The 115,343-nt window shown below is 56.9% G+C and carries 97 protein-coding genes, 2 tRNA genes, 1 pseudogene and 1 riboswitch (2 of these 101 running past the window's edge); of the genes and pseudogenes, 70 read left to right on the forward strand and 30 right to left on the reverse strand.

The genetic code is table 11. The features are described from left to right. Positions 1 to 576 carry the 5' portion of an isocitrate lyase/PEP mutase family protein gene (locus tag ASF29_RS01330; RefSeq protein ID WP_062447790.1) on the reverse strand. The gene continues 393 nt to the left of window position 1, outside the view, so only the first 576 of its 969 coding nucleotides appear in the window; it begins with the start codon at positions 574 to 576; its stop codon lies beyond the left edge, outside the window. A gap of 177 nt (positions 577 to 753) precedes the next feature. Between ASF29_RS01330 and ASF29_RS01335 the strand changes: the two genes are divergently transcribed. The 6 genes from ASF29_RS01335 (at position 754) to ASF29_RS01360 (ending at position 6,611) form a co-directional block, all read left to right on the forward strand. Beyond that, complete coding sequence (locus tag ASF29_RS01335) at positions 754 to 1,233, forward strand: tripartite tricarboxylate transporter TctB family protein (protein WP_062447792.1); 480 nt, start codon at positions 754 to 756, stop codon at positions 1,231 to 1,233. An 11-nt stretch (positions 1,234 to 1,244) separates the two neighbouring features. Further along, positions 1,245 to 2,759: a tripartite tricarboxylate transporter permease gene (locus tag ASF29_RS01340; RefSeq protein WP_062447796.1), complete on the forward strand. Its 1,515-nt coding sequence runs from the start codon at positions 1,245 to 1,247 to the stop codon at positions 2,757 to 2,759. Between the two features lie 16 nt (positions 2,760 to 2,775). Further along, entirely contained in the window at positions 2,776 to 3,723 is a 948-nt protein-coding gene (locus tag ASF29_RS01345; protein WP_062447799.1) for an isocitrate lyase/PEP mutase family protein, read from the forward strand. Next, on the forward strand, positions 3,720 to 4,688 hold the full coding sequence (locus tag ASF29_RS01350; RefSeq protein WP_082453332.1) for a tripartite tricarboxylate transporter substrate-binding protein: 969 nt from the start codon (positions 3,720 to 3,722) through the stop codon (positions 4,686 to 4,688). Before ASF29_RS01345 ends, ASF29_RS01350 begins: the two co-directional genes overlap by 4 nt. Next, positions 4,688 to 5,752: an AbrB family transcriptional regulator gene (locus tag ASF29_RS01355; protein WP_062447804.1), complete on the forward strand. Its 1,065-nt coding sequence runs from the start codon at positions 4,688 to 4,690 to the stop codon at positions 5,750 to 5,752. Before ASF29_RS01350 ends, ASF29_RS01355 begins: the two co-directional genes overlap by 1 nt. Positions 5,753 to 5,843: 91 nt before the next feature. After that, positions 5,844 to 6,611, forward strand: a complete 768-nt coding sequence (locus ASF29_RS01360) for a GntR family transcriptional regulator (protein ID WP_062447808.1) — start codon at positions 5,844 to 5,846, stop codon at positions 6,609 to 6,611. A gap of 17 nt (positions 6,612 to 6,628) precedes the next feature. On the opposite strand, the gene ASF29_RS01365 is transcribed toward ASF29_RS01360, so the two are convergent. The 7 genes from ASF29_RS01365 to ASF29_RS01395 all read right to left on the reverse strand — a co-directional run bounded on the left by ASF29_RS01365 (position 6,629) and on the right by ASF29_RS01395 (position 15,114). Continuing rightward, the gene (locus ASF29_RS01365) at positions 6,629 to 7,027 is read right to left on the reverse strand and encodes a PaaI family thioesterase (RefSeq protein ID WP_062447811.1); all 399 of its coding nucleotides are present in this window, start codon (positions 7,025 to 7,027) and stop codon (positions 6,629 to 6,631) included. A 73-nt stretch (positions 7,028 to 7,100) separates the two neighbouring features. Further along, complete coding sequence (locus tag ASF29_RS01370) at positions 7,101 to 9,137, reverse strand: 3-hydroxyacyl-CoA dehydrogenase NAD-binding domain-containing protein (RefSeq protein WP_082453333.1); 2,037 nt, start codon at positions 9,135 to 9,137, stop codon at positions 7,101 to 7,103. Between the two features lie 15 nt (positions 9,138 to 9,152). Next, on the reverse strand, positions 9,153 to 10,595 hold the full coding sequence (locus ASF29_RS01375; protein ID WP_062447813.1) for an NAD-dependent succinate-semialdehyde dehydrogenase: 1,443 nt from the start codon (positions 10,593 to 10,595) through the stop codon (positions 9,153 to 9,155). A gap of 14 nt (positions 10,596 to 10,609) precedes the next feature. Beyond that, entirely contained in the window at positions 10,610 to 11,473 is an 864-nt protein-coding gene (locus ASF29_RS01380) for an alpha/beta hydrolase (RefSeq protein WP_062447816.1), read from the reverse strand. Continuing rightward, positions 11,470 to 11,835: a hypothetical protein gene (locus tag ASF29_RS01385; RefSeq protein WP_062447818.1), complete on the reverse strand. Its 366-nt coding sequence runs from the start codon at positions 11,833 to 11,835 to the stop codon at positions 11,470 to 11,472. The genes ASF29_RS01380 and ASF29_RS01385 overlap by 4 nt, the downstream gene beginning before the upstream one ends. A 17-nt stretch (positions 11,836 to 11,852) precedes the next feature. Continuing rightward, positions 11,853 to 13,931 carry an acetate--CoA ligase gene (locus ASF29_RS01390; protein WP_062448596.1) on the reverse strand — a complete coding sequence of 693 codons (2,079 nt, stop codon included), beginning with the start codon at positions 13,929 to 13,931 and terminating at the stop codon, positions 11,853 to 11,855. A gap of 13 nt (positions 13,932 to 13,944) precedes the next feature. Continuing rightward, positions 13,945 to 15,114, reverse strand: a complete 1,170-nt coding sequence (locus ASF29_RS01395; RefSeq protein WP_062448598.1) for an acyl-CoA dehydrogenase family protein — start codon at positions 15,112 to 15,114, stop codon at positions 13,945 to 13,947. 228 nt (positions 15,115 to 15,342) lie between these two features. On the opposite strand from ASF29_RS01395, the gene gcvA reads away from it, so the two are divergent. Beyond that, a complete protein-coding gene (gene gcvA / locus ASF29_RS01400; protein WP_062447820.1) occupies positions 15,343 to 16,239 on the forward strand; it encodes a transcriptional regulator GcvA in 897 nt (298 codons plus the stop codon). A gap of 22 nt (positions 16,240 to 16,261) precedes the next feature. Here gcvA and ASF29_RS01405 read toward each other — a convergent pair whose 3' ends face one another. Beyond that, positions 16,262 to 17,485 carry an ABC transporter substrate-binding protein gene (locus ASF29_RS01405; RefSeq protein WP_062447822.1) on the reverse strand — a complete coding sequence of 408 codons (1,224 nt, stop codon included), beginning with the start codon at positions 17,483 to 17,485 and terminating at the stop codon, positions 16,262 to 16,264. Between the two features lie 310 nt (positions 17,486 to 17,795). On the opposite strand from ASF29_RS01405, the gene ASF29_RS01410 reads away from it, so the two are divergent. The 6 genes from ASF29_RS01410 to ASF29_RS01435 are packed head-to-tail and all read left to right on the forward strand — an operon-like array spanning position 17,796 to position 23,495. Further along, positions 17,796 to 18,557, forward strand: coding sequence for an ABC transporter ATP-binding protein (locus ASF29_RS01410; protein WP_062447824.1), 762 nt, complete (start codon positions 17,796 to 17,798; stop codon positions 18,555 to 18,557). After that, a complete protein-coding gene (locus ASF29_RS01415; RefSeq protein WP_062447826.1) occupies positions 18,550 to 19,278 on the forward strand; it encodes an ABC transporter ATP-binding protein in 729 nt (242 codons plus the stop codon). Before ASF29_RS01410 ends, ASF29_RS01415 begins: the two co-directional genes overlap by 8 nt. 2 nt (positions 19,279 to 19,280) lie before the next feature. Next, positions 19,281 to 20,171 (forward strand): branched-chain amino acid ABC transporter permease, encoded by an 891-nt coding sequence (locus ASF29_RS01420; RefSeq protein WP_062448600.1) that lies wholly within the window; start codon positions 19,281 to 19,283, stop codon positions 20,169 to 20,171. Next, a complete protein-coding gene (locus tag ASF29_RS01425) occupies positions 20,168 to 21,151 on the forward strand; it encodes a branched-chain amino acid ABC transporter permease (protein ID WP_062447829.1) in 984 nt (327 codons plus the stop codon). The genes ASF29_RS01420 and ASF29_RS01425 overlap by 4 nt, the downstream gene beginning before the upstream one ends. Before the next feature lie 16 nt (positions 21,152 to 21,167). Continuing rightward, positions 21,168 to 22,238: an alcohol dehydrogenase catalytic domain-containing protein gene (locus ASF29_RS01430; RefSeq protein ID WP_062447830.1), complete on the forward strand. Its 1,071-nt coding sequence runs from the start codon at positions 21,168 to 21,170 to the stop codon at positions 22,236 to 22,238. 27 nt (positions 22,239 to 22,265) lie between these two features. Then, complete coding sequence (locus ASF29_RS01435; RefSeq protein ID WP_062448602.1) at positions 22,266 to 23,495, forward strand: ABC transporter substrate-binding protein; 1,230 nt, start codon at positions 22,266 to 22,268, stop codon at positions 23,493 to 23,495. 139 nt (positions 23,496 to 23,634) lie between these two features. Here ASF29_RS01435 and ASF29_RS01440 read toward each other — a convergent pair whose 3' ends face one another. Then, positions 23,635 to 25,563, reverse strand: coding sequence for a methyl-accepting chemotaxis protein (locus tag ASF29_RS01440; RefSeq protein ID WP_062447833.1), 1,929 nt, complete (start codon positions 25,561 to 25,563; stop codon positions 23,635 to 23,637). 418 nt (positions 25,564 to 25,981) lie between these two features. On the opposite strand from ASF29_RS01440, the gene ASF29_RS01445 reads away from it, so the two are divergent. From ASF29_RS01445 to ASF29_RS01470, 6 genes are all read left to right on the forward strand, one after another. Continuing rightward, positions 25,982 to 26,731 carry an FCD domain-containing protein gene (locus tag ASF29_RS01445; protein ID WP_062447836.1) on the forward strand — a complete coding sequence of 250 codons (750 nt, stop codon included), beginning with the start codon at positions 25,982 to 25,984 and terminating at the stop codon, positions 26,729 to 26,731. Positions 26,732 to 26,803: 72 nt separating this feature from the next. Next, positions 26,804 to 28,315 (forward strand): ABC transporter substrate-binding protein, encoded by a 1,512-nt coding sequence (locus tag ASF29_RS01450; RefSeq protein WP_062447837.1) that lies wholly within the window; start codon positions 26,804 to 26,806, stop codon positions 28,313 to 28,315. An 89-nt stretch (positions 28,316 to 28,404) separates the two neighbouring features. Continuing rightward, positions 28,405 to 29,352, forward strand: coding sequence for an ABC transporter permease (locus tag ASF29_RS01455; RefSeq protein ID WP_062447840.1), 948 nt, complete (start codon positions 28,405 to 28,407; stop codon positions 29,350 to 29,352). After that, a complete protein-coding gene (locus ASF29_RS01460) occupies positions 29,349 to 30,224 on the forward strand; it encodes an ABC transporter permease (RefSeq protein ID WP_062447841.1) in 876 nt (291 codons plus the stop codon). The genes ASF29_RS01455 and ASF29_RS01460 overlap by 4 nt, the downstream gene beginning before the upstream one ends. A gap of 22 nt (positions 30,225 to 30,246) precedes the next feature. Beyond that, positions 30,247 to 32,031 (forward strand): gamma-glutamyltransferase family protein, encoded by a 1,785-nt coding sequence (locus ASF29_RS01465; RefSeq protein ID WP_062447844.1) that lies wholly within the window; start codon positions 30,247 to 30,249, stop codon positions 32,029 to 32,031. Between the two features lie 4 nt (positions 32,032 to 32,035). After that, positions 32,036 to 33,865 (forward strand): ABC transporter ATP-binding protein, encoded by a 1,830-nt coding sequence (locus ASF29_RS01470; protein WP_156462489.1) that lies wholly within the window; start codon positions 32,036 to 32,038, stop codon positions 33,863 to 33,865. Positions 33,866 to 34,047: 182 nt separating this feature from the next. Here the strand turns inward: ASF29_RS01470 and ASF29_RS01475 are convergent, their stop codons facing one another. After that, positions 34,048 to 34,677 carry a TetR/AcrR family transcriptional regulator gene (locus tag ASF29_RS01475; protein ID WP_062447849.1) on the reverse strand — a complete coding sequence of 210 codons (630 nt, stop codon included), beginning with the start codon at positions 34,675 to 34,677 and terminating at the stop codon, positions 34,048 to 34,050. Between the two features lie 206 nt (positions 34,678 to 34,883). On the opposite strand from ASF29_RS01475, the gene ASF29_RS01480 reads away from it, so the two are divergent. Then, the gene (locus tag ASF29_RS01480; RefSeq protein ID WP_062447851.1) at positions 34,884 to 36,167 is read left to right on the forward strand and encodes an MFS transporter; all 1,284 of its coding nucleotides are present in this window, start codon (positions 34,884 to 34,886) and stop codon (positions 36,165 to 36,167) included. Between the two features lie 72 nt (positions 36,168 to 36,239). Further along, positions 36,240 to 38,711 (forward strand): glycoside hydrolase family 3 C-terminal domain-containing protein, encoded by a 2,472-nt coding sequence (locus ASF29_RS01485; RefSeq protein ID WP_062447853.1) that lies wholly within the window; start codon positions 36,240 to 36,242, stop codon positions 38,709 to 38,711. Between the two features lie 98 nt (positions 38,712 to 38,809). Here ASF29_RS01485 and ASF29_RS01490 read toward each other — a convergent pair whose 3' ends face one another. The 3 genes from ASF29_RS01490 to ASF29_RS01500 form a co-directional block, all read right to left on the reverse strand. After that, on the reverse strand, positions 38,810 to 39,562 hold the full coding sequence (locus tag ASF29_RS01490; RefSeq protein WP_062447856.1) for an SDR family oxidoreductase: 753 nt from the start codon (positions 39,560 to 39,562) through the stop codon (positions 38,810 to 38,812). Positions 39,563 to 39,577: 15 nt separating this feature from the next. Then, positions 39,578 to 40,093, reverse strand: coding sequence for an Rrf2 family transcriptional regulator (locus tag ASF29_RS01495; RefSeq protein ID WP_244473460.1), 516 nt, complete (start codon positions 40,091 to 40,093; stop codon positions 39,578 to 39,580). Between the two features lie 161 nt (positions 40,094 to 40,254). After that, positions 40,255 to 41,622, reverse strand: coding sequence for an MmgE/PrpD family protein (locus ASF29_RS01500; protein ID WP_062447858.1), 1,368 nt, complete (start codon positions 41,620 to 41,622; stop codon positions 40,255 to 40,257). 105 nt (positions 41,623 to 41,727) lie between these two features. On the opposite strand from ASF29_RS01500, the gene ASF29_RS01505 reads away from it, so the two are divergent. The 8 genes from ASF29_RS01505 to ASF29_RS01540 all read left to right on the forward strand — a co-directional run bounded on the left by ASF29_RS01505 (position 41,728) and on the right by ASF29_RS01540 (position 51,172). After that, positions 41,728 to 42,633: a LysR family transcriptional regulator gene (locus ASF29_RS01505; RefSeq protein ID WP_062447861.1), complete on the forward strand. Its 906-nt coding sequence runs from the start codon at positions 41,728 to 41,730 to the stop codon at positions 42,631 to 42,633. A 40-nt stretch (positions 42,634 to 42,673) separates the two neighbouring features. Then, entirely contained in the window at positions 42,674 to 43,585 is a 912-nt protein-coding gene (locus ASF29_RS01510) for a LysR family transcriptional regulator (RefSeq protein ID WP_062448605.1), read from the forward strand. A gap of 175 nt (positions 43,586 to 43,760) precedes the next feature. Further along, the gene (locus ASF29_RS01515) at positions 43,761 to 44,705 is read left to right on the forward strand and encodes an ABC transporter permease (protein WP_062447862.1); all 945 of its coding nucleotides are present in this window, start codon (positions 43,761 to 43,763) and stop codon (positions 44,703 to 44,705) included. Beyond that, a complete protein-coding gene (locus ASF29_RS01520) occupies positions 44,702 to 45,520 on the forward strand; it encodes an ABC transporter permease (protein ID WP_062447865.1) in 819 nt (272 codons plus the stop codon). Before ASF29_RS01515 ends, ASF29_RS01520 begins: the two co-directional genes overlap by 4 nt. Further along, complete coding sequence (locus ASF29_RS01525) at positions 45,517 to 47,145, forward strand: ABC transporter ATP-binding protein (protein ID WP_062447868.1); 1,629 nt, start codon at positions 45,517 to 45,519, stop codon at positions 47,143 to 47,145. The genes ASF29_RS01520 and ASF29_RS01525 overlap by 4 nt, the downstream gene beginning before the upstream one ends. Positions 47,146 to 47,162: 17 nt before the next feature. After that, positions 47,163 to 48,023 (forward strand): serine hydrolase, encoded by an 861-nt coding sequence (locus tag ASF29_RS01530; protein ID WP_062448607.1) that lies wholly within the window; start codon positions 47,163 to 47,165, stop codon positions 48,021 to 48,023. Positions 48,024 to 48,062: 39 nt separating this feature from the next. After that, on the forward strand, positions 48,063 to 49,604 hold the full coding sequence (locus tag ASF29_RS01535) for an ABC transporter substrate-binding protein (RefSeq protein ID WP_062447870.1): 1,542 nt from the start codon (positions 48,063 to 48,065) through the stop codon (positions 49,602 to 49,604). Positions 49,605 to 49,708: 104 nt separating this feature from the next. Beyond that, complete coding sequence (locus tag ASF29_RS01540) at positions 49,709 to 51,172, forward strand: M20 family metallopeptidase (protein WP_062447872.1); 1,464 nt, start codon at positions 49,709 to 49,711, stop codon at positions 51,170 to 51,172. A 290-nt stretch (positions 51,173 to 51,462) separates the two neighbouring features. On the opposite strand, the gene ASF29_RS01545 is transcribed toward ASF29_RS01540, so the two are convergent. Continuing rightward, on the reverse strand, positions 51,463 to 53,553 hold the full coding sequence (locus ASF29_RS01545) for an ATP-binding protein (protein WP_062447875.1): 2,091 nt from the start codon (positions 53,551 to 53,553) through the stop codon (positions 51,463 to 51,465). Next, on the reverse strand, positions 53,550 to 54,296 hold the full coding sequence (locus ASF29_RS01550; protein ID WP_062448609.1) for a response regulator transcription factor: 747 nt from the start codon (positions 54,294 to 54,296) through the stop codon (positions 53,550 to 53,552). The genes ASF29_RS01545 and ASF29_RS01550 overlap by 4 nt, the downstream gene beginning before the upstream one ends. A gap of 218 nt (positions 54,297 to 54,514) precedes the next feature. On the opposite strand from ASF29_RS01550, the gene ASF29_RS01555 reads away from it, so the two are divergent. The 13 genes and pseudogenes from ASF29_RS01555 to ASF29_RS01620 form a co-directional block, all read left to right on the forward strand. After that, positions 54,515 to 55,543 (forward strand): ABC transporter substrate-binding protein, encoded by a 1,029-nt coding sequence (locus ASF29_RS01555; RefSeq protein ID WP_062447876.1) that lies wholly within the window; start codon positions 54,515 to 54,517, stop codon positions 55,541 to 55,543. Between the two features lie 99 nt (positions 55,544 to 55,642). Beyond that, positions 55,643 to 56,668, forward strand: a complete 1,026-nt coding sequence (locus ASF29_RS01560) for an ABC transporter substrate-binding protein (protein ID WP_062448611.1) — start codon at positions 55,643 to 55,645, stop codon at positions 56,666 to 56,668. A gap of 77 nt (positions 56,669 to 56,745) precedes the next feature. Further along, on the forward strand, positions 56,746 to 58,977 hold the full coding sequence (locus ASF29_RS01565; protein ID WP_062447878.1) for an iron ABC transporter permease: 2,232 nt from the start codon (positions 56,746 to 56,748) through the stop codon (positions 58,975 to 58,977). Next, entirely contained in the window at positions 58,974 to 60,035 is a 1,062-nt protein-coding gene (locus ASF29_RS01570; RefSeq protein WP_062447880.1) for an ABC transporter ATP-binding protein, read from the forward strand. The genes ASF29_RS01565 and ASF29_RS01570 overlap by 4 nt, the downstream gene beginning before the upstream one ends. Before the next feature lie 31 nt (positions 60,036 to 60,066). After that, entirely contained in the window at positions 60,067 to 60,876 is an 810-nt protein-coding gene (locus ASF29_RS01575) for an inositol monophosphatase family protein (protein ID WP_062447882.1), read from the forward strand. A gap of 205 nt (positions 60,877 to 61,081) precedes the next feature. Further along, positions 61,082 to 61,190, forward strand: a riboswitch (guanidine-I (ykkC/yxkD leader). A 74-nt stretch (positions 61,191 to 61,264) separates the two neighbouring features. Then, complete coding sequence (locus ASF29_RS01585) at positions 61,265 to 62,335, forward strand: putative urea ABC transporter substrate-binding protein (RefSeq protein WP_062447885.1); 1,071 nt, start codon at positions 61,265 to 61,267, stop codon at positions 62,333 to 62,335. Between the two features lie 58 nt (positions 62,336 to 62,393). Beyond that, positions 62,394 to 63,212 (forward strand): ABC transporter permease, encoded by an 819-nt coding sequence (locus ASF29_RS01590; protein WP_062447887.1) that lies wholly within the window; start codon positions 62,394 to 62,396, stop codon positions 63,210 to 63,212. Further along, the gene (locus tag ASF29_RS01595) at positions 63,209 to 63,952 is read left to right on the forward strand and encodes an ABC transporter ATP-binding protein (protein ID WP_062447889.1); all 744 of its coding nucleotides are present in this window, start codon (positions 63,209 to 63,211) and stop codon (positions 63,950 to 63,952) included. Before ASF29_RS01590 ends, ASF29_RS01595 begins: the two co-directional genes overlap by 4 nt. 81 nt (positions 63,953 to 64,033) lie before the next feature. Next, positions 64,034 to 64,849, forward strand: a complete 816-nt coding sequence (locus ASF29_RS01600) for an urea amidolyase associated protein UAAP1 (protein WP_062447892.1) — start codon at positions 64,034 to 64,036, stop codon at positions 64,847 to 64,849. A 16-nt stretch (positions 64,850 to 64,865) separates the two neighbouring features. Next, the gene (locus ASF29_RS01605) at positions 64,866 to 65,516 is read left to right on the forward strand and encodes an urea amidolyase associated protein UAAP2 (protein WP_062448613.1); all 651 of its coding nucleotides are present in this window, start codon (positions 64,866 to 64,868) and stop codon (positions 65,514 to 65,516) included. A gap of 5 nt (positions 65,517 to 65,521) precedes the next feature. After that, entirely contained in the window at positions 65,522 to 69,058 is a 3,537-nt protein-coding gene (gene uca / locus ASF29_RS01610; protein ID WP_062447893.1) for an urea carboxylase, read from the forward strand. Continuing rightward, the gene (atzF, locus tag ASF29_RS01615; RefSeq protein WP_062447896.1) at positions 69,058 to 70,863 is read left to right on the forward strand and encodes an allophanate hydrolase; all 1,806 of its coding nucleotides are present in this window, start codon (positions 69,058 to 69,060) and stop codon (positions 70,861 to 70,863) included. Before uca ends, atzF begins: the two co-directional genes overlap by 1 nt. Before the next feature lie 268 nt (positions 70,864 to 71,131). After that, positions 71,132 to 71,980: pseudogene (locus ASF29_RS01620) on the forward strand (efflux RND transporter permease subunit); the annotation flags it as partial. Between the two features lie 299 nt (positions 71,981 to 72,279). Here the strand turns inward: ASF29_RS01620 and ASF29_RS01625 are convergent. Next, positions 72,280 to 72,828 (reverse strand): TetR/AcrR family transcriptional regulator, encoded by a 549-nt coding sequence (locus ASF29_RS01625; RefSeq protein ID WP_062447902.1) that lies wholly within the window; start codon positions 72,826 to 72,828, stop codon positions 72,280 to 72,282. A gap of 111 nt (positions 72,829 to 72,939) precedes the next feature. On the opposite strand from ASF29_RS01625, the gene ASF29_RS01630 reads away from it, so the two are divergent. The 4 genes from ASF29_RS01630 to ASF29_RS01645 all read left to right on the forward strand — a co-directional run bounded on the left by ASF29_RS01630 (position 72,940) and on the right by ASF29_RS01645 (position 76,946). Continuing rightward, entirely contained in the window at positions 72,940 to 73,728 is a 789-nt protein-coding gene (locus ASF29_RS01630; protein ID WP_156462490.1) for an SDR family oxidoreductase, read from the forward strand. Positions 73,729 to 73,783: 55 nt separating this feature from the next. Next, positions 73,784 to 74,878, forward strand: a complete 1,095-nt coding sequence (locus ASF29_RS01635) for an alkene reductase (RefSeq protein ID WP_062448614.1) — start codon at positions 73,784 to 73,786, stop codon at positions 74,876 to 74,878. 114 nt (positions 74,879 to 74,992) lie between these two features. Next, positions 74,993 to 75,817, forward strand: a complete 825-nt coding sequence (locus tag ASF29_RS01640; protein WP_062447908.1) for an oxidoreductase — start codon at positions 74,993 to 74,995, stop codon at positions 75,815 to 75,817. A 124-nt stretch (positions 75,818 to 75,941) separates the two neighbouring features. Continuing rightward, positions 75,942 to 76,946 carry an NADP-dependent oxidoreductase gene (locus ASF29_RS01645; RefSeq protein ID WP_062447909.1) on the forward strand — a complete coding sequence of 335 codons (1,005 nt, stop codon included), beginning with the start codon at positions 75,942 to 75,944 and terminating at the stop codon, positions 76,944 to 76,946. A gap of 383 nt (positions 76,947 to 77,329) precedes the next feature. Here ASF29_RS01645 and ASF29_RS01650 read toward each other — a convergent pair. The 4 genes from ASF29_RS01650 to ASF29_RS01665 all read right to left on the reverse strand — a co-directional run bounded on the left by ASF29_RS01650 (position 77,330) and on the right by ASF29_RS01665 (position 81,074). After that, positions 77,330 to 77,403: transfer RNA gene (locus ASF29_RS01650), tRNA-Gln, on the reverse strand. A gap of 363 nt (positions 77,404 to 77,766) precedes the next feature. After that, positions 77,767 to 78,930 (reverse strand): pilus assembly protein TadG-related protein, encoded by a 1,164-nt coding sequence (locus ASF29_RS01655; protein WP_156462491.1) that lies wholly within the window; start codon positions 78,928 to 78,930, stop codon positions 77,767 to 77,769. 466 nt (positions 78,931 to 79,396) lie between these two features. Then, on the reverse strand, positions 79,397 to 80,302 hold the full coding sequence (locus ASF29_RS23745) for a helix-turn-helix transcriptional regulator (protein ID WP_156462492.1): 906 nt from the start codon (positions 80,300 to 80,302) through the stop codon (positions 79,397 to 79,399). A gap of 31 nt (positions 80,303 to 80,333) precedes the next feature. Next, positions 80,334 to 81,074 carry an AraC family transcriptional regulator gene (locus ASF29_RS01665; protein ID WP_062447913.1) on the reverse strand — a complete coding sequence of 247 codons (741 nt, stop codon included), beginning with the start codon at positions 81,072 to 81,074 and terminating at the stop codon, positions 80,334 to 80,336. A 459-nt stretch (positions 81,075 to 81,533) separates the two neighbouring features. Here ASF29_RS01665 and ASF29_RS01670 point away from each other — a divergent pair, with 459 nt between their 5' ends. Together ASF29_RS01670 and ASF29_RS01675 are read left to right on the forward strand one after the other, a co-directional pair. Further along, positions 81,534 to 82,412, forward strand: coding sequence for an alpha/beta hydrolase (locus ASF29_RS01670; protein ID WP_244473461.1), 879 nt, complete (start codon positions 81,534 to 81,536; stop codon positions 82,410 to 82,412). Positions 82,413 to 82,583: 171 nt separating this feature from the next. Continuing rightward, positions 82,584 to 83,375, forward strand: a complete 792-nt coding sequence (locus ASF29_RS01675; RefSeq protein ID WP_062447918.1) for an SDR family oxidoreductase — start codon at positions 82,584 to 82,586, stop codon at positions 83,373 to 83,375. 242 nt (positions 83,376 to 83,617) lie between these two features. On the opposite strand, the gene ASF29_RS01680 is transcribed toward ASF29_RS01675, so the two are convergent. Further along, positions 83,618 to 83,917 (reverse strand): hypothetical protein, encoded by a 300-nt coding sequence (locus ASF29_RS01680; protein ID WP_062447920.1) that lies wholly within the window; start codon positions 83,915 to 83,917, stop codon positions 83,618 to 83,620. Positions 83,918 to 84,356: 439 nt separating this feature from the next. On the opposite strand from ASF29_RS01680, the gene ASF29_RS01685 reads away from it, so the two are divergent. From ASF29_RS01685 to ASF29_RS01760, 16 genes are all read left to right on the forward strand, one after another. Then, on the forward strand, positions 84,357 to 85,760 hold the full coding sequence (locus ASF29_RS01685) for a tyrosine-type recombinase/integrase (protein ID WP_162237874.1): 1,404 nt from the start codon (positions 84,357 to 84,359) through the stop codon (positions 85,758 to 85,760). A 247-nt stretch (positions 85,761 to 86,007) separates the two neighbouring features. Continuing rightward, the gene (locus ASF29_RS01690) at positions 86,008 to 87,489 is read left to right on the forward strand and encodes an AAA family ATPase (RefSeq protein WP_062447925.1); all 1,482 of its coding nucleotides are present in this window, start codon (positions 86,008 to 86,010) and stop codon (positions 87,487 to 87,489) included. Between the two features lie 4 nt (positions 87,490 to 87,493). Next, positions 87,494 to 88,342, forward strand: coding sequence for an HNH endonuclease signature motif containing protein (locus ASF29_RS01695; protein ID WP_062447928.1), 849 nt, complete (start codon positions 87,494 to 87,496; stop codon positions 88,340 to 88,342). A gap of 54 nt (positions 88,343 to 88,396) precedes the next feature. Then, a complete protein-coding gene (locus ASF29_RS01700) occupies positions 88,397 to 89,107 on the forward strand; it encodes a hypothetical protein (RefSeq protein WP_062447930.1) in 711 nt (236 codons plus the stop codon). A 446-nt stretch (positions 89,108 to 89,553) separates the two neighbouring features. Next, a complete protein-coding gene (locus ASF29_RS01705; RefSeq protein WP_062447931.1) occupies positions 89,554 to 90,828 on the forward strand; it encodes a hypothetical protein in 1,275 nt (424 codons plus the stop codon). Then, positions 90,829 to 91,929 (forward strand): hypothetical protein, encoded by a 1,101-nt coding sequence (locus ASF29_RS01710; protein WP_062447933.1) that lies wholly within the window; start codon positions 90,829 to 90,831, stop codon positions 91,927 to 91,929. It begins immediately after the preceding gene. Positions 91,930 to 92,718: 789 nt separating this feature from the next. Further along, on the forward strand, positions 92,719 to 93,297 hold the full coding sequence (locus tag ASF29_RS01715) for a recombinase family protein (RefSeq protein WP_062447935.1): 579 nt from the start codon (positions 92,719 to 92,721) through the stop codon (positions 93,295 to 93,297). A gap of 298 nt (positions 93,298 to 93,595) precedes the next feature. Further along, positions 93,596 to 93,829 (forward strand): hypothetical protein, encoded by a 234-nt coding sequence (locus ASF29_RS01720; protein ID WP_156462493.1) that lies wholly within the window; start codon positions 93,596 to 93,598, stop codon positions 93,827 to 93,829. Between the two features lies 1 nt (position 93,830). Next, on the forward strand, positions 93,831 to 94,901 hold the full coding sequence (locus ASF29_RS01725; protein ID WP_062447941.1) for a site-specific integrase: 1,071 nt from the start codon (positions 93,831 to 93,833) through the stop codon (positions 94,899 to 94,901). A gap of 759 nt (positions 94,902 to 95,660) precedes the next feature. After that, positions 95,661 to 96,149, forward strand: a complete 489-nt coding sequence (locus ASF29_RS01730) for a hypothetical protein (protein ID WP_156462494.1) — start codon at positions 95,661 to 95,663, stop codon at positions 96,147 to 96,149. Next, positions 96,146 to 96,610: a hypothetical protein gene (locus tag ASF29_RS01735; protein ID WP_062447944.1), complete on the forward strand. Its 465-nt coding sequence runs from the start codon at positions 96,146 to 96,148 to the stop codon at positions 96,608 to 96,610. The genes ASF29_RS01730 and ASF29_RS01735 overlap by 4 nt, the downstream gene beginning before the upstream one ends. A 436-nt stretch (positions 96,611 to 97,046) precedes the next feature. Beyond that, a complete protein-coding gene (locus ASF29_RS01740) occupies positions 97,047 to 97,490 on the forward strand; it encodes a ribonuclease H (RefSeq protein ID WP_348271296.1) in 444 nt (147 codons plus the stop codon). An 83-nt stretch (positions 97,491 to 97,573) separates the two neighbouring features. After that, positions 97,574 to 98,452, forward strand: a complete 879-nt coding sequence (locus tag ASF29_RS01745; protein ID WP_062447946.1) for a hypothetical protein — start codon at positions 97,574 to 97,576, stop codon at positions 98,450 to 98,452. Next, complete coding sequence (locus tag ASF29_RS01750) at positions 98,376 to 101,276, forward strand: hypothetical protein (protein ID WP_156462495.1); 2,901 nt, start codon at positions 98,376 to 98,378, stop codon at positions 101,274 to 101,276. The genes ASF29_RS01745 and ASF29_RS01750 overlap by 77 nt, the downstream gene beginning before the upstream one ends. 675 nt (positions 101,277 to 101,951) lie before the next feature. Next, the gene (locus ASF29_RS01755) at positions 101,952 to 102,239 is read left to right on the forward strand and encodes a helix-turn-helix transcriptional regulator (RefSeq protein WP_062447950.1); all 288 of its coding nucleotides are present in this window, start codon (positions 101,952 to 101,954) and stop codon (positions 102,237 to 102,239) included. Further along, positions 102,240 to 103,148, forward strand: a complete 909-nt coding sequence (locus ASF29_RS01760; RefSeq protein ID WP_062447952.1) for a reverse transcriptase family protein — start codon at positions 102,240 to 102,242, stop codon at positions 103,146 to 103,148. A gap of 107 nt (positions 103,149 to 103,255) precedes the next feature. Here ASF29_RS01760 and ASF29_RS01765 read toward each other — a convergent pair. Together ASF29_RS01765 and ASF29_RS01770 are read right to left on the reverse strand one after the other, a co-directional pair. Next, positions 103,256 to 103,331: transfer RNA gene (locus tag ASF29_RS01765), tRNA-Ala, on the reverse strand. A gap of 152 nt (positions 103,332 to 103,483) precedes the next feature. Next, complete coding sequence (locus ASF29_RS01770; protein ID WP_062447953.1) at positions 103,484 to 103,870, reverse strand: TIGR02300 family protein; 387 nt, start codon at positions 103,868 to 103,870, stop codon at positions 103,484 to 103,486. Between the two features lie 232 nt (positions 103,871 to 104,102). Here ASF29_RS01770 and cmk point away from each other — a divergent pair, with 232 nt between their 5' ends. Then, a complete protein-coding gene (gene cmk / locus ASF29_RS01775) occupies positions 104,103 to 104,735 on the forward strand; it encodes a (d)CMP kinase (RefSeq protein WP_062447956.1) in 633 nt (210 codons plus the stop codon). 164 nt (positions 104,736 to 104,899) lie between these two features. After that, positions 104,900 to 106,600 carry a 30S ribosomal protein S1 gene (rpsA, locus tag ASF29_RS01780; protein WP_062447957.1) on the forward strand — a complete coding sequence of 567 codons (1,701 nt, stop codon included), beginning with the start codon at positions 104,900 to 104,902 and terminating at the stop codon, positions 106,598 to 106,600. Positions 106,601 to 106,673: 73 nt separating this feature from the next. Here the strand turns inward: rpsA and ASF29_RS01785 are convergent, their stop codons facing one another. Further along, the gene (locus ASF29_RS01785; RefSeq protein ID WP_062447960.1) at positions 106,674 to 108,284 is read right to left on the reverse strand and encodes a hypothetical protein; all 1,611 of its coding nucleotides are present in this window, start codon (positions 108,282 to 108,284) and stop codon (positions 106,674 to 106,676) included. Positions 108,285 to 108,510: 226 nt separating this feature from the next. Then, a complete protein-coding gene (locus ASF29_RS01790; RefSeq protein ID WP_062447963.1) occupies positions 108,511 to 109,137 on the reverse strand; it encodes a ribonuclease D in 627 nt (208 codons plus the stop codon). A gap of 163 nt (positions 109,138 to 109,300) precedes the next feature. Between ASF29_RS01790 and ASF29_RS01795 the strand changes: the two genes are divergently transcribed. Further along, positions 109,301 to 109,885, forward strand: coding sequence for a nucleoside 2-deoxyribosyltransferase (locus tag ASF29_RS01795; RefSeq protein ID WP_062447966.1), 585 nt, complete (start codon positions 109,301 to 109,303; stop codon positions 109,883 to 109,885). 15 nt (positions 109,886 to 109,900) lie between these two features. Then, positions 109,901 to 110,650 (forward strand): SDR family oxidoreductase, encoded by a 750-nt coding sequence (locus ASF29_RS01800; protein WP_062448617.1) that lies wholly within the window; start codon positions 109,901 to 109,903, stop codon positions 110,648 to 110,650. Between the two features lie 296 nt (positions 110,651 to 110,946). Here ASF29_RS01800 and ASF29_RS01805 read toward each other — a convergent pair whose 3' ends face one another. Beyond that, on the reverse strand, positions 110,947 to 112,236 hold the full coding sequence (locus tag ASF29_RS01805; RefSeq protein WP_062447968.1) for a Gfo/Idh/MocA family oxidoreductase: 1,290 nt from the start codon (positions 112,234 to 112,236) through the stop codon (positions 110,947 to 110,949). A gap of 450 nt (positions 112,237 to 112,686) precedes the next feature. Between ASF29_RS01805 and ASF29_RS01810 the strand changes: the two genes are divergently transcribed. Next, positions 112,687 to 112,929 (forward strand): hypothetical protein, encoded by a 243-nt coding sequence (locus ASF29_RS01810; protein ID WP_062447971.1) that lies wholly within the window; start codon positions 112,687 to 112,689, stop codon positions 112,927 to 112,929. A gap of 110 nt (positions 112,930 to 113,039) precedes the next feature. Then, the gene (locus tag ASF29_RS01815; protein WP_062447974.1) at positions 113,040 to 113,540 is read left to right on the forward strand and encodes a ferritin-like domain-containing protein; all 501 of its coding nucleotides are present in this window, start codon (positions 113,040 to 113,042) and stop codon (positions 113,538 to 113,540) included. 70 nt (positions 113,541 to 113,610) lie between these two features. On the opposite strand, the gene ASF29_RS01820 is transcribed toward ASF29_RS01815, so the two are convergent. The 3 genes from ASF29_RS01820 to ASF29_RS01830 form a co-directional block, all read right to left on the reverse strand. Continuing rightward, a complete protein-coding gene (locus ASF29_RS01820) occupies positions 113,611 to 114,090 on the reverse strand; it encodes a response regulator (protein WP_082453337.1) in 480 nt (159 codons plus the stop codon). 201 nt (positions 114,091 to 114,291) lie between these two features. Continuing rightward, positions 114,292 to 115,026 (reverse strand): Crp/Fnr family transcriptional regulator, encoded by a 735-nt coding sequence (locus ASF29_RS01825; RefSeq protein WP_062447976.1) that lies wholly within the window; start codon positions 115,024 to 115,026, stop codon positions 114,292 to 114,294. A 171-nt stretch (positions 115,027 to 115,197) separates the two neighbouring features. Next, on the reverse strand, positions 115,198 to 115,343 hold the end of the coding sequence (locus ASF29_RS01830; RefSeq protein WP_062447977.1) for a ribonuclease H. 343 nt of this gene lie beyond the right edge of the window; the window shows 146 of its 489 coding nt (coding positions 344-489); its start codon lies beyond the right edge, outside the window; its stop codon occupies positions 115,198 to 115,200.

The following is a 115,343-nucleotide window of genomic DNA, read 5'->3' on the forward strand; positions in this document are numbered from 1 at the left end:
GACGCCGCATGACAGATAGGCCTCGCAGCGACGCAGAACCTCATCGACGCTGCCGCCCACCGCGGCTCTCGAATCCGTTCTAGCAATGACGACGACATCCGGGTCCAGCTCGTCGCGCTTGGCGCAAGCGGCGCGGTATTTGGCGCTCGCCTCGGCGATCGAAACCACCTCGACACCCTTGGTGAAGCCGCAGCGCTTGGGAAAGGTCTGATCCTCGAGGAAAAAACCAGCAACGCCGGCAGTGATAAACTCGTGCACGGCGCGTGTGGTGTTCACCGCGTTGCCAAAACCCGTTTCGCAATCGGCAATGACGGGAATGGTAATGGACTGGCAGATGCGGCGGATATTATCGACAGCTTCAGTCAGAGTCATCAGGCCAGCATCCGGCATGCCCATAATGTGAGCTGCGGCTTGTGAGCCGGACTGAAAGAACAGCCGAAATCCTGCGGCCTCGGTCAACTGAGCGTGGTGCGGTGTTGCGCCGGAAATGCCGACCAGCGGTTTGCGGTCTTCCCGCAACTGACGCCGGAGCTCTGCGCTCATGCGGCCGGATATGACGGTGGGGCGAAGATGCATGTGAAAACCTCCCTTGGATATTGCGATATGCTTCCATAGCACGTCATTTATGTCAACATTTTAAGGGAATAATCGCGCTAATAGCCGATATTATCAATTTTTATCCAAATTATGTTGACAGATTTTCAGTTTTTGGATTTATTAGGGCGACATTAATATGACGGCATGGGAGGAGCTATGACTGTCAGGAACTGGCCACTGGCCACATTCGGCATCACCATATTTGCAATCGGCATTGCGGTGTTTTTCAACGCGCGCGGCATTCAGGGCGGCTTCGGCTATGACGCAGTCGGCCCGGCCGTTTTTCCGATGATTATCGGTGGCGGCTTCATGGTCGCCGCGGTGATGATCTGTCTCGAAAGTCTCGGCGTCGATGCCGATGCAAGCGACGGCGATGAAAAAACAAATGTCTGGCCGGTCATCGTCATTTCGGCCGCGGTACTGATCGAAGCTCTGCTGATCAAAAAAGCCGGTTGGGTGCCGATGGCGACGGTCGTCTTCGTGGCGGGTGCCTGGGCATTCGGCGACCGAAGACTGCTTTTGAACACGGTGTTCGGTCTCGTGCTTTCAGGCTTCATTCTCTTCGCATTCAACTGGGGGCTCGGCCTCGATCTTCCGCTCGGCCTTCTCGCGCCGATCCTTCCTGCCAACCAGTAGGTCCGGCTCAAATGGATACTTTCTTCGATCTCATGAACGGCTTTGCCGTTGCCCTCACCCCTGCCAATATCGGCTGGTCACTGCTTGGCGTGACATTGGGAACCGCCATCGGCGTGCTGCCCGGTATCGGCCCGGCCACAACGGTGGCACTCCTGATGCCGCTGACCCTCGGCCTTGATCCGATCTCTGCCTTCATCATGTTCGCGGGCATCTATTATGGTGCTCAGTACGGCGGCTCCACAGCATCCATTTTGCTCAACACCCCCGGTGAAGCCGGAGCGATGATGACGGCGCTCGATGGTAACGCCATGGCCCGCAAGGGTCGCGGTGCGCAAGCGCTGGCAACGGCGGCCATCGGCTCGTTCGTTGCCGGAACGATTGCCACCATCGGCCTGACATTCGCAGCACCACTTCTCGTCAACGTCGCCTTGCTTTTGACCGCGCCTGATTACTTCGCGTTGATGATTCTGTCGCTGGCGACGGTGACGACCGTGATCGGGCGGTCCATCGGCAAGGGTATCGCTGCCCTCTGCTTCGGTCTGTTCCTTGGCTGCATAGGCCTTGACCCGCAAACCGGGCAGGAACGTTTCACCTTTGGCATTATCGAGCTTCTCGATGGCATCGATACGGTGGTTGTGGCTGTCGGCCTGTTTGCTGTCGGCGAAACGCTGTTCGTTGCGGCCCGTGAAGGCGGCGTCGCCGACAAGATTCATGCCCTCAAAGGCTCGATCTGGATGAGCCGTGAGGACTGGTCGCGGTCCTGGAAACCTTGGCTGCGTGGCACAATCATCGGCTTTCCCATCGGCGCCATTCCGGCAGGCGGAAGCGAATTGCCGACAATCCTGTCCTACACACTGGAAAAGAAGCTGTCCCGTAAACCCGAAGAATTCGGCAAGGGTGCGATCGAAGGTGTCGCGGGGCCGGAAGCTGCCAACAATGCCTCAGCGGCAGGTGCGTTGTCTCCTTTGCTGGCGCTTGGTTTGCCGACTTCTACAACGGCTGCGGTTCTGCTTGCCGCCTTCCAGCAATATGGTTTGCGTCCAGGCCCCATGCTGTTCGAAAGCAACAGCGATCTGGTCTGGGGTCTGATTGCCAGCCTCTATATTGGCAACGTGCTGCTGCTCATTCTCAACCTGCCCATGGTCGGCATCTGGGTGAAACTGCTGTCGATCCCCAAGCCATGGCTTTATGGTGGCATTCTGGTGCTGGCATCGCTTGGCACCTACAGCATCAACGGCAATGCAATCGATATCTTCCTGCTCTGGATCATCGGCATCATCGGCTTCTTCTGCCGGGTTCTGGATGTGCCCATCGTGCCCTGCATTCTCGGTCTCATTCTTGGGCCTATGATCGAACAGCAGATGCGCCGCTCACTGGCCATCAGCCAGGGTGACTGGACTGTATTCCTGACCCACCCGGCATCGGCAGTCATGCTGGCGCTGGCGGCCTCCATCATCTTTGTCCCGGCCCTGATGCGTCTTCGCCGGTCCAACGACCCGGCTCCCGACGCTACCAAAGCGCCCTGAACGAACGGAAATCATAATGTCGCTGAGAGCCGAATATCGAAAACTCATCCGTGAACGCGCAGGACACGTCATGCCCGGCGTCTACGATGCCCTATCTGCCAGAATCGCAGAACGCGCAGGCTTCAAGCTGATCGGCGGCGGTGGCTTTGCCGCCATCGGCACCATGCTGGGTGGGGCTGATATGGGGCAGTCCAACATGCGCGACTATGCGGACCATTACGGACGCATCTGTGCGGCGGTGAACGTGCCGGTTTCCGTGGATGCCGACACCGGGTTTGGAGATGTGCACAACGTCACGCAGATGGTGCGAAGCTTCGAGACGGCAGGCGTCTCCGGCATCATGATCGGCGACCAGAGCTTTCCCAACCGCTGCGGATATCTGCCGGGAAAGGATGTCATATCTGTCGAGGAAATGATCGCGAAAATAAGAGCTGCCGTCGCCGCCCGGCGCGATCCCGATCTCGTCATCATTGCACGCACGGACAGCCGCTCGGATTTCGGACTCGATGAAGCGATCCTGCGTTGCAAGCTCTACCTTGAAGCAGGTGCAGACCTCGCCAAGCCGCAAGGTGTCGACAGGCCGGAGGAAATTGCCCGCTGTATGGAGGAAATCCCTTGCGAGTTCGCCGCAACGCTCTCTCAGGCGGCGCGGCAACGTTTTACCGATATTGCCGAGTTGAAGGCTCAGGGCGTGGCGACCATCAGCATGCCGTCGATCTCGCTGTTTGCAGCCGCCCACGCGGTCGATGCGACTCTACGATCGCTCGCAACGGCTGGCTCGCTGTCTTCGGTCGAAGGCGAGCTGATGCAACTCGACGATTATAATGAACTCGTTGATCTCAACGGCATGATCGCCAATGAAATCACGTTTCGGGAGGAGGCCACACGCCTCGTTCAGCGCCACAGCGCACATTCTCAGCCAAAAACTTCAGAAACCATCGATATGGGAGGAAACGTTCGATGATCTCACGCAGACTTTTAATGGCAGCTTTTGCCACCACGCTTGCAATGCCGGCACTACCTGTCGCAGCGCAAAATATCAGAACCCTCGACGTGACCGTGCCGGGCGGGCCGGGCAGTGGGCTTGATCAGGTGGCACGCGCCATCGAAGACACGGTGCGGCATGAAAAGCTGGCGCCATCCGTCAAGGTCACCAACATTCCCGGTGGCGGCGGCTTTGTCGCCATCTCGCAATTCGTGACCAGTAAGGAAGGCAATGGCAACGCCGTTGTCGTGCAGGGTGCCGGCACGGTGTTCTTCCCGCTGACCAACAAAACGCCTGTGACCTTGGCGGATGTGCGTCCGCTCGCGCGCCTTGCGGGCGAATATGAAGTGATCGCGACCCGTGCCGATTCCGAACTCACCTCCTTCAAAGACCTGATGGACAAGTTCAAGGCCAATCCGGGCAGCGTCGCATGGGGCGGCGGTTCTCCGGGCTCGACTGAAAACATCTTCTTCGCCCGTCTGGCCAAGCAGGCCGGTCTTCAGCCGAAGCAGGTGAACTTCATTCCCCACCCGAACACAGGCGAAGTCGTTGTCTCGGCACTGAACGGTCAGGCAACCGTTGTCGGGGGTGGTTTGCAGGACTTTCTCACGCAGGTGCAGGCCGGAAAGATGAAAATTCTGGCCGTTGCCGCACCGGAACGCCTGCCGGGCGTGGATGCTCCCACTTTGCGTGAACTTGGTATTGACGTGGTGTTCGCCAACTGGCGCGGCATCTCGGTCCACAAGAGCCTCGATGATGCGCAGGCCAAGACGCTTGCCACCTTCGTGGAGAAAATGAAGGACACACCACGCTGGAAGCAAATCCTTCAGGATCGCGGCTGGCTGGATATGTACCTCAATGAGGCCGACTATCAGGCCTTCATCCAGAAAGAGACAGCCAGCGCCAAGGAAATCCTGAGCGAGTTGGGACTGGCTGCAAACTGATGCCTCCCAGGGCGAAATCCCTCACTGTCCTGCTGGTGCTGGCGGCGGGGGTGGCAGGCGGACTTTTGTTCCGCCTGCTCCATCTTCCATTACCCTGGACGCTGGGGGCCATGTTTGGCGCAGCGCTTCTTTCTTTCTACGACCGTAACCGGGTTCTACCCACCATCTTTCGCGATGGCGCACGCCCGGTGATCGGCGTCATGGCTGGAAGCGCTTTCACGCCTCTCGTCGTCCAGACGATCACCGGCTGGTGGATGCTGGTGCCGATACTGGTCTTCTTCTTTCTGCTGGTCACGACCTGCGGCTTCTATTTCTTTCGTCTGCTGGGCTATGACCGCTCCACCGCCATCTTCGCCTCGATGCCCGGAGGGCTCGGTGAAATGACATTGCTGGGCGCGCAGTTCGGGGCGGATATTCGCAAGCTGGTGCTTGTGCATTCCGTGCGCATCATCATCGTCGTCTCCGCCGTGCCGTTTCTTTTGACGCTGATGACCGATGTCAACCTGGTGAAAGGTGCAGCACCCGTTGGGGATCACGCCGTTGCCAGCGCTGTCGATTGGCTGATTTTGCTGTTGTGCGCGTGCCTTGGTTATCTGGCAGGGCGACCGTTGCGATCCTTTGGCGGCATCATGATCATGCCGCTGCTGTTCAGCGCTGTGGCGCACGGAACGGGGATGACCGCAATCGCGCCGCCAGCGTGGCTGGTAGCGGGTATGCAGGTCGTCATCGGCTGCATCACCGGCGCACGGTTTGCGGGCATCAAGTTTCATGAGGCGCGGCTTGCTCTGATGCAGGGCGTATTCTGGACATCAATCCTCATCGGTCTCTCACTTGTAGCGGCAGAGGTCACCAGCATCATCGTCGACCAACCCTTTGCCGCGCTGTTCCTCGCCTTTGCGCCCGGCGGTTTTGCCGAAATGAGCATCATCGCTTTCGCAGCCAATATCGAGGTTGCCTTCGTGGTGACCTGCCATGTCTTTCGCACCATCTACGTCGTATTGGCGGGGCCTTCCATTCATCGTCTTCTTGCCGGTAAAAAAGATATGGAGACCGACAGGCCATGAATGCATGCGTCTTCGTCTTCGAAAATCCATTCCGGTCTTTGGACCGATGCGCTAGTGTTGCACTGATAGATAAACGAGATTGGCATTGAGCATGGATCGTATCGACCCCTTGGACACAGGCACTGAGGACCGCGTGATGGAAGTCGAGGGCACGCTGGCCGAGAGACTATTCCACCAATTGACCGAGGCCATCCTCATGGGCGAAATTCCGCTCGGCTCGAAAATCAGCGAGCCAGCGCTGGCCCAGCGTTTCGGTGTCAGCCGCGGCCCCCTTCGCGAAGCCATGCACCGTTTGCAGGAACGCCGGCTGATCACGCGCACCGCAAACCAGGGCGCACGCGTCACCGAAGCAACGCCGGAGCGCCTGTCCTCTCTGTTTTCCGTCCGCGAAATGCTGGAAGGTCTCGCCGCGCGGGAAGCGGCCATCAAGATGACATCTGCCGATTTCGGCAAGCTGCGTGAGACGATCGAGCATCACGAGGCCGGGCTTGCCGGGTTGGAGCCGGGCCAGCATAACGCGCTCGGCACCGTCGATCGGGATTTTCACTTCCAGATCGCCCAGTCCAGCCAAAACGACCTATTGATCAAGCTCCTCTGCGAAGAACTTTATCCGCTGCTGCGTCTTTATCGTAGCCGAAACGACAGTCTCGTTCTACGCCAACGTGCGGTGGTGGAACACAAACGGATTTACGATGCAATCGTCGACCGGGATGCCGATCTTGCCGAAATCATGATGCGTCGCCACATCGGCAGCGCCAAAACGCGCCGTGTCGAGGCGATGCAGCGCGATATTGCGCTTGAGCAGGAAGCCATTTCTTCCGCCGGGAGACGAAAGCTGAAACCGAATGGGCGGCGCTGAGACACCCGCTCGATGTATCAGCCTCGAATGATCTTCCAGACGCCTCTTGCGGCAGCTACGACTTCACCTTCGACCGTCAATTTTCCTTCGAGAAAAATCAGCGTACGCGTTTCCTTCAAAACCCCGCATTTAATATCGACGGTCTCACCGATCCGTACTGCGCGCATGAACTGCATGTCGAACTGAACCGTGCTTTGTCGACGGTCGGGCACGTGGCTCCGCGCGGCGGTTCCCATGGCCCGATCCGCAAAGGTCATCAACATTCCACCCTGAACGAAGCCAGCCCGGTTCTTGTGCTTGGTCACGGCATCGAAGCGATAGTGAAACGGATCCTGATCGCAGGTCAGAATAGGGCCGACCAGTCCGATAAATCCATCGTCCTCGATAGCCGACCATGTTTTTACATCATTCGCCATTGTCTGATCTCAAACTTTCTGAATGTTTCAGAGCCATCTACTAAAGGTTCGCCTCGAAACGATGGGGCAAAAGCTACTGATCCGTTGTCGGAAAGACGATGTCCAAACGACCTTGCCGATAGCCCGGATGGGGGTTGTCTTTAAGAGATTGCATTGCGGACATCGTCCAGTCTGTTGATTGCTGGGCAACCCAGTGAAGTGGGCCGCCCAGCTTGGCGGGGAAGCCATAACCATTGACCCAGACGAGATCGATGTCGGAGGCGCGTGCGGCGATGCCCTCTTCAAGGACCAAAGCTGCTTCATTGACGATTGCCGCAATAGCCCGTTTCTGGATGTCATCCTCGCTGAGTTGACGTTGGGCCACAGCGCGCTCGTCGCGCCAGCTTTGAAGCATGTTTGTAACGTCTGTGCTTTGCGCACCTCGACGTTCATCTTTGCGATAATCATACCAGCCCGCAGATGTTTTCCGTCCGAGCCTACCGTGCTCGACCAGCCGCTCGAGAAACGTGACCGCATCTGCCGGATCGGTTCCTTCGGCCCGCCGTCGTTTCCGGTTTGCTGCGGCAATATCGAGACCGGAGAGATCACCCACGGCAAACGGGCCCATGGCAAAGCCGAAGGCTTCCAGCGCCTGATCGACCTGATGAGGTGCCGCTCCTTGGTCCACCATCAGCTCACATTGCAGGCGATAGGCATTGTAGATGCGGTTGCCGATGAAGCCTTCACCGACGCTTGAGACCACCGATGTCTTGCCGAGCTTGCGGCCAACGGCAAGCGCCGTCTTGAGAACAGTGCCAGATGTCCTTTGGCCTCGCACGACTTCCAGCAGCTTCATGCGGTGCGCGGGGCTGAAGAAATGCAGCCCGACGACATTGGACGGGTCGTTTGCAGCTTCGGCGAGTTTGTCCAGATCGAGATAGGAGGTGTTGGAGGCGATGATCGTATCAGGGGCAACGACGGCGTTCAGAGAAGCGATCAGAGACTTCTTGACCTCCATGTTCTCGAAAACGGCCTCAACGACCATATCGCAGTCCGCAAATGTTGCGATGTCGGCAGAAGTTGAAAACCGGGTCGTGATCACCTCTTCTGCGGATGGTGTGACGAGCATGGTCTCCAGACGTTCCGGCAGGGAGGCCAGTGCATCGACGTTCTGATCTACAAGCCGCACCCTATATCCGGCGGACAGAAAACAGGCGGCGATGCCGGCACCCATCGTGCCTGCGCCGACGATGCCGATGGTTTGCAGATCGCGCGCCGCAACGTCTTTTGTATCTCCGGTATCACCCGCGCGCCGTTCGGCAAAAAACAGATGCCGAAGGGCGGCGGATTCGTCGGTCATTCGCAATCTCTGGAAGACGGCGCGTTCCTCAGCAAGAGCGGCATCGAAATCCAGCGTGACAGCACGTCTGACGGCGGCGATGGCGTCCTCGACGCCGGGATGGCCACGGCGCTTGCGCCTCGCAGTGGCAACGGCCTCTTCCAGAGCGTCGTTGCTGAAGGTGATGACGGGCATATCACGCACGCGCCATTTTCCCGGCAGCGATCTTGCCAATGCGGCAGCGCCGACGCGTAAATCCGTTGCGATACGGTCGATCAGCCCCAGCGCGAGCGCCTCTGATGCCTTGACGCGGCGGCAAGACGTGATGATCTCGATTGCGGTGGCGGCATCTGTCAGACGCGGCAGACGCACCGTGCCGCCAGCACCGGGAATGATACCGAAGGTGACTTCCGGCAGACCGACAACGGCATCGGCAGTGGCGATGCGCGCATCACAGCCGAGCGCCAGTTCGAACCCGCCGCCAAGGGCTGCACCATGCAGCGCTGCAACAATGGGCTTCGGGAATTGCTCAAAAGCTGCGATGACAGCGGGAACCTGCGGGTCGGCAAGCGGGGCGGAAAACTCCCGCAGATCCGATCCCGCCACAAAGGTTTTGCCTGCGCCGATCAGAACGGCAGCGGTTACCGTATCGTCGGCTTCCAGGGTTGCCAGCGCATCCAGAAGTCCGCGGCGCACCTCGATGGAGCCTGCATTGATCGGCGGATTGTCGATGACGATGAAGGCGATGTCGCCATCGCGCTCGATACGAACGCGTGAGGTCTCTGTTTGCATGATCTGGTCTAACCCTTATGCCTGGCTGACATATTTGACGGTCTGGAACGCTTCCAGCCCTTCGATGCCGCCTTCGCGGCCTTGCCCGCTATCCTTGATGCCCCCGAACGGGGTTTCTGGCAGCGACGCCTGCCAATGATTGATGATGACATTGCCGCTTTCCACCTGCTCGGAAACCTCGGAGATGATGCGGCTGTCATGGGTGAAGGCATAGGCTGCAAGCCCGAAGGGCAGCCGGTTCGCCAGCCGGAATGCCTCTTCTGTGGACGCGAAGGGCTGTGTTACGGCGAGCGGCCCGAACGGCTCCTCGTTCATCGCAAGGCTTGTATCATCGGCATGGACCAGCAACGTCGGCTCGAAGAAGAAGCCTTGGTTGTTGATGCGGTTACCACCGGCAGCCACCGTCGTGCCACGGGCATGGGCGTCGTCGACAAATTGCTCGATGGCTGTGATGCGGCGCGCATGGGCCAGCGGCCCCATCTGCGTCGATGTCACGCGCCCGTCTCCCACCTTGATGGCGCGGGCGGCCTCGGCGAAGGCTTCGGCAAAGCGGTCGTGCTTGCTTTCATGCACGAAAAAGCGCGTCGGCGAGGTGCAAATCTGCCCGGCATTGCGGTATTTGGCCCTGGCGGCAGAGAGCGCCACTGCCTCTATATCTGCGTCGGCAAAGATCAGCACGGGCGCGTGACCGCCAAGTTCGGAGATCATCCGTTTCATGCCGAGTGCGGCCTGTGCGGCCAGTGATTTTCCGACAGCCGTCGAGCCCGTGAAGGTGACGCCCTTGATGACGGGCGAGGCGATCAGCTGTTTCGATATATCCGCCGGGTTGCCGGTGACGACGCTGAGCGCGCCTGCGGGAAGGCCTGCCTCCTCCAAAATGGCGGCCAGCGCGAAGGTGCAGGCAGGCGTTTCTTCGGCAGGCTTCATGACCACGGTACAACCGGCGGCCAGCGCGCCGCTGATCTTGCGCGATGGTGTGATCAAGGGCGCATTCCACGGTGCGAAGGCCGCGATGGGGCCGAGCGGCTCCTTCAGAGCCATCTGGCGAATACCGGACTGACGCGACGGGATGATCCGTCCATAGGCGCGACGGCCTTCCTCGGCATCCCAGGTGAAAATACCTGCTGCTGTCTCGACTTCGACTTTTGCCTCGGCCAGCGGCTTGCCAAGCTCGGTGCTGATCAGCCAGGCCAGGGCATCGGCGCGCTCGCGCATCAGACTTGCGGCTTTGAGCAGAATGGCGGCGCGATCATGCGGCGACTTTGCGCGCCACGTCTGAAAAGCATTGCCAGCCGCATCGATGGCTTCTTCGACCTGCGCTGGTGTTGCATGGGGCATCTGCCCCAGAACTTCGCCGGTGGCAGGGTCGAGAACATCCGTGCTGACATCGGGCCGATCATCGACCCAACGTCCGGCAATGAACAATCTCAAGGCGGGATAGCGTCTGTCCGCATCCATGGCGCGGTCTCCTCTCACGCTTTGGCCGGACCCGTTGACCTGATCTTGTCTAATACGGGACCAAGATGGGTCATGAAGCCCTGATGATCCTCGCTCATAGGAAAATGGCCGAGACCTTTCATGATGACCGCTTCAGCGCCGCTGATGGTTTCCACCAGCGCCATCGTGTCCTCCGGCGTGCAGGAGTAGTCATACTCGCCGGTCAGCAGGTAGAGCGGGCATTTTCCGGTATCGATGCGCGCGACATCGCCGCGAATATCGCCATCCTGCTTGTAGAAGAACAGATCGCCCTTGAAGATGCCGGGGCCGCCCTGCATGTAATGCCACAGCGTTTCCCAGCGTTCGCCGTCGGTCGCAAGCGGACCGATGAGGCCCGAAACGATGGCCGCGCAGACTTCGCCACCATGAACGTCGGGCCGGTGTGTCCAGGAAATATCGTAATAGGGGTTCACATGCGCGCCCGACTGAAGGCCGACGGCGGCGCGGAACAGTTCGGGATGGTGGAGTGCGAGGTGAAGCACAGCGCGACCGCCGATCGAGCAGCCCATCACGACAGGCTTGTCCAGTTCCAGCGCCTTCATGACGGAAAGAATGATGTCGACATAGCCTGCCGATGTCAGGCGATACTCTTCCTCATGCCAGCCGGTGGGCGGCGAGGATTTTCCGTGCCATGGCATATCGAAGACGACGACGCGGAAGTTTTCCAGCACCTTTTCGTCATTGAGAAGATTGCGATACTGGCGACCATCGGAGCCTGCGGTGTGAAGGCACAGAAGCGGAATGCCCTGACCGGCCTCTTCCACATATATCCGGTGGCTGCGACCGGCGATATCGAGCTTGAGATAACGTCCGACAATGGGTTCGAAGCTGGCGGTCACGTGTTCACCTCCTCACGAACGGCAGAGAAAATCTCTTTGAAATATCGAAGATTGGCCATGAAGGGATGAAGGTCGCCCTCAATCTTCAGATGGCGCGATTTCAGAAGGGCGAAGAGATCGTGATAGCCCGGTGCAGGCACCGCTTCAAAAAACCGCGCCCAGGAATCGGCCGAAGCACGCAACGCAAAGGTCCAGCTTGGCATGACGAAAGGACCTGTTTGAACCGAGGTGATGCGACCCTTGTCGACATCGACCAGAAAGGCCTGTTCGCCGATCTCGACCAGAAAACGCAGGCTGACATATTGTCCGCGTCTGACCAGACCTTCCTTATGGTTGATGATATCAGGAAGCGCTTCCAGCATGTTTCCTCCTCATTCTTTTAATTTTCCGACGCCTGCATCAGTGCGTCCACGGCCACCACTCCCTGTCCTTCTGGCAGGACCAGAAACGGGTTAACCTCCGCCTCCTGTATCGCCAGGTCCGGACGGACAGCAAGTGAAGACAAAGCGACGATGGCGGCGGCAAGGGCTTCGATATCGCCGCGCGGCTTTCCTCTGAAGCCCTTGAGCGCCTGGAAAGCCTTGACCTCGTCAATCATCTCGCGGGCCGTTTCGATGGTGACAGGCGCGAGCCTGACGGCGCGGTCCTGATAAATTTCGGTCATTACACCGCCTGCGGCCACCATGATGATCGGCCCGGCTTCTTGGTCGATGCGATACCCCACCAGCGCCTCGCCGATGCCCTTGACCATGGCCTGCACGAGAATGTCGGAACCCCTGGCTTCAGGCACATGCGCCGAGACATTCTTGCCGATATCCAGCGCTGCCTTTTCAAGACCGGCACGGTCGGCAATGCCCAGCACCACGCCGCCGACATCGGTCTTGTGCAGGACATGCGAAGACAGAACCTTGGCGACAACCGGATAGCCAAATGGCAACTCCCCGGTCACCTTGCCTTGCGGCAACACATGAATGGGTGCACGTTGCACACCGAGCGATTGCAGAACACCATAGGCTTCGCGCTCATCGAGGTTGCGACCGGTCTCGGAGCGGTTGACTTTCGAAGCCGCGCCAGCATCGGGGCGCCTGCGCCGGAATGCCGCCGCCACGACATCGGCGCAGGCTTCGGGCGACCGGAAAACCGGTATGCCCTTCTCGGAAAGAAGTCTCAAAGCCTCGGGGGCATCGGGAACGAGAAAGACGGCGAGCGGGACATCCTTGCCCGCGACGTCGAAAATGGGCTTTACCGCCAGATCGGGGTGGTTGCGGGCCGAGGAACCGACAACGGCAATCATCAGATCGAACTGCTTGGAGTCGACCATGGTCGAGAGAGCCGCCTTCATGACCTCCGGCTTGACGCCTGCGAGTGTCAAATCAACGATACGACCGCGCTCGACCTCGACACCTGATGATTTGAATGTATCGAAAGTGGCAGGCGCAGGTTCCTCGACCGCAATGCCGCGCACGCCGAGCTGATCGACCACCATGGCCGCACCGCCGCCCGTGGTGGTGACAACGCCAACCTTTGGCGCGTAGCCATGGGCCTGCGTTTTCGTTCTGGAAAGAAGGGGCAATGCGCCGAGAAGTCCTTCGAGCGTATCGACGCGGGCAATGCCGCAGTCACGCAGGAAGGCATCGGCCACGGCATCTTCACCGGCCAGAGCGCCGGTGTGGGACAGCGCCAGTTCGGCGGCCTGTTGCGAGCGGCCAAGTTTCAGCGCGACGATGGGCTTGTTATGACGATGCGCCAGTTCCGCAAAGCGCCGGAGATGATCGGCATTGCGCAGGCTTTCGAGGAACAGCAGGTAACCGCCGACCTCGGGGTCTTCGAGCACGGCCTCACAAAGCTCGCCCAGCGACAGGTCGATCTCGTTGCCGACGGAGACCAGACCGGCAAAGCCGATGCCCAGCGATTTGCCACGCGACAAAAGCGCGCCGATCATGCTGCCGCTGTGGGAGGCGACGAAGATATTGCCTTTCGGCAGGCCTTCTTCGGCAAAGGCCGCGTTGGCCGTCATCACCGTCTTGCGGTGAATATTGACCATGCCGAGGCTGGAGGGGCCAATAATGCGCAAACCCGATTGTTTCGCTGCCGCCAGCATTCGCTCTGTGCGCTCGTGTCCGGCACTGCCACCCTCGGAAAAGCCGTTGGCGAGAACGGTCGCGACCTTCACGCCCTTTGCCGCGCATTCTGCCACCGCATCCACGGCGGTATCGGCACCCGTCAGAATGAAAGCGTGATCGACCACCTCCGGCAGATCATCAAGGGAAGCCCAGGCCTTCTCGCCCAGAACCGAGGTTCTGCGGGGATTGATCGGGTAGAGATTGCCTTCGAAACCCGCGCGCCGCAGATAGGATAGCGGGCGTCCCGCCGTTTTCGTGGCATCATCGGATGCACCGATTATGGCGATGCTGCGGGGTGCGAAGAAGGCGGAATGGAACGCGCTGTCAACAGGCATTACGGTTGGACCTTCATTCTGCAGCCGTTGGAACGCGCGGCGCGCGCTGTTCGAAACGGCGATCAAAGACATGCTCCGCAATGCGGTTCTTGAGAACCTCGATGGAGCCACCGGCAATCATCCAGCCTCTTGTTCTGCGCATGCAATATTCCGCAAGCGCCTCGGTACTGTAGCCAAGCCCGCCCATGATCTGGATCGCCTCGTTGGCCGCATCGAAACCGGCCTGGTTGCAGGCAAGTTTCGCCAGAGCCGTATCGGCGGCGCTCGGCAATTCGCCTTCGCCAACCGATGCGCTTCGGTAAAGAAGAAGCTGTGCAGATTCGAGCTTCAGCAGCAAGTCGGCAAATTTCCACTGCAAGCCCTGGAATTCGCAGAGCGGTCGACCGAATTGCTTGCGCACCAACGCATGCTCGCGGGCAAGATTGAAGGCGTAGCGCCCCAGAGCCAACGAACGGGCAGCATTGCCCAACCGCTCCACATTGAAGCCCGAAATCTGCTTCTTGAAACCGCCGGGGCCGAGCAGAATATTGGCTGCCGGAATACGGCAATTGTCGAAATGCAGTTCCGACCATTCTTCGCCGCTCATGAAGGCCGATGGCTTGCTGACGGTAAAGCCCGGCGCATTGCGTTCGACCAGAACCGAGCCGATGCCACCGGCACCGGGGCCAAAGCGGACATAGATGAGATAGAGAGAGGCATCCGGGCTGTGCGTGGAAAACACCTTCGAGCCGTTGACGATGACCTCATCGCCTTCGATGCGCGCAGAGGTCTTGAGTTCGGTGACCGCAGAACCCGCATCCGGTTCGGACATGCCAAGGCTGATGACCTTTCGTCCGCCGATCAGATCGGCCAGAAAGCGTTCCTTCTGGTCGGCACTGGCATATTCGACAAAGGTTCTGATCGGGCCGAAATTGCCCGCCTGCACCACGTCGGCGCTGCGTGGGCACACGGCTGCGACCTGCTCGATGGCGATGATCGCGTCGAGCAATGTACCGCCCTGACCGCCATCTTCCTCGGAAAATGCGATACCCAGCAGACCTTGCTCCGCCATGAGTTTGGCGACATCGAAGGGGAACCCCGGCGTATGGGCGCGTTCGAGGGCACCTGCTGCCAAATTCTGTTCTGCAAAACGGCGAACTGAATCCGCAAACATTTTTTGCTCTTCGCTCAGGGCAAAATCCATGATCAATGCTCTCTCGTTAGACCGACATTGGCACGCTCTTGTGCCGCTGTCAGGATTTGGCCGAAAATGTCGGGTCTTCGCAACTTACTAGGCATCGGGAGGCCATGAGTTTTCCGCTCAACAGAACTCCATACCAACGCTTAACAACGGAACGATTGCTCGATATGACTCCTCACAGCGCTTGTTTGGCTGCCCTTTGCCGCAGGCGTTTTTGCATGGAGGAAGCAAATGGCAGTGACCGGGATGCCGCCTTTAAACCCGCTATACGTTTTCGAGGTTGCGGCTCGGCATGGCGGCTTTGGCAAGGCGGCGCAGGAGCTGAACGTTACCCAATCCGCCGTCAGTCGCCAGATTTCCGTGCTAGAGAGCTATCTGGGCGTGCGGCTGTTTCACCGCGAACGCACCGGCTCCAAACTGACCGAAGCTGGGGAGGAATTTGCCGCAGAGATCGCCGAGCCCTTCGCAAAACTCGCTGCCGCCTCGCATCGTCTGGTGGAGCGCAAGCCGAATTCGCCACTCAAGCTACGTGCCTATGCCACCTTCGCCAGCCGGTGGCTCATTCCGCGCCTCTCGAATTTCCACAAGCGCTATCCGAAGATACAGATCACCGTCAGCAATACGGTCAAACCCGTCGATTTTTCACGCGAAACGGTGGAGATCGCCATTCAGGTCGGCAATGGCAACTGGCCGGGCATGAATGCCATTCACCTTTTCGACGATGTCATCCAGCCGGTGGCCAGCCCCGCATTGTTGAAACGCACGCCGTTGAACACGCCTGCGGATTTGCTGAAACATGCCAGACTGCATTCCTATTACCGCAGACGTGATTGGGCGGACTGGTTCGCCGCTGCCGGTGTGGATTTGCCGGACGATCGTGGCACGGTCTTCGAATCCTCGAACCTGACCTATCAGGCGGCTATCGAGGGTCTGGGTGTGGCGATTGGCCAGAAGGCGCTTTTGGGTGAAGAGCTGGCGTCTGGCAAACTGGTGGCGCTGTTCGATAGCGTGAAACGACCGCTGGCCTATTATCTGGTATGGCCGATGGATCGGCCTGAATCCAGAAAGCTGCAATCGTTTCGTGACTGGCTTCTGGACGAAATCAAAAACGACCCGGCGCTTCGTTAGGGAAGAACCGGGTCACGAGGGGCTATTTGGCAGGAATCGAGCATCCGCCGTCTGCCTGCGACCGGAAGGCCTTATCCGCCGGAACTGTTTCCAGAAGCTTGTAGAAATCCCAGTCATATTTCGATTCTTCCGGGGTTTTCACCTGAAAGAGATACATGTCGCGCATCACGCGTCCATCGGTGCGGATGGTCGCATTCTTCGTGTAGAAATCATTGATCGGGATTTCGCGCATTTTTGCGACAGTGGATTTCGCCTCATCGCTGCCATTGGCATCGATCGATTTCAGGTAATGCGTGACCGCACCGTAGACCGCGGCCTGCAAGCTGCCCGGGGCTTTTCCTCCCGAACGCTCCATGAAGCGCTTGCTCCATTTGCGGGTGTCGTCATTCATGTCCCAATAGAAGCTATCGGCAAGGATCAGGTCCTTTGCGCTGGCCAGCCCAAGCGATTTGATATCGGGAAGGTTGACGAGAAGTGCTGCCAGACTTTGCCCGGCTTGCGTAATGCCGAATTCCTGCGCCTGCTTGACCGTGTTCACCATGTCGGCACCGGCATTGGCGATGCCGATGACCTGCGCGCCAGACCCTTGGGCCTGAAGCAGATAGGACGACATATCCGTGCTGTTGAGAGGTGCGCGAACGGCGCCCAGAGCCTCGCCGCCATTGGCCTTGATGACCTGCGTTGCAGCGCCTTCGAGCGTGTGGCCGAAGCTGTAATCTGCCGTCAGGAAGTACCAGCTTTTCAACCCGCGCCGCACCGTGGCACCGGCCACGACGTTGGCATAAGCGTAATTGTCATAGGCCCAGTGAACGCCGACCGGCGAGCAGGCTTTTCCCGTCAAATCCGGTGTGCCCGGACCTGTTGCCAGAAACACCTTATTCTTAGCCTTTGAAATTTCCTGCACTGACAAGGCGACTGCGGACGACACGACTTCGGTGATGGCATCGACCTTTTCGGTGTCGTACCATTTGTTCGCAACGGCGCTGCCGACATCGGCCTTGTTCTGGTGGTCGGCCTGAACGATCTCGATCGGCACGCCCTGAACCTTTCCGCCAAAATCTTCGGCAGCCATCTGCGCGGCGAGCACGGCACCGGCGCCGACATTGTCGGCATAAGGACCAGACATATCGGTGAGAACACCGATCTTCACGACGCCATCCGAAATATCGGCGGCGAATGCGGATGTTGTTGCAAGAAGCGCTCCCAACACGCTTGCAGCAGCACAGGCTCTATTCTTGTTTTTCATGAATACCTCCCCGGTTAGACGAACAATGCTCTATCAATTGCGTCTAGCCTAGGTTGCCCTCTTCACAAGAACGCACAACAGACAAAAACTCATGGGCTGCTGCTCAATTCGAATATCGACGGCACCTCGCCGCGAAATCACCGTGTTGCGCCAAAACGGAATGACCCCGTGACTTATAGGCTCTTGCAGAAAGCGCCCGCCCGCCGACAATGCCCCCTGCATGGATCAGGTATCCCTGCCATGATCTGCAAAGACGGATCAACTGATACGGGAATGCCCTTCTTGTGCGAAGGGGTCTGGGAGGAAGCACATGACAAACGGGGACGTCATTCTGGCGGCCAAAGACCTATGCATCGAATTCAACGGCTTTAAAGCCGTGAATGGTGCGTCCTTCAATGTGAAGCGCGGCCATATCCATGCGCTGATCGGACCCAACGGTGCGGGCAAGACCACTTGTTTCAACCTCTTGACCCGTTTCCTGACGCCGACATCCGGTTCGATCCATTTCAACGGTCAGGATATTACGCGTTTGGCCCCCGACGAGATTGCCCGCCGCGGCATGGTTCGCTCGTTCCAGATTTCTGCCGTTTTTGGCGACATGACGGTTCTGGAGAATGTGCGCGTTGCGCTGCAAAGGCGCAAACACGGGGCTTCCTTCGATTTCTGGCGCAGCGAACGCAGCTTAAGCGCACTGGACGGCGAGGCCGAAAGCCTCGTGGAATCCGTCGGCCTCAGCCGTTACATCAATTCGCGCGCCGCCGAACTTTCCTATGGACGCAAACGCGCCCTGGAAGTGGCGACGACACTGGCGCTCGACCCTGAAATGCTGCTGCTGGACGAGCCGATGGCCGGCATGGGTCACGAAGATGTAGAGCGCACGGCCTTACTCATCCGTGAAATCGCCAAGACACGCACCGTCCTGATGGTCGAACATAACCTGAAAGTCGTGGCGCAGCTCTCCGACCGGATCACCGTACTCGCCAGGGGGCAGGTTCTTGCCGAGGGCGATTATGCCACCGTTTCGGCTGATCCGAAGGTCATCGAAGCCTATATTGGAGCCTCCCATGACTGACGCAATCGCAAGAGCGCAGACGGCATCAACGGCTGCGGCCATCTCCGTCGAAGGGCTTCAGGCCTGGTATGGCGAGAGCCACATCCTCCACGGGATCACCATGCACGTGAACAAGGGTGAGGTCGTGACCCTGCTGGGGCGCAATGGTGCCGGAAAGACCACGACGCTCAGGTCGATCATGGGCCTTCTGGGCAAGCGAACCGGTTCGGTCAATATTCAGGGCCAGCAGACCATCAGCCTGCCAGCGCGCCGTATCGCGCGTCTGGGCATCGGCTACGTTCCCGAAGAGCGCGGTATTTTCTCCGAGCTTTCCGTCGAAGAAAACTTGCTGCTGCCTCCAAAACTCAAAGATGGTGGCTTTTCACTAGAACAAATCTTCACGCTGTTTCCAAACCTGAAATCCAGACTGCAAAGCCAGGGCACGAAACTTTCCGGTGGCGAACAGCAGATGCTGGCCATGGCACGCGTGCTGCGTACAGGTGCCGACGTCCTGCTGCTGGACGAGCCAACGGAAGGGCTTGCCCCGGTCATCGTTCAGCAGATCGAGGCCGTGCTTCGCATGCTGAAAGAAAGCGGTTTTACCATCATTCTCGTTGAGCAGAACCTGCGCTTTGCCGCCTCTCTGGCTGACCGCCATTACGTTGTCGAACAGGGCAAGGTCGTGGCCGAAGCGGATGGCAGCGAAAACATCGACACTCTTCAACACTATCTCGGGGTTTGACCATGGCGACAATCTTCGGCGTGCCTCTCGTTGCACTCATGGGGCAACTTCTATTGGGCCTGATCAACGGCGCATTCTATGCCATCCTCAGTCTCGGCCTTGCCATCATCTTTGGCCTTCTGCGCATCGTGAACTTCGCGCATGGCGCGCTCTACATGATGGGCGCGTTCGTGGCGTGGATGCTCTCCAACTATCTGGGCCTCGGCTACTGGTGGGCGCTCATTCTGGCACCCGTCACCGTCGGTCTGTTCGGCATCGTTCTGGAACGTCTGCTTCTGTCGCGGATCTCATCGCTCGACCACGTCTATGGCCTGCTTCTGACATTCGGCGTTGCGCTGATCGTGCAGGGGCTGTTCATGAACGGCTACGGTTCCTCGGGCATGAGTTATGCGACACCTGCGGCTCTTACCGGCGGCTTCAACCTCGGCTTCATGTTCCTGCCGATCTATCGCGGATGGGTGATTGTCGCCTCCATCGTCGTGTGCCTTCTCACCTGGTTCGTCATCGAGAAAACCAAGCTCGGCTCCTACCTCAGAGCCGCCACTGAAAATCCCGGCCTCGTCGGTGCTTTCGGCGTCAATGTCCCCTTGATGATCACTATCACCTACGGCGTCGGCGTCGGTCTGGCCGCCTTTGCCGGTGTGCTGGCAGCGCCGATCTACTCGGTCAGCCCGACCATGGGCGTCGATCTGATCATCGTTGTCTTCGCCGTTGTCGTCATCGGCGGCATGGGGTCGATCCTCGGCGCTGTCATCACCGGCTTTGGACTTGGCCTCATCGAGGGTTTAACGAAGGTCTTCTACCCAGAGGCTTCCTCGACCGTCATTTTCATCATCATGGCCATCGTCCTTCTTATCAAACCGAATGGCCTGTTCGGAAAGGGTATCGCATGAGTGGCACCGCTCCCCTGTCAGCAGCGATGGGCGCACGACCTGTCGCCCGTCATTCAAAGACATCCTACATCGCGGCCTTCGTCGTTATCGTAGCCCTTCTGGCGATAGCGCCATTCGTCGCCTACCCCGTCTTCGTGATGAAGGTTCTGTGCTTTGCGCTGTTTGCGCTGGCCTTCAACCTGCTCTTCGGCTTCGGTGGAATGCTGTCCTTTGGGCATGCGGCCTATTTCGGAATGGCCAGTTATGTCTCGGCCTATACCGCCAAATACTGGGGCGTGACGCCGGAGATTTCCATTCTCGCCGGAATCTTCGTCGCAGCTGTACTTGGCCTGATCATTGGTGGCCTGGCCATCCGCAGCAAAGGCATCTACTTCTCGATGGTGACGCTTGCCTTCGCGCAGATGATCTATTTCTTCTCGCTCCAGGTCCCATCCTTTACTGGTGGAGAAGACGGCATCCAAACCGTGCCGCGCCGGGCTTTGTTCGGCCTGATCGACATATCCAGCGACAGGTCCATTTATGTGCTGGTCTGCGCGATATTTCTATTCGGCCTCTTCACCATCTATCGTACCATCCACTCGCCCTTCGGGCAGGTGCTGAAGTGCATTCGTGAAAACGAGAACCGTGCCCTTTCGCTCGGCTACAATGTGCCCCGCTACAAGCTTCTTGTCTTCGTCCTGTCGGCCTCTCTCGCAGGGATGGCAGGCGCGACCAAGGCACTCGTGTTCCAGCTTGCATCGCTGACCGACGTTCACTGGGCCATGTCGGGCGAAGTGGTGTTGATGGCTATTCTGGGGGGTATAGGAACGATCTTCGGGCCGATCCTCGGTGCCTCCGTCATCGTCGGCATGCAGAACTATCTCGCATCGATGGGGGCATGGGTGATGGTCATTCAAGGCTGCGTCTTCGTGGTCTGCGTCCTTGTCTTCCGCGAGGGGATCCTCGGGCTCGTCGCTCGCCTTGCGAAAATCAAACTGTAGTCGGGGGCGGTTTCAGATGGATAACTACACACTGACCGAGTTTGGACAGCCACTCGTCATGCGATGCGAACCCGAGCTTGCACCGCGTGGTACAGAAGTCCTCATCGAAGTCTCCTGCTGCGGCGTCTGCCAGACCGATCTCAGCATCAAGAAGGGCTATTACGATCTTGGCGGCGGCAAGAAAATGGCCATGCGCGACCGGGGCATGGTTCCGCCGATCGTGCTGGGTCACGAAATTTCAGGACGGCTTGTCGCACTTGGACCGGACGCGGCCATGTCCGAAGACCAGATCGGTCGCACCTTCGTCGTCTATCCGTGGATTGGCTGCGGCCAATGCGTGATGTGCAAGGAGGGGGACGAAAACCTCTGCCTCGCGCCGCAATTCCTTGGTCTCCAGCGACCCGGAGGGCATGCCGAGCGCATCATCGTTCCCCACGCCAGATACCTTGTCGATATCGGCAATGTCGATCCCGCGCTCGCCGCGACCTATGCCTGTTCCGGTTTGACCAGCTATGGCGCTCTAAGCAAGCTTGCTCCGCAAGCACATAAGGCACCGCTATTGCTTATCGGCGGCGGTGGTCTAGGCCAGAGTGCGCTCAACATCGCAAAGGCGCTGGGCTACAAAAGCGTGGTGGTCGCCGATGTCGACCGCACCAAGCGGGAAATTGCCATAGCCGCAGGCGCGACAAAGGCCATCGACCCTTCCGCAGGCGCGGACGAGGATTTTGCTGGTCAGTTCGCCAGCGTCATCGATTTCGTCGGAAACGCAGCCACCTACGAATTCGGACTGAAAGCGCTCCGGCGCGGCGGTCGCTATGTGATTGTCGGCCTCTCCGGCGGCGAGATCACGCAGGCGCTACCGCCGATCTCGCTGCGCCCCATCTCGATCATCGGCTCGCTGACCGGCAGTCTGGACGATCTTCGCGCCCTGCTGGACCTGGCCAAGGCCGGAAAACTGAAGCCCATGGATATCGAACGCCAACCGCGCAGCGCGACCAATGACGCGCTCGACCGGGTTCGCGACGGCAAGGTTCGCGGCCGTCTCGTGCTCGTTTCGCAAAAGAGCGAGGCCTACGACCGGGAATAACAAGCTTCAATGGAGGAGGAGGACAACATGATCAATAGAAGACAATTTCTGGGCGGGGCAACAGCCGCGACCGTGCTGAGCATGACCGGTATCGGTCGCGCCCAGGATAACAAGACGATACGCATAGGTGTGCTGCTCGATCTTTCCGGGCCGTACCGGGATACCGGTGGTGAAACGGCGGTGGCTTGCGCACGCCAGGCGGTGAAGGATTCCGGAGTTCTGGAGCGGGGGTTCAATGTCGAGGTGCTGGTGGCCGATCACCAGCAGAAGACGGATGTGGGCGTGGGAATCGTCCGCAAATGGATCGACCAGGACGGCGTCGATGCCGTGACCGAAATCAACAACAGTGCCATTGCGCTGGGTGCAGTGGATGTCATCAAGGCCAAGGACAAGGTGTTTCTGGCCAGCGGCCCGGCCAGCGCCGATTTTACCGGCAAGGCCTGCAGCCCCAACACCGTGCACTGGGCGCTGGATACCTATTGCCGCGCAAAATCCACCGGCGGTGCCATTCTCAAAAACGGTGGTGACAGCTGGTATTTCGTCACGGCCAATTACGCCTTCGGCCAGTCGCTTCAGGCCATGGCCACCGACGTGATTACCCATGGCGGCGGCAAGGTTCTGGGCTCTTCGGTCTATCCGTTCCCAGGAACCACGGATTTCTCGTCATTCCTGCTGAGCGCGACGTCCACCAACCCCAAGGTCATCGCCTTCGCGAATACGGCGGGCGACCTCATCAACAGCGTCAAATCGGTCAAGGAATTCGGCCTCGACCAGAGCATCACCATCGCCGCTGTCGCTGGCTTCATCACCGAAGTCCATGCGCTGGGTCTGGAAACGGCGCAGGGGCTGATGTTAACGGAAACATTCTATTGGGACCGCAATGAGCGCACCCGCGCCTTCACGGACAAAATCAAGAAAGAAACGCCAAAAAACTACCCCAACAGCGAACACGCCGCGACCTATGCCAGCGTTTTCCATTACCTCAAGGCTGTTGGAGAAATGGGTGCAGTCGAGGCCAAGGCATCGGGCCGCAACACCGTCCGCGTCATGAAGAAAATGCCGACAGACGACGATTGCTTCGGCAAGGGCAGCATTCGTGAAGACGGACGTGCGCTCATCCCGACCTATCTGTTGCAGGCAAAGGCACCGAGCGAAAGCAAAGGCGAATGGGATCTCTTCAAGATCGTCGCTGAGACGTCCGCAGAACAGGCGTTTCGGCCCCTCGATCAGAATTTGTGTTCGACATCTAATATGTAAAATTGTGGACCGCTCAGCATGTGCTGGGCGGTCCACGGGCAGGGCATCTTAGCGACGGAAATGATGCTGCGTCTGCCAGCTTTCTCTTTTCAAAATATCGCCGCCTCGCTGCCAAGCGAGACGGCGTTTGTCATTCAGGTCAGAATTCGTCCCAGCCATCCTTCAGCGCTGTATTGCCGGAGAATGCTTTTGCCACTTTGCCAGCCAGTTGCTTTGCAGGAGACTGAACCGGATGGTGTGCCTTCGTTGCAGCCGCGACTGAAGAGTTCTGCTGCGAACCGTTGCTCAGTTGGAATTGAGCAATCAATTCCCGCAGCCTGCCGCTTTCACTGGCAAGGGTTGCGCCTGCGGCACTTGTTTCTTCCACCATTGCAGCGTTCTGCTGCGTTACTTGATCCATCTGGTTGACGGCGGTGTTGACCTCTGCAAGCCCGACCGACTGCTCACGCGCCGATGTGGCAATGGAGTCCATATGCTGGTTGACCGTGATGATATAGCTTTCGATGGTCTTGAGCGCTTCACCCGTTTCACTGACCAGTTTGACGCCGTTTTCCACCTCTACCGATGAGTTGCGGATCAAGTCCTTGATCTCTTTGGCGGCCTTGGCGGAGCGTTGAGCCAGTTCGCGGACTTCCTGGGCAACGACGGCAAAGCCCTTGCCCGCTTCACCGGCACGCGCAGCTTCCACGCCGGCGTTCAAGGCAAGCAGGTTGGTCTGGAAGGCGATTTCGTCGATGACGCCGATAATGTTTGAAATCTGATCCGACGATTCTTCGATCCTCTGCATGGCATCGACTGCGTTGGCGACCACGCGTCCGGACTCTGCCGCGCTTTGATTGGCCTGAACGGCAATCTTGCGGGCTTCGTCGGCGCGCTTGGAGGAATTGGCGACGTTGACGGTGATCTCGTCGAGGGCTGCCGCTGTTTCCTCCAGGGATGCTGCCTGCTGTTCGGTGCGCTTTGACAGATCATCGGCGCTGGAACTGACTTCGCGGCTGCCATTGTCGATTGCACCAGCAGCACCGGCAACAGAGCGCAAAGTATCGGCCAATTGGGAAACGGCGCCATTGAAGTCATTGCGAAGCTGTTCGAATTCCGGCGCGAAAGGCTGCTTAAGCTGGAATGTAAGGTTGCCGTCGGCAAGATTTTTCAGACCTTCGCCCAGACCTCTCGTGGCCGTGGCGGCAGCATCTGCCTTTGCGCGCTCGATTTCGGCGTTGCGCTTGCGTTCTTCCTCCGTCATGCCACGCTGTTCTTCGGCCTGACGCTCCAGTTCGACCTTGTCTACGGCAGCCTTGCGGAAAACCTCAAGTGCATTGGCCATTTCTCCGACTTCATCCTTGCGTCCTACGCCTGGAATGGTCAGCGTCGTGTCACCTGCGGCAAGTTTCGCCATGGCGCCATTGATCCCGGTAAGGGGGCGCACAAGTCCCAGGTTGAGGATGAAAAGGCTGATAGCTGCGATAACGAGCAGTCCGGCTGCGCCCGCGATACTCAGCCATTGCGCGGTGGCTGCAGCATTTGCAGCAGCGACCGCACGCTCGTCCAGCAGTTTGAGCTCGACGTCGGTTATTTCCTTCGCTTTGCCTGTCACGGCACTCATGTATTGGCGACCCGCACCCTGAGCGGCATGATCGAATGCTTTCTGGAGAGTCGCCGGATCTGCTGCCCAGGTCAGTCTGGGCTTTGCAACGTTATCCAGCCATCCCTGAACAGACGTATCCAGTTCATTGAGGCGAGTTTGCTGGGCAGGATTGTCTGAGGTCAACTGCCGGACTTCTGCAAGGCTATTACGATACTCTTTTTCTGCCGCAGCTTTTCCATCGAGGTATGAACTGCCAGGCGCTATGAGATAACCCCGGACATTGCTTTCCATTTGGGCCACAGACATCGTCACCTGGTCGAGAACGCCCAACACCTTATAAGTGTGTTCCGTGATGCCGGCCGCGCTCTGCTGCCTCGACAAGGAGGAGGAGCCAATGATGGCCACACCAAGGCCAATCATAATAAGAATGGAAAATGCTGTGGCAACTTTTGCCAGGATTCGCATGTCGTTGAAAAATTGCATCGCTCTATACCTCGGACGATTAATAATCGGTAATCAATCATCATGATTGGATCAAGCAAAATCATTGTGCGTATTTTATCTTTATTATACTTATAAAATTAACGGCTAATTAAATTCGAAATATAGAAGGAATTTTGAGTATAAGTCGTAATTTGTCAATTTTATTAAAACTTTTAAATCCGTATAATATTACTTTTGAAAATCTCACTGAATGTGTTTGCTAAAAGTCAGTAGGGACCTGACTATTTTAGCGGGTGTTTTTCAGACGAAGGGTACCCAATCCAGCGCTCGGTGAAGGGAGCGAGCGCTGACGGAGAGTGCTAACTTTTACATCATTTTTCCGCGCTGCACTAAAAAGTGGCTTGACGGTGCATTTGTTTGGGGTTTCATTGAACCAATTCGAAATTGGTACGAACCATTGGATCAGAAATCCGACGCCAGAGCACCGGAAAATTCCAACTACGCACTTGAAAGACTGCGTGAGTTGCTGCGTGTCACCACGCTTTCGTCGGACGGGAAGTTGCCAACCGAGCGGCTGTTGTCCGAACGGTTTGGCGTTGGAAGACGAGAAATACGCCGTGCGCTAGAGGTTCTGGAAGCCGAAGGTCTGATCTGGCGCAAGCAGGGGGCGGGGACGTTCCTTGGCCAGAAGCCGGATAGCTGGAGCGACCACGCGGCCAGTCTTGTGTCTGGAACCAATTTCATGGAAATCATGGAAGTGCGCCTGCGACTGGAGCCTCAGCTTGCGCAACTGGCAGCCATGCGCGCGAAAGACAGTGATATCCAGCGTATGCGCGATCTGCGCGACAAGATTTACGAGCGCACAGATGCGGATTGGCGCGAGCTTTGGGACGGTTCTCTTCACCGGTTGATCGCGCAGACGGCTGGAAACCAGCTCTTCCTGTCGCTTTTCGATGTCATCAACCGCGTCCGCCAGGATCCTGTGTGGCAGTCGGTGCGTGAGCGCGCCAGAAAGCAGGACAGGACATTGAAGGAATCGCGCGATCAGCACACCGATATCATTGAGGCTATTGCGTCTCGCGATCCGGAGCGCGCCGGGGAGGCCATGCGCAATCACCTGTTGACGCTTCAGGAGCGTTTGATCCGCCAGACATCGATGGCCACGCAGGACGTGTCCGCCTCTGTTGCGGAGACCGAGCCACACTGAAATCAGACGACGTCATCAATCAGAGACCGGAAAACCGGCCGATTTGAGATAACCACCAAGGGAACAAAGACAATGAAACGACTTGCTAGACTTTCCGGACTGCTTCTCCTCGGCACCCTTTTGGCAACGCCGGCGCTGTCGGCAAATCTGCGGATTGGCCTCATGGACGATGCAGATGTGTTGGACCCGGCGCAATCGCGCACATTCGTTGGCCGCATCGTCTATACCAGCCTATGCGACAAGCTTCTCGATCTCGACAACAATCTCGCCGTCATTCCGCAGCTCGCCACCAAATGGGCGTGGGGTGACAACGGCGGTACGTTGACGATGGACTTACGTGAAGGCGTGGTTTTCCATGATGGGACGCCGTTCAACGCCGAGGCGGTTGTTTACAATATAGACCGCAACATGACGCTGCCGGAATCGCGGCGCAAGAGCGAACTTGCCTCCGTGGCCAAGGTCGAAGCGACCGGACCGTATCAGGTCAAGTTCACGCTGAAGAGCCCGGATGCCAGTCTGCTCGCGCAGCTTTCCGACCGCGCTGGCATGATGATTTCCCCGACGGCTGGCAAGGAGTTGGGCGCCAACTTCAGCAAGAAGCCGGTTTGCTCCGGTGCCTTCAAATTCGTTGAACGCGTCCAGCAGGACCGCATTGTTCTGGAGAAGTTTGCCGATTACTGGAACAAGGACAATATCTTCATCGACAAGGTCACGTTCCTGCCGATCCCCGATACGACTGTGCGTCTGGCCAACCTGCAATCGGGCGATCTCGATCTTGCAGAGCGCATTTCCGCATCGGACGTGGCGGCCGTGAAGGCAGACGGCAAGCTTAATTACGGTGAGATCGTCGGGCCCGGTTACATGGCCTTGTATGTCAACATCGGCAATGGTGCCAAGGCCGACAATCCGTTTGGCAAGGACAAGCGCCTGCGCCAGGCTTTCTCCCTGTCCATCGACCGCGAGGCTATCAATCAGGTCGTGTTTGAAGGCACCGCCATGGCGGGCAATCAGCCGTGGCCACCGACGAGCCCTTGGTACAACAAGGACATTCCGGTTCCCGCTCGCGACGTGGAGAAGGCAAAGGCGTTGATGAAAGAAGCGGGTTTCGACAAATACGAAATCGAGCTCCAGCATGCCAACAACACCACGCAGACGCAGGCCATGCAGGTGATCCAGTCGATGGCTGCCGAAGCGGGTTTCGATGTGAAGCTAAAGGCCACGGAATTCGCAACGCTACTGTCGGAGCAGACGGCTGGCAATTACGTTCTGTCGCGTTCCGATTGGTCCGGTCGTTCTGATCCTGATGGCAACATCCACCAGTTCGTGACCTGCAAAGGTGGTATCAACGACACCAAATATTGCAATCCTGAAGTCGACAAGCTGCTGAACGAGGCGCGCGCATCGACGGACAATACCGTGCGCAAGACCAAATACGATGCCGCGACCAAAATCCTAGATGAGGATCTGCCGCTGATCTATCTCGGCCATCAGGCATATCTCTATGCCTACTCCAAGAAGATCACCGGTTTCACTCCTTCCGGCGACGGCATGATCCGCCTGACGGGGGTGAAGAAAGCAGACTAGGCCTGCATTGAATAGAGTGCGGGGCGCATCCCTTAAGCCTGCGTCCCGCATCCCGGTCCTGAGCCTAGCCCGTATAAGGATTTGCTTCCATGCATATCTACATCGCAAAGCGGCTGCTGGTAGCAATACCGACGCTGCTGATCATCTCCGTTTTCGTCTTTTCGCTGCAGAAGCTGTTGCCGGGAGATCCCATTCTCGCCATGGCGGGTGAGGAGCGTGATCCCGCCGTCATCGAGCTGTTGCGCGAAAAGTACCGGATGAACGATCCCGTCATTTACCAGTATTTTTACTGGATCGGTTCGGTGGTTCAGGGCGATTTTGGTGTTTCGTTGCGCACCAACCAGCCGGTTCTGGAACTGGTGGCGGAAAAGCTGCCGGTGACGATCCAGCTGGCGCTGATGTCGATGTTCTTCGCCTTTGCCATTGGTGTTCCCATGGGCATTCTGGCCGCGGTCAAGCAGAACACATGGATTGATTACGTCGCCAATATCGTAGCGCTCTCGGGCCTGTCGATCCCGAATTTCTGGCTCGGCATCATGCTGATTTTGTTCGTTTCCGTCCAACTCGGCTGGCTTCCGGCTTCGGGCTACGAGTCCATCTTTGTCGATCCCGTTCGATCGCTGCAAACCATGATCATGCCGTCCTTCGTGCTGGGCACGGGGCTTGCCGCAACGCTGATGCGTCATACGCGTTCGTCCATGCTGTCGGTGATGAAGTCGGATTATATCCGCACTGCGCGCGCCAAGGGCCTGTCCACGCGTGAAGTCGTGCTCAGTCACTCGTTCCGCAACGCACTTTTGCCAGTCATCACGCTGACGGCGCTGCTGTTCGGGGAGCTTCTGGCCGGTGCTGTTCTGACCGAGCAGATTTTCACTATCCCCGGCTTCGGCAAGCTGATCGTCGATGCCGTATTCAACCGTGACTATGCCGTCGTACAGGGTGTTGTGCTGTGCACGGCGGTCGGGTTTATCTTCATGAACCTGCTGGCCGATGTGGTGACCGTTCTTCTCAATCCACGCATGAGGGCAGCGATATGAGCATGTCCTCACAGCTTATTCCCGCGCAAAATCCCAAGGCCAATCAAAGTCGCGCCTGGAAAAAGATGAAGCGTAATCGCAGTGCGATTGCCGGTCTCATCATCATCACCTTCTTCACGTTGTTGGCCATCGCTGCACCTGTGCTACCGCTGGCCGATCCCATTGCCACGAGCTGGGGTGCCATCCGCAAGGCACCGTCGGCGGCGCATTGGCTGGGTACCGATGACATCGGTCGTGATGTTCTTTCGAGAATGATATGGGGTGCACAGGCGTCCTTGATGGCCGGCGTCATTTCGGTTGCAATTGCCGTTCTGCTGGGCGTTCCCTTCGGCCTCGTCTCCGGTTATTTCGGCGGATGGGTCGATCAGGTGATCTCGCGTATCACCGAAGCCTTTCTCGCCATGCCGTTTCTCATCATGGCCATCGCACTTGCCGCCTTTCTGGGACCAAGCCTGACCAACGCCATGATCGCCATCGGCCTGTCCGCCATGCCCATCTTCGTGCGGCTGACGCGCTCACAGGTCATGGCCGTCAAGACCGAGGACTATATCGAGGGCGCGCGCTCCATCGGGCTTGGCCACGGCGATATCATGCTGCGCTATATCCTGCCCAACATCGTGCCCCCGATCATCGTACAGGCGACGCTGACGGTGGCGACGGCGATCATCGCGGAAGCCAGCCTGTCCTTCCTCGGCTTGGGCCAGCAAGCGCCCGCACCAAGCTGGGGTTCGATGCTGAACGTCGCCAAGAACTTTCTGACGCAAGCGCCGTGGATGGCGATGTGGCCGGGGGCCGCGATCTTCTTTGTCGTGATCGGCTTCAATCTGCTGGGCGATGGTCTGCGCGATGCGCTCGACCCGCGCGAAAACTAAGACTTCCCAAGAGGACATTGTCATGAACGCATTCACCACCCGCCCGGAAATTCTCGGTACCTTCGGCGTCGTCACCTCCACCCACTGGATCGCCTCTGCCGTCGGCATGAGCATTCTCGAAAAGGGCGGCAATGCCTTCGATGCTGCCGTTGCCACCGGTTTCGTGTTGCAGGTTCTGGAGCCCCACCTGAACGGACCGGGCGGTGATATGCCCGCCATCATCTATTCCAAGAAGAAGGATAAGGTCGAGGTTATCTGTGCGCAGGGCACCGCGCCTGCGGGTGCCACCATCGAGCATTATACCGCCGAAGGCATCGACCTCATTCCCGGCGACGGGCTGCTATCAACCGTTATTCCCGGGGCCTTCGATGGCTGGATGCTGATGCTACGCGACTACGGTACCATGAGTGTTCGTGAGGTGCTGGAACCATCGATCTATTACCTCGAAAACGGCCACCCGATGCTGCCGCGCGTGTCCGCGACCATCAAGGGTCTGGCTGAGTTCTTCCAGAAGGAGTGGCCAACCTCTTATGAAACATGGCTTCCGGGTGGTGTCGCACCTGAACCCCTGTCGAGCTTCAAGAATCCTGTTCTGGCCGAGACATGGAAGCGGATCATCGCCGCCTCCGAGGCGAAATCGGACCGCGATGCCGGCATCGATGCCGCCCGTGATGCTTTCTATCGCGGTTTCGTCGCCGAGGCGATCGGCGATTATCTCGAGACCGCAGAGGTCATGGACGCCAGCGGCAACCGTCATAAAGGCGTTCTGAGCGCCGAGGATATGGCCAATTGGACGGCCACCATCGAAGAACCCACCACCTATGATTACCACGGCTGGACCATTGCCAAGACCGGATCATGGGGGCAGGGGCCGGTCCTGCTGCAATCGCTGGCTCTGCTGAAGGGAATCGATATCGGCTCCATGGACCCGGCAGGGGTCGATTTCGTGCACACCGTTGTCGAGGCCATGAAGCTCTCCTATGCCGACCGTGAGGTCTACTATGGCGATCCGGAATTTTCGCAAATCCCGATCCAGACTCTGCTCTCGGATGGTTACAATGACGAGCGCCGAAAGCTGATCACCGACAGGGCGTCGATGGACCTGCGTCCCGGTCGCATTCCCGGCTTCGATGCGCAGCATGACCTGACCATGAACATGGTCAACTCCATGGCTGGCATCGGTGCGGTCTATGAGCCCACCATGTCGCATCTCACCGAAAAGCGGGGCGATACCGTCCATATCGATGTTATCGACCGGGACGGCAACATGGTGTCGGTCACGCCGTCGGGTGGCTGGCTGCAATCCTCCCCGATCATTCCCGGCCTTGGCTTTTGCCTGAACTCGCGTGCGCAGATGTTCTGGATGAAACCCGGTCTGCCGACATCGCTGGCACCGGGCAAGCGTCCGCGCACGACGTTGACGCCATCGCTCGGCCTGTTCGAGGGCAAGCCCACACTCGCCTTTGGCACGCCGGGCGGCGACCAGCAGGATCAGTGGCAATTGGCCTTCTTCTTGCGCTACGCGCATTTCGGCATGAATTTGCAGCAGGCCATCGACCTGCCGCTGTTCCACACCACGCATTTCCCGGGCTCTTTCTACCCACGCACCCGCCAGCCCGGCAATGTCATGATCGAAAGCAGCATTGGCGAGCAGGCACTGGCCGATCTCAAATCCCGTGGGCACGATATCACCGTAGCCGACCCATGGACGGTCGGTCGCCTCACCGCCGCGCGCCGCGATGCCGATGGTCTTTTAAGAGCCGCTGCCACGCCACGCCTCATGCAAGCCTATGCAGTGGGGAGATGATGTCATGACCGAAACCGTGAAAGTATCGCCGCGCGAGACTGTTTTATCGGTTCAAGACCTCACCACCTCTTTTCTGGTGGATGGCGAGTGGAAAAGCGTCGTGCGAGACCTCTTCTTCGAAGTGAAGGCCGGTGAAACTGTCGCCATCGTAGGGGAGAGCGGCTCTGGCAAAAGCGTGACCTCGTTGTCGATCATGCGCCTATTGGAAACGCGCTCCAGTCGCATCGAAGGCCAGGTGATGCTGGGTGGCAAAGATGTTCTTGCCATTTCCGAAAAAGACATGCGCGCAGTGCGCGGCAATGACATGGCGATGATTTTTCAGGAGCCGATGACGTCGCTCAATCCTGTCTTCACCATTGGGCGGCAAATTTCAGAGGTCCTGACGCGCCACAAGGGCATGAACAAGGCGCAAGCACGGGCAGAAACCATCCGTCTTCTGGAAAAGGTGCGCATTCCAAATGCCCAGGGCCGTTTCGACGAATATCCTCACCAGTTTTCCGGCGGCATGCGCCAGCGCGTCATGATCGCGATGGCCTTGGCATCGAAACCGAAGCTTCTGATTGCCGACGAGCCGACAACGGCGCTCGACGTGACGATCCAGGGTCAGATTCTTGACCTCATCAAGCAGTTGCAGGAAGAAGAGGGCATGGCCGTCCTTTTCATCACGCATGATATGGGTGTCGTCGCCGAAATCGCCGACCGCACCATCGTCATGTTTCGGGGCGATCAGGTGGAAACGGGCGCCACCGCCGATATCTTCCATCGCGGCCAGCATCCTTATACGCGCGCCCTGCTCGCAGCCGTCCCCAAGCTCGGTTCCATGGAGAGCCATGACTGGCCGTTACGCTTCCCGCGTGTCGATACATCGAGCGGTGCGATTTTTGAGGCCAAAGAGGTTCCAGACACCGTCGAGGGAGGGTTGACACCGGTTCTGTCGGTCAAGAATCTTGTGACGCGTTTCGATGTCGGTTCGGGCCTGTTCGGTCGAAAGACCGGTGCCGTCCATGCTGTCGAAAATGTTTCTTTCGATCTGTTTCAGGGTGAGACCCTGTCCCTCGTCGGCGAGTCGGGTTGCGGAAAGTCTACGACGGGACGTTCGATTGCCCGGCTGGTGGAACCTCGCAGTGGAAGCGTGACACTGGATGGGTTCGATGTTCTCAGGCTCGATCAGGTCGCCTTGCGCAATATGCGCCGCAGCGTGCAGATGATCTTTCAGGATCCTTTTTCCAGTCTCAATCCGCGCATGACGGTGGGCTATGCGGTGGCCGAACCCATGATCAAGCACAAGATTGCTTCGTCCTCCCAGGCCAAGCAGATGGCGGCAGATCTGCTGGAGCGCGTCGGACTTTCTGCGTCCATGATGGATCGCTATCCTCATGAATTCTCCGGCGGTCAGCGTCAGCGCATTGCCATTGCCCGCGCATTGGCGCTCAATCCCAAAGTCATCATCGCGGATGAAAGCGTGTCGGCACTGGACGTCTCGATCAAGGCGCAGGTCTGCAATCTGCTCCTCGATTTGCAGGAACAGTTCAAGATCGCTTTCCTGTTCATCAGCCATGACATGGCCGTCGTCGAGCGGGTCAGCCACCGCGTTGCGGTCATGTATCTAGGTGAAATCGTCGAAATCGGCCCACGCGCATCGATTTTCGCCAACCCTCAGCATCCCTATACCAAGAAGCTGATGGCTGCTGTGCCGGTACCCGATCCGGCCAGACGAGGGCTTCGTCGCAACGCGCCGATCGATGAGCTCAAAAGCCCGATCCGCCCGACAGGATATGTATCTCCGGCAAGGACCTACCGATCCGTCGCGCCGGGGCATCAAGTGCTGATCTGATATCGTTTGACTGCAAGAACTGGTGACGTTTCACAGGGGGCGACAGGTTTCATGCGCAATCTGGCGGCATTCGATAAAGTTGGTGAGATTGTGCCGTACAAACCGTCGGCTTGTTCTGCCGCCGTCAGGGATATTTTAGGCGTTAACCCACCGCTATCGATTCGATACGCGCACCACTGCTCTCAACGAAGCTCTATCGTCTCGATCAGACGGTTTATATAGCTCGAAAATATCTTCACCATGTCAATCTCTTCAGGCGATCTGAGCCAGAGCATTTGAAGTCCGTCCATCATTCCTATCAACTCCGCTGCGATGGATGAGGGATCGATATCGGGTTTGATCTCGCCTTCGGATATGCCTTTTTGCAGGGAGAAGACGAGATTTTTGGTGAGATGGCTCACTCGTAATGCGAACCACGTGCTTGCAGGGTGGTCTTTGGTCAGGCTTTCTGCATTGAGCACCGCAAATGCCTGGACGACATTGGGAATAGCCTGATTCGACCTCGCAACATCTGTCAGACCGAGCAGGACTTTGCGCCAATCGTCGTACTTTGTACCCACAGACGACGCGCTCTCAAGGTCTCGCTTCTCAAGAACGGCGAGAAGCAAGTCCACTTTTGTTGGAAAATAGTGAAGAAGTCCGGGCAAAGACAGGCCGGCGTCAGCAGCGACAGCTGCGAAAGACGCGTTTTGATAGCCGTCCCGGGCAAAGTGCTGCATCGCTGCCGCAAGAATGGCCTGCCGGCGGATCGCGCCCTTGGGGGATTTGCGCTTCTTGCCAAGGGCCACACCTGCTTTGCGCTCATCGTCCATTGTCTTCCACCCGTTTTAAAGCGGTTCTTTAGCCGGAATTTTCCGTCAGGTAACCCGGCAAAACCCACCGCAGACACCGTTTCACTCGGAAATTTATACGAGAGACGGTTGACTTGCCATAATTACCGAGTAGTCGGTAGGTTTAATGCGAAGTTCGGCGGAGGACGACGTTGTTATCAAGTATATTGCGGTGGAGGTTTTCAAAAATGAGTATTGCAACCCCAAATCTCGGTGCGCAGGCATCTAAAACGGGCGATGAACGCTCGGTCGGCCTGCCCTTCATTCTCACTTACGGCCTTGCGAGTGTCGGCTTTTTCACGGCGGTGATGACGCCGGTTGCGATGACGCTGGCCATTCGAGTCAACACGCTCGACCCGGTGAGCAAGGGCGCAAGCCTTGGCACCATTTTGGGGCTCGGCGCGCTTTTCGCTCTTCTGGCGAACCCTATTTTCGGTCAGCTTTCAGACCGAACGCGCTCCCGCTTCGGGCGGCGCAAACCCTGGCTGGTGGCTGGCGTCGTCGTCGGCAGCCTTGCTCAGATGGTGATGGCCTATACATCCAGTCTTATTGTCATCGGCATTGCCTGGTGCGTTATCCAAACCGCTTACAACGCCATGCTGGCAGCGCTTGTGGCAACCGTGCCGGATCAGGTGCCGGAACATCAGCGCGGTCTCGTTTCCGCCCTTGCAGGCATGTCGATCTACATCGCGCTTTTGATCGGCAGCGGCATTCTGGCGCTGACGGGAACTGCCAGCAATGCGATGTTTCTCATTCCAACAGCCATCGGTCTGATCTCGGTTCTTGTCTTCGTTCTGGTGATTGAAGACTGCCCTTTGACGGACGCGCCGAAGCAGGCTGCACCGGGACTGGCTGAACTGCTGGGCAGCTTCTGGGTCAACCCCGTCAAGCATCCCGACTTCGGCTATGCCTGGCTCAGCCGCTTTCTGGTCTTCTTCGGCTTTGCCGTGCTGACGTCCTATCAGGTTTATTACCTGATGGATCATTTGAAGATTGCCGAGGCCGATATCGGCGACATCATGTTTATTTCGACACTGATCACCGCCATCTGCGTTGTCGGTTCGTCCTTCGTTTCCGGCTCCATGTCCGACCGCATCGGTCGCCGCAAGGCTTTCGTGCTGGTGGCGGCGCTGACCTATGCGCTGGGGATCGTGGTCATCGTTTTCGCAAAAGACCTGACGATGTTCTACAGCGGCATCGCGGTCACCTCTATCGGGTTTGGCGTCTATATGGCGGTCGATCAGGCCCTTGTCGTGGATATCCTGCCTGATCGGGAAACCCATGCGGCCAGAAATCTCGGCGTTCTCAACATCGCCAATGCCGTGCCGCAATCCATTGCCCCGGCTGTGGCACCCTTTCTTCTCGCCATCGGCAATGCGGGAGGCCAGAATTATGGCGTCCTTTATGCTGCTGCGGCCATCAGCGCCTTTCTCGGCGCGCTGGCCATCGCCCCCGTGCGCGGGGTTCGCTGACACCATGTCAGGACGCGCCGTTCATGATGGCGCGTCTCTTCTTCACTCGCATGAAAAATATCGGAGGCTCGTATGATCGAGAATATCCTGAACCAAATGACGCTTGAAGAGCAGGTTTCGCTGCTTGCCGGTGCCGATTTCTGGACGACAGTGCCAGTTGAGCGTCTCGGCGTTCCCAAGATCAAGGTCACGGATGGCCCCAATGGGGCGCGCGGTGCCGGATCGCTGGTCGCTGGCGTCAAGGCAGCCTGCTTTCCCGTGGCTATCGCACTGGGTGCTACCTGGAACCCGGGGCTCGTGGAGCGCATGGGCGTTGCATTGGCAGGTCAGGCGAAAAGCAAGGGCGCGTCCGTTCTGCTGGCACCAACCGTCAACATTCACCGCTCGGGCCTCAATGGCCGCAATTTCGAATGCTATTCCGAAGACCCGTTGCTGACGGCGGCTCTCGCTGTTGCCTATATTCAGGGCGTGCAGAGCAAGGGGGTGGCCGCGACCATCAAGCATTTTGTCGGTAATGAATCCGAAATCGAACGCCAGACCATGTCTTCGGATATCGACGAGCGCAGCCTGCGCGAACTCTATCTGCTTCCCTTCGAGCAAGCGGTGAAGAAGGCGGGCGTCATGGCCGTCATGTCATCCTATAACCGCCTCAACGGCACCTATACCAGCGAACATGAATGGCTGCTGACCCAGGTGCTGCGCAAGGAATGGGGCTTTGACGGCATCGTCATGTCCGACTGGTTTGGCTCGCATTCCACCGCGCCAACCGTCAATGCCGGTCTTGACCTTGAAATGCCAGGCCCAAGCCGCGACCGTGGCGAGAAGCTGGTTGAAGCCGTGCACAAGGGCGAGGTCAAGGCGGAAACGGTGCGCGAGGCTGCGCGCCGTATTCTGACGCTTCTAGAGCGCGTCGGTGCATTCGAAACCGCGCCTGATCTCACCGAAAGCTCGCTCGATCTTCCCGAAGACCGCGCGCTTATTCGCCAGATTGGTGCCGAAGGTGCCGTGCTGCTGAAGAATGATGGCATTCTGCCGCTGGCCAAGACCACGCTCGACAGCATCGCCGTTCTCGGCCCCAATGCTGCCGAAGCCCGCGTGATGGGTGGTGGCAGCGCCCAGATTGCAGCGCATTACACGGTCAGCCCGCTTCAGGGCATCAAAGCTGCCCTTTCCAATGCCAATAGCGTCCACCACGCCGCAGGCTGCAGCAACAACCGCCTGATCGAGGTCTTCGCAAGCGATATGCAGGTCGATTACTTCAAGGGCAGAGAGTTGGAAGGAACGCCGGTTCATAGCGAAACCGCCACCAAGGGCGAGTTCTTCTGGTTCGACCTCCCCTCGGCAGAGCTCAACCCAGCAGATTTCTCGGCCCGGATCACCGCGCGCTACGTGCCGTCCGATAGCGGCGAGCATGTCTTCGGCATGACCAATGCAGGCCTTGCCAAGCTCTATGTGGATGGCGAACTGGTGGTAAACGGCTATGATGGATGGGCACCCGGCGACAACTATTTCGGCACCGCCAACAGCGAACAGCGGCAGTCGCTGAAGCTGGAAGCCGGGCGCAGCTACACGGTGACCATCGAATATTGCTCCCCTGCTGCCACTGCCGACGGCATTCACCTGACGGCCATTCGCTTCGGCGTCGAAAAGCCGCTGGGCGATGCCGCCATCGAAGAGGCCGTTGCCAAGGCTGCAGCTTGCGATGTCGCACTTCTCTTTGTCGGTCGTGAAGGCCAGTGGGACACCGAGGGCCTTGATCTGCCGGACATGCGCCTTCCCGGTCGTCAGGAAGAGCTGATCGAAAAGGTTGCCGCCGTCAACGCCAACACTGTCGTCGTGCTGCAAACCGGTGGGCCGGTGGAAATGCCGTGGCTGGGCAAGGTCAAAGCCGTTCTGCAATTGTGGTATCCGGGCCAGGAACTCGGCAACGCCGTGGCCGACGTTCTCTTCGGCGATGCGGAACCCGGCGGACGCCTGCCGCAGACTTTCCCGAAATCGCTTTCGGACAATTCCGCGATCACCGACAATCCGCTCGTCTACCCCGGTCAGGATGGGCATGTGCGTTATGACGAGGGCGTCTTCGTCGGTTACCGTCACCACGATACCCACGGCGTGGAGCCGCTTTTCCCCTTCGGTTTCGGTCTGGGCTACACGCAATTTTCTTGGGGCGAGGCCAAGGTTTCATCCAGCGTCATGACCGAAGACGGTGTTACCGTCACGGTGGATGTGACAAATACAGGTGCGCGCAAGGGCTCTGATGTCGTGCAGCTTTACGTCCGTGCACTAGGTTCTTCCATCTCCAGACCGGAAAAAGAGCTGCGGGCTTTTGCCAAGCTCGAACTGGCAGCGGGCGAAACCGCGACCGCGACGCTGAAGGTGACACAACGCGATCTCAGCTTCTTCGATGTGGACGCGAAAGTCTTCCGTTCGGATGAAGGTCAATATGAGCTGGTGATCGCCGCAAACGCTGGCGATATTCGCGGACGTATCGTTATCGACAACCCAGTCCCGTGGATTGGTAAAGTGGACGATCGCTCTATCTGAAACGCGCGTGGTCTCAGTGAAAATTGAGGCCCTGATAGATAGGCGAAATACGTAGCCGGGATCAAACATCGCATCCCGGCTGCGTGGTCATAACCACCTCAGGACCGTAGCCAATCGCCAAATCTTATTCGGCCTTTGATGTAGTCTCCTGCGGGCACAAGCGTACTGGTGACGACCGGGGCACCGAAATAGTCGACGGTTGCGTCAGCACTGGTTGGGCGGGCGTCGCCTTCTGCGTCGAGATACGCCCGTATGAAGGATTCGAATGATTCGCGTTCGGGACCAGCAAGATCAACGGTACCATTTTTCGGCTGGCCCAACGCGACTTCGACGAGGGCTGCGGCAACGTCCGCGGCTGCTATCGGTTGAAAATCGATATCCGGCACCTTGACGGTGTCGCCTGCGGAGTACACGCTTGCCAATGTCTCCATAAACTCGTGGAACTGCGTTGCCCGGACGATGGTGTAGGCCTGTCCCGATGCGACGACCGCCGCTTCCTGGGCAAGCTTGCCTGCCATATATGGATTGGTGGCGAGGCTGTCGGCGTTGACGATCGAGAGGGCGACGTGGTGGGGGACGCCCGCGGATTGCTCGACCGTTGTCAGGTTGCGGCTCGATATCGCAAAGAAGTCTGTGATGACATCCTTGTCGAACGACATCATGTTTGACACGTCGATGACGGCGTCCGCGTTCGAGAGGGCTTCAGGCAGTCCTTGTCCGGTATAGGCGTTGATGCCGTTCCGGGAGCTTGCGACGATCGCCTCGTGACCGGCCTCCCGCAGCAGCTTAACTGCCTTCGAGCCAATCAGGCCCGTGCCGCCAATAACGACGATCTTCTTTAACCTGCCCATTGTTTGCTTCTCCTATCATGAGGTGCGATTGCTCGTCTTGCGTTCGTGGAGTTCGATGAAAGCACATCCGCGGGCAGCGATGCCGCCATCGTCGTCTGCGCCGAGGTCCGCCAGAAGGTCCGCGATGGACACCTTGGCGAGTTCTGCGCGATAGGCTTTTTCGGCTTTCAGCATCGCGGCGTTGATCTGGCAGGGCTTGGTAAAATACCGCCCTGGCAGAGGATTCGGTCCTCGCTGGCGGATTTCCGCGCAGCGGAACGCAGGCGCTGGTCCTTCGACCGCAAGAACGATATCGAGCAGGCTGATCTCCTTTGTCGCCTTGGCCAGACGGTAGCCACCTTTCGGTCCCGGCGTCGTCGCCACGATCCCCGCGCCGGAGAGCGCCTGAAGATGCTTCAGGAGATAGCTCGTCGAAACACCATGCAGTTCGGCCAGAGCCGCTGCCGGCAGAACGCCATCGTCGGACAGCCCGGCAAGAAATGCCGTACAGTGAATCGGGCGCCTTCGGATCCCAATAGGGTGGCTTGCCAAACACCGCCAAGCGGTCGGTTTTCTGGCCGTTCGGGTGGCTATTGCCTCGGCAGGGACATAATTTACGGATGACGTGTGGCCGGAGGCACTCGTCATCATTGTTGCTCTCAAGAAAACTATATTGGATGAAAGAGTAGTCAGTAATGAGAGGCAGCAGATAATTAGAGATTACTTTGACGTGCGAGAATGACGTTAGTTGCCGCGTTGACGCTGGTCTCTGAGAAAATGCTTTTTAAATTCGTGTAGGAGAGTTCCAAGTCCTGGAGCCCTGCCCATCGAAGACAATCCATGATTTTTGCTCGCTTTTGATTGTCCGTCAGGGGAACCATTATAGCGCCGTTGGCGTGGAGGCGTTCAATCGAGAGCCTGCGTCCGTCTTTCAGAGAGATACTGACCTTGTGGGGCAAACGCTCGACGCCACGTTCTTCCTCGGCGCTGTATGACGTCATATTTATCTTTGCCATGTGGACGCGAAGTTCGGGTCGCGTGGCAGCTTGTGGAGTGAAGTCACGAAGCGATAATCCACCATTTGATAGTGCGACCGCCAAGCAGTATTGCATAGAAAATCTGGCCTGCATCTCATCAGAAGGATCAGGGTAAGCAAGGTTGTCGACGGCAGACCGACCAACTTTCGTGTCGATCCGTTCGATGTCTTCAATCGAAAATCCATGCTCGTTTTGGAGGTCGAGAGCAGCGTCGATGGCTCTATGGGTGGATGCGCAGCATGGGTGGAGTTTCGTGACCAGGCCGCGGGTTTCGATGATGTGCTTTTCGTCCCATGAAAAGTCCGCCCAACCCGTCGCCTGCTCACCCCCGAAGAGATCGAGGAACCCCTGTGGACGTTCGAGAATGTCTAGCCTGCCGCTAAAACCTGACTGAGCGAGCAACGCTGCCTCGACAGCGTTTCGGGCCGCTATGCCTGCGTGAAACGGTTTCGCGCCGGTGCCAAATTGCCCTTTCAGGCCCGAGGCCATACTGGTGGCGAGGCTCATTGCGTTTGCTACCTCAGCCTCATTAAGCCCTAGAAGCACTGAAACACCTGCGGCGGCCCCAATGCAGCCTATTGTCGAGGTGCCGTGCCATCCCCTGTTATAGTGCGAGGGTATGACGCCAAAGCCGACCGATGCCTGTGCCTCCAGCCCGGCAAGGTAGGCTCTCACAAGCATGATGCCAGAAAACTCGTTGCTGCTTGTTGCGACCGACAAAAGTGCTGGCACGAGGACGGCTGATGCGTGTGCACGTGCTGGATGGAAATTGTCATCAAAGTCCAGGCAGTGAGCGGCGGTACCGTTGATCAGGGCGGCGATGGAGCGTGAAGCGCGGCCTCCAGTAAAAACCAGCGATGTTCCATCCTGTTTGATCTCGTCGCGGAAAGCTGCGGAAACGGACCGCGGGGCAGCGTCATTCATGCCCGCAATCATACAGCCTATCGTATCCACAATCGCGTCTTCCGCCCGCCCTGTCGCGACGGCAGGAAACGATGTCCTTGCAACGAGCTGTCGGGCAATTTTTTCGAGAACGGTTGTCATCCAAGCGCTTCCTTGCAAATTTCGGAGGGAGCGGCATTGATGAACGGACAGGTTTATCGGCGCAATCTTATGCAAATGACGGGTGATGTTATCCGGGGGAAGAGAATGAAAAAGTCGGGCGACGTCCAGATCAGTATCAAGCACATTCAGGCCTTCGACGCGATTGCTGCCACAGGCTCGACCATTGCCGCTGCCATTGATCTTGGCATCTCCCAATCAAACACCAGCCGACTTCTGCATCAGTTGGAGGTTTATCTCGGTGTACGGCTGTTCGACAGGGATAAGAACCGGCTCTCCATGACACGAGAAGGACTGAAGCTGGGACCGGAAATCCGCGCTATTGCGGATAAGCTGACGGCCTTGAAGATTACGGCGCAGGAACTGGAGGAAGGACGGTCAACGGAAATTCCTTTGAGAGTAGCGTTTCCCGCAAGCCTCTCCACAACGTTGGTGCCGCGTTTGATTAAACGGTTTTTGGCCGAAACTGGCGCTGTCAGAATAGAAATTGCCTCCGGGAACTACCTTGCTATTGAGCGGATGGTCGCTGAAGGGGCGGTTGATCTTGGTTTTACGCGCTTGCCTTCGCCGACGCCGGGGCTTCGCGAGGAGCATGTCATGCCGACGCGCAATATCTGCGTCCTTCACAAGAGCCATCCGCTTGCCAGGAATTCGAAGATCGACGTTGAACAGTTGAAGACCGAGAATCTCATTCTTCTCAACCGGGAGCGGGCGGTTCGTCACGAACTGGAAGCGATCTTCTATCGCGCCGGTCTTCGCCGCTGTCCGGCAATCGAAGCGCATTCTGTCGGTTGCGGCTGCGCACTCGCCGCAGAGGGGCTTGGCATCGCTATTGTCAGCGAATTGCTGGCGCTTGAATATCAGGCCTTGCCTTTGGCATTCGTCCCGCTTGAACCGACCATCTCCGTCGATTACGCCATTGTCAGTTCCGAACTCTCTTCACTTCCGAAAATGGCTGTGCCGTTCTTGAACTATATCCGGGAATGGGCGTAAGCCGTTTCGTATCGGCGTGAAACGGAGTGGCGAAGGCATGATCAATTTCAGGCAGTTGGAAGTTCTGAAAACACTGCTCGCGACAGGCTCGACCATTGCCACCGCGAAAAGCATGGGGCTTAGCCAGTCTGGGGTAAGCCGTCTGCTTCAGCAACTGGAAACGGATTTGGAACTAAGGCTTTTCGACCGGGATAAGGGCAGGCTTATTCCAACGCCTGAGGCCAGCATTCTGGCCCGAGATGCCGAAACCATCCTGCTTGGATTGAACAGGTTCTCAGGACTGGCTGAAGATCTCCGAAGCGGTGCAAAAGGCCCAGAGTTGGTAAGGGTGGGGCTACCAAGCAGTATGTGGGAGAATTTTGCGCCCGCGATGATGACGGATTTTGTGCGTGATTATCCTTCCGTTCGGATAGAAACCTTTTTCGAAACGACGTCCAACATTGCGCGTCTCGTTGAGCAAAAAGTCATCGACTTCGGCTTTTTGCGCAACGAACATCCTGCCTTGCCTGGTATCGACATGGAAATCGTGGCGACGGGAACCAGCGTGTGCGTTTTGCCGGAAGATCACGAACTGGCGTCTATGAAAGAAATCAGTGCCCGAGATTTGCGTGGTGTGCCGCTCATTCTGATCGGTCGCCAGAGGCCGACGAGAATGCTGCTCGATCAGACATTTACCCGCGAAGCTGTAAAGCAGAACGTCAAGATCGAAACTCACACCAATAGTTCGGCGTGCTCCTATGTGGCCCATGGTTTGGGTGTCGCAATATTGAGCAGTTTTTTCGCCAATCTCTACCAGCACCTTCCCATCGTGCAGCGGCCGTTCGTTCCGGTCACGACGCAGGAATTTGCGTTAGCCACACCTTCCGGAACGTCTGCTTCATTGGCGGCAAAAGCCTTGATGAACGCGCTGAAGCGCCAGATTGGAATATCACAACAGTATCAATCCAACTGACCGAGGCGCGCTGCCGCTCGCCAGTTTTGACTGGTAGGCGCCGTCTGCAAATTATGCATTAGGCTATGAAGATAATGCATAATATTGCGCTCATTTTTTTGATCCGTCATAGTTTTAATCATAACAGCCGGTGACTTTGCAGATCCGGTCCCAACAATCGTGTTCAGGGGAACCGATGATAAGATTCATATTCCATCGATTGCTGATGGCGATCCCGACATTGGTGATCGTCGCGATCACAGTCTTCGCACTCATTCGATTCATCCCAGGTGACCCGGCAGCTTTGATGCTGGGAGACATGGCGACACCGGATCAGATTGCCGAGATGCGCACAGAACTTGGCCTCGATACGTCGCTGCCCCAGCAGTTTTTCGTCTGGGCAGGCAACGTGCTGAGCGGCGATTTCGGCCAGTCCATCGTCAACAAGGAACCGGTGCTTCCGCTTGTTGTTTCGCGCTTCATGGTTTCGGCTGAGATCGTCGTGGTAGCAGTCATTCTTGCGAGCCTTATCGCGGTGCCTGCCGGTGTGATCGCAGCTTGGCGCCAAAACAGCGCGACCGACCTTGTATTGATCGGCACTGCCACTGTTCTGCTGTCCATCCCGACCTTCTGGCTCGGATTGCTTTTGCTTCTGTTCTTCGGGCTGAAACTCGGCTGGCTGCCGGTGCTGGGATATGTATCCCTATCCGATAACTTCGTGTCAGGCCTGCTGTATCTGGTCCTGCCCATCATGACGCTCGTCATTCATGAGGCCGGTGTTCTGATCCGTATGGCGCGTGCCTCCACACTGGAGGTCCTGCGGCTGGACTACATTACCCACGCCCGCGCCAAAGGACTTTCGGAGCAGGCGGTTCTCTGGAAACACGCCTTCAAGAACGCCTTCGGTCCGACATGGACGATGATCGGCCTGATTCTTGGAAATCTGCTCGGCGGCATCGCCGTCATCGAAACCGTCTTCACCATTCCGGGCCTTGGCCGCCTGATGGTCGATAGCATCTTCCAGCGCGATTATCCTGTCATTCAGGGCTGCCTTCTCTTCGTCGCCATGTCCTATGTGGTCGTCAACCTGGTTGTCGATCTTCTTTATCCACTCTTCGATCCGCGCGTGGTGGCCGAATGAAACACGTTTCTCTCAACGGCCTGATCGGCGGCGTTCTCATCGCTGTTCTCCTTACTGTCGCAGGCCTGAGCCTGTTTTGGACGCCTTTCGATCCCATGAAGCTAAGCTTCACGGCAAGATTGGCTGGTCCCGACTCACTCCATCTTCTCGGCACCGACGAATTCGGACGCGATGTCCTCAGCCGCCTCATGGTCGGCGCGCGGGCCAGTGTCTGGATTGGCTGCCTCACGGTTGGCTTTGCGGTTATCGCAGGCACCTTGATCGGTCTGATCAGCGGATATGCCCGCGGCTGGATCGATGGTCTGATCATGGCGGTGAACAATGCGCTGCTGGCGTTCCCCGGCATCCTGCTGGCGCTCGGACTTCTCGCGGTGTTCGGCGCAAACCAGTACGGCATCATCTTCGCTCTTGGCATCGCCTACACCCCATCCATGGCGCGCGTTGTTCGAGGAGCTGTGCTTTCATTGCGGGAGCGCGAATTCGTTGAAGCGTCCCGCGTGATGGGCAATGGCGAAATCTTCACGATGTTCAGGCACATCCTGCCGAATTGCCTCGCCCCCATTACCGTACTTGCAACCTCGATGTTCGGCTGGGCCATTCTTTCTGAAAGCGCATTGAGTTTCCTCGGTCTCGGTGTGCCGCCTCCGGCACCGACATGGGGCAACATGCTGGCCGCGGGGCGCCCCTTCATAGAGCAGGCCGTCTGGCTCGGACTATTTCCCGGCCTCTGCATCGCCCTAACATTGCTCGGCATCAACCTTCTCGGAGATGCTCTGCGCGACAAACTCGACCCACGCATGAGAGGTTTGAAATGACTGAAGGAAAGCTTCTCAGCGTCCGCAATCTTTCGCTGGAAATCGTCCGTCGCGATGTCGGCGTGGTGAAGGATGTCAGCTTCGATGTCGCGCCGGGCGAAATCTTCGGCATCGTCGGCGAAAGCGGCTCGGGCAAATCGCTTGCGACGAGAGCAATTGTCTCTCTGTTGCCGCCCGTCATCCGCAGGACGGCAGGTACTGTCATATTCAAGGGCCGTGACATCACCGCCATCAGCGAAAAGGACCTGCGCACGCTGCGCGGTGCGGAGATTGGACTGGTCTTTCAAGAGCCCATGACCTCGCTCAACCCCTCCATGACCATTGGACGGCAGCTGGAGGAGGGGCTGTCGCTGCACACCCAGGATCAAGCTTCGACAAGACGCGAAAAGATTCTCTCCATGCTGCAGCGGGTCGGTATTCGTGATCCAGAGAGGGCGCTGACGTCCTATCCACATGAATTCTCCGGCGGCATGCGCCAGCGCATCATGCTGGCATCCGTCATGCTTTTGAAACCGGCATTGCTGATTGCCGACGAGCCGACGACGGCGCTGGACGCCGTCATTCAGCGAGACGTCATGGAGCTGATGGTGGAGTTGACGACGGCAGAAGGCACAGCCGTCCTTTTGATCAGCCATGATCTGCCGATGGTCGCGCGTTACACCGATCGACTCGTCGTGATGGAAAAGGGCTCCATCGTTGAGGCTGGCACGACAGAGCAGATATTGGAACGACCGCAGCATCCTTATACGCGAAAGCTTCTGTCATCCTTGCCCGTACGTGGTGAAGTCCGCCCCATCGATACGACATCAGCACCGATGATCTCGGCCCGCAACATCGTCGTGGATTATCCGGGGCGGAAGTCGTTGCTCAAGAAGGGCGAGCCGAAACGCGCACTGCACGGCGTCTCGATTGACATTCACGAAGGCGAAGTTGTGGCTCTGGTCGGTGGTTCGGGCTCCGGCAAGACGACCTTGGGACGGACGATTGCCGGGCTGGTGAAGGAAACGGAGGGTGAGGTTCTTTTTCAGGGCCGCACGCGTGATCAGGACTGGCGGGACTATCGCCTGAATTGCCAGATGGTTTTTCAGGACCCCTATGCCTCGCTCGATCCTCGCATGACGATCCTAGCTCTTGTCGAGGAGGCGCTGCGTCTCGTTCCCGGAATAGACCGGGTTGCCAAGATGAAGCGCGCTTACGAAACGTTGGAGGAAGTTGGTCTCAGCGCCGATTTCGCTCTTCGCTATCCGCATGAGCTTTCGGGTGGCCAGCGACAGAGAGTGGCGATTGCGAGAGCAATCGCGCGCAGACCGCGCTTCCTCATTGCCGACGAGCCTGTTTCGGCGCTGGACGTGACTGTCCGGGCGCAGGTGCTCTCGCTCTTCTCCGATTTGCAGAAACGATATGGCTTTTCCTGCCTGTTCATCAGCCACGATCTCGGCGTTGTCGAACAGGTCGCAGATCGCGTCATCGTCATGCAGGACGGCAGGATCATCGAGGAAGGTGACCGCAATACGATCTTCGACACGCCGAAGGAGGCCTACACGCGGCGTCTTCTCTCGGCAATTCCCGCGCTCGATCTCAACGAGACCGGCGGCGTGAAACTCAAATGGCGCTTGGAGGCGTGACGATGAATACAGCACCCATGACATCCGGCAACGTCGGATCAACCGCCGAGAGGCTGAACGCAATTTGCGATGCGCAGACATTCGTCACGCGTTTCAGCATCAAGAACCTGCGCAATGGCGAAATTTTCGACCGTGGCGCGGATGAGGAAACGCCCTCTGCAAGTACGCGCAAGACATCGATCATGATGGCGGCATTGAAGGCGGTGAATGAAGGCAGGCTCGATCTCGATGAACAGATTGTCTACGAGGCGCGTTTTGCCGAGGAAGTCGCGAGCGGAATGTTCCGCTACCTGACGCCGGGGATCGTGATTTCCCTTCGCGACGCCATCACCGGCATGATGGTTCTTTCCGACAATGTCTGCACCAAGATGGTCTTCGAGCGCCTGACGCTGGAGGAGGTGGACAGCTACTGCAAGGCAATCGGAATGGAAGGCACGCATCACCGCTTTCTGATTCCGCCGCTTGCTCTTTCTCCGGATCACTCTCTGAAGTCCGTCACGACGACAACGGCGCGCGATCAGATGTTTCTGCTTCAGTCGATACTTGATGCTCAGGGTTCTGAGGAGGCTTCCAAGCGGCTGGGTGTTTCTCAAGCGTTGAGCGCCTATGCCTTGCAGACGCTGAAAAATCAGATTCTGCGATACGCTATCCCCTCGCGCCTGCCGTTCGGCACGGTCGTCGCCCATAAGGGAGGGACGGGAAAGCGGGGGCGGATGAATGCGGGCATCGTCTACAGCAATGGTGAACCGCTCTACATCATCACGGCTTTCACCGACCAAGTGCCACAGGAAATGCCAGATGGAACACCGGGTTACACCATGTCACTAGAAACGATCGGCCGCCTTTCGCGCGTTTGCTGGGACGATTTTCGAGGCTGAACGCAGAGCATTAAAATCAACAATAACAGAGGGTAGAACATGAAAAGCTTACTTCTTGCCGGAACCATGCTGATGGCGCTTTCGGGCGTGACGCAGGCACGCGATATCGTCATTGCGCAAAGTTCGGATTTGCGAAGCAATATTCCCGGCGTCAACCGGGACGGCAATACCGACGGCGTCATTCTCCATATCGTTGAAGGGCTCGTTGGTTATGCCAATAACGGGGAGGTAAAGCCTCTGCTGGCGGAAAGCGTCGAAACGTCCACCGATGGCCTGACCTACACCTTCAAGCTGCGCCAGAACGTCAAGTTCCACGACGGCAAGCCACTGACTGCCGATGACGTGGTGTGGAACTGGAACCGTTACATGGACCCGGCCACAAAATGGACCTGCATCAAAGATTTCGACGGCGGCACCGTGAAGGTTACGGGCATCAAGGCGGTCGATGCTCAGACAGTCACGATGTCGCTCGATAAGCCGTCAGCGGTTTTCCTGGGTCTGATGGCACGACCGGAATGCGGCTACACAGGCATGATTTCAAAGGACTCGCTCAAGGCCGACGGGGCGTTCGACAAGCCTATCGGCACCGGTCCGTTCAAATGGGATGAGTGGAAAAAGGGAGAATACATCCACCTTTCCAAGTTTGATGATTACCAGTCTCCGGAAAATGACGGCAAGCCGGACGGCATGGTCGGTTCGAAACGACCGCTGGTGGATGGCATCAAGTTCATGGTGATCCCAGACGCATCGACTGTAAAGGCCGGTCTGCAATCAGGCGTCCTCGATACGGCCGAAATCTCTCCTGACCTCATTCCCGAGTTCGAGACGAGCGAAAAAGCAAAGGTCATTGTTTCGCAGAACAACGGCAAGAATCTCTTCTACATCCAGACCCGCGACCCCGTGATGAGCAAAACAGGCGTCCGTCGTGCAATTGCGATGGCGCTCGATATGGATGAACTTGTCGCTGCGGCTTCCAACGGTACAGGAAAGACCAACGGCTCCATGGTGGCGTCGGATTCGATTTACTTCAGCGAGACCCAGAAAAAGCGTCTTCCTTACGATCTGGATGCTGCGAAAAAAGAGCTCGAAGCGTCCGGCTATAAGGGTGAGCAGATCAATATCATCGCCAACAAACGCGGTAATGTTCCCAGCTTCCCGGCAGCCGTCATCGCGCAGGCGATGTTGCAGCAGATCGGTCTGAATGTGCAGATCGAGGTTCTGGACTACGCGACGCAGGTAGATCGCCGCCGCTCCGGCAACTACCAGATCATCTCGCAATCCGTTGCGCCACGTCTTGATCCTGCTTTGATGTATAGCTTCTATGTTGGCGACAAGGACAAGAACGCCTCGCTCATGTGGGATAATCCCAAGGCAATAGAGCTGATGAAAGCCGCCTATGCGGAAATCGATCAACAGAAGCGTCAGGCGATTTTCGATCAGTTTCACGAGCTCATGCTGCAGGACATGCCGGGGATATTCCTCTACGACATGATCGACGTGTGGGGCGCAACCAAGTCCCTTGAAGGCCAGCCCGTCTGGCAGTCCAATGCTCGGCTCTGGGAAGTGTCGGTCGGTCAATAATCCAGTCGTTAGGCACCGCATACATGCGGTGCCGTTCATACGCCAAAGAAGCCTCTGCCATCGTCGATGCGCGGTGCAGGTTTCGCGTTGTCTTGAGGAACAGCATGCCAGATCAATCAGCCCTGAAATCACTGACTCAATCAATCGACTGTCTATCTCCTGAATTCACATCCCTAAGTGATCAAATCTGGGATCTGGCGGAATTGAAGTATGACGAATTCAAATCCGCTGAACTCCTTGTTTGGGCGTTGAAGCAGTATGGGTTCTCCGTTGAGGAAGGCATTGCGGGGATGGAAACCGCGTTCGTCGGCCAATACGGAAGTGGCAAACCTGTCATCGCATTCCTTGGCGAATATGATGCACTCGCAGGCATGAGTCAGCTTGCCGACATAGATGAGCAACGGGAAGGTGAACCCGGTGCCAGCGGTCACGGCTGCGGCCATAATCTTCTGGGGGCGGGCTCTCTACTGGCAGCAGTTTCGCTGGCAAAACATCTGGAGGCGAACGGTCTGCCGGGCACTATCAGATATTACGGTTGCCCCGGAGAAGAGGGTGGCTCCGGTAAAACCTTTATGGTGCGGGCAGGTGCATTCGATGATGTAGACGCTGCACTCACCTGGCACCCGGCGCCATTCAATGGCGTCAGGTCAACAAACAACCTTGCGGTGCTCGAATATTACTACCGGTTCAAAGGTACTGCGGCGCACGCCGCCAATGCGGCCCATCTCGGACGCTCTGCTCTCGATGCCGTCGAACTGATGAATGTCGGCGTCAATTTCCTTAGGGAACACATGCCGCAGGATTGCCGCGTGCATTACGCCATCACCGATGCGGGTGGACGTGCCGCTAACGTGGTCCAGGCCAAAGCAGAGGTGCTTTATCTCGTTCGCGCGCCCGAAATGTCCCAGGCTCTGGCACTGGCCGAGCGCGTGGATCAGGTCGCTCGCGGCGCCGCGATGATGACCGGTACGGAGGTCGAGATCGTGTTCGACACCGCAGCCACGAACCTCCTGCCAAACCTCACGCTTGAAAACGCCATTCACGAAAATCTGGTGGCGATCGGGCCGGTGCCGTTCGATGAGGCAGACATTGATTTTGCCCGTAAAATCCAGGCGACATTTACGCAGGAAGCTATCAGAAGCAGCATTAAACTCTATCAAATCAAAGACGATGTATTCTCCAACGAAAAGATAGATGGATCTACACCTTTACACATGGGTCTACGCGCCTTTGAAGGCCATTCCCACTTCCGCGCAGGCTCTACCGACGTCGGCGACGTCAGCCGCGTAACACCTACGGCGCAATGCTGGGCTCCAGCTTGGGCAATCGGAACGAACCCTCATACTTGGCAGGTGGTAGCACAGGGGAGAAGCCCTATCGCTCATAAAGCAATGGTGCACGCAGCAAAGGCTTTGGCCTCGACTGGTCTGGATTTGGCAACCTCCCCAAGCCTGTTGGTCAATGCAAAGGCGGAATGGGACGTTGCCATGGGAGACGAGCCTTATGTCTGCCCAATACCAGATCACGTGATGCCGGGTACCAAGCTGTCGACGACCTGCGCCTCATGATCGGAACAACGAGGGCTGAGTGACAGCCGACTCCTGCGCAAGCAGAGAGCGCACGTGGCTGGAACGCGTGGTCGCCAACAGAAGATACCCGCGGCGCGCATAATATTCTCGACATCGCGACACACAGCCCTCGAATTAACCTTGTACATCGCTCGGTTAAACGTTTGGGCATTTGGTGGCCAACGTTTGCTAGGAAGATCACATTGCCGGGCTGGTCGCGTTTTTGCGAAAGAAAAGCGATGAGTTGTGTTGTGTCTCATGGGGTTGAATGACTAATTGCGTAAGCGTCCTTAAAGTGGAAAACTTAGAGATACGCGAGTACCTCGGTTCGGCTCGGAGCTGATCTGTGCATCACCGCCACTTTGGCGTAGGAAGCCATAAACCAAGGCCAGCCCAAGACCCGTTCCGCCTTGGTGAGCTCGTGTTGTGAAGTAGGGTTCAAAGGCCTTATCGATTGAATCTTGGTCCATGCCCAGTCCGGTATCATGCACAACAATATCGAGGTCATTGCTTGAAAGGTTAGCAGAGATGGTGATGGTCCCACCGTCTGGCATGGCAGCGGCAGAGTTCAGACATAAGTTGAGAATAGATTGTTCTAATAGGGCAGCGTCGAGAGCTATTCTTGGAAGATTGTCTTCTATCTGCAGGTGGATCCTGTTGCGAGGCCCGATTGCGATTTCAAGCACATCCACCATTCCCTTCAATAAAACTTCCACATCAATGCTTGCTAAATGAATCGGCTGTTGGCTTCCTACCGAGAGCATACTGCTTGCCAGTTGGCGACCACGGTCGGCTGCCTTGCGGATACGGTTGATGTTGCGTTGTTGGCGGTCTGTGAAGCCTGTTTCACGTTCCAGAAGTCCCAGGCTACCCGTGATGATGCCAATCATGTTGCCCACTTCGTGGCTAAGTTGATGGGTCATGCGCATGATGCCGTCTAGCCGTTGCGCTTTTGCTGCCTCCGCCTCCTGGCGATCAAGGGCTGTGACATCACGCGCCAAGAGAACGATGCCGCCATCCGGTTGGCGGGAGATAGCGATCTCAGTCACGTCGTTATCGATGGTGCGGTGACGAAGGGTTATCCGATTATCGAGGCAGCCGGGATTGTCAGCGTGAGGAAGCAGCGTCGGATCGATCTCAGGTATCGTATTGATGAAGCTGCGCAGCGGCAGCTTTCGAGAGGAGCCTCCACGACGACCGACAAGCTCTATGATACGCCTATTCATTGTGATCGGGCGACCGGAGGCATCGAAGAGAGCTATGCCCTCGTTCATCGTCCGAAATGTTGAGCGGATAGTGCGCGCAGCTGCTTCAGCCGTACGTCTGAGACGAGAAACGCGATCGACACTTTCCTTGAAAGCTTGAAAGGCATTTGAAAGCCTGATGAGCTCTGTTTCTGATCCCTTGTATGAGTGTAAGCTGATATTCTGGTCGCCATTCGCAAGTGCGTTCATTCCGCCGGAAAGTGTCGTTATGCCGTTCGACACGCGCATCACAGAGCGGATTGACAAAGCAGAGAGGATGACAACAATCACGAGCGCGACAGCGACCATTACAACAAGTCGGGTCAAAGCTGCTGAAGCTGTTTCAAGACCTTCGTTTAAGCGCTTCGCTACGGCCTCGCTTTGTGTTTCGGTAGCATGAGACAAGTCGCGAGAAACAGAGTGAAGCTTCAGGACCGCTGTCTGAATTGCGAACATTTCCAGCAGATACTGCGTTTGTGCCTCGAAAACACGTGTATAAGGCGACGGGAGCCCCACCTCACGGGCGAAGCTGACGGAACCACTGGAAACGTCGGTTTCGGATATATACCGTCGTTGTAGTTCGCCCAGCTGGAAGAGGCTCGCTGCGTTCGCGGCTGCCTGAACCAAGGCATCAAGGCGTTGGCGGGCCAATGCATCCCGTACATTTTTGTTCGTGGCTATTTCGCCAAGGGCGGCGGCTGTCTCGGCCTTATGCCGTTGGGCGGCGTCGGCATCTGCGGCGAGTGAGAGAGTTTGTCGACGTATTGTTTGTAGCAAATCGACAACATCATCATTTGGCAACGAGCCTGGCTTCTCAGCATTTTTTGACTGCGTGATTGTCTCCAGAAGGCTGTCCACCTGAGCGACGACAGCCCGGCTTTCACTGGATACTCGGTAAGGCGATGTCGCGTTCATGAGGAGCGGCGCGCTGGAAACCAGATCGGCAACCTGTCGCGAAACGAGTGATGCTCTTGCGAGGCTCGAGAAGGCTTGTAGGCTATAGGTTGCCATCTCGGTTTTCGCTTTCTGCAAACCGTAGATGGCGACCGTTGACAGGATGAAGACCGAGGAGCAGATGAAGACGATGGCGAAGGGCAGCCGAAAGGCGATTGACTGAAGGAAGAGGCGATTGATCACGATTGCGGCTCTACTGCTTCGGTATGCAGTACATAGCCCTTGCCTCGTCGTGTCTTGATGTGCTGGGGAAGATCGGGATTTCTTTCGATTTTGCGACGCAGGCGTAGCACGAGCACATCGACATTGCGATCGATGAAGCGGTCGCTCTCGGAGCCAAGACGGTCGAGGATGTGCGAGCGGCTCACGGGACTGTTCGGAGTTTCAGCCAGAACCTCCAGAAGTGCGAATTCGGCGCTTGTCAGCGTTTTGCTTCGGTCGGAGAGGCAAATCGCGCGACGCGCAGAAAGATCGACTGCCCAATCTCCAAGCATGAGGGAACTGGCGTCTGCTTCCCGCTCCGGCTCTCTCTCTACTTTCAAAGACGGAGCGATGCGTCGAAGGACGGCCTTTATCCTGGCCGTCAATTCTATGGGTTCGAAGGGTTTGACCACATAGTCATCTGCTGCAGTTTCGAGACCCAAAACCCGCTCGGTAGCACTTCCTGCCGCTGTCACCATGACGATGCCGACATTTAGCCCTCTTTCGGTTCGGATACGTTGTGCGAATGTCCTGCCGGAAATCCCCGGAAGATTATGATCAAGTAGAACGATGTGGAAATCCTCGCGCTCAAGCATTGCAGAGGCGGCTTCCGCTGAATGGACGACGAGCGGAGACCATCCCTCGGCTTCGACAAGATCCGCAATCAGCTCTGCCATGTCCGGGTCGTCTTCGACGATCAGGATTCCGATCCTTTGATTTTGCACTGTGTAGTCCTCCCACCTGAGATCATAGGCAAGAGAAGAGAAATATTCAAAAGGTTGATGGTGATCGGCCATGTTATATTTGTAACATTCGTAACAGTTATTTGCTCGGCGCAGCTATCGTTGAAAGATCGGTAACCATTCTGCGGATTGCGCAAATTGACGCTTCTGTCATGCTTGACGTCAAGATTGGAACGGGGAGGTTCCAAGGGGAGGATCAAGTGAAAGTATCGCTCGTTGCTTTGAGTGTCGGCATAGGCCTGTGGACCTGCGGCGCGGTACCGGCATTGTCGGCTCAGAGTTTGAACATCGTCTGTGCCGCTGATGAGGCTTGGTGCGCGGCCATGCAGAAAGCGTATGAGGCCAAAAGCGGCGCTCAAACCACAATGGTTCGCAAAAGTACTGGCGAAATTCTCGATCAGATCAGGCGAGAGAAGGATGCGCCGACAGTTGACGTTTGGTGGGGCGGCACCGGTGACACGCATTTGCAGGCTGCATCCGAAAAGCTTCTGGAGGCCTACGCTTCGGACCGTGAATCGGAACTGCTACCGTGGGCGCAGAACTTCTTCACCATGTCGGGTGGGCAATCGGCTGGCATTTATGCCGGTGCGCTCGGTTTCGCCTACAATGGCGATCTGCTGAAGAAGGAAGGGCTTCCCGTTCCGAGTTGCTGGAAAGATCTGATCGGCGAAAGCTTTCAGGCCAGGATCATGACCGGTAATCCAAATTCTTCCGGCACTGCCTTCACGATGCTGGCGACGCTCGTGCAGCTCTTCGGAGAGGAAGAAGCCTTCAGCTACATGAAGGCGCTCGACCGCAATGTATCAGATTATACGTCAGCCGGATCGGCCCCCGTAAAAGCCGCGGCAAAAGGTGAGACCGTTATCGGCATTTCTTTCATGCACGATGCCGTAACGCAGAAGGAAGCGGGAGCACCGCTCGTCATCGTCGCGCCGTGTGAAGGAACAGGTTACGAAATCGGGGCGGTAAGTATTGTTCGAGGCACAAAAAACCGTGACGAAGCCCGTCGTTTCGTGGATTTCGCGCTGAGCCCGGAAGGCCAGGCGACGGGAGCCGCGGCGGGACAAAATCAGGTGCCGTCCAATGTCAGGGCGAAGCTACCGGCGGGAGCGCCGGACCTCTCTCTGATCAAGATGGTCGATTACGATTTCGCCACCTTCGGCACACCGGAAGAGCGAAGTCGGCTGCTGCAGCGGTTCGATACGGAGATTCATCCGCCCAGCCAGTAACAGCAAGTGTTGAATCGGACAGAGGCGCGGCAGCCTTCAACTGCCGACGGCGAAGCCATGTCCGGAGACTGCATTCAGACGCAAATAATGGAGGAAACGATGCGACTGACTATTCTATCCAGCCTGCTTTTTGCCGGTACCACACTGACTGGCGTTTCGGCGCATGCCGCAGGCGATCTCAATCTCATCTGCGCGGCGGATGTGGTCATCTGCGAGCAGATGAAAGGTGATTTCGAGAAGAGCCACGATATCAAGGTCAACATGGTTCGCATGTCTTCCGGAGAGGCATACGCCAAAATCCGCGCGGAAGCGCGCAATCCCAAGACCGACATCTGGTGGGCAGGCACAGGCGATCCCCATCTTCAGGCAGCATCTGAAAATCTGACGCTCGAATACAAGTCCAAGATGCTTGACCAGTTGCAGGATTGGGCAAAGAACCAGGCGGAAAGCGCCGGTTACAAGACCGTTGGCGTGTATGCCGGTGCGCTGGGCTGGGGCTACAACACCGACATTTTCAAGAAGAAGGGGTACAAGGAGCCGAAGTGCTGGGCGGATTTGCTGGCACCGGAACTGAAAGGCGAAATCCAGATCGCCAACCCCAATTCCTCGGGCACGGCCTATACCGCGCTCGCCTCTCTGGTGCAGATCATGGGTGAAGATCAGGCCTTCGACTATCTGAAAAAGCTGAACGCCAATATCTCGCAATATACCAAGTCTGGCTCAGCACCCGTTAAAGCGGCTGCTCGCGGCGAGACGGCGCTCGGCATTGTCTTCATGCATGATGCGGTCGCGCAGACGGCAGAGGGCTTCCCGGTCAAATCGATAGCGCCATGCGAAGGCACGGGCTACGAGATCGGCTCCATGTCCATCGTCAAGGGCGCGCGCAACATGGAAAACGCCAAGATTTGGTATGATTGGGCGCTTCAGCCGGATGTCCAATCTCGCATGAAGGACGCCAAGTCTTTCCAGCTTCCATCCAACAAGACGGCTGAAATTCCCAAGGAAGCTCCGCGCTTCGAGGATATCAAGCTGATCAATTACGACTTCAAGACCTATGGCGAGCCTGAAAAGCGCAAGGCTCTGTTGGAGCGTTGGGACAAGGAAGTCGGCGCAGTCGCCAACTGATCGCGTTCCTGGGCTGCTGTCGCCGTCGAGACTGATGGCAGCCCTTTTCTGACACACTCGAATTTGTGAGGTTGACCATGACCCATGGCAATCGCCGGCTGGATATTGTTCTGGTCTTGGGCGTCGCGGCTCTGGTGCTCGTGCCCTGGTATCGCATCGAAAGCGGCTTTTTTGGCCTTGGCTGGCTGTCGGAGTTCCCTCTGGCGTCACAGGTCGCGCCGGGCATTCTTCAGATTTTTTCCGAAGGTCGCCTCTGGCTTTTCGGCGTCCTGCTGTTTTTCATCGCAGGCGCTGCCGCGCGTGGACTGCACGATCCCGGTCAACGGGGCAAGCTGCTTGTGGCAGCGGGCAGTCTGGGCCTCGCCTTCCTTGTGCTCCAGGGTCTGGCAGTCGGTTTTTCAGGCTGGACATGGATGTTGAGCGAAAATCTCTTCGGCGCCCTGTCCGATGGTCAACCTTCCATGGGCGCCGGTGCCGTAACGATGGCTTTTGTCTTCGTCATGTTCATCTCCTTCGGCCTGGCAGAGCGCGGCTTCATGAAGGGTGATGCCTTTGTCGCGTCCTCAATCTCGCTCCTGATTTTCCTCGTCTTCGTCTTCGTCTTCTACCCCATCGGCAGCATGATGGTGGGGGCCGTTCAGGATTTCGACGGCTCATTTAATCCCGATGGCTTTATTCGAAACATGCGCGATCCCGGCATTTGGAGCCTCGATTGCGTCATCGGCGCTGGACGATGTGGTGTGGCCTGGCGAACTCTCTTCCTGGCGATCATGACGGCGGCCGGTTCGACCATCCTCGGTTTGGCCTTCGCCCTTGTTGCCACACGCACGCGCTTTCCGTTCAAGAAGGGTTTGCGGGTGCTGACGATCCTGCCGATCATCACGCCGCCATTCGTGATCGGTCTCGCGCTTACGCTGCTCTTCGGTCGGGCCGGTGTCGTCACCGAATTCATGTCGAGCGTATTCGGCGTGGAGCCGGGCAGGTGGCTTTATGGTCTGACCGGCATCTGGATCGCTCAGGTCCTGTCCTTCACACCCATATCTTTCCTCGTCCTCATCGGCGTGGTCGAAGGCGTCAGCCCATCAATGGAAGAGGCTTCGCAAACCCTGCGTGCCGATCGCTGGCGCACCTTCTGGCGCGTTTCGCTTCCGCTGATGAAGCCAGGCCTCGCCAATGCATTTCTCATCGGCTTCATCGAAAGCATGGCGGATTTCGGCAATCCGCTGGTACTCGGCGGCAGCCACGGCGTTCTCTCCACCGAGATATTCTTTGCGGTCGTCGGCTCCCAGAACGATCCTTCGCGGGCAGCCGTTCTCGCCATTGTGCTGCTCTGCTTCACGCTCTCGGCCTTCCTCGCACAGCGTTTCTGGCTCGCCGGAAAGAATTTTGCGACGGTGACGGGCAAGGGTGACAGCGGCGCGCACATAGCACTGCCAAAATCCATATCCATTGCCGTCCACGCTCTGGTCGTGCCGTGGATGATCTTCACCATCGTCGTCTACGGCATGATCCTCGTTGGCGGTTTCGTCAGGACGTGGGGGCTGGATAATACACTGACTATCGATCACTATGTCCGCGCCTTCTCCGTCAGCATCAGCAACGGCTCCATCGCCTGGACAGGCGTTGCCTGGAATTCCTTCTGGACGACGATGGAAATCGCCTTGATTTCTGCGCCGCTGACTGCCGCAGTCGGTCTGCTGACGGCCTACATCATCGTCAGGCAGAAATTCGCCGGCCGGAACCTGTTCGAGTTTGCGCTGATGATGAGTTTCGCCATCCCCGGCACGGTCATCGGTGTCAGCTACATCATGGCATTCAACCTGCCGCCGCTTGAGATGACCGGATCTGCCCTGATCCTGATCGCCTGCTTCGTGTTTAGAAACATGCCGGTTGGCGTTCGCGGCGGTATTGCTGCCATGAGTCAGCTGGACAAGAGCCTGGACGAAGCCTCGCTGACGCTGAGAGCCAACAGTTTCCGCACCATCCGGCTTGTGGTACTGCCTCTTCTGCGTCCAGCAATCCGCGCGGCATTGGTCTACTCCTTCGTGAGAGCCATCACCTCCATCAGTGCCGTCATCTTCCTCGTCAGCGCTCAATACAACATGGCGACCTCCTACATCGTCGGGCTCGTTGAAAACGGCGAATACGGTGTGGCTATCGCCTATTCTTCGATGCTTATCGTCGTCATGATTACGGTGATTGGGGGCTTCCAGCTGGTGGTCGGTGAAAGACGGCTGCGCCGCGAAAATCGCGTCGCCGGTCTCGATAAAGTCAATTCCATTTCTCATTCTCAGGAGAAAGTCGCATGATTACCGTCAAACCCGGTTCCGTCGTCTTCCAGAATGTCCGCAAAAGCTTTGGTGCTTTCACGGCCATTCCCGATCTATCCCTGACCATCGAGCCCGGCACGCTGGTAACACTGCTTGGGCCATCCGGCTGCGGCAAGACCACCACGCTTCGCATGCTGGCAGGTCTTGAGCATCCAAATTCCGGCCGCATCCTGATTGGTGATAAGGATGTTACCATGCTGCCTGCCAATGAGCGCGATGTATCCATGGTGTTTCAGTCCTACGCGCTTTTCCCTCATATGAGCGCGCTCGATAACGTCGCCTATGGGCTACGATCATCCGGGCTGAAGAAGAACGAGGCGAGAGGCAAGGCCGAAGAGGGATTGCGCCTCGTGGGTCTGGCCGGAATGGGCCATCGCCTTCCGGCAGAACTTTCCGGCGGTCAGCAGCAGCGTGTTGCCGTAGCACGCGCGCTTGTTCTGGAGCCGCAGGTTCTTCTCCTCGATGAACCTCTGTCCAACCTGGATGCAAGGCTGCGTCGCCGCGTCCGCACGGATATTCGCGAACTCCAGCAGAGGATCGGATTTACAGCGGTTTATGTGACGCATGATCAGGATGAGGCGCTTGCGGTCTCAGATCGCATCATCGTCATGAAGGATGGCGAGATCGCCCAGTCGGGTGCGCCGCGTGAACTCTACGAGGCCCCCGCGTCGTCCTTCATTGCGGATTTCATGGGAGAAGCGAATGTCGTGCCCTGCGAAGTCGTTTCCCAACTGGGTGACGAAGCGATCGTGCGCATAGGTACCACCGAGCACCGCATCCCGAGCCGACAGCCGCGTTCCGGTGCCGCGAAACTCGCCGTGAGGCCGGGCTCGATCAGATTAGGCGGGCCAGGGGAGGGCGGAATGCCGGGCCGCGTGCTGCACACCGCCTATCTCGGGGGGCACATCGAATACGAAGTCGAAACAGAGGTCGGCACGCTTTTCATCGTGGATCATGAAATGAACCGAACCGCGAGTGAAGCCAGTGACGTCACACTCAGTTTCAAAAACCGTGGAATAGCACTCATTGACGCCTGATCTATGCGTCTGGAAATCAAGGAAACCGGAAATGACAGGACAGAATGACGGCCTCGAACAGCGCTTCGCACTGGCAAAAGCGCTCGCCGAAGAGGCTGGAGCGATGGCGCTCGATTACTTCAACAAGCGTGACAGCCTCGTGATCGAGACGAAAAGGGACCTACAGGATGTCGTGTCCATCGCTGACCGCAATGTCGAGACCATGCTGCGGGAGCGCGTCGGGGAGGCCTTTACCGGAGATGGGTTTCTGGGAGAGGAACACGGCTATAAGGGCGGCTCATCCGGATACACCTGGGTCGTGGACCCTATCGATGGCACCGCTCCTTTCGTCAATGGCATGCCAAGCTGGTGCGTATCGATTGCTGTGGTGAAGAACGGGCTCCCGGTCATCGGCGTCATCAAGGTTCCTTGCTCCGAGGAAACATATGCCTCTGCCTCGGGCCTCGGTGCAACCTTGAACGGCAAACGTCTGGCGCTCGATCCTGCAAGAAACCTGCAAAACGCCCTGACCGGCATCGGTTGCAACAACTATGTCACGCCTGAACGAGTCGGTCGCATTGTCAGCGACGTTATGGCCCGAGGCGGCAACTTCATCCGCAATGGCTCCGGCGCCCTCATGCTCGCCTACGTAGCAGCCGGTCGTCTCGTCGGCTATTACGAGCCTCACATGCGCGCCTGGGACTGCATGGCAGGATTCTGCCTCGTAAAAGAAGCCGGCGGCCGCTTCATGCCATTTTCGCTTGAAGGCGAAAATCTGTTCGAGGGGCAGCCGGTTCTTGCTAGCAATGTATCCAGCTACGAAGAACTGCTGGAAGTGCATCGATCTGGTCTGGCACTTTAAAATACGCAAGGTTGAATAAAGTACCCTACTGGAAGCGGGCTCGTGGGCCGGCTTTCCAAACGCTGGTTGACCAGTCGGGCCTATTTTGTGGGCATCTCGTTCTATAGCTAGCCTAGAAAACCGGCTCGACTATCCATCAACCGCTGCAACATCTGCTCAAAATCCAAGGCACAAGCACTTGGCACGAACATTGCTTTAATATCTCTGAGTTGGCCGCTAGGGTTCCGGTGCTTTGAGCATGACTGGTCCGAGAGCAGCCACTGGGCGGGGAGAAATCCCGTTCGGATGCACGGCGGGACAAAAGCCCGGGAGACCTCGTTAGCCAAGGAATTGGCGGCGCAGGTTCGTGCCGATTCCTTTTTGAAGAAACGCAAAAAGGGGAATACCAATGCAGACTTTCACCAAAATCATTTCCGGCCTCCTGCTGACTGCATCGCTGGTCGGACCGGCTGATTTGGCGCAGGCCGCGCCGAAGAAAGACTTCAAGGTCGCATGGTCGATTTATGTCGGATGGATGCCTTGGGGTTATGCTGCCGACCACGGCATCGTCAAGAAATGGGCCGACAAATACGGCATCAAAATCGAAGTCACCCAGTTCAACGACTATGTCGAGTCGATGAACCAGTACACGGCGGGCGCCTATGATGCGGTGACGCTGACCAACATGGATGGTCTGTCCATTCCAGCCGCAGGCGGCGTCGATACCACCGCCGTCATCGTCGGCGATTTCTCCAACGGCAATGATGCGGTCATTCTCAAAGACAAGACACAACTTGCCGATATCAAGGGTCAGAGCGTCAATCTGGTGGAGTTTTCCGTCTCGCACTACCTGCTCGCCCGTGCGCTGGAGAGCATCGGCGCTTCGGAGCGGGACGTAAAAGTCGTCAATACGTCCGACGCCGATATGGTCGCAGCCTTTCAGACCGCAGATGTCTCCTCGGTTGTCACCTGGAACCCGCTGGTCTCGTCAATCCTCGAAAATCCCTCGGCAAAAGCTGTGTTCGACAGCTCCAAAATTCCCGGTGAAATCATCGATCTGATGGCCGCTAATACGGATGTGTTGGCGGACAATCCTGATTTCGGAAAGGCACTGGCGGGCATCTGGTACGAGACTCTGGCGGTGATGACGGCCGACAGCCCTGAAGGAAAGGCCGCGCGAGAGGAAATGGGCAAAGCGTCAGGTACGGACCTCAAAGGCTTTGAAGCCCAGATGGCCGCCACCAAGCTTTTCGACAAGCCGGCAGATGCGGTGAGCTTCACGGCATCGCCCGAACTGGGCAAGACGATGGACCGTGTGCGCCAGTTTCTCTTTGCGAAAGGCCTGCTGGGCAACGGTGCTGCCTATGCCGATGTCATTGGCATATCGCTTCCAGACGGCTCGGTTCTCGGTGACAAGGCCAACGTCAAGTTCCGCTTCGTAACCGACTATATGGACGCTGCCGCCAAGGGATCGCTCTGAGCCATCAACGGGGCCGCGCGCCTGCGGCCCAACCCTTTCGAAACGTTCTGGAGTTCCCATGCGCTGGATCAACTTGCGACCATCGAACGGTACGCGCCTTGCCCTTGGTATGCTTCCATTTGCAGCCATTGTCCTTGCCTATACGATCGGTTCGGTGGCACGGCTTGCAGAGAATCCGAATGACAAGCTTCTGCCGGGGCTGGTCAGCCTGGCTGATGCGATCAACCGCATGGCTTTCATACCGGATGGCCGCACGGGCGATATCGTCTTATGGACGGATACCATCGCCAGTCTGATGCGTCTCTTTTCCGGAATTGGCATCGCGACCGCTCTGGCGCTGACCATCGGCATGCTGATCGGAATGCTGCCCTATGCCCGCTCGCTTCTGTCACCCGTTGTAGCCGCCATCTCCATGGTACCGCCGCTGGCACTGCTGCCCATTCTGTTCATCATGCTGGGGCTGGGTGAAGTCTCCAAAATCGCCCTCATCGTGATCGGCGTCATGCCGGTGATGATCCGCGACATCGCACTCAAGGCAATCGAGCTGCCGCGTGAGATGATTGTAAAAGCCGAAACACTGGGCGGAAACTCGCTTCAGATTGCCTTGCGTGTCGTGCTGCCACAAATCCTGCCGCGTCTCATCACCTGTCTGCGCCTGCAAATCGGGCCGGCCTGGCTGTTTCTGATCGCCGCTGAAGCAATCTCGTCGGATTCCGGCCTCGGATACCGCATTTTCCTTGTGCGGCGCTACCTCGCCATGGATGTGATCTTTCCCTACGTTGTCTGGATAACGCTGATCGCCGTCCTCATGGATTGGTTGCTGGAACGGGTGCGCATCGCAGTCTTCCCGTGGTCCAGCCCGGAGGTCAGGACATGAGTACCATTCGCATCGACCGGGTCTGGAAGGAATATGGCGACCAGATCGTTCTGGAAGACATATCGCTCGACATCGAGGACCGCGCCTTCGTTGCTTTGGTCGGTCCCTCCGGCTGTGGCAAGTCGACATTCCTGCGGATGATCCTGGGGCAGGAAAGCCCCACGCGTGGCGAAATCCTGCTGGATGGCAAGGTTCTTTCACCTGAGCCGGGGCCGGATCGCGGCATCGTTTTCCAACGCTATTCGGTCTTTCCGCATCTGACCGTGCTGGGAAACGTGTTGATCGGCAAGGAACTGGCAGGCTCGCGCCTCATTGGCAAACTGTTTGGCGCGAAACGTCGTGCAGCGGTCGATGAGGCAAGAGCCTTGATCGCGGATGTGGGCCTTGGGGGCACGGAAGACAAATACCCCGCCCAGCTTTCCGGCGGCATGCAGCAGCGTCTGGCCTTGGCGCAGGCGCTTTTGATGCGGCCCAAGGTTCTGCTGCTGGACGAGCCGTTCGGTGCGCTCGATCCCGGTATTCGGGCCGAAATCCACCTGCTGATGAAACGGCTTTGGAATGAGACGCCCATGACGGTCGTGATGGTGACGCATGACATGCGTGAGGCTTTCACGCTGGCAACGCGTGTCATCGCGTTCGAGCGACCGCGCGACAGACCAGAGGAAAAACTGCGCTACGGCGCGCGGATCACCCGCGACCTGCCGATCTGGCCGCCCCGGCGCGCCAAGGGCGCGGCCTGAATTTCGACCGCCCGCCGGGACGACCCGGCATGAGGGCAGCACAATCGGGACGACCCGGACAAGACCTCCATGGAGAACCCCATGCATCAACGACGTTCACCGGAAGACATCAATGCCAATCGCGCCCGCTATGAAGAACACCAGAAGAAGGGGCTGGAGTTCGCGCCCAAGTCCCTGTCGGGTTTCAGCCCTCTTGTCGAGCCTGCAATCGACGAGGCCCATGTCATTCACCGCGAAGTCGTTCCCGGCGGCTGGTACTGGTCCACGAAGGTGCGGCGCGAGGAAACATTGCGCGTCAGTCTCCAGCAGGGCTTTTCGTCGGTTGCACTCATCGCGTGGTCGAGCGCCGACACGTCGGAGCGCATGAACCTTCCCGATACGGTCAAGATGCAATGGACGACCGGCCTCTCCAAAGGCCGCGTCATTTTTTCCGACATGGGACGGGTCATGTTCTCCATTACGGAGGACAGTTGCGGTGCGCATGATTGCCTCGTCGGTGGTTCAAACGAGAAGACCAATGCCCGCTACGAAGGCTCCGAGCTGCGAGATACGCGGGATAATTTCATCAAGCTCGCCATGAAAATCGGCCTTAACAGACGCGACATTCCCGCTGCATTCACCCTGTTTGCGCCCGTGCGGGTGGATAGCGACGGCGGGTTCTTCTGGAACCCGGCCCTGTTGAACGGTGCCGATTACATCCACCTGCGGGCCGAGATGGACATGATCGTCGGCTTTTCCAATTGCCCGCATCCGCTCGATCCCAACCCCGCCTATGCCCCCAACCCCGTCACCATAACGCGAGTGGCAGCGCAGCCCGTTGGCTTAGACGACCTCTGCCGCACAGCGACCGCCGAGGCCGTGCGCGGCTTCGAAAACAACGCATTCGCACAGCTTTGAGACGGGAGACACGATGATGACCGATTTTATCCAGACCAATCCCGCCCGCACGCTCGATAACGCCGCGCAGGACCATTATGTGGCAGCGGAAAAGCCGTTTTCCACCGTGGTGCGCAAAGGCCAGACGGTGCGTATCGAAGACAGCTACGGCCAGCAGGCCATCGATACACTGTTCTACAATGCCGCCGATTATTCCGAACGCTACTCCAGTCAGGATACGGTGCGCGAGCAGAATGCGGCCTATGTTTCGACGGGGACGAAGGTCATGTCGAACGAAGGCCGGGTCATGCTGGCGGTCACCGCAGACAGTTGCGGCCGCCACGATACCTCGGCAGGTGCGTGTTCCTGTGAAAGCAACACGGTGCGCTTCGGTCACGGCACGAAATATCTGCATGCCTGCCGCGATAATTTCGTCGCCGAAGTCGCCCGATACGGCATGAGCAAGCGGGATATCGCGCCCAACATCAACTTCTTCATGAACGTGCCGATTTCACCGAACGGTGGAATAACCATCGTCGACGGCGTGTCCGCAGCGGGAGATTATGTTGAGTTGAAGGCCGAGATGGACGTGCTCATGGTCATCTCCAACTGCCCGCAGATCAACAATCCCTGCAATGGCTTCGATCCGACACCCATCCGGGTTCTCGTCTGGGATGGAGAGGTTTGAGCGCCATGTTCAAAAAAGTTCTCATTGCCAATCGCGGTGAAATCGCCGTGCGCGTTATCAAGACGCTTGGCAAAATGGGCATAGCCTCCGTCGCCGTCTATTCGGATGCCGACCGTTTCGCCAAGGCCACCCTTATGGCGGATGAAGCCGTTCACCTTGGTGCGGCACCGGCCAGCGAAAGCTATCTTGATGTCGAAGCCGTCATTGCCGCCTGCAAGGCGACCGGTGCTGAAGCCGTTCATCCCGGCTATGGGTTCCTGTCGGAAAACATCGGTTTTGCCGAACGGTTGAAGGCTGAAGGCATCGTTTTTATCGGACCGACGCCTCAAAACATTGCAGATTTCGGTCTCAAACATACGGCCCGGGACCTCGCACGGACAAGCGGCGTGCCGCTTTTACCCGGATCTGACCTGCTGTCTTCGTTGGAGGACGCGCTGGATGCCGCCGAGACTGTGGGCTATCCGGTCATGCTGAAATCGACAGCGGGCGGCGGGGGTATCGGCATGCAGCTTTGCCCGGATGCGTCGGCATTGAGAGCAGCTTTCGAAAGCGTGCAACGAACAGCGAGGGCGAGCTTCGGCGATGCCCGCGTCTATCTGGAACGCTTCGTCGCCAAGGCGCGCCATGTCGAGGTGCAAATCTTCGGTGACGGGCAGGGCCAAGTGATCGCGCTTGGCGAGCGTGACTGCTCTTTGCAGCGGCGAAACCAGAAGGTGATCGAAGAAACGCCTGCGCCCGGACTTTCGGATGTGATACGCCAGCGGCTTCATTCCGCAGCGATCGCCCTGGGCCGACAGGTGAAATACACGTCCGCCGGAACGGTTGAGTTCATCTATGATCCCTTGCGGGAAGAGTTTTATTTCCTTGAGGTCAACACCCGTTTGCAGGTGGAACATCCGGTCACCGAAGCCGTGTTCGGCATCGATCTGGTCGAATGGATGATCCGCCAGGCGGCCGGCGAAGACGTGTTAACCGACCAGGGAACATTGACGCCGAAGGGTGCAGCCATAGAGGCTCGCATCTATGCGGAAATGCCCCATGCCGATTTCCGTCCCAGTGCCGGGTTGTTGACGCAGGTGATCTTTCCCGAAGGGGTGCGTGTCGATGGCTGGATAGAGACCGGGACCGAGGTCACGCCTTTTTACGATCCGATGCTGGCCAAGGTGATCGTCTCGGGCGAGAACCGTGCCTTAGCGATAGCCAATCTTCAGGCCGCCCTTGGCGCAACGTCCATTTCCGGCATCGAAACCAATCTTGATTATCTCAAGGCCATCGCTAGGTCCGACATTTTCGAGAGCGGCAATGTTGCCACCACTGCGCTTAAGGACTTCGTTTTCGTGCCTGATGTCGTGGAGGTCATCTCTCCCGGCGCACAATCGAGCTTGCAGGAACTGCCGGGTCGTGTCGGCCTCTGGCATGTCGGTGTTCCGCCCAGCGGCCCGATGGACGAACGGTCCTTCCGGCATGCCAATCGCCTCGTCGGCAACCACGACCATACGGCGGCACTGGAACTGACCGTTTCCGGCCCTGTCCTGAAATTCTTCTCCGATACCATCGTCGCTCTGGCGGGCGCGGAGATGCCGATGATGCTCGAGGGCGAGCCTGTCGCCCATAATGCGCCTTTCCTCATCCGGGCGGGGCAGACCCTCGTTATTGGCCAGATCAGAGGGGCCGGACAGCGGGCCTATCTGGCGGTGTCCGGTGGCTTCGATGCGCCTGTCGTGCTTGGTTCACGCGCCACATTCGGACTTGGGCAATTCGGTGGCCATGCCACGGGAACCCTTCGCGCCGGGCATGTGTTGCGTCTCGCCAAAATGCCGCAGGCAGACATCCAACCCGCAACCGAACCAGCGGTGCTTGTGCGGGAATGGTCGGTGGGGCTGCTTTACGGCCCCCATGGCGCACCGGATTTCTTTCTCGATGACGACATCAAGACGCTATTTTCTGCCGAATACGAGGTTCATTTCAACTCGGCACGCACAGGGGTTCGCCTGATCGGCCCGGCACCGAAATGGGCCCGCACGGATGGCGGTGAAGCGGGGCTTCATCCCTCAAATCTCCATGATAACGCCTATGCCATAGGCTCGATCGATTTTACCGGTGACATGCCGATCATCCTCGGGCCGGATGGGCCCTCGCTTGGTGGTTTCGTTTGCCCTGCGGTCATTGCAGCCGATGAGCAGTGGAAGATGGGCCAGTTCAAACCGGGCGATAAAATCCGCTTCCACCCAGCCGCCCGTGCCCATGATCCGGTGGCTGGCCCTGTCGTGCATGGCATTGGCGAGGTGGCAGGCTCTCCGATCCTTGGTGAAAACAGGGAACGAGAGGTGCCGGTTGTCTACCGCCGTCAAGGCGACGACAATATTCTCGTGGAATATGGATCGATGCAGCTTGATGTTGGCTTGCGGCTGCGGGCCCATCTGCTGATGGAGGCCGTGAAGCAAGCCAAGCTTCCGGGTGTGATGGACCTGACGCCGGGTATTCGTTCCCTGCAAATTCACTACGATGGATCGAGCATCGCCCGAACGCGGCTGCTGGGTCTTCTCTCAGAGATCGAGGATACCATGCCCTCGGTGCAATCGGTCAAGGTTCCGAGCCGCACGGTCTGGCTTCCGCTGTCCTGGAACGATCCGGATGCTGAGCTTGCAATGCGCAAGTATCAGGAACTGGTGCGCCCCAATGCGCCGTGGTGCCCGTCGAATATCGAGTTCATTCGCCGCATCAACGGTCTTGCCGATGAGGAGGCTCTGAAACAGACCATTTTCGATGCCTCCTATCTGGTGATGGGGTTGGGCGACGTCTATCTCGGTGCACCCGTTGCCACGCCTCTGGACCCGCGTCACCGGCTTGTCACGACCAAGTACAATCCGGCACGCACCTGGACACCGGAAAATGCGGTGGGCATCGGTGGTGCCTATATGTGCATCTACGGCATGGAGGGACCGGGCGGATACCAGCTTTTCGGCCGCACGATCCAGATGTGGAATACATGGCGACAAACGCCCGTCTTCGGCAAGGACAAACCCTGGCTGCTCGATTTCTTCGATCAGGTCCGCTTTTTTCCCGTCAGTCATGATGAACTGACGGAAGCACGGGCGGCTTTCCCCCATGGCGGTTATCCGATCCGCATCGAGGATGGAGAATTCTCGTTTGCTGCCTATGAAGCGGAACTTGCCCGTAACGCCGCCGCTACAGGTGCTTTCAAGTCCAGCCAGCAGGCAGCTTTCGAAGCAGAGCGCGGACGCTGGAAAGAGCAGGGGCTGGACACATTTGTTGTCGATGAAAACCACGCCACCGGTCTTGGCGGCGACATTCCCGACGGCTGCTTCGGGGTGGAAAGTGCCGTGCCCGGCAATGTCTGGAAGGTGCTGGTGGAGGAGGGGCAGGCCGTGGCCGCCGGGGATACGCTCGCCATCATCGAGTCCATGAAAATGGAAATCACCGTCACGGCCCATGCGCCCGGTCGCGTCCGCGATCTGCGGGCCGGGCCTGGTCGCAACATTAAAGCTGGCGACGTGCTGGTCGTTCTGGAGAATGCATGATGTTTCCCCTGTTTCTCGATCTTTCCTCCTTGAAGGCGGCCTATGCTGGCGAGCTTTCACCGCTCGATCTGGTGGAGGAGGTGCTGTCCCGCATCGCCGCCTCCGACGACCCGGCAATCTTCATTTCGAAGACACCCGCCGACGAGTTGAGGAGTGCCGCACGCGACCTCATGGCGCGCGCGCCGGAACCGAATAGCCTTCCGCTCTGGGGCGTGCCATTTGCGGTCAAGGACAACATCGACGTCGCGGGGTTGCCGACCACGGCTGGATGCCCCGCTTTTGCCTACCAGCAGGGGGAAGACGCGAGTGTCGTGAGGCGGCTAAGGGCCGCTGGCGCACTGGTGATCGGCAAGACCAATCTCGACCAGTTCGCCACCGGTCTCAACGGCACGCGTTCTCCCCATGGCGCACCGCGATCCGTTTTCGACGCGGACTATATTTCCGGCGGCTCATCTTCCGGCTCCGCTGTTGCCGTCGCTTCGGGTCTGGCGAGCTTTGCACTTGGCACGGACACGGCGGGCTCCGGCCGTGTACCCGCCGCCTTCAATAATCTCGTGGGCATCAAACCGACACCGGGGCTGGTTTCGAATGTCGGTGTCGTACCCGCCTGCCGCTCCGTGGATGTGGTGACGGTCTTTGCGGGCACAGTGGGCGATGGCGTTGCCGTCCGCAAGGTCATGGAGGGTTATGACGCTGCCGATGCGTTTTCGAAGAAGGCAAAGCCCGCCATCCTGCCCATGACAGGTCTGAAGGTCGGTATTCTCAAGAATGAGGAGCGAGAGTTTTACGGCAATCGCGACTATGAAGCCATCTATGACGCCGCGATTGAGCGCGCCAGGGCGCTGGGTGCCGAGATCGTCCTCTTCGACTACGCGCCGTTCCGCCAGGCGGCGGAGCTTCTCTATAATGGTCCCTGGGTCGCAGAGCGGCTCGCGGCGGTGAAGGATTTCATCACCTCCAATGCGGCGGATGTCGATCCGACCGTTCGGACCATCATTTCCGGTGCCGCGCATTATAGCGCTGTCGATGCATTCGAAGGCCTCTACACGCTGGAGGCGCTTCGCCAGAAGACGCTGGCGACGTGGGAGACAGTCGATGTGCTGATGCTGCCGACGTCGCCGACGACCTATAGGGTCGATGAGATGCTGAGCGATCCCATCGTCAGAAACGGACATCTCGGTCGCTATACCAACTTCGCCAACCTGTTTGGTTATGCGGCCATTGCCATTCCCGCAGGCTTCGACCCTCAAGGGCATCTGCCTGCTGGTGTCACGCTATTCGGCCCGGCATTTTCCGACGATGCGTTGGCATCTTTTGCGGATGCGCTGCACCGGGCACTTGCCGTGGGTATGGGGCGAGACAAGGCTGCGGCTCTGCCGTTACTCGCGCGTGTTGGGGAGCCGGACGATGGTTTTGTCTCCCTGATCGTGGTCGGTGCTCACCTCTCCGGCATGCCGCTGAACCACGAGCTGAGCGGTCCTGGCGGCAAGCTCATCAAAGCATGCCGGACGGCTGCCGATTACCGGCTGTTCGTGCTGCCCGATACCACGCCGCCTAAGCCGGGCTTGATACGAGCACCGGGCTTTGCCGGTCCCGGTCTTGCCGTCGAGCTCTGGAAAGTAACGCCGGAAGCCTTCGGTCGCTTCGTTGCCAATATTCCTGCCCCCCTAGGCATCGGCAAAGTGACACTGGATGATGGCAGCCAGTTTTCCGGCTTCCTGTGCGAAGCCCATGCCACCGAAGGGGCCGTTGACATCACGCAACTCGGCGGATGGCGAGCCTATATCCTGTCAACTTCATCTTAAGGTCGTTTTCAATGAAAGAAATCATCAAACCTGTGTTCACTTTCTGTAAGAAGATTCTGATTGAGGTGTTGACTGCCAGGGCAGAAATGTATCGGTCTCGATACTCCTGTAAGCCATAGTTAAGTGGCTCTGACACATCGTTCATTTGGTAGGCGATGTGCCTGCATAATATGGCTTCCGGCTTCTGCCGCGTTTTTCCAGACTATCTGCATCCAAAGCACCGAACCAAGAAGCCCTTCGCCCTGGCGCAACGGCAACCCTAATACCAAGCCCAGCATCAGCCTCGTCCGATCGCCAGATTCGAATAAAGAGGCTTGCCGCTACGCGGCTGCGCGACAACATTCGCAACGTGCCTGTCGTAGCGCGCAGCGCAGGCGAAAATCGCCTCGACCCATCAAGCTTGGCGGACTTCGCTTTGATGAGCAAGGACGGCCGTCAGGTTCCGCTGGATCAGTTCGGGCACTCCGAGATCCGGTTTGCGGAACTGATACTGAAACGTCGTGACCGGAAACCGGTCATCACGATCAGGTCCGATATCAACGAGGCGACCCAGCCGCCGGAAGTGTCTCAACAGGTGATGAAGGCGCTACAGCCGCTGATCGCAGCCACATTGATTGTCATCATCTTGCAGGTTCGCAGCTTGTCGACGACGACGATGGTAATGCTGACGGCACCTCTCGGTCTCGCCGGAGTGGTCCCAACCTTGCTTCTGTTCAATCAGCCGTTCGGTTTCAACGCCATTCTCGGACTGATTGGACTGGCGGGTATCCTCATGCGCAACACGTTGATCCTGACGGAACAGATCAAGGAAAACCAGGCGGCGGGGCTCGATGACTATCATGCCGTCATCGAGGCGACAGTTCAGCGAACACGACCTGTGATCCTGACGGCGCTTGCGGCGATCCTGGCATTCATTCCTTTGACCCATTCGGTGTTCTGGGGATCTATGGCTTATACGCTGATCGGTGGAACGGCGGCCGGGACAGCGATGATCCTGCTTTTCCTGCCAGCGCTCTACGCCGTGTGGTTCCGCATCAAGCCACCGAAAGCGGAAGCCTGTCAGCAGACTGATATTCAGCGGGAGCTGGGCCATGGCCAGGCTATGGCTGCGGAGTAGGCCAACCGGTGCAACGAAAAGAACCCGCCATCGCGATGGATGCTGCCAGAAGTTTGCAGCATCCAGAAGCGGCCGTCGCTCGGTCATGGTCAGAGGCTCGTGGTGTGGTAACCATCAAACCGAGAAATGACGCGCTACAACTAAGTCTTTCTAGTCCGTTCTTTTCCGTGTCTGGGTGTCGCGATCGAATGGGTAACATTGGGCCGAGGCACATCAGATGTTTCCGGAGAGATTGTTCCTCGTGGTGGTGAGCATTGACTCAACCGGATCGACTGCTCAGATTGTGCGCTTTCGGCAACCTAGCCGACACGGCTGTCGATCCATGTGCGCGTCTGCTCAAGAACCTCGTCCGACAGTTCGGGATCATCGACCGCTCTGGCAAGGATAACGGCTCCCACCATTGCGGCCCAGCTTCCGATCGCTGCACGGCGCTTTTCGGCTGCACCTTGCTCCGGAAGCGCCTGCTCGATACGCGCGATTTGGGTGCGCAATCCTTCTGTCATGACGGCCTTTGCGGCTGGCGTCTGGTGACGAATAGCGGCGGCGAGGCCTGCCGTCGGGCATCCGTTGCCGGGATTATCCCGATGACGAGGTGCGAGGTAAGAACGGACGAAACTGTTAAACTCGCCGTCTCCGACACTGTCAGATGCCAGCGCCTGTGCAAGCGTCTGGGCCACAAGATCATCTTTTGATGTGAAGTGTCCGTAAAAGCCGCCATGCGTCAGTCCGGCTGCCTTCATGACTTCGGCCACACTGACCGCATCGAACCCTTTGTCCTTAAACAACCGGCTCGCGACATCCAGAATCCGGCGACGGTTTTCTGCCATCTGTTCTCGGCTGACCTTCATTTTCAAAATTCTCCGCAACGCCTGTTGACATTTACATGATGACGATCATATTTAAATCCAATCATGATGATGATCATGAATATAGGTTCAATCAGAGAAAAGAGCAATCCAATGAGCCAAATTTCCGCAGTCCTGATTACCGGTGCATCCACTGGTATCGGTGCCACCTATGCTGAACGGTTCGCACGCCGCGGCCATGATCTCGTGCTGGTCGCCCGAGACGGTGTGCGCATGGAAACGCTTGCAAGCCGCCTGTGCCAGGAAACCGGCGTGACAGTCGACATCCTCCCGGCCGATCTCACCCAGACGGCGGATCTTGCAAAGGTTGAGACCCAACTGCGCGACGATGCGCGCATCGGTATTCTCGTCAACAATGCCGGAACGGCGATCGGTGGAAGCTTCGTCGACCAGAGCGTCGATGACATGACCAAGCTCGTTGCGCTCAACGCGACCGCGCTCGTCAGGCTTTCCAGCGCTATTGCTCCCCGTCTCGCCAAGGCAGGAGAAGGCGCAATCGTCAATATCGGTTCGGTCGTCGGCCTCGCCCCGGAATTCGGCATGACCGTCTACGGTGCGACAAAGGCTTTCGTCCTTTTCCTGTCCCAGGGACTTGCGCAAGAGCTCGGACCGAAGGGTGTTTACATTCAGGCGGTGCTTCCCGCCACGACCCGGACCGAGATCTGGGATCACGTCGGCGCCGACGTCAATGCCATGAGCAATGTCATGGAAGTGGGCGATCTGGTCGATGCGGCCCTGGTCGGGTTCGACAGCCGCGAACTGGTGACCACTCCGCCGCTGCACGATATCGGCCAATGGGACGCCTTCGATGGCGCGCGCAAAGCCATGCTTGGCAATCTCGCCAATGCGCTCCCTGCTGAACGCTATCGCACGCCGGTGTGAGCTTTCCGCACTCGATGAACCCACGCCGATCCAGAAAAAATATCAAAGTGATATCATGACAAAGACCACGCTCTTCGAACCCACCAGCTTAGGCGCAATCACGCTTGCAAACCGCATCGTCATGGCACCGCTTACCCGCAACCGCGCCGGCGCGGGCTTCGTGCCCGGCGACCTGACCGCCGAATATTACGCCCAGCGTGCTTCTGCAGGGCTGATTATTTCCGAGGCCACCCAGATTTCTCAGCAGGGCCAGGGCTATCAGGACACGCCCGGCATCTACACGAAGAACCAGATCGACGGCTGGCGCAAGGTGACGGCTGCTGTACACGCAAAGGGTGGGCGCATTGTCATGCAGCTCTGGCATGTTGGTCGCATCAGCCATGTTGACCTGCAGCCTAATGGCGGCCTGCCAGTGGCGCCATCGGCCATTCGTGCGGCGACCAAGACCTTTGTCAACAATGGCTTTGTCGATGTGTCCGAGCCTCGCGCTCTGGAGATTGATGAGCTCGCCGGTATCGTCAACGACTTCCGCAAGGCGGCAGCCAATGCCATCGAAGCCGGTTTCGATGGGGTCGAGGTGCACGGGGCCAACGGCTATCTGCTTGAGCAGTTCGCTAAAGACGGCGCCAATGTTCGAACGGATGCCTATGGCGGCTCCGTGGAAAACCGCGCGCGTCTCATGCTCGAAGTCACCGCCGCAGTGGCGCAGGAAATCGGCGCGGAGCGCGTAGGCATTCGAATTTCGCCGGTCTCGCCCGCCAACGGCATTTCCTGCAGCGATCCCCAGACGCAGTACGATTACATCGTCGATAAACTCGATGCTCTCGGCATCGCCTACATTCACGTCGTCGAAGGTGCGACCGGCGGCCCGCGCGACGTCGCGCCCTTCGATTATGGCTCGCTGCGCCGCCGCTTCAGCAAAAGCTACATCGCCAACAATGGCTTTGATCTTGAGCTTGCGACGTCGCATCTAGCCGATGGCAGTGCGGATCTCATTGCCTTCGGACGCCCGTTCATCGCCAATCCCGATCTCGTGGAGCGACTGCAAAGCGGTGCACCTCTGGCCGAAATCAATCCGGCCACGCTCTATGGCGGTGGGCCTGCGGGCTACATCGACTATCCGCGCTTTACCGAGACCTCCGGTCGTTGAGACATCATTGGGGCCGTACCTCGGCGCGGCCCCTCTCATGTCAATCACCATCAATTCCTGACAACTCCCAAGGCTGCGCGGACAGATGTCGCGCACCAGATCGAGAACAAAGCAATGGCAACCTTTGCATCTAAAAGACAGAAGACTGCATTTGTGACCGGTGCCTCAAGCGGCATCGGCAAAGCGTCGGCATTGGCGCTCAGCCGGGCGGGTTACAGGGTGATTGGCACCAGCCGCAAGGCGTCACCCGACGAGGTCCGCGACGGCATACGCATGATCGCGTGCGATGTGACCTCAGATGCTTCCGTAGCCGCCGCTGCGTCGCTGGCACTTGCAGAACTCGGCCAAATCGACCTTCTGGTCAACAATGCCGGATACGCCATATCAGGTGCTGCAGAAGAAAGTTCGATCGAGCAGGTTCATGCGCTGTTCGATACAAATTTTCTGGGCGTGGTGCGGGTGACGAATGCAGTTCTTCCGATCATGCGTCAACAGGGTTTTGGGCGGATCCTGAATATTGGCTCGGTCGTGGGGCTTATTCCTGGTCCCTTCGGTGCCTATTATACGGCGAGCAAGCATGCGATCGAGGGCTATTCCGAATCTCTCGATCACGAGGTGCGGCTGTTCGGCATCCGTGTCGCGGTGATCGAGCCATGGGCGACGAAGACGTCCATCGAGGCCAACTCGCCGCGTGGCGACCGCCCTGTTGCAGCCTATGGTCAGACATTTGCCCGATACCAAGCGGCGTTCAATGCCGCCATGGCAGCCGGCGACACGGCAGACGATGTCGCCGCGACCATTCTTACCGCAGCACAGGCAAGGACGCCGCGCTTGCGCTACCCCTCGGGCAAGGCTGCCCGGCAAACTTCCTTCGCACGGCGTTTTCTTCCGCGTGCGCTGTTTGATCGTATCTTGCGCCAGCAATTCAACATAGCCTGAGAGTTGATGCTCTTTGACGACGCCCGCCAAGGTGCGATCTTGCATTACCATGCCGAGTTCGTGCTGAAAGCTCTGGCTTTCCCTGCGACCTGACCTGATAACCGTCTCACACCGGAGAAAACCCGTGAAAGCCTTCGTTGTCGACAAATACAAGAAGAACTACCCCCTGCGTCTCGCAGACATGCCAGATCCTGAAATCGGCGCCAATGACGTGCTGGTTCGCATCGAGGCTACCGCAATCAACCTTCTCGACTCCAAGGTGCGTGACGGCGAATTCAAGCTGTTCCTGCCCTATCGACCGCCCTTCATCCTCGGTCACGATCTGGCCGGAACGGTCCTCCGCGTCGGCGCCAATGTCCGACGGTTCAAGGTGGGCGACGAGGTCTATGGCCGTCCGCGGGATCGCAGAGCTGGCACCTTCGCAGAAATGATAGCGGTTGATGCCGAAGACCTGGCGCTGAAGCCAAAAAGCCTGTCCATGGTGCAGGCTGCCTCGATCCCCCTGGTCGGACTGACCGCGTGGCAGGCGCTTGTCGAGGTTGGCAAGGTCCAGCCCGGTCACAAGGTGTTCATCCAGGCTGGGTCCGGCGGTGTCGGCACATTCGCCATCCAACTTGCCAAACATCTCGGTGCCACCGTGGCGACCACCACCAGTGCCGCGAATGTCGAGCTTGTCAAAAGTCTCGGCGCGGATGTGGTCATCGACTACAAGGCCCAGGACTTCGAACAGGTGCTGTCCGGTTATGATCTCGTGCTGAACAGTCAGGATGCCAAGGCCTTGGCAAAGTCAGTCAATGTGCTGAGGCCCGGCGGTAAACTGATCTCTATCTCCGGGCCGCCGGACGTCCCCTTCGCCAAATCCCTGCGACTGAACCTCATCCTGCGCCTTGTCATGCGGATGCTGAGCAGAGGAATTCTGAAAAAGGCAAAGAGCCGGGGCGTCGACTATTCCTTCCTCTTCATGCGGGCGGAAGGCGAGCAACTGCGGGAAATCGCCAAGCTGATCGACGCTGGTGCCATCGGTCCTGTCGTCGACAAGGTGTTTCCCTTTTCGCAAACGGCGGACGCCTTGGCCTATGTCGAAACCGGGCGCGCGAAGGGCAAGGTTGTCGTTACTGTTTCGCAATGACGGGTTCACCTGCATGACGCTCTCTTTTTCAAAGCGGTATGTCCGCTTCTACGACTGTTGCAGAGAGGAGCAGACGTTCTCCTTGCGGCCCAAAACCTACATTCTTCAAAGCCTGTCTGAAGCACCTGCAACAGCATTCCAGCCGTTATTTGAGAGTTCTAAGTATCTTTGGGATATGAGAGATGTCACGTCCCTTCGACGGAAAATCACGCCAACCGGTTGAAAAGACGCAACGATTTTCTGGCGATGGACCAGTACGTTAAAGTCGAATTTAGAGAGAGATCAAAACCGTAAACGTCGAGCATCTAGAGTTGCGTTGGTTTGGATCTGGAAAGCGATACGCGACACTCTATAAGTCGCTGATACTACAACGCGAAAGCGGATGGCTGGGGAACCTGGATTCGAACCAAGATTAACGGAGTCAGAGTCCGTCGTTCTACCGTTGAACTATTCCCCAACGTAACAAAACCGCTGCGCCGTTCTGTTAGGCGTCCTATAAATGATTTGCGCGGCTATGCAAGTCCAAAAATGTCTTTGTGGGCGAAAAATGAGTGCAATTAGTTAGGGCGCGTCGTGGGCAGCGGTGAAAGGCCTTTAGCGTACTCTGAGTGCTTGCGGTATGAGACAAACAGTTTGTGATGATGTGTCATTTCGCGATGCAAGGGGTAGCAGAGTCTTCGTTTGTCGACTGGCGCGGCAAACGCAGTGTTCCGCAAAATGCTGCGCCCACCTATCCGTTTAGACAGTTGACGTTACCTTGCGCAGTGCGACCCGCTGTCGTGGAGCTTCACTCCTGAAATAAACCCAAACCAACCTCAGCTTATTTTACCAGCCGTGCCGCCGACTTTGCGCCGGTGTCGCCGCCGTCGTAAGACTTGAGGGTCCAATTGGCCGAATTGACGATCATGGTATTGACCACCATAGAAATTTTGTTGGCCTGATTGGTTGTGGAGTTGTAGGTGACATCGCGATTTGGAAGGTAGATGATACCCTCCAGAGTTTCACCGTTGGAGCCGTTGAATATATACTGACGGGTATTCGATCCAACCGTCATGTTACTGGTTTTCTCGAACATCAACACACCCTTATAGATTCCACTTGTTGGTGGCGACGCCTTGAAGGTAAGCCCGCCATTGGCCCGGATTTCACTGTCGACGTCTGGGAAATAGAACGTGACGCCATTTGCGACAACGGTCGAGTTGCTGTTGATGATCATCCGCCCCTTTACGATATGCAGACCCGGCTCGAAGGTAACGGTCGGGCTGCCGTTGAATGTCAGGTCGCAATGCATGCCGGGCTTTATCGACTGTGTTTTGCCATCCTTCGTGCCGCTATCGGTGCAACTGGCTGGCGATTTCGGTTCAGTGATTTTGCCGGCGTAGGGATCGGGTGCTGCGTTGCAACCTACCTGCAGATTGCTCAACGTGCCGCCATTCTTGATATATTGCGTGCCCTTGACGCAAAATCGCGTCGTATCGATTGTCGAGCCACTGTTCATGATGAAGGCTGGATTGCTGACAGACTGTACGTCAATACCGCAGCTGTCACTTTTTACGCGAGCGCCTGAGTTGATCAGGACAGCCTGATTGCTATTTCCTAGGACATAAATGCAGGCGCCGGAAGACTTTGCCTTCGGTGCCACAGCCGTTGCTGATACGGATATGGGCATCGTCTCCATGCCGATGAGAGGCAGAAATGATGGCTTGAAGTCGGTCCGAAAGCCGCCGGTAATGCTGCCGTCGGAATTCGACGTCACTGTCACGGCATTTTGCCAGTCAACGGGCTGGCTCCCTTCCGGCATGACTCTACTCAGAAAATTCTCGACTTCGCTCCGTTGCGCCTGTGGGGTCGCTTTTGTTGCTGCCGCGAGGACGCCAGCGTCGAGCGTTTCCTGCAAGTGCTGCTTCTCGGTCATGGCATTCACGACATCGACCGCACCTCCAGCCACGACAAAGAGTATGGGAGCCATCAGGGCTGCGAGCATTCCGAAATTTCCGGAGCTGTCCACGATCAAATTGTGACGTTTGGGAAAAATGTTCTGAAGTGTCGACCTAATCCGCACGATAAACCCCTACAAATACATGGTTTATCCTCAATAATTTCAATTATTTAATAATATAAGAATATGTAGTATAACAATTATATTAAGAATACGGCTTCGAATTTAATGATCGCCATCTTTTGAGTTAAACTGATCTGCCTTGGGTTGTATTTTGTTCTTTCGATAGAAAAATGACCAATTGTAGTGAGAGATTTTTCGTCGAGCCAATCAATCGGCGTAAATGGAAGCGCAAAAGACAAACAGCATCAAATAGCCGATTATCTCACGCGGCTCGACCGTCTGGCCCGAAATGCGATCTTGGGCACAGGAAGCAAATCCGGATGCTTCAGAAGTCGCTATTGGAGCTGGAGCCGGATGTTTATCATCGGTTACCAGTTTACGACCGCTGTCAGTGAAGAACGTGCTTCCTCCACACATTGGGGGTGACGCCGACCACTGCGGTGAATACTCGTGTGAATTGTCTTTCATTTCTGAAGCCGCATCGGGTCGCGATACAGGAAATCGACGTGGTCGTCAGGCGCATCAGTGTCTTTGCCTGCTCTACACGCTGGTGACGCATCCAGCTATCCGGCGTTTCACCTGTCGTTCTGCGAAAAGCCTGAATGAATTGTCGTGGTGTAAGATCCAGTTCGGATGAGAGCAAGGAAAGAGAAAGATCGGCCTCGATTTGATCTCGCATAAGCTCCATGGCCCGATGAACCTGGTTGGGTGAAAGATTATGGCTCTTGTAGACGCCCTGTTTCATCCTGCCAAAGGCGTGAGCGAAGTAAACGGTGCTAGCAAGAAGAACACGCTCGGCATACATCAAGCCCACTTCGTCGGGCCTTTCCAGGGCGGGTATAAGAGACTGGGCAAGCCCCCAGACCGTCTCGTCTATACGCCCTTCGTGCTCACAGGAAAGTGTTTCTACGGGTCGAACACCTTGATCCTTGGCAACTTCGTTGAGCTCGGACTGCGGCACGGTGAAAATGATCGTGTCAAAGGCGCTCAAGAGATTGGCTTTAGGCCGCTGCCAGTGGTTGACAACGGAAACGGTGCGCTCCTGGAACGAGCCCTGATGAACAAGCCTGTCCTCGAGATAGAGTTCGCGGCGCTCTTGCGAGCGCAATTGAACAAGAACTGAAAAAACCGCATCGGGCTGTGCCGGTGTCGCAAATCCGTGGTTTGGCGTGTCTCGCTTCACCCTGGAGACGAGCAGTTTTGAATGTCCGAGTCCTGACCCTACAATTTGTGCAACCGAGTCGGTCTTGAATTGCCGAACCTGTCTTTGCGCATATTGTCTGTCGGATTCCAATTGCTGTGTCCCTTGCTGCAGAAGTTGTGACCTACGACTTGATCGCCCGCCGCCAGACAGAAGGTGTCACGCCGACGAAGGATTTGAACATACGGGTGAAATGGCTCTGATCGGCAAAGCCGCAGCAGTCCGCCACTTCGACCAGAGTCGCCGTGTCATTAGCCAGCATGACTTTCGATTTTTCGATACGATGCCGCAATATCCACTGATGAGGAGAATCCCCCGCCGTCACCTTGAAGGCGCGGACGAAATAACTCACGGAAAGCCCGCAGTGAGCCGCGAGCTCCTTTAGGGAGAGATCTGCATCTGAAACGGAAGTCATCGCTTCGGTGACGCGTCGAAACTGCCACGGTGCGAGCGATCCAGGTTTATCCGTGCTACGACGCATGCCGCCGAAGGCCTGGGCGAAATAGGTGTTTATGGCAAGCATCAACTGCTCGGCATAAAGCGATCCGATTTCGTTTGGACGCTTAAGTGCTGGCAACAAAGCGTTACCCAGATGCCATATGGTCTCGTCGAAAACGCCGCCAGGCTTGCAGGAAAGCTGACTGACACGCCGGGCCCCCCGTTCTTCGGCAATCTCGTCTAGGGCGATTTGCGGGACGATAAAGATGAGATTGTCGAAAGGGCTCAACAAATTTGCAAGCGGCTTCTCAAGGTGATTGACCACGCTTGTCGTGCGAGCAGCATATGAGCCACGATGGATGCATTTCCCATCGATGAATAATTCTCTGTTCGTCTGCTCGCGAAGTTGCAGCAGAACCGAATACACAGCGCCGAATTGATGATCCGCCGGAGTCGCCGGTCCATGTCCAGGAGTGTCCCTCCGCAAACGGGAAACGAGCAGCCGGGATTTGCGTGGGCCGGACGCGACCAGTTGAGAAACGGAATCCGCCCGGAACTGGCTAACGAAGTTCTGACCGTAGGCTAGATCGGTTTGCACGCATCGCCCTCACTGCGTCGTCTTCAGACCCTATCGGTATGCTAATTTAGCTATCTCGTCATGTCTTGAACATTGTGGGCTTTTTTGTCGAAAAGTGAAGTGGTGCGCTGCACTGCCCTACATCTGCAATGATGACATCACGTGTGGCGAGCATTTTGGACGAAAAGGGACAATATCCCTCAAGATCACCGACCTGTTTCTGACTAGCTTCCATTCAGAAATGGAGACGGTTCGATGAAGAAAATACTATTGGCGGCTGTGACATGTTTATGTCTGGGGAGCGGTGCTTTGGCGGATTCATTCGTATTTCCAGATTCCTTCCGAACCGAAGAGGTCAGTACCAACGGTACTACGCTCCACGTCCGGATCGGCGGCAAGGGGCCTGCCGTCCTCCTTGTTCATGGATATGGAGACACGGGCGATATGTGGGCACCTCTCGCAAGAGAAATGATGGCGGACTACACCGTCATTGCCCCGGATTTGAGGGGGATGGGCCTTTCGGCGGTCGCGACGGACGGTTTCACCAAGGTCAATCAGGCAGAGGATCTGGCAGGTGTCCTTGATGCGTTGAATATCGATAAGGCCGATGTTGTTGGTCACGATATCGGCAACATGGTCGCTTATGCTTTTGCCAAATCCCATCCAGACCGCACCACGCGTCTGGTCGTCATTGATGCTCCAGTTCCGGGGGTTGGTCCCTGGGAAGACGTTTTGAAGAACCCGTTGCTCTGGCACTTCCGTTTCGGCGGACCGGATATGGAACGGTTGGTTGCCGGGCGCGAACGCATTTACCTTGATCGGTTCTGGAATGAATTCTCAGCCGATCCTACTCGGTTTACCGAGGCTTCACGCGCTCACTATGCGGAGCTCTATTCGAAGCCCGGTCGCATGCATGCAGGCTTCATGCAGTTTGCTGCGTTTGACCAGGATGCCATCGATAACCGCGCATCTCTGGAAAAGGGCAGGTTGGAGATGCCGGTCCTGGCTGTTGGTGGTGAGCGTTCATTCGGTAAGACGATGGCCTATGTCATGCGTTTCGCTGCCGATGATGTGCATCAGGTCGTCATTCCCAACTCTGGTCACTGGCTGATGGAAGAGCAGCCCGAAGTGACGGTCGCTGCTATCCGTGGATTCCTTGATCCAGCTAAAAGCAAAAGGGAGCCATGACACCTATTGGCGCAACGTCCTTAGAAGCGCATGATGCAAGCTCTCGCAGCTCTTTGATGAGGGCTAAGCCTACGTCATGGGGAGCCAAGCCCGCTGTAACCGCAAAAGTGGCTAAGTTAACCGCCGTTCTCTAGGCATCGAGGCCACCCAGATGTATCGACAGGAGCAGAGATGCAAATCAATCTTACGGGCAAGACAGCCCTGGTCACTGGATCTACAGAAGGTATCGGCTACGCAATTGCCCGCCAACTTGCAAGCGCCGGGGCAGATCTCGTGATCAATGGTCGATCGGAAGACAAGACCGAGAAAGCCGCCAAGCGTCTCGAAAGTGAAGGTGCGAAGGGAACGGTGAAGGCTGCTGCCGCTGACGTTTCGACGTCGCAAGGATGTTCGGAACTGGTCGCCAGCGTCCCATATGTCGACATTCTCATCAACAATGCGGGTATCTTCCAGCCTATAGACTTCTTTGACGCAAGCGATGAAGTTTGGGACCGGCACTGGCAGGTCAATGTCATGTCGGCGGTCAGGCTTTCCCGCGCCTATCTGCCCGGTATGCAAAAATTGAACTGGGGCCGCGTGATCTTTCTGGCGTCCGAATCCGGCTTCAACATTCCCGTCGAGATGATCCACTACGGTGTCAGCAAGACTGCCGATATCGCGGTTGCCCGCGGGCTCGCCAAACGAATGGCAGGGACTGGCGTCACCGTGAACTCTGTATTGCCCGGCCCTACTCTTTCCGAGGGGGTCCAAGCGATGCTTGCCGAAGAGAAAGAGAGGACCGGGTTGCCCATCGAGGAGGTGGCCGCCGCTTTTGTCATGAAGCACCGCAGCACTTCCATTATCCAAAGAGCAGCGAGCGTCGAAGAAATCGCAAATCTTGTAACCTATCTCGCATCACCTCTGGCGTCGGCCACGACGGGTGCATCGGTTCGCGTCGACGGCGGGGTCATAGACACACTGTAGGGCTCAGCAGAACCGTTTACTTGTCTCGCCATCGACGCCCGGTCGATCCGACGTCTTTAAAATCCAGTCGGCTTAAGCATGGTACCGATGGCTTTAACAACGCTGGCACATTTATCTTTGGGCACCGCTTTGGCTGGTCTGGGGTGTCGGTAGAAACACACATGTATTTCGCTCCCTTCGCCGAATTTCAATGACTAAACCAAACGCGACCGGATGATGTCCATACCCGGTATCGTCCGATGCTATCGTTCAGCCGCTATCTGGTGCCGGTCAATCCCGTCGCGAAGCCGGGCCACTGCGGCTTGCAAGAACTCGCTGCGCCGTAGCTCCGAGGTGGCCTGCAACGCTGTTTCCAGCCGGTCTCGGATTCTCTCCATGAATCCCACATGGTCGAAACGGTGGGCAGCAATATTGACCTCCACCTCGTCCATGTAATGAGCCAGATGCGCTTCAAGCACGAGGTTCGCATCCGTCTGGAAATGGGCTGCCATACGCTCTGCCAGAATTCCCATTTGCACGTATGGGCCATACTTATCGCTCATGCAGTATCCTTTTGTTGCGTGGTCAAATTACTTAGGTCACGTGTTCGACAAACACGAGATGGTCGCACAGCTTATCGCGAAAACGTTATCTTCACCCGCGCAATTGCCGTGAAGGCTTTGAAGCTAAACGATTGTCGCGCCAATGGCGTTTTCTTTTTCAGATATCGGAATACAACGGAACAGACCGGCTTTTGTGCAGTCAAGAGCGCTATGTCGCAACGCACGAAACGGTGTTCACGAACTGGCATGTTTGCTTTGCAAATCACGCATGAGCCAGCCGACAAAAAAGGCTTGGTCTCGTTGTTTCTAAAGGGGAATTATCACTTCTGAAGTGATTGGTGGAGCTAAGCGGGGCCTCCACGAGCAAGCTATAAGATCTTGAATCTACTGATATGAAATGATATTCCACCGAAAAATTTGGTCGGAGATATTGGTCGGAATGGCACGAAAAGTCAGGAAGCGGGCGGCAAGGCATCTCGTTCTGAAGGGGCGGAAATATTGGTTTACTCGGGATATTCCTGAAGCGATCCGGTCTCATTTTGGGGGGAAAACGGCCTACCTCGTCAATCTTGAGACAGGCGACGTCACGAAAGCCATGGGGCGGCGCGACGAGATATTGGCCGAGACAAACAAGCTCTTTCGAGCCGCAAAAGAAGGTCGCCCCATCAAGGGTGCCACAGACGCTGTCTTAGACCTCGCGAATGCTTGGGTAGACGAACTCCAAACCAGCCGCGCCGATCCCCACGCTTGGACAGCCACGATATTCAATCGGGACCCCGCGCACGTGGCCGACGAGGACGTGATGACCGCGGACGACTTCACAGAGGAGCGCGCCGAGGCTGTGGAGCGGGAGCATGGTTACAAGGCACGGAGACGCTTCGTGAACATTATCCAAGGTCGGGTCGACGTTGACCACCACGTCGAAGATTACTTGAAAGAGGCGCGACTTGCGCCGAAGACAACCGACGAGCGCCGCAACCTCATCAAGCGTTTTGCGAGTTGGGCAAAGCTCAAGGGCTGGTCGCTGCCGCAAATTGACCGCGCTAAAGCCGGTAGTTATTTTTCCGAGGCAATCGCACCGCTCAATGAGCGCACCGCCCGCAAGCACCACGGGAGCGTCAAGTTGTATTGGGACTATCTTATTGCGCGGGGTCATATAAGCGCAGCCAACCCATGGGAAGGCCAGCGGATGCCTGATAGGGGGCGTCGGGTTGAGCGGGGTGGCAAAGTCGAAGAGCGCCCCTTTAGTGAGGAGGAGATTAAGACCCTACTGTATTCAGCCTACCCCCGTGGGATGCGAGAAGCATTCAAGGCTCAAATACATGACGCCATCCGCATTGCGGCTCTCTCAGGCCTCCGACTTGCGGAACTCGTCACGCTATGGGTCGAGGAATGCCCCATTGATGAGGATGGCAATGGCTATTTCGACATTCGACAGGGTAAGACCGCGGCAGCCGCTAGGCGTGTGCCGATGCATCCTGACGTTATCGAAATCGTGAAACGCCGCAAGAAGGGGAAAGACCCGCAAGATTGGCTCTTTCACGAACTGGCTGATGAGCGGAACGCAGGTGACGTCTTCGGCAAGCGTTTTGCCAACTACCGGGAGAAGCTTGGCGTGGATGACAAAAGGCCCGGACAGCGCCGCAGCTTGGTCAATTTCCATTCCTTCCGCCGCTGGTTCGTCACCGAAGCAGAACGGGCCGGTATCCCTGAAAGTACCATATCGTCCGTCGTGGGCCATGAGGAGGGGCGCAAGTCGATCACACTCGGGGTCTATTCGGGTGGACCCGCTTGGCAGCAAATGAGGGCGTGCGTGGAGGCTGTGAAGCTTCCCGGCTCGTGAAGTCTGGCATCAAGTCATCAAGCTACTAGGGCACTGCTAGAGAGATTTGAACTCGGCGGATGTCGCTAAAAACCCCACAGTTATAGGCGTTTTTGCAAGGCTGGGTCAATGCGTGTGTACCGCCTTTGTGGTCACCCTGTATCCCGTATCGCTAATCTAAACAGCGGCACTCTGGCCGCTATAAAAGGCTTGTCGATCAGCGCCAAATCGGAGATGTTGACAACTCAAAATAAGCTGCGGGGCGATAATGAAGATTAAGGTTGTTGATCAGCCGTCCGGAATTCCGGATCGGGACACGGTGGTACTTTTGCCGTCCAGTTGGGACGATTACATGCGTAAGGCAACCTTCTCAGCCTACTACATAGATGATGAAGGTCGGCAACACAGCCTGGGTGAGATGAAAATTAGTCATCCAGATCATGATGCTGGTCGGGTAGAGATACCTGTTAACATCGCCGAGTTGCCGGAGAATTACATCTCAGCCGGTCAAGGTGAGACGTATTATCAAACTCTAGCAGGTCTGCCCGCCGGAAAGGGTAGGTTGATATTAGTCGCGTTACGAGATGCGATATTCAACGATGAATTGTTGAATGATGTCCGGGGCCAAGCCTTCGTACGGCACGTAGTTTTCAGGTTCATCGATGCTGATAAGTTGAAAAGGCTTCGCGAGGTATCTCGCGGGGTCAAGGTCAATACGTCTTATTCATTTTCTTATATGGTGAACGGCGCCCCCCTTATCAATTGTTATGTCGATCCGAATTCTGAGCCCCCAAGCAATCTCCAAGGATTGATCGGCCGCAACGGGGTTGGGAAGACAACGCTTATGGCGAACGTCGCTCATGCCGCATGTCTGCAATCAGAAGTCCTGGACCAGAACCCCCGGTATGGACGCTTCGAGACGGCTTCTGAGCACGCCGCGTTCGGAAACGTAATCGCTCTCTCTTTTAGTGCATTTGATCGTTTCGACGTCCCCAGGGATGATGGAACGGCCCCACTGGCGGTGCCCTACCATTACGTGGGACTCAGGGTTCTAGAAGAACGGAGGCTGAAGGCGCCGGAGGAGAGCGCGGCTGATCTTTTGAAGTCGCTTGAGCGGTGTCTGTTCAGCGCTAGGAAAGACGCTTGGATTGAAAGCATATCAATCCTTCGTAATGATCCAGTATTCGCGAGTTTGCCTCTTGGCTTGCTGGCCTCCGTCACAGACCCACAAGAGCTGACGCAGTTCGAGCCGCTGCTCGGTTCTCTTAGTTCGGGCCATCTTATCGTCTTGCTGGCCACCACCAAGCTGGTTGAGCTGGTCGAGGATCGCACTCTGGTCCTCTTCGATGAACCCGAATCGCATCTCCATCCACCGCTTCTAGCTTCGCTGATCAGGGTAATTTCCCGTTTGCTTCAGGAACGAAACGGCGTCGCGATCATCACGACTCATTCACCTGTGGTTCTGCAAGAGCTTCCAAGTAACTGCGCGTGGCAGGTAGATCGCATCGGTGACGAGCTGAAAGCTACACCTATGCCTATTGAAACGTTCGGAGAGAGCGTTGGTACTCTTACTCAAGAGATATTTGACCTGGAGCTAAAGAGAAGCAGCTATTATGCGGCGATCGAACGGGCATTAGAAAAGCCTGAAGTCACCTCATTTGAGCAACTTTTAGCCCACTTCTCGGGGCATCTCGGGAGCGAGGGCAGAGCTATTGCTATGGCTCTTCTAGCTACCAGAAAGCGCAGCTAGTCTCATGAAGATGATCCCTCAGTTTTCCGTATCGGGCCTCGATATCTTTAATGCTTGTGCTGTCAGGTCGAACGACAAGGCGCTAATCGCGAGATTACAAAACGGCGCAAGTTCCGTCCTACGCGCAGAGCAACAGCTTATAGAGGATTGGGCTGCTGGAGATCCTAGCGCTTATCTGAAGCGGCAGCGATTTCCTCTCTTGTGCGACGCCGACGAGCTGAAAGATGTCTACGAGCGGGTTCTGGTTGGTGGGAACGAACGTCCTACATATGAGAAGATCAAAGCCTCAGCAGGAAAGATTTGCCCACAGTGCGGTGTCGGGCGCATACGAACTCTAGATCACTACCTGCCGAAATCTAAAGCGCCGGAACTCTCCGTAGTTCCCGCCAACTTGATACCAGTGTGCGGTGATTGCAATTTTGAAAAGCTCGACCAACAGCCCAGCTCTCTAAATGAGTGTGTCTTCAATCCATATTTTGATGACTGGCGTGGCTACTCCTTACTCCATGCCAGTGTTTTCCTGACGCCAGAAGCTGTTGTTCATTTCAGGATTGATCAACCGCACGGTTGCCCTGACGAAATCTTCGAGCGTGCAAAAGCTACTTTCATTGCGTTCAACTTCGAAGAAACCCTTTCGGTAGCAGCCAGTGGCATGATGAAAGACGTTAAAACCAACTGCCAGCGCTTCTCGGATCTCGGCGAGCCCCAGCGGTCGGAGGCCGTTCGGAGTTGGCTACAAGATCAATTCAATGGTCACGTGGCGGATTATCCTAACGGCTGGAGAGCTGCGATGTATAAGGCGTATCTTGAAAGCGATCAGTTTGTAGAAGGCGGCTACAACTTGCTGCCTTAGATGACCGATCGGCAAGGGTTTCAACTTTCCGCAGAGCGTAGATCCGGAGTGCCAATGAAAGGTCGGCCAGAATTTTTGGTGGACGAGAGAGTGATCGTTGCGGCTCATGATCGCATGATAGCGAGCGACGGGGACTTGTCGCGCCATTTGCGTTTGATCAACACATGTCTGGAATGCCTTAGCCGGTTGCCTGAGTACCACGAAGAGAAGGATTACAACGAGATTACCGTTCTTCGATTGGGGGTCCGCTGTTTCAACTCGGGCGCCGCAGCGTTGCGACTCTTGCGGTGCGGCTATTTCCAGCCGGCTGTGACCATGATGCGAGATATGCTTGAAGTCTGCTGTTTGATGGATTTGTTCACGAAAGAGCCAAACGCTCTCACTGACTGGCTATCGATGACCGACAGAGAGCGGATGAAGCACTACAAACCTGCCCGTGTGCGCGAGCGGCTGGAAAAGTTTGATGGCATCAGAGTTAAGGAGCGCCAAGCGGCCTACAATATGTTCAGTGAGATCGCCGCCCATGTGAATCCAAACGGGCACCATTTGATATCGCCAGATAATCTCACCCGCATTGGTCCGTTCGTGGAATACAGCTATTTTCGTCCAGGAATTGAAGAGCTGGCTTCGTGGCTGTCCTCGGCGACTGCTTCATTCTGCAATTTAGTCGACACAAACGAGACCGCTGCTTTAGAGGTCAAGGAAAAGTTCGTGGATGATCTAATGGAGTGGCGACAGCGATACTTCCGTCCCAAAGCGGACTGAAATATATTAGGGCTCGGCCTCTTACGCATACGTGCTTGCTCGGATAGGCCAGACCAGTTCGGAAGCAGTCCGGTCGCCCATGGTGAAAGCAAACCACTTTGCGCATCAGCCCGAGCCGTTGGGCGAACTGGGGTTGATCGGCCCTCTTCCGGGCCTTTGCGGTACCTTCATTTAGGACAGCCGCTTAGTTCGACAAGTCAAACGCTTCAAACGTTGAGAAGCATCTACTCCCCGAGTGAAAGCAGAGAGCCGCCGTAGGATCAGAGTGTGCTAACGCTTTCGAGGTATCGAAGATTGAATCTCCAGTCGGAGTGCTCTCGTTTCGCTGGTTTTGAGGAGAAAACCAATGTTGATTTCGGTAAAATACCGGGGGACAGCGCTGGGCACGGCTGTTGAAAACTCCTTCTACCAGCTATGATTGAGGAAAATCACTGGAACTCACGTGCATGGCAGAAACGTACACGCCTATGGACCCAAAGGTGACCGGATCTTGGTTGGTCCATCACACTAACAAACTTCAACATTTTACAGGTGCGTCGGGGTTCGATCGAATTCTGAGTGCTGGCAAGGCGACGAAGCTTCTTTCTTCTCTCTCCGCAACCCAGCAGAACGTGGTGGACATGCCGCGAGTGGAGGCTCTGGCTACTGCGGCCAATATGACCACGTTTGAGTTGCAGGGTGCGCTGGGACAGTTGGAGCGGCAACAACTGCTTCAACGGGGCGCTTCAGGCGTGGAAGTGTACGGCGTTACAAGTGCGACTGTCCTGCAGCGTGGCGCAGAGATCTTTGCCGCGCTTTCTCCTCGTCCGGAAGAATTAGCTGCCATTTCCCTTGCGGAGCTTGCCTCTGCGGAACCGCTGGAAAAAAAGGAGGCCACACGCTGGATATCGGATACCTACGGACTGACCTCATCGGCGACGGCCGAATTTTTGGAGGACACAGAGCGTACCCGTCTGGTTGATTGGGAAAAGCACGACGCGGGTGCAGTTGTCTACTTCAACGGTAACCTATTCAAGGGAGGGGACATTAGGAGGGTTTCCGCCGTACTGAGTCAGTTGAATGCGACGCAACGCGCGTTGATGTCCGAGGTCGAGGAAAAGTTACGAAAGCAAGGCTGTCTTGCAGTCAAAGAAATTGAGAAGATAATAGGCGCTCAACTATTTGAACGGCTGAATTCTATTGGCTTCTTCGATGTCAATCTGGTCAGCAATCGAACAGAGAGCGTTTCATTCGCGACCCGACCAGCCGCATTCGGCAAGTATGCCAATGGCAATAGTGACGAAGGTCTTGATCTTGCGAAGGCGTTCGTGAGTTCGCTTACCTATGGCATCACACGCCGACATCCAAAGCAAGGCAGGATACGAAGCATTGAGGATCTACTCGGGCGCCTCCTTAAGGGGGAATGGACTGCGGCTGCAACCGCTATTGGCGAGGATTATGTGGCCTTAGAATTGCGCGGGGTTGTCGAGCTCCGCAGGGGGCCTTCCTACGGTCACCAGATGCGCCTGAGGAAACAAGACGTGGGCCAAATGGCGCTACAGGTCCTTCAGTCCGGCGACGCGAGCGACATGCCGCTGCTTAGGGAAATCCCCTCCGCTCAGGTCACGGGGTATAGCGGACCTGAGGAAACCCGTACTCTGGTAAGAAAGCAGCAGCTACCGGAGAGCCAAAGAGCGGTCAGAAACATGTTGGAAGTTCTGCGGACAGGGGGCGGACGATAGATGGCTGTGACGCTGGATAAAGGCATGTCGATGGAGGAGCGCGTACGGAACTACTTCATCAAAAGCGGCTACTATACCCTCAGAGGAGTGCCATTCACATATGGAAAATTCGACGTAACTGATGTGGACCTTTGGCTGTACGACAGACCCTCACCAGTCTCGCGGCACAGGATTGTCGTGGATATAAAGAACAAGAAAACCCCTCAAGCCATCGAGCGAATATTCTGGGCGAAGGGGCTGGCTGCAACACTCAACCTAGATCAAGCGATCGTAGCGACGACTGACAAACGCCCCGATGTGGCCGAGTTCGGAAGACAGCATGGGGTTGTAGTATTGGATGGCAACTTCCTCAGTCGCCTTGCAAACCTGTCCGTGAGCGATCGCATGTCTGAGGAGGACTTTCTGCAAACGATTGATGCCTTCGCTGATCAGAGAGTGTCAGGCGACTGGAAGGGGCGACTACGTTCCGCCAAGTCTCGCGTCCTGAACGGTCTAGGCTACAACGAAGTAAATTCTTGGCTCACGGACGGCAGGTTCTTTGCTGAACAAACTCTCATAGTGCCTTTGCACAAGACTACCGCTTGCCGATTGCTCTACATGCTCGCGTCGTTGATTGCTGTTGGATTTGACTTCGTCTTAAGAGATTTGGCATTCGTGGATCAGGACGCAAAGGTCGGCGAACTTAACAATGGGCTTCAGTTCGGTTCGTCGGGGGCGAAAGGTACTGCGCACGTTATTGATATCGCAATCGGTTTAGTTGATCAGTACGCACCTGATATGCGGGGACTAGGTGGGAAGATTCGGCGGGGCGTCGAGAGCGACTTGGAGGCGGTGCAAACCCATATCCCCGCAGAGTATTTTGGGCGCCCCAGCACCGCACAAAGCCTCTACAACATCGCTCGGGAACTTGAACACGCGGCTTTCATGACCACATTTCGAGGTCCTAGTGACCTGAGTGTTGATGCCAAAAGTATGCTCTCGGTGCTGCTCGACTTTTGGGAAATTGATCGCTCTAGGTTTTTTTCCAATCTGAAGGGTGTGGATCTCGACAAAGTGGTCCGTGAAAAAGATCTGCCAGAGTCCCCCTCGCGGCTCCTGTAGTCCCCCAATTTTGGGCCAAAAATCCGAGGGGTCGAACTCGACAATCGCAGAGGCGCGATACCCCCCCGTCCCCTCCGGTTGCACCCGTCGAGGCCGCATATTAGCCTTCGCTTTGACTGAGGCTTGGGGAACTGCGAATGAAGTACGCGCTGGTTGATGGGCATCGCCATTAGGCTGCTGTCGGGCTTCGGGGTGTCTGTCAGGCGTGTGGTCTACCGATGACGCCCCGCTGTGGCCAGCAGAGGGTTCACCATTGGGCGCACAGAGCGGCAAACTGTGACGAATGGTGGGAACGGGAAACTGCCTGGCTTCGTGATTGGAAGAACGAGTTCCCGCAAGAATTACATTCCGGAGTTTTCTGTCAGCCGATATTCCGGACTACGGTGCGGCGCGGGGCTGGCGATTGCCGTTGCGTCGTTTCCCGCTGATTGATCATTGGATATCCGCGACCCGTCCTGTGTTCTTGGACTTTGGTGATACGAACTTCGTAGGCTGGGGACGTCCTGCCATTCGGCTACTCTGGCGGATCAGCAAATCCCTAGCTTTCGCATTGTCGTCACACCGTTCACGAAACAGAACGTCATTGATCACTTCATGCAGGGTGTTCCGCTCGAAGGGTTCAATCACTCCCGAAGCCGCCAATTCGGGCAATGGACTATCGCGCAATGGACTGACCGTTGCACCGCGCCGATCTGTCCACAAACGTACACGTTAGTGCACATAGGTCTTGACGTGTGCATTAATCGTGCACTAAATGCTGTTCACGAAACATCATAGAGAATAGTGCACATGGGGACGATTGTAGGATATGCGCGAGTAAGCTCGACAGGGCAGGACTACCAGACGCAAGTTGACAGGCTAATCGCGGAAGGGGCCACCAAGATATTCAGTGAGAAGCAATCTGGTCTTGACGACGACAGGCCGGAGCTTGCCAAGTGCCTCGACTATGTTCGAGAGGGCGACACACTCATGGTCACGAAGCTGGACCGTCTAGCACGTTCCGCCGTTCATCTTCACCAGATAGTAGACAGTTTGAATAAGGATAACGTCGGCTTCAAGGTGCTGGACGACGCCAGCCTCGACACGACGACACGCACAGGAAAGCTGGTTTTTGGCATCCTTGCCAGCATTGCACAGTTTGAAACTGAATTGCGAAAAGAGCGTCAGCTTGAGGGTATAGCCAAGGCTAAGGCCAAGGCGGAGAAGGCTGGAACCCCGTGGATCACCGGACGGCCTGTCTCACTCGATCACGAGGAAATCAGGAAGCTCCGGGCCGATGGACTGTCTGTAAGGCAGATCGCTAAAGAGGTCGGTTGCTCCTCATCAGCCGTACAAAAGGTGCTTAATTCTGCCAAAGCGGAGGCGTAATCATGGAATTCTTGATCCTCATTGCGTGCTGGATCGCGCTGGGCGCTTTGGCGTTTGGCGGCATCGCTTCCGTTTTGAATAGTCTGTTCGGTCGGTAGGGTGCGACAATTTGGCGTGTCGTCGCCTTCGGGTGACTATCTAGGCACAAACTCTGCATCATCCTCAGTCCCCGCAGGAAACCCGCAGTCACCCTTGAGTGTCCACCGACAACCGTCACCTACAGGTGTCTTTATCCCTTGTTGTGCCGATTGTTTTCCTGGCTATTAAGGAGGCCTCGTTTCTCAACAGGGGGCTTCCAATGCAAACCAGTCGACAACAGAAATCCGCCGTCCCGCTCGACTACAGCGTGTCGGACATGACCATTGCCGCAGAGTTCATCATGACGGCCATGCGGGCGGCAGTGAACGGGCATCCGGTCATGAGCGCCGACGTGGTGCGACCGTTGAAATGGGCGCGTGCCAAGATCGATGAGGTGTTGGCACAGGCCGAAAGTGCCGCCGCAGTCGTTCCCCTCGCCAACAGGGAGGCGTGATATGGCCCGACAGAGAGGCAATAAGTGGCAAGCAGACGTCACCCTTGAGGACGGCAATCGCTTCCGGCCTACATTCCCGACAGAGGAACATGCAACCAAATGGGAGGTTGCTGCCCGCCACGCGATAGAAATGGGGAAACCTCTCCCGCCTGTTAGCATCCATATCAGTGGGTCTAAGACCCGCGACCTGTCTCTACTCGGATCATGCTTCGATTTCGTTAAGCGAACGGTCTGGTCTACACAAGCGCGGGGCGGCTCTGCGCAAATCCGCAACGGTCAGGCCGCTGTAGATTATTGGGGTAGAAACAAACCACTCGATGAAATCAATTCCGCCGACGTTGCCGATTGGAAAGTCGATCTGGCTGACGAGGGCTATGCCCCGGCCACCATCAATCGCAAGGTCGCTGCGCTTTCTAAAATCCTCAAGACTGCTCGGGACGCCGGGGCCATTGAAAAGGTCCCGCCGATCAAATGGAACCGCGAGGAGAAGACACGCTTTCGGTTCCTTGACGAGATGGAGGAGCGCGCCATGCTGGCCTACTGGTCGGCACAGAACGATCAGGACAACTACGACCTCACGGTCTGCCTAATCGACACTGGAGCGCGCTGCTTTGCCGAGCTTATGCCAGTCAAGTGGAGTGCCTTCGGTCCGCAGTTCTCGACGGTCACTTTCTGGAAGACCAAGAGCGGCAAGCCGCGCACCGTTCCGCTCACCAAGCGGGTCCGTGAAATCCTCACTCGCCGCCAGAAAGAACACCGTGAACAGGTCGGCCCGTTCGGGATGCACAATCAGCACAAGATGCGCGACCGTTGGGATGAGATGCGGGAGGTCTTGAACTTCCACGACGTCACACCCCACGTCCTCCGCCATACATGCTGCACTCGTCTGGTGCTGGCTGGTGTCGATATCAAGCGCGTCATGGAATGGATGGGCCACTCGGCCATTGTGACCACCATGCGCTACATGCAGATCAAGCCGAGAGGGCTGGAGGATATCCTTCACGTTCTGGAGGGGACGCCTCAGAAGCCGAAGCGCGCACCGAAGATTGTTGCCAATCGCGCCGATCATTGACTGCCTCGCCCTCGCTTAGTGACGGGGGCGAACTTTTTTGTGGCACAATTCATGGCACACTTTGCGCACAACGGGCCTTAACACATTCATTAAGCTAGATTTCTCAGCGGACTTAAAGTCTGTTGCGTCTAAGTCATTGAAATTTATGATCTTGACGTTCGAAGATGCCACTGTCATATGACGCTTATGAGACGCTAATTCTCACTCCCGCATACCTGATGGCGTGGCAATATCAGCCTGACGTCATAACCCCATGCACTAGGAAGCCCCGGCTTTCCATGTGCGGTTCCGAAAACTACAAACCCCACTCTCTTTGTCTGTTCCATGCGAACAGGCCGGTTCACTGTATCCAGACGCCTTGGTTGAAAGCCGAGATCGAACCGTTATGGGCGGAAGACGATATACGCCCAACCGAGCCATATTCTGGAGCGGGTTAGCCTCACGTGACCGCAAAAGCGGACGAGACTAGCGCCGTGTAGCCGCCAATCCGGGTAGTCACCGGTGAGGGTAGCGGAGCTTTGTGCGCGTTGTGTCGCCAAAGTGGAACCGATCAAGGGCGCGGGTCAGCACGACCTTCCACGGCGAAATCTATCACAACACAACACTTATCATGCGTCATCGTCAAACAGGTTTGCCACGCTCACTAGGAGGCAAGCCCGAAACAATAGCGCCGTCCGTCTGGGTTTATCTGTTTCATGCCCGTCGGCACCCCGATGACGCCCACCAACAATCTCATTCTCAACACCATCAAGGAATCCCATGAACTCATCCTCTACACCTACAATGGACCGCCTCCAGACCCCACAGAAAGCCTCCCACTTGTCCCGCTGCCTTTCCGAGGAACTCCGGGGTGGCAAGAGGGCTAATCCCAACGTCAGCCGCGCCGTTGCTGTGGCCGATCAACTCAACGCCCGACTACTGGAAATTCAGCAGCTTTGGCCGCATCTGCAAAACCGGAAAGGTCAGCCGACAAAGCGCCCCGACGTCCTCCCGAACAGTGACCTTCCGACCATTATAGGTTCCGCTTCGTCAGATGCCCGATACGTCCAGCGCTTAAATGCCGGTGGAATTGGCATGTCGGTCAACGTGGTCGAACCTCTCCGCGTCCTCGCGGAGCTTCGCCGGAAGCTGGACTTCATTCAAGATCGGTGGCCGGAGCTACAGACCGATCATCATGTCAGCGACCGCCCGACCCGTGATGACAAAATCTTTCAGCAGTTGGTTGCCTCCGGGGAGGTCACTCTTTGACGGTGCGGACTACAAACGCCACCATCGCCGCCAAGGACGATGCCGACTTCGCTCACAAGGCGTCCCACGTCTTGGCCGCCCGTGACTACCCGAGGTCCGCCATAGCCTCACTGCTGGGTCTGTCCGAACGGAGCATCCGCCGACACCTTTCGCGGCCCTGTGCGGCGTTTGAGCAGGAGAAGGCGGAACGTGCTGCTAGACGTGAGATCGAGAACCGAAATCGAGCAACCAATCGGGGGTTCTGTCGAGCCGACGACTACCTCTCAGACAAGACCATCTACCTCCGGGGGCTGCAGAAGAACATCGCTCGCATGTGGTCCGGGGGCATGTCAGCCAATGAGATCAGACATGAACTCGGTATTTCCCGGCAGGTTGTTCAGTACCATGTCGGACTTATGGTTCGTGGCGGTAGGGTGGCCAATCCGTTGCCCCGGAAACAGGCCGCTCTATCGAGTAAGTAACTGATATCATATAACTTTAATCGTTCTTCGGAGAGGCAAAAAACCTATATATAGGACACCCGTATGGCCACAGGCCGTTGACCCGCTGACTTTGTTCAGTTCTCCGACACTCGCCATCTTCCAACTACGTCAGTCTGACGACATACAGGAAGGCCCCGAGAGTGGGCCGAACAGTCCCTTGATCTGACGACGACGGACGCCGGAAGGCGAACCGTCATATACGACACCCCTCACACCATCTTAACAATGCGGACAGGACGCCAACTACAGTTTGGTGTCTTTGGGCGGAACGCCGCCCTAGTCCGTCTTCCTCTTTCTGGAACCTGCTTCCGCCTTGTTCCACTCCCTTACGATCCCTCTATTCAATCAAAGGAGAGCGCCCATTGGCCTCATCTAACACTACCTCTATGCGCATTGTCGTCCACACTGACGGGTCTTGCCTTCACAATCCGGTCCCGGCGGATGGGGCGCAATTGTCTCCTTCTGGAATGGCGACACTCTGATAGAGCGTGTCGAACTTTCCGACGCCGATCTAGTCACCACAAACAATAAGATGGAATTGTCGGCAGCGATTGCAGCCCTTCAGCACATCCGCGCACTTCCACATTTCAGCCAATCCACTCCCATCACCGTCGTCAGTGACAGCCAATATGTCGTCAACGGTGTCAACGTCTGGCTACCGAATTGGGTCCGCAATGGCTGGCGGGCGTCGGACAAGAAACCTGTCAAAAATCAGGATCTATGGAAAGCCTTCGAATTCGCCACAGCGGGCCTGTCGGTGGCCTTCGAATGGGTCAGAGGCCACGCGGGCAACCCGGACAACGAAGCCGCTGATGCACTTGCTAGGGCCGCTGTAGAGCGCCTTCTTGCCCGTACCTGATCCGCACCAGCTATCAACCGTCACCACCCTTCCAGCCTCCTTCGCAATCCTGCGCAGGGGGCTTTTTCATTTCAGGAGAAACAATGAACACGAGACTTGCAGACGCCATCAAGGCCGAGGCACAACGAATTGGCGCTAATCCCGCAGACCTTGCCACCGTCATGTCCTACGAAACCGGCGGCACCTTCGACGTGTGGAAGAAAGGCCCGACGACGCAATGGGGCGTCCACCGTGGCCTGATCCAGATGGGTGAGCCGGAACAGCGCAAATATAACTACCACAAGGACATGCCCGTTCAGGACGCCGTTGCGGCTTCTGCGAACTACCTCGTGGATCGCGGCTTCAAGCCCGGAATGGGTCTTCTCGAAATGTATTCGGCTATCAACGCCGGTTCCATTGGGGAGAAGTATTATGGACGCAGTGACGCCAACAACGGCGGCGCTCCGGGCACCGTTCGGGACAAGGTGAACAACCAGATGGAAGGCCATAAGGCTAAGGCTGTGGCGCTTCTCAACGGTGAGTTCCAGCCTTCCGAGCGAACCTATTTCGACACCCCGGCTGGCGAGAGCCGACCGGAGTCAAATCCATACCAGTATCAGGACGTGTCAGCGCCATCCCCGAAGACGGTGGTCGATATCAACACGCAGCCCGCAGGACCGTCCAACAGCGGCTTTTGGGGCGACTTCAAGGACAGTTTTCTGTCCTCTTCGATCACCGCTCAGACGATCCGGTGGATGACCGAGGGTGGCATAGATCCCGATTTCCAGATTGGCGAGGAGCGCGGAATGAAGCTCTCCAAGCAATACCCGGAAATGTACCACGACTTCCTCTTCTCCTCGTCCTCCGATCTGGTTCTACGCCAGCGAATGCAATGGGCTGATCAGGATGCAAAGCGACAGGAGCGCCTCGCAGGGGGGCGGCTGGAGAGCAACAGGTGCTGGCCTACTGGCTGGTGCTGCTGACCCTCTACCACTCGCTCTAGGTATCGCCACGGGCGGTATTGGCGCGGGTGCGGTGGCTGGTATGGGGATGGCTGCGAGAGTGGGTATCGGTGCGGCCTCTGGAGCCATATCGAACGCCTCCGTCGATTGGGCCTCTGCTGCCCTGACAGACAACCCTTACGCCGACCCGTTCTTGGCCGGTGGTGCCGGTGCAATCTTCGGTGCCCTTGGCGGCGCTCTTGCCCGCTCGGCTGGCTCACAGTTCGAAAGCTCTCTCGCTCACGAGATCGGCAATCGCTTTGAGGCGGAGAACCGGCGACTGATCCCGCCACGCTCAGAGACTCCACGGTTCGATGACGACGATATCCTTCCAGTCTCCGGCCCAACAGGCAGCGGCGGCGCGGCTCGCAACACGCAGAAGCGGGACAGCCTGATCGGTGACGATGCGGGCGAACTCATTCGGATGCGTGACGAGGACGTCGGGCGCGGTTTCGGCGGCTGGCTCCGCAAGGGTGACGTCACGGGTCAGATGACCACTGACGCAAACCCCGTCACCCGCATGATCGGTGCGAACTTCTTCGAAGAGACAGCGGGCTTCACCGATCACTCGGTAGTCCCCGATAGCGTCAACTCTAAGATGACCGCCATGCACCGCAAGTACGTCGGTGATTTCAACGTCGAGTTCATCCCGGCGAAGAAGGCGTATATCTCGGAAGGTGGACAGTTCTCTCTCAACCTGGCCGCACGGGGACGCCGTGGGGATGAGTTCAACAGTCTCGTCTCGGCCTACATTCGTGATCCCGCTCCGTCACCCGATACAAGCCCTCATGTGGTCAAAGCGGGTAACGCACTGCGCAAAAGCATGGCGAACTTTGCGCGGGAAATGAAGGAAGCTGGACTGTGGTCTGGCAGCGCAGATGAGAACTATCTGCCCTACATCGCCAACCACGCGAAGATTTCTCAGCTTGACGAGCTGATCCACCAAGACGCCATGGAAGCCTTCTTCAAGGCGGCGATCATCAAGCACTCACCGGAGCTTGGAGACGACCTCGCAAAGCGCATGGCTCGGGGCTATTGGGGCAACATTCGCAAGGCCGGATACGGTATTGACGACGGCCTTTCTCGGTCGCTTCATCTGAACGATCGTGAAGCCTTCAAGCAGTCCTTCTTCGAAAACCTCGACAACAAGAACCTGCTCACCGACGAGGAGCTTGAGAAAGTCTTTGATACCCTCTCGGGGCTGATGGATGAAACCAAGAAGTCGGTCGAACCGAGCAAGGGCGTTGGCTACCTCAAGCGTCGCACACTGATGGACTACAACGAGCAGTTCTCGGTGCCTCTCAGGGTCCCGAGCAACGGCCAGACGCATATGAAGCTCAAGGTCAGCGATCTCTTCGAGGACGACGCCGAGCTTCTATTCCACCGCTACGCTCGCACCATGTCGGGCCGCGTATCGTTCGCCAAGCAGCAGTTCATCAACCCTACCTCCGGGGAAGTGATGATGGATGGCATCAAGTCCGAAACGGACCTAGCCAAGCTGATGAACATGGTCCGCGAGAGCTACCGGCTCATGCCGGGGAACTACAATGACAAGAAGGAAGCTATGGAAAATGCACTTAGAAATATCGAGTTCGGTTGGAAGCGCATCAATGGCATTCCTGTCTTCGACAACTCTGGGGCCTACGCGAAGTGGGCGCGTCGCATCAAAGCCGCACAGTTCATCCGACTCATGTCGAACATGGGCTTGAACCAAGTCCAAGAGGGGTGGAAGCTGATCTCTCTGACGGGCTTCCGGGCGTCGTTGAGCCAACTTCCGGCTATCCGCACTATGGTCGCGGGGATCAACTCCGGGGCCTTCAAGCAGGACAAGTTGCTTAGAGAGCTTACGGACATGACCGGCATTGGTCTGGAGGGTCTTTGGAACAAGTTCGATTTCCGTCTGGACGAAGACCGGATAGGGGAGGGGTTGTCCAGCAGGATCGGCCAGAAGGTTGATGCAGCCCTTGAGGCTGGTCAGCAGTTGACGGCGCAAGTCTCATTCATGCGTGCCATCAGCGACTATCAGCAGCGGTGGGCGATGAAGGCGATCACTCAGCAGATTGCGGCGATGGCTCGAAAGGCGAAGATCGGGGACGACGCTTTTGACTTCTCCAAGATCAAGCTCAGGGACCGCGAACGACTGGCCTCCATCGGTCTCGGGGACAGGGATGCGCAACTGCTGTTCAAGAACTTGCTGAACCATAGCGAATTTGACGGCGGAAAGATCGTCGGCGTCAACGTCGGCAAGTGGGATGCCGAAGCAGTCTCGAAGTTCCGCACCTTCATGGGCCGCTATACCGACCGTCTGGTTCAGGCGAACGATTATGGGGCCTTGTCCAAATGGATGAGTCACCCTGTCGCCAGCATGTTCACACAGTTTCGATCCTTCGTTTTCGGCGCTTGGGCCAAGTCCACCCTTTGGACTGCCAACCATGGCATCCTAAAGGACCCCCGAATGATGGTCATGGTCATGGGTGAATTGGCTGCTGGAACGGCGACGTATGTGGTTCGTCAGGCTGGCCAGACTTCCACTGACGACGGCTTCGACAAGTTCTGGGAAGAGGACATGAAGCCCGAGAACCTGATCAAGAACGGCTTTGCCCGCACTGCGACCGCTTCGGTGGTCCCAATGTTTGCCGATAGTCTGCTTATGATGACCCCGATTGGCCCGCAGTTTGGCAATGCGCGTTCGTCAGGCTCGCCGACAGAGACGTTCTTCGGCACTCCCGCCGCCGACCAGATCAACTCGGCTAGGGCGTTTTCGTCCGGGCTGATGGATATAGCGTTTGGAACGACCGGGACTTGACCCAGAGCGAAATCAGGTCTGCCGTCAGGGCGTTCGTTCCGCTTGCAAATTGGGTGCCGTTCACGGCAGCGCTTGGGGCGCTGATTGAGGACTGACCAGTTTCTAGAAGGTGAGAGTCTAGGGTCGGTTTGCACAGGGCACTCATTCCAGAGTTCTAAAATCGGGAAAAAAGTTCACTGACAGCGAACTTTATTCTTGCGTAAAAGCATTCGATGAACTATCTATGATCTCGTTAGTTAAACGGAATTAAGTTCATCACACCTTGGACTCTTCGGAGTTCGCGGAGGGGCAACCCTCTACTGCTTACCCGGCCCACGGCCCTTGGACCCTCCGAGGACGATGGCGGGCGAAGCGAGACCCCGGATGACCTGGGGTCTCTTGGTATATTGGTTAAGTCGTCGTGTTCCGCGCGATCTGTCGAGATGACCCCAAACCACAATCCCGTGGGGAGGGCGACAGAGAGGAGGTCAAAATGACCTTAGAAACTAACGAACGACGACAGCGACTGAAAAGGACGCGAAACTTTCCCAAGTGGGTTCGTGGCGCTGCCCTGCTAAAATGGACTTTCCGATTGGGGACGTTCCTATACCGCCTTTGGCGTATTTGGAATTGGTTCAACGGTGATCCCGACAGCTAAGTCGCTTCCAATGTATTCTCACTGGAAAGGACCGTATCATGTTATCCGAGGCGTTGCGGCTTATCCGCGTCTACCACGATCTCAAGCAGCAGGACCTTGCCGAGAAGCTTGAGATATCGAAATCGTATCTTTCCGAGATTGAAAGCGGCAAGAAAACTCCAACAATTGAATTGATCGAGAAGTATGCCTCCCAATTTGGCATACCTGCGTCGTCCATATTGTTTTTCTCTGAGAACCTTGAGGACCCGAGTAAGGCATCAAAAGTGAAGGGCGCCATAGCTGGTAAGGTTTTGCAGTTCCTTCAATTCGTTGAGGCTCGTACGTAATTGACGGATCGGCGCACGTACTCTCTTCGCGACAGCCCATTTTTCCGCCTTCGGTCGAAAGCGAAGCTCGCAAGCCTTTTGTACGTGTCGCGTGAAAAATTGGAAACGCTCTCCGTCGGCGAGCATCGGTATTTCGAGTTCACCAAGCCTAAGAAATCAGGCGGCGTTAGGAAGATCAGTGCGCCCAACGCACCTCTCAAGGCGGTGCAATCGCGGATTGCCGACCTGTTGAGGCGGGTTACTCCACCTGACTATCTATTCGCGCCCGTGCCGGGGCGGTCATACGCAGATAATGCGGCATTTCATATCGGTGCGCGATCAATCCGGCTACTAGATATTGAGGACTTCTTCCCAAGTTGCACCGTGAAAAAAGCCATCTGGTTCTTCCGCACTCGGATGGAATGCTCTGACGACGTAGCGGTGATTTTGGCGAACATCGTAACCTTCAACGGCGCTTTGCCCCAAGGAAGCCCATGTAGTCCTATTCTCGCGTACCTTTGCTATGTCGACATGTGGGCGGAAATTGCCAAGCTCGTAGAGAACTGTGGGTGCAAACTCAGCGTCTACGCAGACGATCTCACCATTTCCGGTGTGTCAGTCCCAGAGGCTCAGATATGGGAGATAAAGAAGACCCTGTATCGTCATGGCCATCGATACGCACGAAGCAAGGAGCGATCAGTACGCGACAAGTCAGTCGAGGTGACCGGCGTAGTCCTTTTGAGGAGCGGTGTGGTGGCCCCCAATCGTCAACATGCGAAGATCGCCAAGGTGCGGGAAGAAATCACCCGCACTGCATCTGCTGACCATAAGAAGGCACTTGAAAGCCAGCTTCGTGGTCGATTGGCTCAGGTCGGGCAAATCGCAGCAGCCGATCAGCGGCGAAGGGCATCTGAGGCGGCAAAAACGTAGGCCTCAAAAACTTGGTCGGAAATGTTGGTTGGAGTTGGTCGGACGAATTAGCGGATCTGGCCACTAAGAAATTGATATCTCTATCAAATCCATACGTGTGGAAAATTTGGTGGAGCTAAGCGGGATCGAACCGCTGACCTCTTGCATGCCATGCAAGCGCTCTCCCAGCTGAGCTATAGCCCCATAAGGGTTCCGGTATTCTTCAATCCGGTTCCGGGAACCGAAGCAGTTGTCTGCGTCGGTGGCGGCTTGATACTTGTGGTTCGGGAAGATGGCAAGCCGAAAATTTCGCCCGACGACATTTTTTTGACGTCGGGCGAGGAATTCTGTGGAAATCAGGTTTCGTCGTCGTCGCCGTTCACGCCGATGATGCCCGAAACGTCATCGTCGTCTTCGTCTTCGTCTGCTTCCAGGAACGTGTCGTCGTCATCGTCCAGTTCGACATCGTCGTCACCTTCGATATCGGGGATATCGTCGCCGTTGGAATCGCTGTCGGCATCTTCCAGAGGCACGAGCTCGACTTCCGTGTTCTCGGTATCGACTTCTGCGACTTCCTCTTCTTCAGCCTGCTCCATCTTCTTTGCTGCTGTGGTTTCCTCGAAGAAGGAAAGCGGCCAGGACTTGCCGGAGTAAGGAGATACGATGGGGTCGCGGTTCAGGTCGTAAAATTTCTTGCCGGTATCAGGGTCTGTACGCTTGGTTCCAAGGTCCGCTTTTGCCACTGTCTAAGCCTCGAATTGTAAGGTGGGTTCGGTGTTTGTGCCGTATTTCCGGCAGTACACGGTAAATTTCTAGCCGGTCCCATTAATCGCTGATGCCTTTCCTGTCAAAGATAAACTTTAAAGAGCGACGTTGCGTGATATGTCCGGCGTGTCTTGATGATCGGCGGCATGGCTTATAATAAGCCTTTGCCAAGCAGACAGGCCCCAGTCCAAAGCAGCAGGATATATTATAATGACATTCACGATCGCCATCGATGGTCCCGCCGCTGCAGGCAAGGGAACGCTGTCTCGCCGGATCGCCGAGGTCTATGGTTTTCATCATCTCGATACCGGACTGACCTACAGGGCAACAGCGAAAGCATTGCTGGATGCCGGTCTGCCGCTTGATGACGAGACGATTGCGGAAAAGGTGGCGCTGGATCTGGAGCTTGCCGGACTTGACCGCGCGGTGCTGGCCAAGCACGAGGTCGGCGAGGCCGCCTCAAAGCTCGCAGTCATGCCTGCGGTACGGCGCGCACTGGTCAAGGCTCAGCGTTCTTTTGCCGACAGGGAGCCAGGAACGGTTCTGGATGGCAGAGACATCGGCACGGTTGTTTGCCCGGACGCAGCGGTAAAACTCTACGTCACTGCTTCTGCCGATGTGCGTGCGCGACGTCGCTATGACGAGATGATCGCAGCTGGAGAGAGCGCGGATTACGAGTCGGTTTTCGAAGATGTGAAAAAGCGTGACGAGCGGGATATGGGGCGTATCGACAGTCCTTTGAAACCGGCCGCAGACGCACACTTGCTTGATACGTCTAAAATGGGTATAGAGGCGGCGTTTCAGGCAGCGAAGTCGATTATCGATGTTGCTTTGAAGCGGTGAAATTTGCGGGGGCCGGTCAGCGGCGCTCGTCTAGACTGGAATATCCCGAAAGCATGCCCTGCACCGGTAAGCCTCATTGAAAGAGGCGGGCATATATTTCGGGAATGATCAACACGAACCCCCGGTGCTTCGTATCCATTGTTTGGATACTCTCAGGAGATTGAATGTCTGTAGCTACTCCCACGCGCGACGATTTCGCAGCGCTGCTCGAAGAGTCCTTTTCTTCCAATGACCTTGCTGAAGGCTATGTAGCCAAGGGTATCGTCACGGCGATCGAAAAGGACGTTGCGATCGTTGACGTCGGCCTCAAGGTCGAAGGCCGCATCGCGCTCAAGGAATTCGGCGCCCGTTCGAAAGACGGCGGCCTGAAGGTCGGCGACGAAGTCGAAGTTTACGTTGAGCGGATTGAAAACGCTCTGGGCGAAGCCGTTCTGTCGCGCGAGAAGGCTCGCCGCGAAGAGAGCTGGGTCAAGCTCGAAGCCAAGTTCGAAGCTGGCGAACGCGTCGAAGGCGTTATCTTCAACCAGGTCAAGGGTGGTTTCACCGTCGATCTGGATGGCGCTGTTGCGTTCCTTCCACGTTCGCAGGTCGACATTCGTCCGATCCGCGACGTAACGCCTCTGATGCACAACCCGCAGCCCTTCGAAATCCTCAAGATGGACAAGCGTCGCGGCAACATCGTTGTATCGCGTCGTACGGTTCTCGAAGAGTCCCGCGCCGAGCAGCGTTCTGAAATCGTTCAGAACCTCGAAGAAGGCCAGGTTGTTGACGGCGTCGTCAAGAACATCACCGATTACGGTGCGTTCGTTGACCTCGGCGGAATCGACGGCCTGCTGCACGTCACGGATATGGCTTGGCGTCGCGTCAACCATCCTTCGGAAATCCTCAACATTGGCCAGTCGGTCAAGGTTCAGATCATCCGCATCAACCAGGAAACCCACCGTATCTCGCTCGGCATGAAGCAGCTCGAGTCCGATCCTTGGGATGGCATCTCTGCCAAGTATCCAGTTGGCAAGAAGATTTCCGGTACGGTCACGAACATCACCGACTACGGTGCATTCGTTGAGCTGGAGCCAGGCATCGAAGGCCTGATCCACATTTCCGAAATGTCCTGGACCAAGAAGAACGTACATCCCGGCAAGATCCTGTCCACAACACAGGACGTCGACGTTGTCGTTCTCGAAGTCGATCCTTCCAAGCGTCGTATTTCGCTGGGCCTCAAGCAGACCCTCGAGAACCCATGGCAGGCATTTGCGTTCAGCCATCCGGCCGGCACTGAAGTCGAAGGCGAAGTCAAGAACAAGACCGAATTCGGCCTGTTCATTGGTCTCGAAGGCGACGTTGACGGCATGGTTCACCTGTCCGATCTCGACTGGAACCGTCCAGGCGAGCAGGTTATCGAGGAATACAACAAGGGTGACACCGTTAAGGCTGTCGTTCTTGACGTTGACGTCGAGAAGGAACGCATTTCGCTCGGCATCAAGCAGCTCGGTAAGGATGCCGTCGGCGACGCCGCGACATCTGGCGAACTGCGCAAGAACGCCGTTGTTTCCGCTGAAGTTATCGGCGTGAACGAAGGTGGTATCGAAGTGAAGCTCGTTGCCCACGAAGATCTCACATCCTTCATCCGCCGCAACGACCTAGCACGTGATCGTGATGATCAGCGTCCAGAGCGTTTCTCGGTTGGCCAGGTTCTCGACGCCCGCGTCGTCAACTTCTCCAAGAAGGACCGCAAGGTCATGCTTTCGATCAAGGCTCTGGAAATCGCAGAAGAGAAGGAAGCTGTTGCTCAGTTCGGTTCGTCCGACAGCGGCGCTTCGCTCGGCGACATCCTTGGCGCGGCTCTGAAGGGTCGCACCGAGTAATCGGTCTGATTGATATCCGAAATAAAGAATCCGCCGGAGCGATCCGGCGGGTTTTTCATTTAATCCTGTCGGTTCAGGAAAATCCGCTCATTTTCAAATAATAGGATTCGGCGTTGCCGAGCGAATTGTCATCATTTGCGCCTTCCGACAGGGAATGATCGATGGCTTCATCATTGGCGGCTGTGCGTTCTTCCTTAGGAGGGTCCTGGTCCTCATCGTCGCTACCATTTTCGGAATCTTCGGAGCCACCTTCGGAAGACGGCAGGCGTCCACGGGGTGGCGTATCGGATTCGTCTTCGTCCTTTGCCATTGGATAGGCAATGAAGGGCAGTGCCGTTCCCTCCTTTGCTATCATGGCAGCCACTGCCGCCTGAAGCGTTGGCTGTTCCAGGATGGCGGCCTTTACATCGTGCACAATGGCGGCCTTTTGAGCCGCGACGATGTCGGGGCGCTGCGAGGAGGGGATGTCATCTGGGTTTCCGTCGCCAGGATCAGACTTTGCCTGAGAGACTGGTACCTGAGGCGTTTGCGATTTGACCGGATGCTCCAACTCCTCCCCAGCCATTGCCGGTAATGGTGCAGCAGCGAGCGTTGATTTGACATCGGCGCTTTCCGGTAACCTGTCGAGAAGCACCGCAAGCAAGAGATTTTCCATCTCCTTTGGAGATGCCTTGGAAAAGGCATTTGATATGGCCGACTTCGACGGACCTTCGATCAAAGGTGTCAGGAGTTGCGGCTGGAGGCGCGGAACGTCCGCCTCATCCATGTGTTGCGGCGCTGGCGGCAAGGGCGTGACCGTCGCAGCGTGTGATGTCACAGGCAGTGAGGTGGCCGAATTTTGCGGGGTCTGCCCGCCTCCAGTCGTAGCTGATTGTGCGTGCCGAGTGTCTGGTGAAGGCAGCTTCTCAGTCATGTCAGCTTGCGCGGCAAGGCCGGTTTGCGCGCTATTGGTTGTCGCGGCGGGCGCCATGCCCGTTGCAGGCTTCGGTGTGAGCGGAAGCGTACCGTTGTCCACCTGCGGCTCCGAAACGGATGGCTGTAAGGGAAGCGTGCCGAACTTGATGCCATCAGCATCTGAAGGCGCGGTTGACATGCGTTGTGGCAGCGCGGTCAGTACCTTGTCTGCAGTGCCGGCAGAAATCTGCGGTGTTGGCTTTATCTGGGCGAGGACGGGGCTCTCAGGCAGGATGTCTTGCAGGTAGGCAGGGATAGACGGCTTTGTCTGGCGTCCCGCCGGGCCGGAACGGGATAGCTCGAACATGACTGCCAATCGTGCCGCTTCAGGCCCCGCCGAACTTTTCAAGGCGGCAGCGAGAATGTCGAGCGTTATGCCGCGCATAATGCTGCCCAGCGCCTTTTCAAGCGTTGCCTTCTGGTCAGCGGGGAACGTTTTTATGCTCTCTACCAGACGTGCGACATAGGCGTCGGCGGCTTCCCCGTCCATGCGGGCGATGTTCAGCAGCTTTCCAAGCGTTTCCGCTAACACACCGGCATTGTTGGAAAGCTGAAGCTCTCCCGATACAGCGCGTATCCCCGTGTTGGATGCGAGATTGGTCACAGCACCGTGTTGCTCGCGGATAGTGGTGGGGGCTGGTGTCGTGGGGCTGGTGACTGCATCCTGACGCGGTGTGGGGGTGGCAAACGACACATCCACTGCACTGACCGGGCTGACAGGCGTTAGCATTGCGCGCTCCCTTCGTGGTGACATATGCCCACGTCAAGCGCTTGCACATATCAGCTGGAACCGGCCCGGCTTCGATGGGGCCTTGGCGACGAGGCAGGTGTCATTTTCGTCCGCTCATGCGGCGCAGTGCTGTGTCGATCCTGCGTCTTTGAGAGAACAGGTGCGAATCATCTGTCTAAGCATGCAGTGGAATGTTTAACGATGTGCTAACCACGTCAGCACCCGCTCAGCTATGCGCGAAGATGTCCGTATCGTCCCAGCCCAAAAGGTCCAGCTTGGCGCGGGTTGGCAGAAATGCAAAACAGGCCTCGGCATGCTCATAGCGACCATCGCGGATCAGGCGTGTCGTCAACTTGTCGCGCAGGGCATGGAGATGAAGCACGTCGGAGGCTGCATATTCCAGTTGCGCCTGTGACAATTTTTCCGCAGCCCAGTCGGAAGACTGCTGCGCCTTGGAGATGTCGACGTCCAGCATCTCGCGCAGATTGTCTTTCAGCCCATGGCGATCCGTATAGGTACGGCAAAGCCTGGAGGCGATTTTCGTGCAGAAGACCGGTGTGCAGGTCACGCCAAACGTATGGAAGAGAACCGCGATGTCGAAGCGACCGTAGTGGAAAATCTTCTGGCGGGAGGGGTCTTCCAGCAGCATGACGAGGTTCGGTGCTTCTGTCTGACCGGCAGCGATACGGATGACATCAGCACTCCCGTCGCCAGGTGACAGCTGAACGACGCACAGCCGGTCGCGTCTCGGTATCAAGCCCAGCGTTTCGGTGTCGATGGCCACTGCACCGGTGTAACGGGCCGCATCGTTTTTCGAAATATCGCCTTCGTGATAACGGATCGTCGCCGCCATGTATTGCTCCACCCTTGGATCATCGAGGAGGCTATAACCGAAACTGCGTGAGCGCGATACCGCCTCACCATGCTTTTCTACATGACTGGCGGCCTTGCACAGCGAAGGAGCGACAGGCTAAGCTGTGCGTCACACATTGTTTTTCGAAAGAGTAACGCGTTTCATGCCAGTCAAAATCTATCTCGCGGGGCCGGAAGTTTTTCTGGCCAATGCTCGTGATATGCTCGATGCCAAAGCCGATCTTGCCCGTGAGGCCGGGTTTGTTCCTCTTTCCCCGGGAGATCTGCAAATACCGCCTGCGGACACAAAAGTCGCACACGGCTGCAACATCAACGCGGTCGATGAGCAGATGATGATGGAGGCCGATGCTATCATCGCCAATATCACGCCCTTTCGCGGCATTGCGGCCGATACCGGCACGAGCTACGAACTGGGCTTCATGTGCGCGCTGGGCAAACCTGTCTTTGCCTATACGAATGTGACCGCCAACCATTTTTCCCGCATCATGCGCCATTACGGCGATGTCGCCACGCAGGATGAAACGGGCCGCTACCGCGGCTCTGACGGGCTTTCCATCGAAAATTTCGACATGGCAGACAATCTCATGCTGCACGGCGGTATTCTGCGCCGGGGCGGCGTCGTGGTGATTGGCGACGCGGCGCCGGGCGATGTCTATACGGACCTGACGGCGTTCAGGGAATGTCTTGCCCACGCCGCGCGGGCGCTGCTGAAAAAAGAAAACGAATAGAGTGGAGATCATATGATGAGCGGTACAATTCTAATCACTGGAGCAACGTCCGGTTTCGGCCATGCGACGGCAAAACTCTTTGCAAAGAACGGCTGGAAAGTCATCGGTACCGGTCGCCGCGCCGAGCGCCTCGCCGCGCTGAAAGACGAGATCGGTGGTGCCTTTCATGGCATGGTGTTCGATATTACCGACGAGGCTGCCATGGCCTCTGAATTTGCTGCGCTTCCGGCAGAGTTCCAGGAGATCGACGTTCTCGTCAATAACGCCGGACTGGCACTCGGCACCGCTACAGCACCGAATGTGCCGCTGAAGGACTGGCACACGATGGTCAACACTAATATCACAGGCCTCCTCAACATCACGCATCACTTGCTGCCGATCTTGATCGAACGCCGTGGCATGATCGTCAATCTTTCATCGGTCGCCGCCCATTGGCCTTATGCGGGCGGCAATGTCTATGCAGGCACGAAAGCATTTCTGCGTCAGTTTTCGCTGGGTCTGAGATCGGATATGCATGGTAAGGGCGTGCGCGTCACATCCATCGAGCCAGGCATGTGCGAAACCGAATTCACCGTTGTCCGCACCGGTGGCGATCAGAGCGCGTCTGATACGCTCTACAAGGGCGTCAATCCGATCCTGCCTGAGGACATCGCCAACACCATTCAGTGGGTCGCATCCCAGCCTAAGCATATCAACATCAACAGCATCGAGTTGATGCCCGTGAACCAATCCTTTGCCGGTTTTCAGGTCCATCGCGACGTCTGACGAATTCCCGCCAATTTTAAAATGATGAAAAACCGGGCAGTATCCCCGAAGCCATGCAAATTTGCATTGCTGCATTGCGAGACTTGCTCTGTTAAAATTCGATGAGATCGCTATATTCAAATCATCGAAGCGACGCACTCCTCCTCCCAGCGTCGCTTGATATGGATCGGCAACACTCCTCCTCCCAGTTGTCGATCAAGTTTAAAGCCTGCCGCACCTCCTCCCGCGGCAGGCTTTTTCCGTTTAAGGCTTCCAAAAGAAGCCGCTACTTGGCGCTGCTCCCCATCGTAAGCGTCTCAGATGTGGATTCCACGGGACTTGAGCATTGATTGAATATCGACGGCTGCGCCGGTTTCGATGGATGCATTGGCGGCAATCCCGGTCAAAATCGACCATGCTCCCGAAATGTGATCGGATGCGCGATTGAAGCGGTCCGGTTCCATACTGTCAGGTGCGAATATATAACCGAGCATGACCGGATCTGCTCCGCCATGATTACCTGTCGCCTTGGGAACGTCTATCATCCGTGGGGTTTCACCAGCAAGATGCAGTTCCGTCGTGATGGCTTCCTCATCGGCATGGTCGCGAACCCCGCCGAACACGCCGTGAACTTCGATGTGCTTGTGGACGATTTCGCCCTTCGTGCCCTGGAAACGTATTTCCAAACCTTCCCAGGGTGAGTAGGCGGTCAGCGTGTAGTTTGCTGTAACACCGGATGCATAGCGAATATGTGCCTGCATCGTATCTTCGATACCGATATCGGCATCGAAGACACATCGATCCCGATAGTAACCATCCTCATCTTCTGCGTCGAGATATAGCGCCCTTAATTGCTCGTCTGCTGAAAGGTCCAGGCGGAAAACGCATCTTTCCGCCACGGGACAGTCCGTGCATCTGGGGCCGTGGTCTTGCAAACCAAGCTCCACTGCCGTCTCCGGTCGATAAAAGGCCCTCCTGCCCGACGCAAAAACCTGCGTCGGAGCCGAGGCCAGCCACCAGTTGAGAAGATCGAAGTGGTGTGTGGACTTATGGACGAGCAGACCACCGGAGTTTTCCTTGTGCCGGTGCCAGCGACGAAAATAATCCGCGCCATGAACGCGGTCCAGATGCCAGCGAAAATCGACAGCCGTAATGGTGCCGATCACGCCCGATGTCAGCATGTCCTTGATCTGCGTGCGCGCCGGGGAATAACGGTAATTGAACGTCACCATCACTCGACGTCCGGTGCGCGCCTGCGCATCGACGATTTGTTTCAGTCGCGACAGGTCGATCGTCAGCGGCTTTTCGCAGATGACATCGCACCCCGCTTCGAATGCCCGAACGATATAATCGGAGTGCAGATAATCCGGGGTGGCAACGACAATTGTGTCTGGCTTCTGTTCGGCAATCAACTGGTCGAAGTTGTCAGAGAGATAGGTCGGAACACCGTTTGTCCCCGGTTTGGAAATAGCTCGTGCCGCTTCTCCCAGACGATGCGCGTTGCTGTCGCACAGCGCCACGATCTCGTGCCGGTCTGCATAGTCTTCGGTCACGGAATCCCGGAACATCTTGTGACGTGATCCGCATCCAACAATCGCGATTTTCACTTGTCTTCCCTTTACATGCCATGGGTGGATTTCACTGATGTCACGCGCTCGCGCCGTGCATAAGTGATGACAAACCGTTGGATGTTTCGAAGAAGGGGGGAGGAAGAGAGCACATGGAGGACCAACGGATAGATACTATCTAGCCATTAAAGTCATATTATGATTTTTAGGCAAGTGGATTTTCCATGCTGCGGTGCACGCTTTTAAATGCACCAGTCTCGCTCACTATTATTTCCGATCCATTGCTGCGTCACTAGGCTGGGCGCCACGTCCCGAACCGTTCGGCGATGACCAATGCTCGTCCTGAGATTCACCAAACTCTGTCGGTCGATCCTCCAGTCCAAGATGCAGTTGGGGAACTCCTGATGCAACCGTTTGTTCGGCGAAGGGAACATGCTTACCCGTCGCGTTATGCGTCGATAAGTTCTTTCAAGAACAAAGGAGACGATCATGCCTATTTCGAAAGACGAGAAGTCTGACCTTGATGACATTCACAAGGATGCCGAGGGGCAATACGCCAAAGGGCTTGAGCGGAGCGACAACAACGGCGTCGCTAGCGCCAAACCACGTGTTATCACCGGCTCAGATGACGCGACTGTTCACAAAAATCCGCCAGGCAAAAAACCTTCAAAAAAGGAATGGGATGTCAATTACGACGAGCGTGAAACGAATGAAGGGGATTTTCGAGGCTAGGAACGCTTACGCAGGTGCGGCGGGTTTTTCGAACCCGGCACATGTTTATCTGGAACTTCCGGTCTTACTCACGGTTCGGCAGGTCCCAACACCCGAAGCAGGAGATACCCATGGCCGAAAAAACACTCGACGATCTTTTTCTCGATACTCTCAAAGACATCTACTTTGCTGAAAAGCAGATTTTGAAAGCTTTGCCAAAGATGGCGCGGGCGGCCCAGTCCGACGAGGGTAAGGCTGCATTTCTTCATCATAAGGAAGAAACCGAGGGTCAGATCGAACGCCTTCAACAGGTCTTCGAACTTCTCGGCAAGAGCGCTCGTGGTAAGACCTGTGAAGCAATTCAGGGTATCATCGCCGAAGGCGAAGAGATCATGGAAGACTATAAGGGTACCGAAGCGCTCGACGCAGGTCTGATTTCCTCAGCGCAAGCCGTGGAACACTACGAAATCGCCCGTTACGGCACATTGAAGAGCTGGGCGCTCAAGCTCGGATACACGGAAGCCGCAGATCTCTTGGATGCAACCCTTCAGGAAGAAATTGCGACGGATGCCAAATTGACGGAACTGGGCGAAGGTTCGGCAAACACCAAGGCGTCCAAAAAACGGGCGTAATCAAAGCAAAAAAGGAAGCCCGTGATTGCGGGCTTCCTTTAAAATGCATGACCGGGCATGACAATCTCCTTCAGCTTTGTGGTTGAAGCGCGTCGTCCACCTTTTTTAAGAGCAATTCAGGTGGGCAAGGTTTGCTCAGCCAGCTACCCTTCAGGAAGATTTCGGGGGCGCCAGTACGATCACGCCCTGTGCAAACGATAAAAGGTATGCCCATCAATTTGAGACGTGAAGCCACTTCCGTCGCGGGTCCGTCCTTCAAGTGCACATCGAGAAGCGCAACAGATGGTCTTTTTCGCTCAAGCCATGTCAGCGCATCGCTACATGATGAGCAGATGTGAACAGCATGACCTGCGGTGTTGAGCGTATATTCGAGATCCACTGCGATAAGAGGTTCGTCTTCAAGGATCAGGACTGAGCCAATTGCCTTATCTACGCCGGGCTGAAATTCGCCCGTGGATCGATCGCCCTGCAGTTCTAGTGCATGGAACGTCGGTTCATCCATATGTCTTGCTTCGTCGTGTTCTTGACTTGATGAATGCGATATAGTCATTGGTATGGCTCCTCATAATCGTCGCCAGACCCCGCCGATGAATCAGTTCTCGGGGAATTTTCGTATGTGAATGCGAAGAGTAGACCCCAAATCGCGTAAAATCATGATTTTTTACTAATTTAGTTTTTGTGTCTGATTTCGTACAAAAACTTGAAGTTTGCCCTGCCGTTACCGTCAGCACGAGCCAGACGATAAGATTGTTCAATCAATAAGCTTCAGAAGACGCGGAGAAAGTCCCACAAGCCGCTCGTATTCACGTTCCGCAACACCATAGCAGGCCCCTGCAATCTCCTCCAGCTTGGCGCGATCGAGGATGCGGATATTGCCACGTGTGGCCTTGATGGCGTTGATGCCCTCAAGCAGGTGAAGATGATCGGTCACGCCGGATCGGCGTACGCCCAGCATGACGGCGAGAAATTCATGGGTCAGTCCGATGTCGTCACCCAGCCGATCCTGACACATGAGAAGCCAGCGCGCGAGACGCTCATAGATACTGAACCGCGCATTTGCGACCGCTGTGTAGGAAAGCTGGATATTGCTGGCCTGGACGTAGCGCAGCAACAGTGAGCCGAACATTGGGACCTGCTCGGTAATTTCTCTGATAACAGAAACTGGAACACGATAACCGAAACCTTCGCCCTGAACGAATGTTCGCGACGGCGTCTGTTCCGAATGGAGAGTTGTGTGCAGCCCGGTTGCGCCTTCAAACCCGATATGGCCGACCTCGGTCATCTGGCTATTGGGTGTCATGACGACGACTGAGGCAAGGCCGCTTTCGATGAAGCAAACGAACTGGGTTGGACTGTCCGGCTCCACCAGTGTCAGTCGGGAGGTCAGTTCGATGCGTTCCATATGGGAATCAAGCAGAGCAAAAGCGTCAGACGGTGCAGCACGAAGCAAGAGGTTGTGCACACGGTTCTGCGATGACAAGGCCATTATTCCTCCGGGTGGGGAAGCGTTAGCCTCAAGTCTGTGGAGGCAATGTCGGCTTATGCGTCAAACCTGCCTCATTTGCTACATTAGGATTTACTCCGTCCGGTTTCAGACAAAAGGACGAATATCCGTCTCGACGTCGTTAGCAATGCACAGCAACGTGGAGCCGCGAACCTATCTCTCCAGGTCTTTCGCCACGCCCGCGAGCGCGTCGGCGCGTTCATTGCCGTCATTGCCCTGATGACCCTTGCACCATGCGACATTCAGCATGGCATTTTTGGCCAGTTCGGCGTCGAGCCTTTGCCAGAGCGATGCGTCGG

It is taken from the genome of Rhizobium sp. Leaf262, assembly GCF_001422245.1.
In the GTDB taxonomy this organism is placed as follows: domain Bacteria; phylum Pseudomonadota; class Alphaproteobacteria; order Rhizobiales; family Rhizobiaceae; genus Agrobacterium.

What these genes read in the sequence shown, in the direction of transcription:
- ASF29_RS01690 (WP_062447925.1), top strand. Translation starts at nt 86,008, where the DNA reads ATGAAGATTAAGGTTGTTGATCAGCCGTCCGGAATTCCGGATCGGGAC.
- ASF29_RS01540 (WP_062447872.1), top strand. Translation starts at nt 49,709, where the DNA reads ATGCCAGATCAATCAGCCCTGAAATCACTGACTCAATCAATCGACTGT.
- ASF29_RS01815 (WP_062447974.1), top strand. Translation starts at nt 113,040, where the DNA reads ATGGCCGAAAAAACACTCGACGATCTTTTTCTCGATACTCTCAAAGAC.
- ASF29_RS01450 (WP_062447837.1), top strand. Translation starts at nt 26,804, where the DNA reads ATGAAACGACTTGCTAGACTTTCCGGACTGCTTCTCCTCGGCACCCTT.
- ASF29_RS01490 (WP_062447856.1), bottom strand. Translation starts at nt 39,562, where the DNA reads ATGGGCAGGTTAAAGAAGATCGTCGTTATTGGCGGCACGGGCCTGATT.
- ASF29_RS01530 (WP_062448607.1), top strand. Translation starts at nt 47,163, where the DNA reads ATGACATCCGGCAACGTCGGATCAACCGCCGAGAGGCTGAACGCAATT.
- ASF29_RS01680 (WP_062447920.1), bottom strand. Translation starts at nt 83,917, where the DNA reads ATGAGCGATAAGTATGGCCCATACGTGCAAATGGGAATTCTGGCAGAG.
- ASF29_RS01730 (WP_156462494.1), top strand. Translation starts at nt 95,661, where the DNA reads ATGAACTCATCCTCTACACCTACAATGGACCGCCTCCAGACCCCACAG.
- ASF29_RS01355 (WP_062447804.1), top strand. Translation starts at nt 4,688, where the DNA reads ATGCCTCCCAGGGCGAAATCCCTCACTGTCCTGCTGGTGCTGGCGGCG.
- ASF29_RS01385 (WP_062447818.1), bottom strand. Translation starts at nt 11,835, where the DNA reads ATGCTGGAAGCGCTTCCTGATATCATCAACCATAAGGAAGGTCTGGTC.
- ASF29_RS01820 (WP_082453337.1), bottom strand. Translation starts at nt 114,090, where the DNA reads ATGACTATATCGCATTCATCAAGTCAAGAACACGACGAAGCAAGACAT.
- ASF29_RS01575 (WP_062447882.1), top strand. Translation starts at nt 60,067, where the DNA reads ATGACAGGACAGAATGACGGCCTCGAACAGCGCTTCGCACTGGCAAAA.
- ASF29_RS01335 (WP_062447792.1), top strand. Translation starts at nt 754, where the DNA reads ATGACTGTCAGGAACTGGCCACTGGCCACATTCGGCATCACCATATTT.
- ASF29_RS01720 (WP_156462493.1), top strand. Translation starts at nt 93,596, where the DNA reads ATGCAAACCAGTCGACAACAGAAATCCGCCGTCCCGCTCGACTACAGC.
- ASF29_RS01475 (WP_062447849.1), bottom strand. Translation starts at nt 34,677, where the DNA reads ATGGACGATGAGCGCAAAGCAGGTGTGGCCCTTGGCAAGAAGCGCAAA.
- ASF29_RS01520 (WP_062447865.1), top strand. Translation starts at nt 44,702, where the DNA reads ATGAAACACGTTTCTCTCAACGGCCTGATCGGCGGCGTTCTCATCGCT.
- ASF29_RS01750 (WP_156462495.1), top strand. Translation starts at nt 98,376, where the DNA reads ATGCAAAGCGACAGGAGCGCCTCGCAGGGGGGCGGCTGGAGAGCAACA.
- ASF29_RS01345 (WP_062447799.1), top strand. Translation starts at nt 2,776, where the DNA reads ATGTCGCTGAGAGCCGAATATCGAAAACTCATCCGTGAACGCGCAGGA.
- ASF29_RS01625 (WP_062447902.1), bottom strand. Translation starts at nt 72,828, where the DNA reads ATGAAGGTCAGCCGAGAACAGATGGCAGAAAACCGTCGCCGGATTCTG.
- ASF29_RS01655 (WP_156462491.1), bottom strand. Translation starts at nt 78,930, where the DNA reads ATGCTCGCAGCCCTGATGGCTCCCATACTCTTTGTCGTGGCTGGAGGT.
- ASF29_RS01340 (WP_062447796.1), top strand. Translation starts at nt 1,245, where the DNA reads ATGGATACTTTCTTCGATCTCATGAACGGCTTTGCCGTTGCCCTCACC.
- ASF29_RS01430 (WP_062447830.1), top strand. Translation starts at nt 21,168, where the DNA reads ATGGATAACTACACACTGACCGAGTTTGGACAGCCACTCGTCATGCGA.
- ASF29_RS01425 (WP_062447829.1), top strand. Translation starts at nt 20,168, where the DNA reads ATGAGTGGCACCGCTCCCCTGTCAGCAGCGATGGGCGCACGACCTGTC.
- ASF29_RS01825 (WP_062447976.1), bottom strand. Translation starts at nt 115,026, where the DNA reads ATGGCCTTGTCATCGCAGAACCGTGTGCACAACCTCTTGCTTCGTGCT.
- ASF29_RS01480 (WP_062447851.1), top strand. Translation starts at nt 34,884, where the DNA reads ATGAGTATTGCAACCCCAAATCTCGGTGCGCAGGCATCTAAAACGGGC.
- ASF29_RS01590 (WP_062447887.1), top strand. Translation starts at nt 62,394, where the DNA reads ATGCGCTGGATCAACTTGCGACCATCGAACGGTACGCGCCTTGCCCTT.
- ASF29_RS01700 (WP_062447930.1), top strand. Translation starts at nt 88,397, where the DNA reads ATGAAAGGTCGGCCAGAATTTTTGGTGGACGAGAGAGTGATCGTTGCG.
- ASF29_RS01790 (WP_062447963.1), bottom strand. Translation starts at nt 109,137, where the DNA reads ATGGCGGCGACGATCCGTTATCACGAAGGCGATATTTCGAAAAACGAT.
- ASF29_RS01405 (WP_062447822.1), bottom strand. Translation starts at nt 17,485, where the DNA reads ATGAAAAACAAGAATAGAGCCTGTGCTGCTGCAAGCGTGTTGGGAGCG.
- rpsA (WP_062447957.1), top strand. Translation starts at nt 104,900, where the DNA reads ATGTCTGTAGCTACTCCCACGCGCGACGATTTCGCAGCGCTGCTCGAA.
- ASF29_RS01600 (WP_062447892.1), top strand. Translation starts at nt 64,034, where the DNA reads ATGCATCAACGACGTTCACCGGAAGACATCAATGCCAATCGCGCCCGC.
- ASF29_RS01360 (WP_062447808.1), top strand. Translation starts at nt 5,844, where the DNA reads ATGGATCGTATCGACCCCTTGGACACAGGCACTGAGGACCGCGTGATG.
- ASF29_RS01390 (WP_062448596.1), bottom strand. Translation starts at nt 13,931, where the DNA reads ATGCCTGTTGACAGCGCGTTCCATTCCGCCTTCTTCGCACCCCGCAGC.
- cmk (WP_062447956.1), top strand. Translation starts at nt 104,103, where the DNA reads ATGACATTCACGATCGCCATCGATGGTCCCGCCGCTGCAGGCAAGGGA.
- ASF29_RS01435 (WP_062448602.1), top strand. Translation starts at nt 22,266, where the DNA reads ATGATCAATAGAAGACAATTTCTGGGCGGGGCAACAGCCGCGACCGTG.
- ASF29_RS01715 (WP_062447935.1), top strand. Translation starts at nt 92,719, where the DNA reads ATGGGGACGATTGTAGGATATGCGCGAGTAAGCTCGACAGGGCAGGAC.
- gcvA (WP_062447820.1), top strand. Translation starts at nt 15,343, where the DNA reads ATGGCAGTGACCGGGATGCCGCCTTTAAACCCGCTATACGTTTTCGAG.
- uca (WP_062447893.1), top strand. Translation starts at nt 65,522, where the DNA reads ATGTTCAAAAAAGTTCTCATTGCCAATCGCGGTGAAATCGCCGTGCGC.
- ASF29_RS01685 (WP_162237874.1), top strand. Translation starts at nt 84,357, where the DNA reads ATGGCACGAAAAGTCAGGAAGCGGGCGGCAAGGCATCTCGTTCTGAAG.
- ASF29_RS01705 (WP_062447931.1), top strand. Translation starts at nt 89,554, where the DNA reads ATGGCAGAAACGTACACGCCTATGGACCCAAAGGTGACCGGATCTTGG.
- ASF29_RS01605 (WP_062448613.1), top strand. Translation starts at nt 64,866, where the DNA reads ATGACCGATTTTATCCAGACCAATCCCGCCCGCACGCTCGATAACGCC.
- ASF29_RS01800 (WP_062448617.1), top strand. Translation starts at nt 109,901, where the DNA reads ATGAGCGGTACAATTCTAATCACTGGAGCAACGTCCGGTTTCGGCCAT.
- ASF29_RS01465 (WP_062447844.1), top strand. Translation starts at nt 30,247, where the DNA reads ATGAACGCATTCACCACCCGCCCGGAAATTCTCGGTACCTTCGGCGTC.
- ASF29_RS01365 (WP_062447811.1), bottom strand. Translation starts at nt 7,027, where the DNA reads ATGGCGAATGATGTAAAAACATGGTCGGCTATCGAGGACGATGGATTT.
- ASF29_RS01560 (WP_062448611.1), top strand. Translation starts at nt 55,643, where the DNA reads ATGCGACTGACTATTCTATCCAGCCTGCTTTTTGCCGGTACCACACTG.
- ASF29_RS01415 (WP_062447826.1), top strand. Translation starts at nt 18,550, where the DNA reads ATGACTGACGCAATCGCAAGAGCGCAGACGGCATCAACGGCTGCGGCC.
- ASF29_RS01710 (WP_062447933.1), top strand. Translation starts at nt 90,829, where the DNA reads ATGGCTGTGACGCTGGATAAAGGCATGTCGATGGAGGAGCGCGTACGG.
- ASF29_RS01640 (WP_062447908.1), top strand. Translation starts at nt 74,993, where the DNA reads ATGGCAACCTTTGCATCTAAAAGACAGAAGACTGCATTTGTGACCGGT.
- ASF29_RS01630 (WP_156462490.1), top strand. Translation starts at nt 72,940, where the DNA reads ATGAGCCAAATTTCCGCAGTCCTGATTACCGGTGCATCCACTGGTATC.
- ASF29_RS01785 (WP_062447960.1), bottom strand. Translation starts at nt 108,284, where the DNA reads ATGCTAACGCCTGTCAGCCCGGTCAGTGCAGTGGATGTGTCGTTTGCC.
- ASF29_RS01395 (WP_062448598.1), bottom strand. Translation starts at nt 15,114, where the DNA reads ATGGATTTTGCCCTGAGCGAAGAGCAAAAAATGTTTGCGGATTCAGTT.
- ASF29_RS01565 (WP_062447878.1), top strand. Translation starts at nt 56,746, where the DNA reads ATGACCCATGGCAATCGCCGGCTGGATATTGTTCTGGTCTTGGGCGTC.
- ASF29_RS01370 (WP_082453333.1), bottom strand. Translation starts at nt 9,137, where the DNA reads ATGCAAACAGAGACCTCACGCGTTCGTATCGAGCGCGATGGCGACATC.
- ASF29_RS01410 (WP_062447824.1), top strand. Translation starts at nt 17,796, where the DNA reads ATGACAAACGGGGACGTCATTCTGGCGGCCAAAGACCTATGCATCGAA.
- ASF29_RS01595 (WP_062447889.1), top strand. Translation starts at nt 63,209, where the DNA reads ATGAGTACCATTCGCATCGACCGGGTCTGGAAGGAATATGGCGACCAG.
- ASF29_RS01525 (WP_062447868.1), top strand. Translation starts at nt 45,517, where the DNA reads ATGACTGAAGGAAAGCTTCTCAGCGTCCGCAATCTTTCGCTGGAAATC.
- ASF29_RS01725 (WP_062447941.1), top strand. Translation starts at nt 93,831, where the DNA reads ATGGCCCGACAGAGAGGCAATAAGTGGCAAGCAGACGTCACCCTTGAG.
- ASF29_RS01535 (WP_062447870.1), top strand. Translation starts at nt 48,063, where the DNA reads ATGAAAAGCTTACTTCTTGCCGGAACCATGCTGATGGCGCTTTCGGGC.
- ASF29_RS01485 (WP_062447853.1), top strand. Translation starts at nt 36,240, where the DNA reads ATGATCGAGAATATCCTGAACCAAATGACGCTTGAAGAGCAGGTTTCG.
- ASF29_RS01375 (WP_062447813.1), bottom strand. Translation starts at nt 10,595, where the DNA reads ATGGATGCGGACAGACGCTATCCCGCCTTGAGATTGTTCATTGCCGGA.
- ASF29_RS01350 (WP_082453332.1), top strand. Translation starts at nt 3,720, where the DNA reads ATGATCTCACGCAGACTTTTAATGGCAGCTTTTGCCACCACGCTTGCA.
- ASF29_RS01755 (WP_062447950.1), top strand. Translation starts at nt 101,952, where the DNA reads ATGTTATCCGAGGCGTTGCGGCTTATCCGCGTCTACCACGATCTCAAG.
- ASF29_RS01470 (WP_156462489.1), top strand. Translation starts at nt 32,036, where the DNA reads ATGACCGAAACCGTGAAAGTATCGCCGCGCGAGACTGTTTTATCGGTT.
- atzF (WP_062447896.1), top strand. Translation starts at nt 69,058, where the DNA reads ATGTTTCCCCTGTTTCTCGATCTTTCCTCCTTGAAGGCGGCCTATGCT.
- ASF29_RS01695 (WP_062447928.1), top strand. Translation starts at nt 87,494, where the DNA reads ATGAAGATGATCCCTCAGTTTTCCGTATCGGGCCTCGATATCTTTAAT.
- ASF29_RS01515 (WP_062447862.1), top strand. Translation starts at nt 43,761, where the DNA reads ATGATAAGATTCATATTCCATCGATTGCTGATGGCGATCCCGACATTG.
- ASF29_RS01440 (WP_062447833.1), bottom strand. Translation starts at nt 25,563, where the DNA reads ATGCAATTTTTCAACGACATGCGAATCCTGGCAAAAGTTGCCACAGCA.
- ASF29_RS01570 (WP_062447880.1), top strand. Translation starts at nt 58,974, where the DNA reads ATGATTACCGTCAAACCCGGTTCCGTCGTCTTCCAGAATGTCCGCAAA.
- ASF29_RS01675 (WP_062447918.1), top strand. Translation starts at nt 82,584, where the DNA reads ATGCAAATCAATCTTACGGGCAAGACAGCCCTGGTCACTGGATCTACA.
- ASF29_RS01455 (WP_062447840.1), top strand. Translation starts at nt 28,405, where the DNA reads ATGCATATCTACATCGCAAAGCGGCTGCTGGTAGCAATACCGACGCTG.
- ASF29_RS01505 (WP_062447861.1), top strand. Translation starts at nt 41,728, where the DNA reads ATGAAAAAGTCGGGCGACGTCCAGATCAGTATCAAGCACATTCAGGCC.
- ASF29_RS01745 (WP_062447946.1), top strand. Translation starts at nt 97,574, where the DNA reads ATGAACACGAGACTTGCAGACGCCATCAAGGCCGAGGCACAACGAATT.
- ASF29_RS01420 (WP_062448600.1), top strand. Translation starts at nt 19,281, where the DNA reads ATGGCGACAATCTTCGGCGTGCCTCTCGTTGCACTCATGGGGCAACTT.
- ASF29_RS01795 (WP_062447966.1), top strand. Translation starts at nt 109,301, where the DNA reads ATGCCAGTCAAAATCTATCTCGCGGGGCCGGAAGTTTTTCTGGCCAAT.
- ASF29_RS01585 (WP_062447885.1), top strand. Translation starts at nt 61,265, where the DNA reads ATGCAGACTTTCACCAAAATCATTTCCGGCCTCCTGCTGACTGCATCG.
- ASF29_RS01460 (WP_062447841.1), top strand. Translation starts at nt 29,349, where the DNA reads ATGAGCATGTCCTCACAGCTTATTCCCGCGCAAAATCCCAAGGCCAAT.
- ASF29_RS01635 (WP_062448614.1), top strand. Translation starts at nt 73,784, where the DNA reads ATGACAAAGACCACGCTCTTCGAACCCACCAGCTTAGGCGCAATCACG.
- ASF29_RS01810 (WP_062447971.1), top strand. Translation starts at nt 112,687, where the DNA reads ATGCCTATTTCGAAAGACGAGAAGTCTGACCTTGATGACATTCACAAG.
- ASF29_RS01500 (WP_062447858.1), bottom strand. Translation starts at nt 41,622, where the DNA reads ATGACAACCGTTCTCGAAAAAATTGCCCGACAGCTCGTTGCAAGGACA.